The 113,215-nt window shown below is 66.9% G+C and carries 109 protein-coding genes, 1 tRNA gene, 1 other RNA gene and 3 pseudogenes (1 of these 114 only partly in view); 56 read left to right on the forward strand and 58 right to left on the reverse strand.

Going from position 1 to position 113,215, the window contains the following annotated elements; all coding sequences use genetic code 11:
- Positions 1–123 precede the first annotated feature (123 nt).
- Positions 124–1,296 carry an acyl-CoA dehydrogenase family protein gene (locus tag G6N28_RS02945; RefSeq protein WP_163896966.1) on the forward strand — a complete coding sequence of 391 codons (1,173 nt, stop codon included), beginning with the start codon at positions 124–126 and terminating at the stop codon, positions 1,294–1,296.
- Positions 1,293–2,114, forward strand: coding sequence for a mycofactocin-coupled SDR family oxidoreductase (locus G6N28_RS02950; RefSeq protein ID WP_163896967.1), 822 nt, complete (start codon positions 1,293–1,295; stop codon positions 2,112–2,114). The genes G6N28_RS02945 and G6N28_RS02950 overlap by 4 nt, the downstream gene beginning before the upstream one ends.
- A 95-nt stretch (positions 2,115–2,209) precedes the next feature.
- Here G6N28_RS02950 and G6N28_RS02955 read toward each other — a convergent pair whose 3' ends face one another.
- Both G6N28_RS02955 and purU read right to left on the reverse strand, forming a co-directional pair.
- Positions 2,210–2,662, reverse strand: a complete 453-nt coding sequence (locus G6N28_RS02955) for a MaoC family dehydratase (RefSeq protein WP_128109216.1) — start codon at positions 2,660–2,662, stop codon at positions 2,210–2,212.
- Positions 2,663–2,681: 19 nt separating this feature from the next.
- Positions 2,682–3,242 (reverse strand): annotated as a pseudogene (gene purU, locus G6N28_RS02960) (formyltetrahydrofolate deformylase); the annotation flags it as partial.
- A gap of 215 nt (positions 3,243–3,457) precedes the next feature.
- Between purU and G6N28_RS02965 the strand changes: the two are divergent.
- Positions 3,458–4,678 (forward strand): IS110 family RNA-guided transposase, encoded by a 1,221-nt coding sequence (locus tag G6N28_RS02965; RefSeq protein WP_179962008.1) that lies wholly within the window; start codon positions 3,458–3,460, stop codon positions 4,676–4,678.
- Between the two features lie 14 nt (positions 4,679–4,692).
- On the opposite strand, the pseudogene G6N28_RS02970 reads toward G6N28_RS02965, so the two are convergent.
- A pseudogene (locus G6N28_RS02970) lies at positions 4,693–5,034 on the reverse strand (ACT domain-containing protein); the annotation flags it as partial.
- 648 nt (positions 5,035–5,682) lie between these two features.
- Between G6N28_RS02970 and G6N28_RS02975 the strand changes: the two are divergent.
- From G6N28_RS02975 to G6N28_RS02985, 3 genes are read left to right on the forward strand one after another with little or no spacing between them, the layout of a single operon-like run.
- Positions 5,683–6,432, forward strand: a complete 750-nt coding sequence (locus tag G6N28_RS02975; RefSeq protein ID WP_163896969.1) for a hypothetical protein — start codon at positions 5,683–5,685, stop codon at positions 6,430–6,432.
- The gene (locus tag G6N28_RS02980) at positions 6,429–8,555 is read left to right on the forward strand and encodes an Rv1355c family protein (RefSeq protein WP_163896970.1); all 2,127 of its coding nucleotides are present in this window, start codon (positions 6,429–6,431) and stop codon (positions 8,553–8,555) included. The genes G6N28_RS02975 and G6N28_RS02980 overlap by 4 nt, the downstream gene beginning before the upstream one ends.
- A 47-nt stretch (positions 8,556–8,602) precedes the next feature.
- Positions 8,603–10,402 carry a putative bifunctional diguanylate cyclase/phosphodiesterase gene (locus tag G6N28_RS02985; protein ID WP_276001911.1) on the forward strand — a complete coding sequence of 600 codons (1,800 nt, stop codon included), beginning with the start codon at positions 8,603–8,605 and terminating at the stop codon, positions 10,400–10,402.
- Here G6N28_RS02985 and G6N28_RS02990 read toward each other — a convergent pair.
- Complete coding sequence (locus G6N28_RS02990) at positions 10,349–11,269, reverse strand: FAD-dependent oxidoreductase (protein WP_163896972.1); 921 nt, start codon at positions 11,267–11,269, stop codon at positions 10,349–10,351. The two genes, G6N28_RS02985 and G6N28_RS02990, sit on opposite strands and share 54 nt — an antisense overlap.
- 520 nt (positions 11,270–11,789) lie before the next feature.
- Here G6N28_RS02990 and G6N28_RS02995 point away from each other — a divergent pair.
- Positions 11,790–12,458, forward strand: a complete 669-nt coding sequence (locus tag G6N28_RS02995; protein ID WP_163896973.1) for a TetR family transcriptional regulator — start codon at positions 11,790–11,792, stop codon at positions 12,456–12,458.
- Between the two features lie 64 nt (positions 12,459–12,522).
- Entirely contained in the window at positions 12,523–13,179 is a 657-nt protein-coding gene (locus G6N28_RS03000) for a ScbR family autoregulator-binding transcription factor (protein ID WP_163896974.1), read from the forward strand.
- Here the strand turns inward: G6N28_RS03000 and G6N28_RS03005 are convergent.
- Positions 13,176–13,538, reverse strand: a complete 363-nt coding sequence (locus tag G6N28_RS03005; RefSeq protein WP_179962009.1) for a PAS domain-containing protein — start codon at positions 13,536–13,538, stop codon at positions 13,176–13,178. The genes G6N28_RS03000 and G6N28_RS03005 overlap by 4 nt on opposite strands.
- A gap of 162 nt (positions 13,539–13,700) precedes the next feature.
- On the opposite strand from G6N28_RS03005, the gene G6N28_RS03010 reads away from it, so the two are divergent.
- Entirely contained in the window at positions 13,701–14,939 is a 1,239-nt protein-coding gene (locus tag G6N28_RS03010; RefSeq protein WP_163896976.1) for an acyl-CoA dehydrogenase family protein, read from the forward strand.
- Positions 14,940–14,962: 23 nt separating this feature from the next.
- Entirely contained in the window at positions 14,963–16,087 is a 1,125-nt protein-coding gene (locus tag G6N28_RS03015) for an acyl-CoA dehydrogenase family protein (RefSeq protein WP_163896977.1), read from the forward strand.
- 125 nt (positions 16,088–16,212) lie between these two features.
- On the opposite strand, the gene G6N28_RS03020 is transcribed toward G6N28_RS03015, so the two are convergent.
- The 3 genes from G6N28_RS03020 to G6N28_RS03030 are packed head-to-tail and all read right to left on the reverse strand — an operon-like array spanning position 16,213 to position 18,982.
- Complete coding sequence (locus G6N28_RS03020; protein ID WP_163896978.1) at positions 16,213–16,839, reverse strand: TetR/AcrR family transcriptional regulator; 627 nt, start codon at positions 16,837–16,839, stop codon at positions 16,213–16,215.
- Between the two features lie 19 nt (positions 16,840–16,858).
- Positions 16,859–17,941: an NAD(P)H-dependent amine dehydrogenase family protein gene (locus G6N28_RS03025; RefSeq protein ID WP_163896979.1), complete on the reverse strand. Its 1,083-nt coding sequence runs from the start codon at positions 17,939–17,941 to the stop codon at positions 16,859–16,861.
- 15 nt (positions 17,942–17,956) lie between these two features.
- Complete coding sequence (locus G6N28_RS03030) at positions 17,957–18,982, reverse strand: aromatic ring-hydroxylating dioxygenase subunit alpha (RefSeq protein WP_163896980.1); 1,026 nt, start codon at positions 18,980–18,982, stop codon at positions 17,957–17,959.
- A 106-nt stretch (positions 18,983–19,088) separates the two neighbouring features.
- On the opposite strand from G6N28_RS03030, the gene G6N28_RS03035 reads away from it, so the two are divergent.
- Positions 19,089–20,009 carry an NAD(P)H-dependent flavin oxidoreductase gene (locus tag G6N28_RS03035; RefSeq protein ID WP_163896981.1) on the forward strand — a complete coding sequence of 307 codons (921 nt, stop codon included), beginning with the start codon at positions 19,089–19,091 and terminating at the stop codon, positions 20,007–20,009.
- Positions 20,010–20,041: 32 nt separating this feature from the next.
- Here G6N28_RS03035 and G6N28_RS03040 read toward each other — a convergent pair whose 3' ends face one another.
- Positions 20,042–21,430: a hypothetical protein gene (locus tag G6N28_RS03040; RefSeq protein WP_163896982.1), complete on the reverse strand. Its 1,389-nt coding sequence runs from the start codon at positions 21,428–21,430 to the stop codon at positions 20,042–20,044.
- Positions 21,431–21,814: 384 nt separating this feature from the next.
- Between G6N28_RS03040 and G6N28_RS03045 the strand changes: the two genes are divergently transcribed.
- Positions 21,815–23,032, forward strand: a complete 1,218-nt coding sequence (locus tag G6N28_RS03045) for an NAD(P)/FAD-dependent oxidoreductase (RefSeq protein ID WP_163896983.1) — start codon at positions 21,815–21,817, stop codon at positions 23,030–23,032.
- On the opposite strand, the gene G6N28_RS03050 is transcribed toward G6N28_RS03045, so the two are convergent.
- Positions 23,029–23,298 (reverse strand): YdeI/OmpD-associated family protein, encoded by a 270-nt coding sequence (locus tag G6N28_RS03050; RefSeq protein WP_163896984.1) that lies wholly within the window; start codon positions 23,296–23,298, stop codon positions 23,029–23,031. The two genes, G6N28_RS03045 and G6N28_RS03050, sit on opposite strands and share 4 nt — an antisense overlap.
- 67 nt (positions 23,299–23,365) lie before the next feature.
- On the opposite strand from G6N28_RS03050, the gene rnhA reads away from it, so the two are divergent.
- Both rnhA and G6N28_RS03060 read left to right on the forward strand, forming a co-directional pair.
- Positions 23,366–23,854, forward strand: a complete 489-nt coding sequence (gene rnhA, locus G6N28_RS03055) for a ribonuclease HI (RefSeq protein WP_163896985.1) — start codon at positions 23,366–23,368, stop codon at positions 23,852–23,854.
- A 21-nt stretch (positions 23,855–23,875) separates the two neighbouring features.
- Positions 23,876–24,859 (forward strand): glycoside hydrolase family 6 protein, encoded by a 984-nt coding sequence (locus G6N28_RS03060; protein ID WP_163905772.1) that lies wholly within the window; start codon positions 23,876–23,878, stop codon positions 24,857–24,859.
- Positions 24,860–24,899: 40 nt separating this feature from the next.
- On the opposite strand, the gene G6N28_RS03065 is transcribed toward G6N28_RS03060, so the two are convergent.
- Positions 24,900–27,077 carry an acyltransferase family protein gene (locus tag G6N28_RS03065; protein WP_163896986.1) on the reverse strand — a complete coding sequence of 726 codons (2,178 nt, stop codon included), beginning with the start codon at positions 27,075–27,077 and terminating at the stop codon, positions 24,900–24,902.
- 833 nt (positions 27,078–27,910) lie between these two features.
- Here G6N28_RS03065 and G6N28_RS03070 point away from each other — a divergent pair.
- Positions 27,911–29,407 (forward strand): HNH endonuclease signature motif containing protein, encoded by a 1,497-nt coding sequence (locus G6N28_RS03070; RefSeq protein ID WP_163896987.1) that lies wholly within the window; start codon positions 27,911–27,913, stop codon positions 29,405–29,407.
- 122 nt (positions 29,408–29,529) lie between these two features.
- On the opposite strand, the gene G6N28_RS03075 is transcribed toward G6N28_RS03070, so the two are convergent.
- From G6N28_RS03075 to pgm, 3 genes are all read right to left on the reverse strand, one after another.
- Positions 29,530–29,602 (reverse strand) — tRNA-Ala (locus tag G6N28_RS03075).
- Positions 29,603–29,656: 54 nt separating this feature from the next.
- Positions 29,657–30,910 carry an MFS transporter gene (locus tag G6N28_RS03080; RefSeq protein WP_163896988.1) on the reverse strand — a complete coding sequence of 418 codons (1,254 nt, stop codon included), beginning with the start codon at positions 30,908–30,910 and terminating at the stop codon, positions 29,657–29,659.
- 10 nt (positions 30,911–30,920) lie between these two features.
- A complete protein-coding gene (pgm, locus tag G6N28_RS03085) occupies positions 30,921–32,555 on the reverse strand; it encodes a phosphoglucomutase (alpha-D-glucose-1,6-bisphosphate-dependent) (protein ID WP_163896989.1) in 1,635 nt (544 codons plus the stop codon).
- Between the two features lie 60 nt (positions 32,556–32,615).
- On the opposite strand from pgm, the gene crcB (G6N28_RS03090) reads away from it, so the two are divergent.
- From crcB (G6N28_RS03090) to mbtN, 6 genes are read left to right on the forward strand one after another with little or no spacing between them, the layout of a single operon-like run.
- Complete coding sequence (gene crcB, locus G6N28_RS03090; RefSeq protein WP_163896990.1) at positions 32,616–33,014, forward strand: fluoride efflux transporter CrcB; 399 nt, start codon at positions 32,616–32,618, stop codon at positions 33,012–33,014.
- Positions 33,011–33,379 (forward strand): fluoride efflux transporter CrcB, encoded by a 369-nt coding sequence (gene crcB / locus G6N28_RS03095; RefSeq protein WP_163896991.1) that lies wholly within the window; start codon positions 33,011–33,013, stop codon positions 33,377–33,379. The genes crcB (G6N28_RS03090) and crcB (G6N28_RS03095) overlap by 4 nt, the downstream gene beginning before the upstream one ends.
- Positions 33,376–34,437 carry a putative PII-like signaling protein gene (locus tag G6N28_RS03100; RefSeq protein ID WP_179962160.1) on the forward strand — a complete coding sequence of 354 codons (1,062 nt, stop codon included), beginning with the start codon at positions 33,376–33,378 and terminating at the stop codon, positions 34,435–34,437. The genes crcB (G6N28_RS03095) and G6N28_RS03100 overlap by 4 nt, the downstream gene beginning before the upstream one ends.
- Before the next feature lie 53 nt (positions 34,438–34,490).
- On the forward strand, positions 34,491–34,760 hold the full coding sequence (locus G6N28_RS03105; RefSeq protein WP_163896992.1) for a mycobactin biosynthesis acyl carrier protein MbtL: 270 nt from the start codon (positions 34,491–34,493) through the stop codon (positions 34,758–34,760).
- Positions 34,757–36,337 carry a long-chain-fatty acid--ACP ligase MbtM gene (mbtM, locus tag G6N28_RS03110; protein ID WP_163896993.1) on the forward strand — a complete coding sequence of 527 codons (1,581 nt, stop codon included), beginning with the start codon at positions 34,757–34,759 and terminating at the stop codon, positions 36,335–36,337. Before G6N28_RS03105 ends, mbtM begins: the two co-directional genes overlap by 4 nt.
- Entirely contained in the window at positions 36,334–37,497 is a 1,164-nt protein-coding gene (mbtN, locus tag G6N28_RS03115; protein ID WP_163896994.1) for a mycobactin biosynthesis acyl-ACP dehydrogenase MbtN, read from the forward strand. The genes mbtM and mbtN overlap by 4 nt, the downstream gene beginning before the upstream one ends.
- On the opposite strand, the gene G6N28_RS03120 is transcribed toward mbtN, so the two are convergent.
- Complete coding sequence (locus G6N28_RS03120; protein ID WP_163896995.1) at positions 37,494–38,123, reverse strand: GNAT family N-acetyltransferase; 630 nt, start codon at positions 38,121–38,123, stop codon at positions 37,494–37,496. The two genes, mbtN and G6N28_RS03120, sit on opposite strands and share 4 nt — an antisense overlap.
- 40 nt (positions 38,124–38,163) lie before the next feature.
- Positions 38,164–38,541 (reverse strand): DUF488 domain-containing protein, encoded by a 378-nt coding sequence (locus tag G6N28_RS03125; protein ID WP_163896996.1) that lies wholly within the window; start codon positions 38,539–38,541, stop codon positions 38,164–38,166.
- Between the two features lie 18 nt (positions 38,542–38,559).
- On the opposite strand from G6N28_RS03125, the gene G6N28_RS03130 reads away from it, so the two are divergent.
- The gene (locus tag G6N28_RS03130; RefSeq protein ID WP_163896997.1) at positions 38,560–38,766 is read left to right on the forward strand and encodes a hypothetical protein; all 207 of its coding nucleotides are present in this window, start codon (positions 38,560–38,562) and stop codon (positions 38,764–38,766) included.
- On the opposite strand, the gene G6N28_RS03135 is transcribed toward G6N28_RS03130, so the two are convergent.
- Both G6N28_RS03135 and G6N28_RS03140 read right to left on the reverse strand, forming a co-directional pair.
- Positions 38,756–39,307 carry a TetR family transcriptional regulator gene (locus G6N28_RS03135; RefSeq protein WP_163896998.1) on the reverse strand — a complete coding sequence of 184 codons (552 nt, stop codon included), beginning with the start codon at positions 39,305–39,307 and terminating at the stop codon, positions 38,756–38,758. The two genes, G6N28_RS03130 and G6N28_RS03135, sit on opposite strands and share 11 nt — an antisense overlap.
- On the reverse strand, positions 39,291–39,737 hold the full coding sequence (locus G6N28_RS03140) for an SRPBCC family protein (RefSeq protein WP_163896999.1): 447 nt from the start codon (positions 39,735–39,737) through the stop codon (positions 39,291–39,293). Before G6N28_RS03140 ends, G6N28_RS03135 begins: the two co-directional genes overlap by 17 nt.
- Positions 39,738–39,880: 143 nt before the next feature.
- Between G6N28_RS03140 and G6N28_RS03145 the strand changes: the two genes are divergently transcribed.
- From G6N28_RS03145 to G6N28_RS03155, 3 genes are read left to right on the forward strand one after another with little or no spacing between them, the layout of a single operon-like run.
- Positions 39,881–42,094 carry a DUF1214 domain-containing protein gene (locus G6N28_RS03145; protein ID WP_220097457.1) on the forward strand — a complete coding sequence of 738 codons (2,214 nt, stop codon included), beginning with the start codon at positions 39,881–39,883 and terminating at the stop codon, positions 42,092–42,094.
- Between the two features lie 45 nt (positions 42,095–42,139).
- Positions 42,140–42,850 carry a TVP38/TMEM64 family protein gene (locus G6N28_RS03150; RefSeq protein WP_163897001.1) on the forward strand — a complete coding sequence of 237 codons (711 nt, stop codon included), beginning with the start codon at positions 42,140–42,142 and terminating at the stop codon, positions 42,848–42,850.
- Between the two features lie 46 nt (positions 42,851–42,896).
- A complete protein-coding gene (locus tag G6N28_RS03155) occupies positions 42,897–43,835 on the forward strand; it encodes a R2-like ligand-binding oxidase (protein WP_163897002.1) in 939 nt (312 codons plus the stop codon).
- On the opposite strand, the gene G6N28_RS03160 is transcribed toward G6N28_RS03155, so the two are convergent.
- From G6N28_RS03160 to G6N28_RS03175, 4 genes are read right to left on the reverse strand one after another with little or no spacing between them, the layout of a single operon-like run.
- Positions 43,832–44,443 (reverse strand): carboxymuconolactone decarboxylase family protein, encoded by a 612-nt coding sequence (locus tag G6N28_RS03160; RefSeq protein WP_235674446.1) that lies wholly within the window; start codon positions 44,441–44,443, stop codon positions 43,832–43,834. The two genes, G6N28_RS03155 and G6N28_RS03160, sit on opposite strands and share 4 nt — an antisense overlap.
- On the reverse strand, positions 44,440–45,270 hold the full coding sequence (locus tag G6N28_RS03165) for a TauD/TfdA dioxygenase family protein (RefSeq protein ID WP_163897003.1): 831 nt from the start codon (positions 45,268–45,270) through the stop codon (positions 44,440–44,442). Before G6N28_RS03165 ends, G6N28_RS03160 begins: the two co-directional genes overlap by 4 nt.
- 5 nt (positions 45,271–45,275) lie before the next feature.
- A complete protein-coding gene (locus G6N28_RS03170; RefSeq protein WP_163897004.1) occupies positions 45,276–45,599 on the reverse strand; it encodes a hypothetical protein in 324 nt (107 codons plus the stop codon).
- The gene (locus tag G6N28_RS03175; protein WP_163897005.1) at positions 45,596–46,882 is read right to left on the reverse strand and encodes an aromatic ring-hydroxylating oxygenase subunit alpha; all 1,287 of its coding nucleotides are present in this window, start codon (positions 46,880–46,882) and stop codon (positions 45,596–45,598) included. The genes G6N28_RS03170 and G6N28_RS03175 overlap by 4 nt, the downstream gene beginning before the upstream one ends.
- Positions 46,883–47,229: 347 nt before the next feature.
- Here G6N28_RS03175 and G6N28_RS03180 point away from each other — a divergent pair, with 347 nt between their 5' ends.
- The 3 genes from G6N28_RS03180 (at position 47,230) to ctaD (ending at position 51,061) form a co-directional block, all read left to right on the forward strand.
- The gene (locus G6N28_RS03180; RefSeq protein WP_163897006.1) at positions 47,230–48,147 is read left to right on the forward strand and encodes a LysR family transcriptional regulator; all 918 of its coding nucleotides are present in this window, start codon (positions 47,230–47,232) and stop codon (positions 48,145–48,147) included.
- Between the two features lie 51 nt (positions 48,148–48,198).
- Positions 48,199–49,206 carry an NAD-dependent epimerase/dehydratase family protein gene (locus tag G6N28_RS03185; protein WP_163897007.1) on the forward strand — a complete coding sequence of 336 codons (1,008 nt, stop codon included), beginning with the start codon at positions 48,199–48,201 and terminating at the stop codon, positions 49,204–49,206.
- A 103-nt stretch (positions 49,207–49,309) separates the two neighbouring features.
- A complete protein-coding gene (ctaD, locus tag G6N28_RS03190) occupies positions 49,310–51,061 on the forward strand; it encodes an aa3-type cytochrome oxidase subunit I (protein WP_163897008.1) in 1,752 nt (583 codons plus the stop codon).
- Positions 51,062–51,070: 9 nt separating this feature from the next.
- Here ctaD and G6N28_RS03195 read toward each other — a convergent pair whose 3' ends face one another.
- The 4 genes from G6N28_RS03195 to G6N28_RS03210 form a co-directional block, all read right to left on the reverse strand.
- A complete protein-coding gene (locus G6N28_RS03195) occupies positions 51,071–51,541 on the reverse strand; it encodes a GreA/GreB family elongation factor (protein WP_163897009.1) in 471 nt (156 codons plus the stop codon).
- Between the two features lie 117 nt (positions 51,542–51,658).
- Positions 51,659–52,924, reverse strand: coding sequence for an NAD(P)/FAD-dependent oxidoreductase (locus G6N28_RS03200; protein ID WP_163905778.1), 1,266 nt, complete (start codon positions 52,922–52,924; stop codon positions 51,659–51,661).
- 163 nt (positions 52,925–53,087) lie between these two features.
- Complete coding sequence (locus tag G6N28_RS03205; RefSeq protein ID WP_163897010.1) at positions 53,088–54,662, reverse strand: PucR family transcriptional regulator; 1,575 nt, start codon at positions 54,660–54,662, stop codon at positions 53,088–53,090.
- 23 nt (positions 54,663–54,685) lie between these two features.
- On the reverse strand, positions 54,686–55,387 hold the full coding sequence (locus G6N28_RS03210; protein ID WP_163897011.1) for a helix-turn-helix transcriptional regulator: 702 nt from the start codon (positions 55,385–55,387) through the stop codon (positions 54,686–54,688).
- Positions 55,388–55,478: 91 nt separating this feature from the next.
- On the opposite strand from G6N28_RS03210, the gene G6N28_RS03215 reads away from it, so the two are divergent.
- Complete coding sequence (locus G6N28_RS03215; protein WP_163897012.1) at positions 55,479–55,931, forward strand: hypothetical protein; 453 nt, start codon at positions 55,479–55,481, stop codon at positions 55,929–55,931.
- Positions 55,932–55,936: 5 nt separating this feature from the next.
- On the opposite strand, the gene G6N28_RS03220 is transcribed toward G6N28_RS03215, so the two are convergent.
- Positions 55,937–57,697 carry an N-acyl-D-amino-acid deacylase family protein gene (locus G6N28_RS03220; protein ID WP_163897013.1) on the reverse strand — a complete coding sequence of 587 codons (1,761 nt, stop codon included), beginning with the start codon at positions 57,695–57,697 and terminating at the stop codon, positions 55,937–55,939.
- Positions 57,698–57,776: 79 nt separating this feature from the next.
- Here G6N28_RS03220 and G6N28_RS03225 point away from each other — a divergent pair, with 79 nt between their 5' ends.
- The 3 genes from G6N28_RS03225 to G6N28_RS03235 all read left to right on the forward strand — a co-directional run bounded on the left by G6N28_RS03225 (position 57,777) and on the right by G6N28_RS03235 (position 60,588).
- Complete coding sequence (locus tag G6N28_RS03225; protein ID WP_163897014.1) at positions 57,777–59,129, forward strand: aromatic ring-hydroxylating oxygenase subunit alpha; 1,353 nt, start codon at positions 57,777–57,779, stop codon at positions 59,127–59,129.
- A gap of 65 nt (positions 59,130–59,194) precedes the next feature.
- Positions 59,195–59,788, forward strand: coding sequence for a TetR/AcrR family transcriptional regulator (locus G6N28_RS03230; RefSeq protein ID WP_268950236.1), 594 nt, complete (start codon positions 59,195–59,197; stop codon positions 59,786–59,788).
- 2 nt (positions 59,789–59,790) lie between these two features.
- Complete coding sequence (locus G6N28_RS03235) at positions 59,791–60,588, forward strand: SDR family NAD(P)-dependent oxidoreductase (protein WP_163897015.1); 798 nt, start codon at positions 59,791–59,793, stop codon at positions 60,586–60,588.
- On the opposite strand, the gene G6N28_RS03240 is transcribed toward G6N28_RS03235, so the two are convergent.
- Positions 60,585–61,040 carry a Zn-ribbon domain-containing OB-fold protein gene (locus G6N28_RS03240; RefSeq protein WP_163897016.1) on the reverse strand — a complete coding sequence of 152 codons (456 nt, stop codon included), beginning with the start codon at positions 61,038–61,040 and terminating at the stop codon, positions 60,585–60,587. The two genes, G6N28_RS03235 and G6N28_RS03240, sit on opposite strands and share 4 nt — an antisense overlap.
- Positions 61,041–61,106: 66 nt before the next feature.
- On the opposite strand from G6N28_RS03240, the gene G6N28_RS03245 reads away from it, so the two are divergent.
- Positions 61,107–62,300 (forward strand): thiolase family protein, encoded by a 1,194-nt coding sequence (locus tag G6N28_RS03245; protein WP_163897017.1) that lies wholly within the window; start codon positions 61,107–61,109, stop codon positions 62,298–62,300.
- A 14-nt stretch (positions 62,301–62,314) separates the two neighbouring features.
- On the opposite strand, the gene G6N28_RS03250 is transcribed toward G6N28_RS03245, so the two are convergent.
- The 4 genes and pseudogenes from G6N28_RS03250 to G6N28_RS03265 all read right to left on the reverse strand — a co-directional run bounded on the left by G6N28_RS03250 (position 62,315) and on the right by G6N28_RS03265 (position 65,509).
- Complete coding sequence (locus G6N28_RS03250; protein ID WP_163897018.1) at positions 62,315–62,746, reverse strand: VOC family protein; 432 nt, start codon at positions 62,744–62,746, stop codon at positions 62,315–62,317.
- Positions 62,747–62,815: 69 nt separating this feature from the next.
- Positions 62,816–63,988: a metallophosphoesterase gene (locus G6N28_RS03255; protein WP_163897019.1), complete on the reverse strand. Its 1,173-nt coding sequence runs from the start codon at positions 63,986–63,988 to the stop codon at positions 62,816–62,818.
- Positions 63,989–64,870, reverse strand: a complete 882-nt coding sequence (locus G6N28_RS03260; protein WP_163897020.1) for an SDR family oxidoreductase — start codon at positions 64,868–64,870, stop codon at positions 63,989–63,991.
- Positions 64,871–65,153: 283 nt separating this feature from the next.
- A pseudogene (locus G6N28_RS03265) lies at positions 65,154–65,509 on the reverse strand (MerR family transcriptional regulator).
- Between the two features lie 193 nt (positions 65,510–65,702).
- On the opposite strand from G6N28_RS03265, the gene G6N28_RS03270 reads away from it, so the two are divergent.
- On the forward strand, positions 65,703–66,368 hold the full coding sequence (locus G6N28_RS03270; protein ID WP_276001425.1) for a PAS and ANTAR domain-containing protein: 666 nt from the start codon (positions 65,703–65,705) through the stop codon (positions 66,366–66,368).
- Between the two features lie 55 nt (positions 66,369–66,423).
- On the opposite strand, the gene G6N28_RS03275 is transcribed toward G6N28_RS03270, so the two are convergent.
- Positions 66,424–67,122, reverse strand: a complete 699-nt coding sequence (locus G6N28_RS03275; RefSeq protein ID WP_163897022.1) for an Ntn hydrolase family protein — start codon at positions 67,120–67,122, stop codon at positions 66,424–66,426.
- A gap of 43 nt (positions 67,123–67,165) precedes the next feature.
- On the opposite strand from G6N28_RS03275, the gene G6N28_RS03280 reads away from it, so the two are divergent.
- Entirely contained in the window at positions 67,166–67,780 is a 615-nt protein-coding gene (locus G6N28_RS03280; protein WP_235674449.1) for a hypothetical protein, read from the forward strand.
- Here G6N28_RS03280 and G6N28_RS03285 read toward each other — a convergent pair.
- Positions 67,689–69,176: a serine hydrolase domain-containing protein gene (locus G6N28_RS03285; RefSeq protein WP_163897023.1), complete on the reverse strand. Its 1,488-nt coding sequence runs from the start codon at positions 69,174–69,176 to the stop codon at positions 67,689–67,691. The genes G6N28_RS03280 and G6N28_RS03285 overlap by 92 nt on opposite strands.
- Before the next feature lie 121 nt (positions 69,177–69,297).
- Here G6N28_RS03285 and G6N28_RS03290 point away from each other — a divergent pair, with 121 nt between their 5' ends.
- Positions 69,298–70,041 carry a DUF1906 domain-containing protein gene (locus G6N28_RS03290; RefSeq protein WP_163905782.1) on the forward strand — a complete coding sequence of 248 codons (744 nt, stop codon included), beginning with the start codon at positions 69,298–69,300 and terminating at the stop codon, positions 70,039–70,041.
- A gap of 16 nt (positions 70,042–70,057) precedes the next feature.
- Here the strand turns inward: G6N28_RS03290 and G6N28_RS03295 are convergent, their stop codons facing one another.
- Complete coding sequence (locus G6N28_RS03295) at positions 70,058–71,266, reverse strand: thiolase family protein (RefSeq protein WP_163897024.1); 1,209 nt, start codon at positions 71,264–71,266, stop codon at positions 70,058–70,060.
- A gap of 26 nt (positions 71,267–71,292) precedes the next feature.
- A complete protein-coding gene (locus G6N28_RS03300; protein ID WP_163897025.1) occupies positions 71,293–71,691 on the reverse strand; it encodes a Zn-ribbon domain-containing OB-fold protein in 399 nt (132 codons plus the stop codon).
- Positions 71,692–71,788: 97 nt separating this feature from the next.
- Here G6N28_RS03300 and G6N28_RS03305 point away from each other — a divergent pair, with 97 nt between their 5' ends.
- Complete coding sequence (locus tag G6N28_RS03305) at positions 71,789–72,232, forward strand: hypothetical protein (protein ID WP_179962011.1); 444 nt, start codon at positions 71,789–71,791, stop codon at positions 72,230–72,232.
- On the opposite strand, the gene G6N28_RS03310 is transcribed toward G6N28_RS03305, so the two are convergent.
- The 10 genes from G6N28_RS03310 to G6N28_RS03355 are packed head-to-tail and all read right to left on the reverse strand — an operon-like array spanning position 72,158 to position 81,632.
- Positions 72,158–72,931, reverse strand: a complete 774-nt coding sequence (locus tag G6N28_RS03310) for a hypothetical protein (protein WP_163897026.1) — start codon at positions 72,929–72,931, stop codon at positions 72,158–72,160. The two genes, G6N28_RS03305 and G6N28_RS03310, sit on opposite strands and share 75 nt — an antisense overlap.
- Positions 72,932–72,941: 10 nt before the next feature.
- The gene (locus tag G6N28_RS03315) at positions 72,942–73,652 is read right to left on the reverse strand and encodes a hypothetical protein (RefSeq protein ID WP_163897027.1); all 711 of its coding nucleotides are present in this window, start codon (positions 73,650–73,652) and stop codon (positions 72,942–72,944) included.
- 35 nt (positions 73,653–73,687) lie between these two features.
- Positions 73,688–74,653: an MlaD family protein gene (locus G6N28_RS03320; RefSeq protein WP_163897028.1), complete on the reverse strand. Its 966-nt coding sequence runs from the start codon at positions 74,651–74,653 to the stop codon at positions 73,688–73,690.
- Positions 74,650–75,696 (reverse strand): MlaD family protein, encoded by a 1,047-nt coding sequence (locus G6N28_RS03325; protein WP_163897029.1) that lies wholly within the window; start codon positions 75,694–75,696, stop codon positions 74,650–74,652. The genes G6N28_RS03320 and G6N28_RS03325 overlap by 4 nt, the downstream gene beginning before the upstream one ends.
- Entirely contained in the window at positions 75,693–76,850 is a 1,158-nt protein-coding gene (locus G6N28_RS03330) for an MlaD family protein (protein WP_163897030.1), read from the reverse strand. The genes G6N28_RS03325 and G6N28_RS03330 overlap by 4 nt, the downstream gene beginning before the upstream one ends.
- A gap of 1 nt (position 76,851) precedes the next feature.
- A complete protein-coding gene (locus tag G6N28_RS03335) occupies positions 76,852–77,892 on the reverse strand; it encodes an MlaD family protein (RefSeq protein WP_163897031.1) in 1,041 nt (346 codons plus the stop codon).
- Positions 77,892–78,902: an MlaD family protein gene (locus G6N28_RS03340; RefSeq protein ID WP_163897032.1), complete on the reverse strand. Its 1,011-nt coding sequence runs from the start codon at positions 78,900–78,902 to the stop codon at positions 77,892–77,894. Before G6N28_RS03340 ends, G6N28_RS03335 begins: the two co-directional genes overlap by 1 nt.
- Entirely contained in the window at positions 78,899–79,900 is a 1,002-nt protein-coding gene (locus G6N28_RS03345; protein WP_235674450.1) for an MlaD family protein, read from the reverse strand. Before G6N28_RS03345 ends, G6N28_RS03340 begins: the two co-directional genes overlap by 4 nt.
- A 50-nt stretch (positions 79,901–79,950) precedes the next feature.
- A complete protein-coding gene (locus tag G6N28_RS03350) occupies positions 79,951–80,820 on the reverse strand; it encodes an MlaE family ABC transporter permease (RefSeq protein ID WP_163897034.1) in 870 nt (289 codons plus the stop codon).
- Positions 80,820–81,632: an MlaE family ABC transporter permease gene (locus G6N28_RS03355; protein ID WP_276001424.1), complete on the reverse strand. Its 813-nt coding sequence runs from the start codon at positions 81,630–81,632 to the stop codon at positions 80,820–80,822. The genes G6N28_RS03350 and G6N28_RS03355 overlap by 1 nt, the downstream gene beginning before the upstream one ends.
- A gap of 692 nt (positions 81,633–82,324) precedes the next feature.
- On the opposite strand from G6N28_RS03355, the gene G6N28_RS03360 reads away from it, so the two are divergent.
- From G6N28_RS03360 to G6N28_RS03375, 4 genes are read left to right on the forward strand one after another with little or no spacing between them, the layout of a single operon-like run.
- On the forward strand, positions 82,325–83,392 hold the full coding sequence (locus G6N28_RS03360) for a fibronectin type III domain-containing protein (protein ID WP_163897035.1): 1,068 nt from the start codon (positions 82,325–82,327) through the stop codon (positions 83,390–83,392).
- A gap of 10 nt (positions 83,393–83,402) precedes the next feature.
- Positions 83,403–86,039 carry a TlpA family protein disulfide reductase gene (locus G6N28_RS03365; RefSeq protein WP_163897036.1) on the forward strand — a complete coding sequence of 879 codons (2,637 nt, stop codon included), beginning with the start codon at positions 83,403–83,405 and terminating at the stop codon, positions 86,037–86,039.
- A 3-nt stretch (positions 86,040–86,042) separates the two neighbouring features.
- Positions 86,043–86,465, forward strand: coding sequence for a signal peptidase II (locus G6N28_RS03370; RefSeq protein WP_163897037.1), 423 nt, complete (start codon positions 86,043–86,045; stop codon positions 86,463–86,465).
- Positions 86,449–87,228, forward strand: a complete 780-nt coding sequence (locus G6N28_RS03375; protein WP_163897038.1) for a prolipoprotein diacylglyceryl transferase — start codon at positions 86,449–86,451, stop codon at positions 87,226–87,228. Before G6N28_RS03370 ends, G6N28_RS03375 begins: the two co-directional genes overlap by 17 nt.
- Before the next feature lie 156 nt (positions 87,229–87,384).
- Here G6N28_RS03375 and G6N28_RS03380 read toward each other — a convergent pair whose 3' ends face one another.
- Positions 87,385–88,869: an HNH endonuclease signature motif containing protein gene (locus G6N28_RS03380; RefSeq protein ID WP_163897039.1), complete on the reverse strand. Its 1,485-nt coding sequence runs from the start codon at positions 88,867–88,869 to the stop codon at positions 87,385–87,387.
- A gap of 160 nt (positions 88,870–89,029) precedes the next feature.
- Here G6N28_RS03380 and G6N28_RS03385 point away from each other — a divergent pair, with 160 nt between their 5' ends.
- The 4 genes from G6N28_RS03385 to G6N28_RS03400 are packed head-to-tail and all read left to right on the forward strand — an operon-like array spanning position 89,030 to position 91,176.
- The gene (locus G6N28_RS03385; RefSeq protein ID WP_163897040.1) at positions 89,030–89,638 is read left to right on the forward strand and encodes a TetR/AcrR family transcriptional regulator; all 609 of its coding nucleotides are present in this window, start codon (positions 89,030–89,032) and stop codon (positions 89,636–89,638) included.
- A 20-nt stretch (positions 89,639–89,658) separates the two neighbouring features.
- Positions 89,659–90,456: a hypothetical protein gene (locus tag G6N28_RS03390; RefSeq protein WP_163905786.1), complete on the forward strand. Its 798-nt coding sequence runs from the start codon at positions 89,659–89,661 to the stop codon at positions 90,454–90,456.
- 13 nt (positions 90,457–90,469) lie between these two features.
- On the forward strand, positions 90,470–90,706 hold the full coding sequence (locus G6N28_RS03395; protein ID WP_163897041.1) for a hypothetical protein: 237 nt from the start codon (positions 90,470–90,472) through the stop codon (positions 90,704–90,706).
- 2 nt (positions 90,707–90,708) lie between these two features.
- A complete protein-coding gene (locus G6N28_RS03400) occupies positions 90,709–91,176 on the forward strand; it encodes a hypothetical protein (protein ID WP_235674451.1) in 468 nt (155 codons plus the stop codon).
- Positions 91,177–91,385: 209 nt separating this feature from the next.
- On the opposite strand, the gene ssrA is transcribed toward G6N28_RS03400, so the two are convergent.
- From ssrA to prfB, 9 genes are all read right to left on the reverse strand, one after another.
- Positions 91,386–91,753: a transfer-messenger RNA gene (ssrA, locus tag G6N28_RS03405) on the reverse strand.
- A 114-nt stretch (positions 91,754–91,867) separates the two neighbouring features.
- Positions 91,868–94,633 carry a CocE/NonD family hydrolase gene (locus G6N28_RS03410; protein WP_163897043.1) on the reverse strand — a complete coding sequence of 922 codons (2,766 nt, stop codon included), beginning with the start codon at positions 94,631–94,633 and terminating at the stop codon, positions 91,868–91,870.
- Between the two features lie 254 nt (positions 94,634–94,887).
- The gene (locus tag G6N28_RS03415) at positions 94,888–95,730 is read right to left on the reverse strand and encodes a maleylpyruvate isomerase family mycothiol-dependent enzyme (protein WP_163897044.1); all 843 of its coding nucleotides are present in this window, start codon (positions 95,728–95,730) and stop codon (positions 94,888–94,890) included.
- A 103-nt stretch (positions 95,731–95,833) separates the two neighbouring features.
- The gene (gene smpB, locus G6N28_RS03420; RefSeq protein WP_163897045.1) at positions 95,834–96,340 is read right to left on the reverse strand and encodes an SsrA-binding protein SmpB; all 507 of its coding nucleotides are present in this window, start codon (positions 96,338–96,340) and stop codon (positions 95,834–95,836) included.
- 1 nt (position 96,341) lies between these two features.
- A complete protein-coding gene (gene ftsX / locus G6N28_RS03425; protein WP_163897046.1) occupies positions 96,342–97,238 on the reverse strand; it encodes a permease-like cell division protein FtsX in 897 nt (298 codons plus the stop codon).
- Complete coding sequence (gene ftsE, locus G6N28_RS03430; RefSeq protein ID WP_163897047.1) at positions 97,238–97,927, reverse strand: cell division ATP-binding protein FtsE; 690 nt, start codon at positions 97,925–97,927, stop codon at positions 97,238–97,240. The genes ftsX and ftsE overlap by 1 nt, the downstream gene beginning before the upstream one ends.
- 20 nt (positions 97,928–97,947) lie before the next feature.
- Entirely contained in the window at positions 97,948–98,436 is a 489-nt protein-coding gene (locus tag G6N28_RS03435; RefSeq protein WP_163896464.1) for an Rv3103c family proline-rich protein, read from the reverse strand.
- Positions 98,429–99,379: a mechanosensitive ion channel family protein gene (locus tag G6N28_RS03440; RefSeq protein ID WP_163897048.1), complete on the reverse strand. Its 951-nt coding sequence runs from the start codon at positions 99,377–99,379 to the stop codon at positions 98,429–98,431. The genes G6N28_RS03435 and G6N28_RS03440 overlap by 8 nt, the downstream gene beginning before the upstream one ends.
- A complete protein-coding gene (gene prfB, locus G6N28_RS03445) occupies positions 99,369–100,475 on the reverse strand; it encodes a peptide chain release factor 2 (protein WP_163897049.1) in 1,107 nt (368 codons plus the stop codon). The genes G6N28_RS03440 and prfB overlap by 11 nt, the downstream gene beginning before the upstream one ends.
- 151 nt (positions 100,476–100,626) lie before the next feature.
- Here prfB and G6N28_RS03450 point away from each other — a divergent pair, with 151 nt between their 5' ends.
- Positions 100,627–102,003, forward strand: coding sequence for an FAD-dependent oxidoreductase (locus tag G6N28_RS03450; RefSeq protein ID WP_163897050.1), 1,377 nt, complete (start codon positions 100,627–100,629; stop codon positions 102,001–102,003).
- Positions 102,004–102,016: 13 nt separating this feature from the next.
- Here the strand turns inward: G6N28_RS03450 and G6N28_RS03455 are convergent, their stop codons facing one another.
- Positions 102,017–102,376 (reverse strand): hypothetical protein, encoded by a 360-nt coding sequence (locus G6N28_RS03455; RefSeq protein ID WP_163897051.1) that lies wholly within the window; start codon positions 102,374–102,376, stop codon positions 102,017–102,019.
- Positions 102,377–102,399: 23 nt separating this feature from the next.
- Between G6N28_RS03455 and hisN the strand changes: the two genes are divergently transcribed.
- From hisN to G6N28_RS03470, 3 genes are all read left to right on the forward strand, one after another.
- Positions 102,400–103,194: a histidinol-phosphatase gene (gene hisN, locus G6N28_RS03460; protein WP_163897052.1), complete on the forward strand. Its 795-nt coding sequence runs from the start codon at positions 102,400–102,402 to the stop codon at positions 103,192–103,194.
- Between the two features lie 134 nt (positions 103,195–103,328).
- Complete coding sequence (locus G6N28_RS03465) at positions 103,329–104,732, forward strand: acyl-CoA dehydrogenase family protein (RefSeq protein ID WP_163897053.1); 1,404 nt, start codon at positions 103,329–103,331, stop codon at positions 104,730–104,732.
- A gap of 30 nt (positions 104,733–104,762) precedes the next feature.
- Positions 104,763–105,977 carry an acyl-CoA dehydrogenase family protein gene (locus G6N28_RS03470; RefSeq protein WP_163897054.1) on the forward strand — a complete coding sequence of 405 codons (1,215 nt, stop codon included), beginning with the start codon at positions 104,763–104,765 and terminating at the stop codon, positions 105,975–105,977.
- Between the two features lie 181 nt (positions 105,978–106,158).
- Here G6N28_RS03470 and G6N28_RS03475 read toward each other — a convergent pair whose 3' ends face one another.
- Positions 106,159–107,136: an esterase family protein gene (locus G6N28_RS03475; protein WP_163897055.1), complete on the reverse strand. Its 978-nt coding sequence runs from the start codon at positions 107,134–107,136 to the stop codon at positions 106,159–106,161.
- A gap of 306 nt (positions 107,137–107,442) precedes the next feature.
- On the opposite strand from G6N28_RS03475, the gene G6N28_RS03480 reads away from it, so the two are divergent.
- The gene (locus G6N28_RS03480; RefSeq protein WP_163897056.1) at positions 107,443–108,000 is read left to right on the forward strand and encodes a TetR/AcrR family transcriptional regulator; all 558 of its coding nucleotides are present in this window, start codon (positions 107,443–107,445) and stop codon (positions 107,998–108,000) included.
- 46 nt (positions 108,001–108,046) lie between these two features.
- Complete coding sequence (locus tag G6N28_RS03485; RefSeq protein WP_163897057.1) at positions 108,047–109,210, forward strand: acyl-CoA dehydrogenase family protein; 1,164 nt, start codon at positions 108,047–108,049, stop codon at positions 109,208–109,210.
- Positions 109,211–109,221: 11 nt separating this feature from the next.
- Complete coding sequence (locus G6N28_RS03490) at positions 109,222–109,611, forward strand: nitroreductase/quinone reductase family protein (protein ID WP_163897058.1); 390 nt, start codon at positions 109,222–109,224, stop codon at positions 109,609–109,611.
- Between the two features lie 75 nt (positions 109,612–109,686).
- Positions 109,687–110,823, forward strand: a complete 1,137-nt coding sequence (locus tag G6N28_RS03495; protein ID WP_163897059.1) for a homogentisate 1,2-dioxygenase — start codon at positions 109,687–109,689, stop codon at positions 110,821–110,823.
- Complete coding sequence (locus tag G6N28_RS03500) at positions 110,820–112,013, forward strand: alpha/beta hydrolase family protein (RefSeq protein ID WP_163897060.1); 1,194 nt, start codon at positions 110,820–110,822, stop codon at positions 112,011–112,013. Before G6N28_RS03495 ends, G6N28_RS03500 begins: the two co-directional genes overlap by 4 nt.
- Positions 112,010–113,215 carry a CaiB/BaiF CoA transferase family protein gene (locus G6N28_RS03505; protein WP_163897061.1) on the forward strand — a complete coding sequence of 402 codons (1,206 nt, stop codon included), beginning with the start codon at positions 112,010–112,012 and terminating at the stop codon, positions 113,213–113,215. Before G6N28_RS03500 ends, G6N28_RS03505 begins: the two co-directional genes overlap by 4 nt.
- Positions 113,212–113,215, forward strand: partial view of a hydroxymethylglutaryl-CoA lyase gene (locus G6N28_RS03510; protein ID WP_163897062.1) — the 5' portion only. 902 nt of this gene lie beyond the right edge of the window; only the first 4 of its 906 coding nucleotides appear in the window; it begins with the start codon at positions 113,212–113,214; its stop codon lies beyond the right edge, outside the window. Before G6N28_RS03505 ends, G6N28_RS03510 begins: the two co-directional genes overlap by 4 nt.

Consider the following 113,215-nt stretch of genomic DNA (forward strand, 5'->3'; position numbering starts at 1 on the left):
CCCGCAGTTCGGGGTCCTCGCCCCGGCGCGCTTGCTCACCAGCCCCGGCGAGCAGGCGCGAAGTCGGCGGCGCAGCGTGCGGGTGCGCGTCCGCTCGCGCCGAAGAAGAAGGGAGCACTCCCGATGACCGCATCCGACGTCAGCGACGGCGACTTCCGCGAGATCCTGACGCAGACGCGTCATTTCGTCCGTACCGCGGTGGTGCCGCGCGAACAGGAGATCCTGCGCGACGACCGGGTGCCCGACGACCTGCGCGAGCAGGCCAAGAAGATGGGCCTGTTCGGCTACGCCATCCCCCAGGAGTGGGGCGGGCTCGGGCTCAACCTCGCCCAGGACGTCGAGTTGGCGATGGAGTTGGGCTACACGTCGCTGGCGTTGCGGTCGATGTTCGGCACCAACAACGGCATCGCCGGGCAGGTCCTCGTCGGGTTCGGCACCGACGAGCAGAAAGCCCGCTGGCTGGAACCGATCGCCTCGGGCGATGTCGTCGCGTCGTTCGCGCTCACCGAGCCGGGCGCGGGCTCGAATCCGTCGGGGCTGCGCACGAAAGCCGTTGCCGACGGCGATGATTGGGTCATCAGCGGCCAGAAGCGGTTCATCACCAACGCGCCGACGGCGAACCTGTTCGTGGTGTTCGCCCGCACCCGTCCCGCCGACGACGCCGGGCCCGGCATCGCGGTCTTCTTGGTTCCCGCCGACACGCAAGGCGTTCAGGTCGGCGCGAAGGACGCCAAGATGGGCCAGGAAGGTGCGTGGACGGCCGACGTCAGCTTCGACGACGTGCGGGTTTCCGCCGAGGCGCTGGTCGGTGGCAGCGAGGACATCGGCTACCGGGCAGCGATGATCTCGCTGGCGCGCGGGCGGGTGCACATCGCCGCGCTCGCCGTCGGCACCGCGCAGCGCGCCCTCGACGAATCGGTGGCCTACGCCGCCACCGCGACGCAGGGCGGCACGCCGATCGGCAACTTCCAACTGGTCCAGGCGATGCTCGCCGACCAGCAGACCGGGGTGCTGGCCGGACGCGCGCTGGTCCGCGATGCGGCGCGCAAGTGGGTCGACGACGAAGATCGCCGCGTCGCCCCGTCGGCGGCGAAGCTGTTCTGCACCGAGATGGCAGGCAAGGTCGCCGATCTCGCGGTGCAGATCCACGGCGGCAGCGGCTACATGCGCGAGGTCGCCGTCGAGCGGATCTACCGTGATGTCAGGCTGTTGCGGTTGTACGAGGGCACCAGCGAAATCCAGCGCCTGATCATCGGGTCGAACCTGGTCAAAACGGCACAGAAGGAGCGCGCATGAGCGGACGGCTCACCGGCAGGGTGGCATTCATCACCGGAGCGGCACGCGGTCAAGGCCGGGCGCACGCCGTCCGGATGGCCCGCGAGGGTGCGGACATCATCGCGGTCGACATCGCCGGAAAGCTGCCCAGTTGCGTGCCCTACGATCACGCCACTCCCGAGGACCTCGCCGAGACCACCCGCCTCGTCGAGGCGACGGGCCGGCGGATCCTCGCCTCCGAGGTCGACATTCGCGACGCCGACGGCCTGAACCGGGCTGTCGACGACGGCGTCGCCGCCTTCGGTCGGCTCGACATCATCGTCGCGAACGCCGGAATCTCCCCGCCGCAGGTGTGGAACGAGATCACCGTCGAAGACTTTCGAGATGTGATGGACGTCAACGTCACCGGCACCTTCAACACCGTGATGGCGGGCGCGCAGAAGATCATCGACGGGGGGCGCGGCGGCTCCATCATCCTGATCAGCTCGGCCGCGGGAATCAAGCTGCAGCCGTTCATGGTTCACTACACGGCCAGCAAGCACGCGCTGACCGGGATGGCTCGTGCGTTCGCGGCCGAACTCGGCAAGCACGCGATCCGCGTCAACAGCGTGCACCCCGGCCCGGTCAACACCGCGATGGGTTCCGGCGACATGGTCACCGCACTCGCCAGGGCGATGGAGACCAACCCGTCGCTGCAGAACATGATGACGCCGTTTCTGCCGACGTGGATTCTCGAGCCCGAGGATGTTGCCGACGTGGTCTGCTGGCTGGCCACCGACGAGTCGAAACACATCACCGCGGCGGCCATCCCCGTCGACCAGGGGTCGACCCAGTACTGAACCGAGCAGACGCGAAACCCCCCATTTCACGGTGAAAATGGGGGGTTTCGCGTCTGCTCAGCCGATGCGTCGGCCCAGCTGGCACAAGAAGGGCGTCAGCGGATGTAGCGCACGATCGACTCCGCCACCGCGGCCGGCTTCTCCGAGCCCTCGATCTCGACCGTCGTGGTCATGGTCGATTGAACGGCGCCGTCGAGCTGATCCACTTTCGACAGCTCCGCGCGGGCGCGCACCTTGGCGCCGACCTTGACCGGGGTGATGAAGCGAACCTTGTTGTAGCCGTAGTTGATCGCCATCGTGATGTTGCCGACGGTGTAGAGCTCGTGCATGAACCGCGGCAGCAGCGACAGCGTCAGCAACCCGTGCGCGATGGTGCCACCGAACGGGCCGTCTGCCGCGCGCTTCGGGTCGACGTGGATCCACTGGTGGTCGTCGGTGGCGTCGGCGAACAGATTGACCCGCTCCTGGGTGATTTCGAGCCACTCCGTGGGACCCAGTTGGCTGCCTTCGGCCGCGACGAGTTCATCGAGGTCCTTGAACGTTCTCACTGTCTCTCCTTCGTCCCCACTAGAAGACCACGGTCTGGTTGCCGTATCTGATGATGCGGTCCTCACAGTGCCACAGCACCGCGCGAGACAATACAAGGCGTTCCACATCGGCCCCGAGACGCTGCAGATCCGCCACGTCGTGGCGGTGGTCCACACGCACCACGTCCTGCTCGATGATCGGGCCTTCGTCGAGATCGTCGGTGACGTAGTGTGCGGTCGCGCCGACCAGTTTGACCCCGCGCTCCTTGGCGCGCCGATACGGCGCGGCGCCGATGAACGCCGGCAGAAACGAGTGGTGGATGTTGATCAGCGGACAGCCGACCTCGTCGATGAACCGCGGCGTGAGGATCTGCATGTAGCGGGCGAGCACGACCAGGTCGACGTTGCCCTTCAACAGCTCGAGTTGGCGCTGCTCGGCCTGTTCGCGAATGTCCCTTGTCGCGGGCACGTGCAGAAACGGCACCGAGAACGGCCGGACCTGGTCGGCGAGGTCGGGATGGTTCGAGATCACCATGGCGACCGCCATGTCGAGCTCACCTCGGCGGTTGCGCCAGAGCAGATCGAGCAGACAGTGGTCCTTACCTTTCTTGGAGGGTGTTCGGGGCCGCTGGCCTTAGTTAGGCTTCGATTCACCCAGGGACAGCGGGTATGGCTTTCATTTGTCAGCCCTTGATGGCCGAGGAGGATTGGCCGCCCGCTGTCCCGCGACGACTCGACCGCTAATTGAGAGATGCGATTCGATCGCTGTGTAAGGACACGACGGCGTGGTCGTCTGCCGGGCTGGTGGAAATGGTGATGAGCACGGAGGCGGTAGTGACACAAGCTGTTTGGGCGGGTATCGATGCTGGGAAATCGGACCACTTCTGCGTGGTCATCGATGCTGAGGGAAAGCGACTGCTGTCGCAGCGGGTAGCCAACGACGAAGCGACTCTGTTGAAGTTGATCAGCACTGTCGCAACCATGGCTGACGGCGGTGAGGTCACCTGGGCCATCGATCTCAACGCTGGCGGTGCGGCCCTGCTGATCACGCTGCTGATCGCCGCTGACCAGCGGCTGCTCTACATCCCCGGCCGCACCGTGCACCACGCCTCGGGCAGCTACCGCGGGGAGGGTAAGACCGACGCCAAAGATGCCGCCGTCATTGCCGATCAGGCCCGGATGCGCCGCGATCTGCAACCACTGCGCCCCGGAGATGACATCGCAGTGGAGCTGCGCATTCTCACCAGCCGGCGCACCGATCTGGTGGCTGATCGCACCCGCACGATCAACCGACTGCGTGCCCAGCTGCTCGAATACTTCCCAGCCCTGGAACGCGCGTTCGACTACAGCACCAGCAAGGCCGCGTTGCTGCTGCTCACCGGCTATCAAACTCCCGATGGGCTGCGACGAGCCGGTGCTGCTCGACTGGCAGCCTGGTTGGGTAAACGCAAGGCCCGCAACGCCGACGCCGTCGCGGCCAAAGCCCTGCAGGCCGCTCACGCTCAACACACCGTCATACCCGGACAACAACTCGCTGCGGCCATGGTTGCCCGCTTGGCCAAGGAGGTGATGGCCCTCGACACCGAAATCGGCGACACCGATGCGATGATCGAGGAGCGATTTCGCCGCCACCGCCACGCCGAAATCATCGTGAGCATGTCGGGCTTCGGCGTCACGCTCGGCGCCGAATTCCTCGCTGCCACCGGCGGAGACATGAGTGCCTTCGACTCCGTTGACCGCCTCGCCGGCGTCGCCGGCCTGGCTCCGGTACCGCGTGACTCCGGCCGCATCAGCGGCAACCTTCAACGACCCCGCCGCTACAACCGGCGCCTGCTGCGCGCCTGCTACCTGTCGGCGCTGTCCAGCATTCGATCCGACCCCGTCTCGCGCACGTATTACAACCGCAAACGCGCCGAAGGCAAACGCCACAGCCAAGCCGTCCTGGCCCTGGCACGTCGGCGTCTCAATGTTCTGTGGGCAATGCTGCGCGACCACACGACCTATCAACCCACCACGCCTACTGCCGCAGCGGCTTGACAACCTCATTGAGAATCCTCCTTGGACGCCATGATCGCCACCCGTTTGGGTTTCGCCGCCTCCGTGAGGCGAAAGTCCATGTTGAACCGGGACGCAACCTGCGCCGCGAACGCGCGCTCTAATTCATCCCGGACAGCCGTCAGGCCGGGCAGATGGAAGATCGTGCGTTGCATGAACGTGCCACCGGACTGCTGGGTCGCATGCTGATCGAGCGAGACGATGTTGGCGCCGGCGTCGGCCAGAAACGCGCTCACGGCCGCCACCAGCCCGGGCCTGTCCGCGCAGCGCAGCAACAGCCTGCCGACGTCCTTGACCGGCAGGGCGCCACGATCGGCATCCGGATACTTCTGCACCACCAGTCCTAGCGTGGCACCCGCCTGCGGCACGCGCACAAAAGTCAGGAACAACAGCGGCGACGCTCGCAATTTCGTCAGTCACGATTTTCAATTGCGGCAGCGGAAAACGGGTCGCGATCGCCGTGCAATTCCGCTCCCCGAGCCGTCCCTTTTGGTTCTTTCGGTCCCGCCGCCATTGTCCGCCGCCGACAGCCGCCGCGTGATCTTGCGGAATCGAACCAGTGCGGCAGCGGCCGGGAAAGCGCGCCGCGCGGGGTGTCCGACGGGCCCTGTCCAGCAAGAAATCCTGGGTTTCACCCGCGCGCGGGCACCGCACAACCCGCAGAATTGCCTCGCTGTTCACGTGTAGAGCAAAATTCAGCCACTCGAGACTCAGAAGCCGTGGACTTTCGGCAGCGAGTTCGCCACGGCCGCACATTCGAGTTGTGAGCTGGCAAAACAATGGCTATAAAGATAGCCATAAAGCACTGGCCCAGCGCCGTGTCGACGAAGCTACTCCTGGGTATTCATCCGACACGGGAAAAGATTTCGTGGCTAGCTGGTTTTCGAGCGACCCTCAGCGAGATACTCGACATTGCATGCGCACAAAACTATCCGAGTAATCGCCGGCGACCACTGGGGTCGTTGGCTACTAACGAATGGACGACCATGACGATTCTGCCCGTCGACACCGCCGGTCCCTTTGTCACCAGCCTGCAGGCCAGCCCCAGTTGCTGGGATCCTCAGACCGAGTGCACGGTCGTGTTCGCCGATCCGAAAGTCGAGCGCGACCTGTGGCAACAGTTCGTTCGCGGGGCCTATCAGAGCTATAGCAGCCGCGGGGTCGAAAAGGCTTTGGACATGGACGCCCTTCCCTCCGGCCGCGACACGGTCCTGTTCGCAGCATGTGTGAACGACGCCGGCCGGGTGGTCGGCGGCCTGCGCGCCAAGGGGCCCTACCGGTCGGCCGAGGAGTGCCATGCGCTGCAGGAGTGGAGCGGCCAGCCCGGATATGCCGCAGTACGCAAGATGGTCGCCGATCGCCTACCGTTCGGTGTCGTCGAGATGAAGACCGCGTGGGTGACGGACGACCCCGACCGCAGCCGGGAATTGACCAGCGCCATTTCGCGCACCCCGCTGCATGCGATGAACCTGCTGGATATCCAGTTCATCGTGGCGACGGCGGCCTCCTATGTGCTCAAGCGCTGGCTGTCCTCCGGTGGCCAGTTGGCGGCCAAGATCCCCGCGACGCCCTACCCCGATCACCGCTATCAGACCCGGCTCGCATGGTGGGACCGCAGGACCTTTGCTAACTACGCTGACCCGCAGCAACTTTCGCTGTTCTTGGCCGAACAGCAGCAGATGACGCCATGGCTACATACGGCAGAGAGCCCGGTGGTCGCCGGAATGGCGCAATGACATCAGGCACCAATGGTGCAGAGCAGTGCAGCGCAATAGTCCTCAATACTGACGATCCGCTCCTCCAGGAGTTGCGGGCCGACCCACGCGTCGAGTTCATCGACAGGGCGGGCGCGCAGCGCAAGTCCCTCGAGGAGCTACGGCCGTCAGTCGGCGCTGACGTGACCGGCGAGCCGATCCGATGGGCCTACTATCCGTGGCGGGCGACGGTGGTCAGCGTGTTGGGCCCGCGCGGCTTCAGGCGGTTGCGGTTGGACCGAAACCGTAACCTGGTCACCTCCGCGGAACTCGACCGGCTCAGCCGGCTGCGTATCGGGGTTGTCGGCCTCAGCGTGGGACATGCGATCGCCTACACACTTGCGGCGCAAGGCTTCTGCGGTCAGCTGCGGCTCGCCGACTTTGACCGACTCGAGCTGTCCAACCTGAACCGCGTGCCCGCCACCGTGTTCGACCTCGGATTGAACAAGGCGGTGGTGTGCGCGAGAAGGATCGCCGAACTCGACCCCTATATCCGGTTGGTGGTGCAAACCAGCGGTGTCACAGAGGATTCCATCGACGAGTTCATGGACGACGTCGACATCGTCCTCGAGGAGTGTGACTCGCTGGACGCGAAACTGCTTGTCCGCGAGGCTGCGCGGGCCCGACGGCTGCCGGTGTTGATGGCCACCTCTGACCGCTGCCTGCTCGACGTCGAGCGGTTCGACCTCGAGCCCACCCGGCCGACGCTGCACGGGCTGATCGGTGAACTTCGCGCCACCGAGCTCAAGGATCTGGACGCGCGTGAGAAGGTGCCCCATTCACTGCGGTTGGTCGACGCGACCCAGGTCTCCGCGCGCATGGCGGCATCGCTGATCGAAGTGGGCAAGACGCTGTCGACATGGCCGCAGATCGCCTCGGAGGTGGCACTCAACACGGGCGCGGTCGCCGAGGCGGTCCGTCGGATAGGGCTAGGTGAACCGCTTGCGTCGGGCCGGGTGCGCATCGACGTCGCCGCGGCGCTCGACCGCATCGAAGAACCCGTCGTGGCATCGACCGAGGCATACCACGACGACGGCGCAGAACCGCCCGCCACGGCGGACGACCCGGTCGAGGCCGTGATGCTCGCGGCCAACCGCGCACCGTCGGGCGGAAACGCGCAGCCGTGGCGCATCTGGGCACGGGGCGATTCGGTGCGTATCGCCCTGGTTCCGGAGCAGGCGACGACGATGGATGTCGGGTGCCGGGCAAGCGCCGTCGCGGTGGGGGCCGCCGCCTTCAACGCACGCGTCGCCGCGGCCGCCCACGGCATGGTCGCCGACGTCACGCTCGAACCCGGCGGGGAATCCTCGCCCCTGATCGCCACGGTGAACCTCGCCCCCGGGGACGACCCGGGGCTGGCCGCCCTCTACGAGGCGATGCTGCGCCGAGAGACCAACCGCCACCAGGCCCAACGCTCCCCCATCGCCCCCGACATCCTCGAGCGCCTGGGCGCGGCCGCGGACCGCGAGGGCGCCCGGCTGGCCGTGCTCAGCGCGACCGAGCAGGTGGAGGCCGCCGCACGAATACTCGCCGCCGCCGACCGCATCCGGTACCTGACGCCCCGGCTGCACGCCGAGATGATCGCCGAGCTGCGCTGGCCCGGTGATCCGTCGCCCGAGACGGGTATCGACATCCGCAGCCTCGAGTTGCCGCACGCCGACCTGGTCATGCTCGATATTCTGCGGCGCCCGGAAGTGATGGCCCACCTGGCGGCATGGGACGGCGGTGCCGCGCTCGGCGACGAGACCTACGACCGGGTCGTCGGGTCCGGCGCGATCGGGGTGGTCTGCATGCAGGGTCGGCGACTGATCGATTTTGCGCGCGCGGGATCGGCCGTCGAATCGGTGTGGGTGAGCGCCCAACAACAAGGGCTCGGCGTCCAACCGGTTTCACCGGCGTTTCTCTACGCCGTTGACGCCGCGGACCTGCGGGGTCTGTCACCTGCGTATAAAGAGGAGCTTGCCGAGCTGCAATACAATTTCCGTAAGCTCGCCGGCACCGAGCCCACGGAGTCGCAGGCGTTGATACTCCGGTTCGCTCATGCGCCGCGGCCGTCGGTGCGAAGCCGTCGCCGTATGGTGTTCGGTTCCGTTACGGAGGATTAGTGCCCAAAAGCCTGGAAGTTCTCGTCACATCGGTCGCGACCGAATTGATGGGGGTCAACGCGGCCAGCGAGGTGGAGGTCAGTCGCCGCGTACTGGCCGACCTGGTGGAGTACTTCGGGGTCGACGTCAGCTTTCTGCGGCGCAACGACCATCAGATCCGGGCTTCGGTGTTGGTCGCCGAGTGGCCGGTGCGGCCCGGAATTCCCGACCCGGACCCCTTGGCGGTGGTGCATTTCGAGGATGCCGACCCGGTGTTCGCGCTCGCGGAGCACCAGAAGGAACCGATCGTTTTCCGCCCCGAACCCGCCACCGACGAGTATCAGCACACGATCGAGCAGGGCAGGCATGTGCCGGCCACCTCGATGGCATGCGTGCCGCTGCTCTCCGGCGACGTCACCTCCGGGGTGCTCGGTTTCGTCAAGTTCGGCGACCGCGACTGGACGCTGGCGGAGCTCAACGCGCTCAAGGCGATCGCGTCACTGTTCGCGCAGGTACAGGCCCGTATCGACGCTGAGGACCAACTGCGCTACCTGGCCGAGCACGACGACTTGACCGGGCTGTTCAACCGCCGTGCGCTGTTGACGCATCTGGACATGCGGCTGCAGGAGGGGCAGCCCGGGCCGGTCGCGGTGTTGTTCTTCGACCTGGACCGGCTGAAGGCGATCAACGACTATCTCGGCCATACCGCGGGTGACTGGTTCATCCGGACCTTGGCGGAGCGGCTCAAGGAATGCGCCGACGGTCGGAACTTGATCGCGCGCCTCGGCGGTGACGAATTCGTCGTGGTGCCGGCCAAACCGATGGAGGCAACCGCTGCGGAGGCGTTGGCCCATGAGCTGAAACTCGCTCTGCACGAACGCGTGGCGGTCGACGGCGAGATGCTCACCCGCACGGTGAGTATCGGCGTGGCGGCGGGCGTCCCGGGCCGCGATACCACTTCGGACCTGCTCGGGCGCGCCGACCAGGCGGTGCTCAACGCCAAGAACGCGGGCGGCAATCAGGTGGCGGTGTTCTCCGAGGAGATGTCGATGGACAGCGAGTTCCGTAACGACATCGAGCTACACCTGCAAAGCCAGATCGAAGGCGGCGCACTGGTCTTGCATTACCTGCCCGAGGTGGACATGCGCAGCGGAGAGATCCTCGCCGCCGAGGCGTTGGTCCGCTGGCAGCACCCGACCCGTGGCTTGCTCGCACCCGATTCGTTCATCGGCGTCGCCGAATCGATCAACCTCGCGGGCGAGCTCGGGCGATGGGTGATGCACGCCGCCTGCGCCGAGTTCGCGCGCTGGCGCGCCCGCGGCGTGGCAGATGACGCGCTGCTGCGGATCAACGTGTCACCGGTGCAGTTGGTCACCGACGGGTTCGCCGAATCGGTCGCCGACATCCTCGACGAGTTCGACCTCGACGGCTCATCTGTATGCCTGGAGATCACCGAAAGCGTTGTGGTGCAAGACATCGAAACCACCCGTATCACGCTGGCCGCGCTCAAGGACGTCGGGGTCAAACTCGCCATCGACGACTTCGGAACCGGCTACAGCGTGCTGTCGCACCTCAAATCCCTGCCCGTGGACACGCTCAAGATCGACAGAAGCTTCGTCCGTGACCTGGGCGTGGACCGGGGCGACCTCGCGATCGTGCGCGCCATCATCGCGCTCGCCGAGGCGTTCGGTCTGGAACTGGTCGCCGAGGGAGTCGAGACCGACGCAGCGGCGACGACGCTGCTGCGGCACGGATGTCACCGTGCCCAGGGCTTCTTGCTGTCTCGCCCGCTGCCGGGCCAGCAGATGGCGTCGTTACTGGCCAAAGGGCGAATGCCCGTGCAGTTTTCCGCAACGCCACTGGGGTGAGCGGTCATGCGTGGCGTGCATGCTGTGGTGCAGGAGGTGGTTAGCCGCCCGGCAGGTAGGTGGGACCGGCTGGCTAACGGGCTCAGAGGTCAGCAACTCGACGCGGCCGAATCGGCTGGCATGCTTGCTGACCAGGCACACGCGCAGTGCGGTCTCGCCGACCGGTAACGGGCCCGCCTCCACCGAACCGAGGTGGGCAGCACCTGCGGCGACCGTGACCCCGTGCCGGGCACGGACCGCCAGCTGGCCCGTCGGCGTCGTGAACACCGCACCCACGACGGCGCCTTCCTCGAACACGATGCGGTGCAGATTGCTCTCCGCATGCACCGTGATGCCCCTGTCGCGCGCTTGCGCCTGCAGCCAGTCGTGCACCGACGCGCCGACGTTGCCCGGACTGGGTGTCATCGATCCGATCTCCGCCACGGCGATCATGTCACCGTCACTGGCCTGCACGGTGCTCGAATGCCAATCCGACACCCGGGAGTGCAGATAGCCGTACGGCGACGCCAGGCACCGCGCGGCCCAGTCTCCGAGCCGGGCGCCGACGAACGGTGCGACGGTGCGCCCGGACAGTGTCGATCGGGGCTCGGACACGACCCGGACCGGCAGGTCCTGGTTGCGCGCAGAGCGGGGCAGTGGCCCGAGGTCGGACGACACCGCGGCGAGGTAGTCGTTCGTCTCGACGTCGGAGACGCCGACATCCAGCCAGGAAGATATCCGCTGGACAGCAGAACCCGTTGCAGGGTCGCCTGCCCCGGAGCCGGCGACAAAGACGTCACCGCCTACGTCGGCCACCGCGACCGCGCTGGCCAGCCCCGCGGTTCCGGAGCCGGTGCACACCAGGTCAACTTCTACATCCCATTTCACCGTTAACTACCTCAGTATTGCTCTAGAGGCTGGCGTTGACCTCGACACCAGCAACGGCCGTAGCCGATGGGCGAACAAAACAGATGCCAATTGCGGGACACGACTATCCCCCACGGCCACCGAACGAAATGGAAAAGATTTGCCAGCGTAGTCGACGGCAACAGACGACGAATTCCACCCTGATTTGCTCGGCGGGAACTGAAACGGCCGTGGCGACCGCAATCCGGCCCCGCCGCGGACTGCACGCCAATGTGCAGGTCGGCACGGACCGCAAGTCATCACAGGCAGTACTTTACATACCTTTCGGCTGTTACGGGGGGATGAACATGACTTAGAGTCTTTAGCAACGTGCGCCCTAAATTTGGGTTCGGGCAGCTCGTCGTGGAGGGAGTTTCGCAGTGTCGTCCTACGCAGCAGATTCATCCGCATGCCCCCTGTCACTCCCAACTCGCGAATGAAAGAATTGTCCGGTTGAGTAATTTACGGCAAAGATTATTAATCGGCGGACGGCGCTACCCACGTGACTGAACAGGTCGATCGACGCTCGGACGGCACCCGGCTACAGATCGTGCGCGCGGCGGCCAGGCTCTTCGCCGAGCGGCCCTACAGCAGGGTCAGTCTCGACGACATCCTCGCCGACGCGTCGGTGACCAAAGGCGCGATGTACTTCCATTTCCGCTCCAAACACGCCTTGGCCACGGCGATCGTCGAGCAACGATCCACCGAGGCCAAGTCGGCGGTCGGCGAGGTGTTGGCGCGACGACTCTCGGGCCTGGAGACCCTCATCGACATCTGCTTCCTGGTGGCCACTGACGACATCGGTGACGAGTTGACTCGAGCCGGATTCAACCTGCTCGAATCCGTCGGCCGAACCGACGGTCTACAGACCCATGTGCTCAACGATTGGGTCGACGCGTTCGCACAAACCATCAAGAAGGCCGTCGGCGAGGGCGATGTCCGCAAGGACGTCGATGCGAACGGAGTCGCGCGGCTGTTGGTGTCGATGTACCTGGGCCTGCGACAGACCAGCGACCTGGCCGAGCCCGAACGTTTCCTGCGTGACCTCGAGGCAGCATGGTCCCTCATGGTTCCGGGCTTCGTCACCGATGACCGCAAGGCCTACGTTGTCGAATTCATCAAGAGACGCACCGGGATCGCGATCAGGAAGGCGAGACCCCTTCCGCGGTAATCTATGATCTGCGCCAGGCCAACGCCATCCGGCGGCCGACGGACACCCGGAGGTACCCCGAACCATGGTGCGCCAAGCCCGGTCTGAAGCCACACGGCGGCGGATCATTACCTCGGCGGTACACCTGTTCAACGAGATCGGTTATGACGCCACCGGATTGGGCGACATCATCGAACACGCCGAGATGACCAAGGGTGCGCTGTACTACCACTTCGATTCCAAGCAGTCCCTGGCCAACGCGATCATCGAAGAGGGCAACGCCAACCTGCTTCACGCCTTCAACAGCATCAGCGAATCGTCAGCACCGGCGCTGGAACGCATCATTCACGGTGTGTTCGTCGCCGTTGATCTGCTCAGCACCGACAGGGTGGCGCGCAGCGGACTTCATCTGCTACAGGCCCTTGGCGAGTCCAACAGCGTCGCGGCCCAGCACTACGGCGCCTGGATCCACAACATGACATTGGGTCTTCGGGAAGCGATCGAGGAGGGCGACCTCCGGCCGGATCTGGACACCCGAGCACTCGGCGAGACGTTGGTCGGCGCGGTGCTGGGCATCGAGGTGCTCTCGAGCGCAATGTCTTCGGGAGCCGATGTGTCAGACCGCCTGACCCGGATGTGGGAACTACTGTTGCCCGTCATCGTCACCGACGAATCGCTTCCATATTTCCGCGCGTTCCTGGCCAGGCAGTCAATGCGCCATTCGGGCCAGGACAGCGGTTAGAGTTCCTCGTCCCACAGCCGTTCGGTGAGGTCCTGGAACGTCGCCAGGGCCACCGGGTCGTCGCCCCGCAACAGCGCCGACTTGCTCATCCGCGCCCGCACGATCGAATGGTCCTGATGGGTCAGTTCGACGACGAGGTTGGCGTGAGCCCGCACCAGCGACACCGCCGACTCGTCGGTCGGCATGGTGTGGAAGACGTCGCGAAACTTCAACTCCATGACCGCCTCGGGGGTATGCCCGAGCATCTCGCCGAACGCGGCGTTGGCGAACAGGATGTCGCCGTCCTCGGCGATGGCCAGCACCGGCACCGGAAGCCGCTCGAGCACCACGAGTGCGGGCAGCTCCCTCAACACAGCCATGGGTGATTGTCCGTCCTGACCGGACCGGCGCCTTTCCATGATCTCGATTATTACGGTTGGCACGGATAGCGTCATCCATGATCTGCGGAACCGACCCACCCGCGCCGCACATAACTAACTAGGTTTACCCTCTGAGTGCGCTCTGCAGACAGGGGATCGACGATGGACCTCACGTGGTCGGATGCCGATATCGCCTTTCGCGATGAGGTGCGGGCATTTCTGGAAGACAAGCTGACGCCGGAGTTACGCCGTGCAGGCCGGTTGATGACCAGCGTCTATGCCGATCACGACGCGAGCATGGAGTGGCAGCGGATCCTGCACGAGCGGGGCTGGGCCGCGCCGGCGTGGCCGGTCGCCTACGGGGGCTGCGACTGGAGCCTCACCCAGCACTACATCTTCAGCCGGGAATCCACTCTGGCCGGTGCGCCGTCGCTCTCGCCGATGGGCATCCGGATGGTGGCCCACGCGTTGATCGCGTTCGGCACCGACGAGCAGAAGGAGTACTTTCTGCCCAGGATCCTGACCGGCGAGGTGTTCTTCTGTCAGGGCTACTCCGAACCCGAGGCGGGCTCGGATCTGGCGGCGCTGTCGATGGCGGCTGTCGTCGACGAATCGGCCGGAGAGCTCGTCTGCACGGGTAGCAAGATCTGGACCACCCATGCGCGGGAAGCGAACTGGATGTTCGCGTTGGTACGCACGTCGAAGACCCAGAAGAAGCAACAAGGCATCACGTTCGTGCTCATCGACATGACCTCGCCGGGCATCCAGATCCGCCCGCTGGTGATGACCTCCGGTGAAGAGGTGCAGAACCAGGTCTTCTTCGACGAGGTGCGGGTGCCGCTGACGAACGTGATCGGCAAGATCGACGACGGCTGGACGGTCGCCAAGTACCTGCTCGAGTTTGAACGCGGTGGCGGCGCCTCCTCCCCCGCCCTACAGGTGATGGCCGACGAGATCGCCGCCGTCGCCGCGGAGCAACCGGCACCAGGCGGCGGCAGGCTGATCGACGATCCCGCGTTCGCCTGCAAGCTCGCCGATGCGCGGATCCGTACCGAAGTGCTGGAGATCCTCGAATATCGGGTGCTGGCGACCGTGGCGGAGGGGAAAAACCCCGGCACGGCATCGTCGATGCTCAAAGTGCTTGCCACCGAACTGAGCCAGACCATCACCGAACTCGCGGTGGAGGCGGCCGGCCCCCGCGGCCGGGTGTACCAACCCCACGGCACCTGTCCGGGTGGGCCGGTGTCGGAGTTCGAGCCGCCCCCGGATGGCTATCTCAGCGGTAAACCATGGCAAGCCGTCGCGCCGCTGCGCTATTTCAACGATCGGGCCGGCTCAATCTATGCCGGCAGCAACGAGATTCAGCGCAACATTCTGGCCAAGGCGGCCCTCGGACTTTAGTGAAGGGCCAGAAAGGGCTTGGAATGGACTTCAACCTGAGCAAGGAACAGGAACTGCTGCGCGACGGCCTGGCCAAGTTTCTCTCGACGCGGTACGACCTCGAGACGAGCCGAAGCGCGGCCAAGACGGGAGCCGGTTGGCAGCCCGAGATCTGGGCGGGGTTCGCCGACGAGCTGGGCATCCTGGGTGCCGCGTTGCCCGAGGAGGCCGGCGGCAGCGGCGGCGGACCGGTCGAGATGATGGTCATCGCCGAGGCGTTGGGGCAGGCGCTGGTCGTGGAGCCGTACGTCGACACCGTCGTGGTGGCCGGGGGGCTGTTGCGTCGCGCGGGTGGGCCGCTGGCGACCTCCCTGCTCGAACGCATCGTCGCGGGCACCGCGGTCGTGGCGCTGGCAGCGACCGAAGCCGCCTCCGGCGACAACTGGATGGACGCGGAAACGGTCGCCGAACGCGACGGCGACGACTGGTTGGTGCGTGGCGAGAAGATCGTCGCCGCCAGTGCGCCGTTGGCGTCACACCTTCTGATCACTGCGCGCACTGACAACGGAATCTCGCTGTTCGTCGCCGATCTCGCGGATGCCGCAACGGGCCTACGGGCCCATCACTATCGCACCGTCGACGATCGCCGCGCGTCCGATCTGGTCTTCGACGGTCTGCGGTTGCCGGAGACGGCGCTTCTCGGGGAGGAAGGCGCAGCAGGACCGTCGTTGGAGCAGGCCCGCGACGAAGGTGCGGCCGCGGTGTGCGCGGAAGCGGTGGGGTGTATGCGAAAGGTGTTGGCCGACACCGTCGAATACGCCAAGCAACGTCAGCAGTTCGGGCAGCCGATCGGCAGCTTTCAGGTGCTGCAGCATCGCATGGTCGACATGTACATGGAGCTCGAGCAGTCGGTGTCCGCCGCCTATCTGGCGATTCTCAACCTCGAAGCCGAGCCCGCTGTGCGGGCGCGTGCGGTGTCGGCGGCCAAGGCCACGATCGGCAGGGCCGCGCGGTTCATCGGTCAGCAGGCGGTGCAGTTGCACGGCGGGATGGGCATGACCGAGGAGCTCGCGATCGGGCACTACTTCAAACGGCTGACCGCGCTGCAGTACGAGTTCGGCTCGACCGATCACCATGTGAGCCGCTACGCCGCCCTCACACGCAGCTGACTTTTTCGCCCAAAGGGACAAACGGGCGGGAAAGTCCCAGGTGCGACGCGCCAAAACGTCGATCTCGGCACTCAGGGTCGGGGCACTGCCACCTGGGGGCGAGGCGCCGGCACCAGGCGGCGCCGCTAGGCGCGCAACTGCTGATCGATGTAGGCGGTGACGACATCGGTCAGGGCCCGCAGTTCGCGCCCGACGTCGATCGGCTCCGACACCGTCATCCTCGCCACCATCGCACCCATCAGCGTGGTCCAGATCAGGTTGCCCACGGCGTCGGCGTGGGCGGGGTCCAGGCCCTCGGCGACATACCGCCCCAGCCGGGTCAGCGTGGAGAACAGCTCGGCGAGGTGACGTTGCTGCGCGTCGGTGCGTCCGGTCCGGGTTGCGATCAGAATCTCAAGGGCGGCAACCGATGTCGGGCTCAAGAAGGCGTCCGCCACCGCGTTGATCACCAGCGCGGTGCGCTGGCGTCCGACGTCGGCACCGAGCCGAGGTTGCAGCTCGCCGAGGCAGGCCTGCAGCTGCGCGAAGCCCTCGTCGACAACGGCCATCAGCAAGTTCTCGCGGTCGCCGAAGTGGTACTGCACGACACCCCACGTCACGCCCGCGCGCTCGGTGATGTGCTTGGCGCTCGCCGCGCCGAACCCCTCCTCGAGCACGCACCGGACGGTCTCCTCGATGACCATCGCGCGGGTGCGGTCCGCGCGTTCCTGCTTGCCGTTCGCGGGACGGCGCGGGGCGACGTTGCGGGTCATGGCCGAGCCTGGCCCACGGCTACTTCTTGAACCGCCCGGCGAAACCGCGCAGCGGCACGTCGGAGCTGGTGAGAATTCCCGGCGGCGCGTCGACGACCGATCCGATCGCGTGCAGGGCAGGCATTCCGGTCACCGTCATCCCGATCGACGCGAAGGACTCCGGATCCGAAAGGTCCACACCGGGTTTCGGGAAGATCATGTGCTTGTTGTAGATACACGGATCACCTTTGATGTGGGTGATGTAGCACCCTTGGATGTCCCAGTGCGGGTCGGTGTGCGGGGTCATCTGCCACTCCAGGTGAGTCTCGACCCGCGGCACCCCGTCCACCATGCCCTGGTACTTGATGTAGCTGCCGCCCAGCGAGGCCTTCGGCAGCTGATACCAACCAAGGTCGACATCCTTTGTGCAGGCGCCTAATTCGTAGCTGAACGTCACCTCGTCGAGTTCGAGGTCGAAGCAGTCGGCCATCATCAGCACGCTGTCGGCGAAGACGCGGGTGTACTTCTCGAGCATGCCCGGAATCTCCGGATCGTCGACCGGCCTGCCGTAGCCGACCTCGACCCAGGTGTCCTTGGAGTGGTGGCAGGACACGTCGACGGATTCGATCGTCGTGACGTTCTCGATCTCGGCCACGTCGGCCGAGCACACCACGCCCAGAATCTGGTTCAAACCGGGGTTCATTCCGGTGCCGTAGAACGTCGAGCCGCCCTTCTCACACGCCGCTCGCAGCAACTGCGACACCGGCTTACCCGACGGGTGCGGGTGGTTGATGTCGCGGTGCCAGCCGGTGATCCAGTCGGCGGTGGTGACGATGTTGATGCCGGCCTCCAACACCTTGATGTAGAGGTCCTCGTCGGGAAACACGCCGTGAAAGGTCAACACGTCGGGCGTGGCCGCGATGATCTCCTCGACCGTGCCGGTGGCCGGCACCCCGATCGGATCGATGCCGACGATCTCGCCTGCGTCGCGGCCGATCTTTTCGGCTGTGTAGCAATGTAATCCGACGAGCTCCAGATCGGGGTGCTGCCCGATCCGTTTGATCATCTCGGTGCCGAGGTTGCCGGTGGCCACCTGGAAGACGCGAATGGGGCGTGCGCTCATGCGGGACAGCCTTTCTCAGAGTGACGTGGATCGAAGCTCGGCAGCCGAGCCGCCGAGCCCATCGGGATAGAACTGGGTGGCCCACTTGCGAATCGCGGTGAACCCCTCGTACTCGGAACCGGCCAGGGCGGGCGGATCGGAATACCGCTGGTGTGACCAGATGTGAATGTCCTGGGTGAACTGCCGGATGACTTCCTCACCGAACTGCCGGGCCTTGGCCGCCGCGCGCTCCGGGTCTTTGACGGCGTTCTTCGGGCGGCCGATGTAGACCATGAAACGCACATCGGAGGTGCGCTCGTCGACCGGGGTGACCGCCGAGATGGTCCGGTTGTCCACCATGCCCCAACTCTTGGTGACCGCGATGCCCAGCCCGCCGTTGATCGCCTCGACCCCGCTCTTGACGTCGTCGATCGACTGGTTCTCGTCGCCGTCGAACGTGATGGTGAAGTCGACGAACGACACCGGCTGGTCGAAATCGTGGCGGGTGAAAACCGGCACGATCGGCGTCTTGTGCACGTACTTGAAATGCGCGAAGTCGACACCGTTTTCCAGGACGTACTGCGGATGCAGTTCCAGCGCTTCCCGGAACAGCCTCATCTGAGGGTAGTAATCCTCGGCACTGCTGCCGTCGGCGAAGCCGGCGAAGACGTCGGGCGCGTCAAAGTACGGTGCGCGGCCTTCGATGTCGTGCCAGATGTAGATCGACTCGTTGCGTTCGACGACGGGGTAGGTGCGGATGCGCCTGCCCCGGTTGGGCCGGCTTTCGTACGGGATGCAGACGTTGCGCCCCTCGGTGTTCCACTGCCAACCGTGAAACGGGCACTGGATGACGTCGCCCTCCACATGCCCCCCGTAGCCTAGGTGGGCGCCCAGGTGCTCGCAGTAGGCGTCCATCACCACGGCTTCACCGGAAGAGGTGCGCCAGCCGATCATCTCGCGGTCGAAGTACTTCATCCGCCGGACCTCGCCCGGCTGGATCTCGGCCGACCAGGCGACCTGAAACCAGCCGGTCGGTTTCATCGACAACGGCGGCTTGGCCATCAGCGTCCTCTCGTTAACACGGCCGGACGGCAAAATGATAGAGCAGTCAATGTTAAAAACGCCAGTGATTGGCCGACACATTTTCCCGGCCGGACACAATGATCTCGTGGCCAACCGCATCCAGACCCTGCTCGGGGTCGACTATCCCGTCGTTCAGGCGCCGATGACCTACATCGCCCGCGCCGAACTTGCCGCCGCCGTCTCCGACGCCGGCGGGCTCGGCATGATCGAAACACTCACCCCCGAGGGTCGCGCAGACCTGGTGCGCGTGCGTGACCTCACCGACAAACCGGTCGCGGCGAACCTGATGATCCAAGGCTGGAAAACCGATCCGGCCATCGTCGACACGCTGGCCGCGGCCGGAGTGCGGCACGTCTTCACCTCCGCGGGTGATCCGGGTTTGTTCACCGCGCGGCTGCACGACGCCGGTATGACGGTCGTGCACGTGGTGGGGTCGCTGAAAGGTGCGCTGAAGGCCGTCGACGCCGGCGTGGACGCATTGGTGGTCGAGGGTGTGGAGGGCGGCGGGTTCAAGTCGATGCTGGGCGCGTCGACGGTGGTGCTGCTGCCGCTGATCGCCGACCATGTCGAGTTGCCGATCATCGCGGCGGGCGGCATGTGTGACGCCCGGTCCGCCGCGGCCGCTTTGGTATTGGGCGCCGAGGGGGTTCAGATGGGCACGCGAATGCTGGCCAGCGTCGAGTCGCGGGTGCACACCAACTTCAAGAACGCGATCGTCGAGGCCAACGACTCGGGCACCGTGCTTCTCGCCGTTCCGGGAAATCCGACGATGCGGGTCCTTCGCACGGGTTTGGCCGCGCGGGTGTCCACCGGCGCTCCCGATGCCGAACTCCTCGGCAAGGTCACACAGCTTTACTTCGACGGCGACATGGAAGCCAGCGTCGCCAACACCGGGCAGGTGTCGTCGCGCATAGGCGAACTTCTCCCGGTTTCCGAGATCGTGCAGCGGACATGGAAGGAGATCGAAACCGCCTTGGCTGCGGCACGATCCCGGACGGGCATGTGACGGCGCCGACAGGCACCCACGCGTCCGAACGGCTAGGCGACTTCCTCCAGTATGCGCACGACACCCGCCGACTGGGGGCAGACCGCGCGCTTGGTCCGCGGACCCCGGGCACGCTGGCGCAATGTGATGAACGAGCCCGAGCGGACCACACCCACCGGCCCTGAACCGGCGAAGCGTGCGATGCCGCTTGCCCGCATCACGAACGCCGCCTTGGCCTGGCGGTAACCCAACCGGATGCCCGCGGCGACGATGATCAACAGACCGGCGACACCCGGCAGCGCCAACGCGGCCAGCGCCGTCAACGACGCGGGCACCAGGACCGCGCTGACAACGTGATCCAGGAACGACTTCGCATCAGACGACGTGACCGTCTCGGGCGCCGCCGGCACCGTCCCGGCGACCGAGAGCGGCATGTTCAACCCGCTGCTGACGGCGGTGCCAAGCGCGGCACGCGGGGTCATGGTGCCGAACAGCGGCGCATCGGCGGGCGCCGAGTAGGGCAACAAAGACGCCTGCGGGCCGAACAACGGGCTCTCGGGGGCGGGCACCGGGGTCGGACGCTCAGACGTGATGGGTCCGGCGAACACAGGTAGCTCGACCGGCGGCACGGTGACCATCAAGGCGTACAGGTTCCGAGGCACGTACACGATCGGGACGATGGCGTCAGCGACGGTGGTCAGCATGTACTGCACCGACGTGATGACGTCTCTTATCGGGGTCTTCGAAGTCGGCAGCGCCGCCAGAGTGTGGGGCACGGTGCCCATCACCTGCACCACTGTGGTGAACGCATTGGTGATCGGCTCGATCGCCTTGAAGAATTGTTCCGAGCGGTAGGTCGAGTACGTGTACGGCCCGCCCTGCGGAGGCGTGACGTCTGTGAGGAACCCGTCCAGACCGGAGCGCCAACCGGGCTTCGGCGTCGCAGATGTCGGCGTGGCCGCTTCGGGCGACGCGGACGCCGGTGTCGTCGAGGCGGCCGCTGTCGTGGTGGTCTCGGGGGTGGTGACATTCAAATCGGCCGCCGGCAGGGGCGTCACCTCCGACACCTCCGAAGCCCCCGGGGCCTCGGAGGTCGTCTCGGTCTCGTCCACGTCCGAGGCGACGGCGACGGCATCGTCCTCGCCACCCTCAGCGAGGTCGGTCAGCGAAGAGTCAAGCCCGTCTACGTCTTCGGACGTGTCGATGGCGGCCGCGTCGTCCTCAGCGATCGGCGCGCTGCCCACCTTGACCACGCCTGTGGTGATGGCCGTGGTGACCTTCGACGCGACGCCGAAACCGGCGGTCAGCTTGTTCGGCGACTGCTGACCGTCGTTGGTGCCCGTGGTGCCCTGGCTCGGCGTGGATGAACCGCCTGTCTCGGAGTCCGCCACGGCGACCGCGCCGGCACTCCCGATGAACAGGCCAACGACGAGCGTGCACACGCCCGCTGAGATGCGCAAAACTGACGTAGGGATGATCGCCTCCGTCCAGCAAGCCCCGCCCGAGAATAGTCGGGGGCCATTGTCGCACAATGTGGCGGCCAACTGCACCAATCCGCTGCGAATTCAGCGCCACGCGGTGGTCACCGACCAGCCCCTACCGGTTGCTGATCGATTTCGCAATTTGGCTACTACACCGCACTTTCTCCAGATCACCGTTTGCCGGAATGTCGTGGCAATCTGGCGCTCCTTTGCCCGTTTCCACAACGAACTGGCGAACGAAAAGGCGGTGTCCGGCGTTGCCGACGCCCCGGGTGTGCTGTTGTCGACCGACGCAATCGTCAACGCCTACTTGTTTGCGGGTCGGCCCAGAGTGACGATGTGGTTGTGCCGCGCACGCAACGGGTCGTCGTTCTGGGAGCCGGGTTCGCCGGCCTGTGGGCGGCCTTGGGAGCCGCGCGGCGGCTCGATGAACTCGAGGTGCCCCAGGGTGCCGTCGACGTCACCGTCATCAGCGCCCAACCGTTCCACGACATCCGGGTACGCAACTATGAAGCCGATCTGAGCCCCTGCCGGCTCCCGCTGCAGAAGCTGCTCGAACCCGCCGGCGTCGGCCACATCACGGCGAAGGTGACCGGAATCGACGCGTCGGCTGCGACGGTGCGCCTCGCAGACGGGACGACGCTTGATTACGACCGGCTCGTGGTCGCGCTGGGCAGTGCGGTGGCCAAACCGGACCTGCCGGGCCTGGCCCAATGCGGCTACGACGTCGACACCTACGACGGCGCGACGAAACTTCACACCCACATCCGGGACCTGGCCCGGCGCGGTCCTGATCCGGCAGCGGCGACGGCGGTGGTCGTCGGTGCCGGCCTCACCGGCATCGAGGTCGCCAGCGAGTTGCCGTCGATGCTGTCCGAGGCGTTCGGTCCGGACGTCACACCGCGGGTCATCGTCGTCGACCGCAACCCCCATGTCGGCTCGGACATGGGCGAATCGGCTCGTCCGGTCATCGAGGATGCCTTGGCGCGCAACAACATCGAGACCGTCACCGGCGTCGGCGTCAGCGCCGTCGACAGGCACGGTGTGACGCTGTCGACGGGCGAAGTCGTGCCGGCGGGCACCGTGGTGTGGTGCGCCGGGATGCGCGCGAGCCCGCTGGCCGCACAACTCGGAGTGCCCTGCGACAGGTTGGGCCGGGTACCTGTTGACGACTATCTCCGCGTCGAGGGCGTCGCGGGGGTGTTCGCCGCCGGTGACGTGGCGGCGGCCCGGATGGACGACGAACACCTGTCGGTGATGTCGTGTCAGCACGGCCGTCCGATGGGCCGCTACGCGGGTTACAACGTGATCGGCGACCTGCTGGGCGCTCCCCTCCTGCCGCTGCGAATCCCTTGGTACGTCACGGTTCTCGACCTCGGCCCCGCCGGGGCGGTCTATACCGAGGGCTGGGACCGCCGAGTGGTCAGCACCGGCGCGGACGCCAAGGCGACCAAGATGACGATCAATCGCCGGCGCATCTATCCCCCGCTCACCGGAGATCGTGTGGCCCTGCTTGCGGCGGCGGCCGCGCAGCTGCAGTCCGCGCCCGCATACGGGCACTAGGGCTTGCCGTTGCGCTCCCGGTGTTTACAACCCGGCCAGCAGCACGGCCGACGCATGCCCTCTTCCAGTTCCTCCTGAGTGCGGCGGATGCGCCGCTCGCGAGTGGCCGCTTGTTTGGCGTCTTCGACCCAGCAGATGAACTCGTTGCGCGCCAGCGGCGTGATGTCCTGCCACGCGGCGAGCGCCGTGTCGTTGGCGACCAACGCCGCCCGCAGATCCGCGGGCAACTTGTGGACCACCCCGCCGGGTACTCGCTGACTTCCCACGCCGGCCACGATAATCCAGCCGTGTGTCGCGGACCCGATTGCTCAGCGGGGTGCCTATTCTCGGCGCATGGTCGAGCCCATTGAGGACCTGGTGGTGATCCACACCGACGGCGGCTGCCGGCCGAACCCGGGGCCCGGGGGCTGGGGGGCGGTGCTGCGACACCGCCAGCACGTCCGCGAGATGTACGGCGGTGAATCCGGGCAGACCAGCAACAACCGCATGGAGCTGCTGGCGCCGATCATGGCGTTGGAGGCACTCACCAGACCGGTGATGGTGCATCTTCACACCGACAGCACCTATGTCCGAAACGGGATCACGAAGTGGGTGCTCGGCTGGCAGCGCAACGGCTGGATGACGGCGGCCAAGCAGCCGGTGAAGAACGTCGACCTCTGGCAGCGGCTGCAAGCGGCGTGCGCGCGCCACCAAGTCGAATGGTTCTGGGTCAAGGGGCACGCGGGGATCGCCGACAACGAGTTGGCCGACGCGCTGGCGACCCGCGGGTTGCAGGAAGCGCTAGCGCTGCGGCAGCCGACGATTGGCGCTTTGTCGCGCTGAGGCTCTATTTTCTTCCGGGTGATGTGCTTCGCTCGCTGGACCGTTCCTTTCCTCACTGTCGCCGCGGTCGCCGGCATGGGTGTGCTCGCGAATCCGGTGCCGACCGATCCCACCCCGCAGGTGCGCCTGGCCGCCGAGGGGAATCCGTTGGCCGGCATGCCGTTCTATGTCAACCCGCGGTCGAAGGCCCGGGTCGCCGCCGACGGCGTCGATCCGCCCAGCCCCGAGCTGAACGCCATCGCCGACACACCGACCGCGTATTGGATGGATCACCTGTCCACTCCCGCGGTGGATGCGAAGTACATCGCCGACGCGCAAGCGGCGGGCACCATGCCGGTCCTGGCGCTGTACGGAATCCCCAACCGCGACTGCGGCAGCTTCGCCGCCGGCGGGTTCGGGTCCGCCGGCGCGTATCGGGGCTGGATCGACGGCGTCGCGGCAGCCATCGGGTCGGGTCCGGCCGCGGTCATCCTCGAACCCGATGCGCTCGCCATGGCCGACTGTCTGTCGCCGGACCAGCGCCAGGAACGTTTCGAGCTGATCCGCTACGCGGTCGACACGCTGACCCGCAACCCGGGCACCGCCGTGTACGTCGACGCCGGGCATCCGCGCTGGGTGGGCGTGGAGGACATGGCCGGCCGGCTCAACGAGGCAGGGGTGGCCAAGGCGCGCGGCTTCAGCCTCAACACCGCAAACTTCTTCACCACCGAGGAGTCGATCGGCTACGGCGATGCGATCTCGGGGCTCACCAACGGCGCCCACTACGTCATCGACACGTCGCGCAACGGCGCAGGCCCGACCGACGAGGAGTTGTACTGGTGCAATCCAAAGGGCCGGGCGCTCGGGGTGCGGCCGACGACGCAGACCGCGAGCCCGAATGTCGACGCCTACCTATGGGTCAAGCGTCCCGGTGAATCCGACGGGGCGTGCAGGAGCGGCAACCCGCCCGCGGGTCGATTCGTGAACGATTACGCGATCGAGCTCGCCCGCAACGCGGGCTGGTAGGACCGTTTCAGCGCGGCTGAACTGAGGCGATAGGCCGCGTCTAGTTTTGCGCGAGCGCACGGGCGACGAGCTGACCGATGACGGGCGCCAGCGCTCGAGAATGTTGCGGAGTGAGATGCCCTTGGTCGACATAGACCAGGGTGTTACCGACGATCACAGGGCAGTGATGGTCGGTGCAGAACAGGTCGGTGAGATCGACGTAATGTCCGCCGCCGAGTTCGGTGGCGGCTGCTTCGGCAGCGACACCGGGCTCGTTCACCGCGGACGACCGCGACGGCGCGCAGGCCGTCGCGTCGTCGAGATGGTCAGACAGGCAGATCGGGACATGCGTGCGCGGGTCGGGGATTGGCCCGAGCACCAACACCTGCGCACCGGTGCTGCGCAGTTGTGCCACCACCCGAGTCAGCGCATCAAGCCACGCCGGATCGTATGGAGTCACACCGGTGGTCGCGTCGTATCCCCGCGACATACTCAGCACGATCAACCGCGGGCGCTCGGTGCGCAACTTGTCGAAGATCTGACTGCGCCACTGCTCGCAGTTGGTGTCTTCACGACGCAGGTATGGGTTGGTGATGCGGACATGCATCAACGGACAAAGCGACCTGGTCAGAGTCTGCAGCCGCCAATGCTGCTCAACGGCGATCTGCTCGAACGCAGGATTCCACATCGCGGCGAACGAGTCGCCGACCAGGGCCACCGTCATGGTCGACGTCGGATCACCCGTCACACATTCCGGCTGGCCGGTCTCGAAGGGCGCAAGCAGGCAACCGTCGAGTCGCATGGCCTGACGTTCGGCCGTGGTCTCGGCGAGCGCGGGCTGCAAGTTGGAGGGAACGGCCTCGAGGTGCGCCGAGGCCGCAACCGCGTCGTTCACTAGGGAGAAGGCTTGCCGCACCGCGTTGTCGTGGGCATCGGCGCTCTCGCCGACGGGAACGGGTGCGAGGGTGAACGCCAACGGCTGGGCCGGCGAACCACGTCCAACCGGCGTGGGCATGCCAACCAGCAGTGCTGCGCCCACACAGCCCGCAACCGCGGTGACGCCTGCACCCAGACCGAGACTGCGCCAAGCGGATTCGCGGATTTTCGGCGAAAACCGCAACGGGTTCTCGACAAAACGGAAGGTCGCCACCGCTAATCCCGCAGAGAACACAGCGGCGACCAGCCTGGCGGCCAGGCCCAAGTCGTGACCAACTATCACGGGCACGAGGACCAGCACGGGCCAGTGCCACAGGTACCACGAGTAGGAAATGCGCCCGACGGCACGCAGTGGCCTTGTTCCCAGAAGGCGCCCGCAGCCGGCAGTCGGTGCGGCGCAGCCGGCGCCGATGACGAAAACGGCCCCCATCGTGGGCAAGATTGCGGCAGTTCCCGGATAGGGCGTCGATTGGCTCAAGAGCGCACAGGCCAGCACGATCATGCCGAGACCGGTTGAGCCGGTAACCGCGGCGGCCAGGGAAGGAAGCCGCCCCCATTGTCCGGCGGTCAGTGCCACCAGCCCGCCGAGCGCCAGCTGCCAGGCACGCGTTGGCAGCGCGAAGAAGGCTGCAGGCGGCATCAAATGGGTCACCACCATTGACAACGCGAACGACGCGACCGCGACGAGGGAAAGCGCCAGCACGTACGGGCGGCGACTCGAGGCGGCCTCGTTTCTGTTTCGCCGACGGACGCGCCGGATCACCCATACGGTGCAAAGAATCAACGGCGCCCAAACGAAGTAGAACTGCTCCTCAACACCCAGCGACCAATAGTGCAAGAACGGCGACTGCGACTGCTCAGCACCGAAGTAGTCGACCCCCTGCAGCAAGAACGTGTAATTGCTGACGTACAGCGCGCTGGCGATGCCGTCGATGACCACCTCGCGGGCCCGAAGCGGTGGAAGCAGAGCAACCGAAGCGATCATTATGACGGCACCCACCAAGGTCGCCGCCGGCAACAACCGGCGCGCCCGGGCGGCGTAGAAATTTCGCAACCGCACGGTTCCGGTGGCGTCCGCTTCGCGCCAAAGCAATCTCGTGATCAAAAACCCCGAGATGACAAAGAAGACGTCGACGCCGACGTACCCACCCCTCAGCCCGGGCACCGCTGCATGGAACAGGACTACCGCCAGAACAGCGACGGCACGCAAACCCTCAATATCGGGCCGGAAGCCGGCCCGACCGTCGGCACGGTCTTGCCGATTTCGCCTTGTCTCGGTGCTGTTTAATTGGTGCAAGATCATCTACTCAGTGGCGGGAGCCAATTCATTCGGCGAGCGCTTGAAACCACGAGGTGCCAGCACGAAACCACAGGTCGCGAAGACCACCCAAGTGTGCCCGTTGGTCAGAGTCATGCCGCCAGCCTTTCGAAAATTCCCGGCCAATGACTCGCCTGTTTCACGTTGATATCGACCAATTGCTCTTGCAACGATGTAGCGATTTCTCGCACACCGACCGAATGGTGAGCAAAATCAGTAAAAACAGTTTTGAATTTGTTTTCTGCCGATAGTATTAGCACCAAATTTCCTGAAAAGTCCGGCGTCAGATTGCGGCTCGTGCCTCTCGAATATCACCTGGTCCGCGGTATTCCGCCCGGTTGAAACCGTGGAGAACATCCAGCGAGCTCTTTAGGTTCTGACCTCGTCGAACGACGGACGGTGCGGGCCCGAGGGCACGTATCGTGGTGATGAAATGCGGTCGGCCCAAAGGCCGTTGCGTGCTCGCCGAGGCCGATGGTTTCGTTTCGGTCGGTTGTTGGCTCGCCATGCCATCCCTATTGGTCGAAGCGGCTACGCGCGGCCGAATAGTAGCAGCTTCCCACTAAACTCGGTCGAGCTTTCGTGACTTACTGATTAGTTCGTTCGCAGGCTAAAGGAAGTGTGCGAATAACGCACGTTCGGGCTGCCGGTTTCCGGTGTGTTGATGCGGAACCCAGGGCGCTTGACTTCGCGTACTAAACACAGGCAGCGCGCCAGGCGCGAAGACTTCTCGCCCGCGGATGCTTCTTGGTGCCCCGTGTTGGCGCCTCGTGTTGGCGCCCGTGCGTGAAGAGCCGGGCCGGTTTGTCGGTGTTCGAATGTATGTTCGAGGTATGTCGGGGAGCGGGTTGCAGGCGGCGATTGCCGAGCTGCGTGGCGCCTATGAACAGGTGGCCGCCTGCGATCTGGAGTTGTTGACCCGCCCGGATCTGCTGGCCGCTCTCGATGAGATCGAGACGTTGTCGTGTCAGCTGCCCACGATGAGCCAGCGGTTGTTGGCGCGTCTGCAGACCGAGACCACGCCGGGCGAGATGGGCGCGTGCTCGTGGAAAGAAGTGCTGCGGGTGCGCTACCGGATCTCCACCAGCGAGGCCAACCGGCGGTTGGCCCAAGCCGAACTGTTGGCGCCGCGCCAGGCGGTGACCGGCCCGGCGCTGGCGCCGGTGTTGCCCGCCACCGCCGCCGCGCAAGCCCACGGGTTGATCAACGCCGAACACCTCGAGGTCATCCGTAAATCGATGGCCAAGCTACCGGGCTGGGTGGATGCGATTACCCGTGATCAGTTCGAGGTCGACCTGGTGCGCACCGCGGTCAACGTCGGACCCAAAGAACTCACCGACACCGCGGAGCTGAGGCTGTTTCTGCTGGATCAAGACGGCCCCGAGCCCACCGACGTCGAGCGGGCCCGCAAACGCGGGGTTAAGAAGTCTCCACAAGGCCCTGACGGGATGGTGCAACTGCGCGCGATGCTCACGCCGGAGGCATGGGCGGTGTGGGAGGCGATCTTCGCCAAATACGCCGCACCGGGCATGTGCAACCCCGACGATCCCCAACCCTGCACCTCAGGCACACCCACCCAAGCCCAGATCGACAACGACCACCGCAGCCTGGCCCAACGCCAACACGACGCGCTGATCGCCGTCGGACGCATCGCGTTGATGAGCGGTGAACTCGGCCAACTCAACGGGCTACCGGTCTCGGTCATCATCCGCACCACCCTGCAGGACTTAGAGTCTCGCGCCGGGATCGGCACCACCGGCGGCGGCACCGTCATGCCGATCACCGACGTGATCCGCCTGGCCGGCCACGCCAACCACTACCTGGCCGTGTTCGACAACGCCACCGGATCCGCGCTGGATTTGTTCCGCGCCAGACGCACCGCCTCACCCGCACAGCGGATCATGCTGATCGCCCGCGACGGCGGCTGCACCAAACCCGGCTGCACCGTCGGCGCCTACGGCTGCCAAGCACACCACGTGCACGCCGACTGGGCAGCCGGCGGCAACACCAACGTCGACGAACTCGGACTGGCCTGCGGACCCCACAACCGCAGCGTCAACGACGACGGCGGCTGGAGCACCCGCATGAACACCCACGGCGAAGTCGAATGGCTCCCACCACCAAACCTCGACACCGGTCAAGCCCGCATCAACTACTACCACCGCCCCGAACGCCTGCTACGACCCGACAACCGACCCGACGACCAACCGGCCGGCGGCGACCAGGTCGCCGGAGACGAACCGCGCGCCGCGACATCAACCGACCCAGCCGACGAACCCGGCGGGCCCGCACCCCCAGGAGACCAAGCGGCCTAACCGCCCACGCCAAACACCGCAGCGCCCCGGATAACCCGACGGCGCCGGCATCAACACGCCCGCACCGATGACGCCAAGAAACGACGAAGCCCGGCCAACCGACGGCCGGGCTTTCGAACGAGTGGAGCTAAGGGGACTCGAACCCCTGACCCCCACACTGCCAGTGTGGTGCGCTACCAGCTGCGCCATAGCCCCGTGACGTGCCCATCGAAGTTACACCACTGCCAGGTTACCGTTCAAAATGGCCGGTCACGGCAGCTCCCCGGCGGCTTCGGGTCCCAGCGGACGCGCCGGTGTGTGTTCCGCCGAGGGCAGCCGGGTTTCGGGTGCGGACAGCCACCCGATCGCCGCGGCCACCAGGATCGCCCCGCTGATCACGAACGACCACTGAAACGACAGGTGCTGCGCGATCAGGCCCACCAGCAGCGAACCCACGATCGAACCGAGGTCGGCCATCATCTGAAACGCCGCCAGCGCGGTGCCGCCGCGCGCCTTGTTGCCGATCACGTCGGCCACGGCGGCCTGCTGCGGCGAGGTGAACATCCCGGTCGCCGCACCGGCCAGGAGCGCCGTGATCAGAAACACCGTCAAGTCGTCGCTGAAGCCGACCGCGATCGTCGCCGCCCCCGCCGCCGTCAGCCCGATGATGAGCAGGATCCGACGCCCGACGCGGTCCGACAGATGCCCGCTGGGGATGACGGCGAGCACGTTGCCGATCGCGAACGTCGCCAGCGCCAGCCCCGCCGTGCCGACGCCGCGGTCGAGCACCTCGACGACGAATAGCGGCACCAGCGCGATGCGCAGCCCGAACGCCGACCATCCGGTGGCGAAGTTCGACAGCAACGCGGCGCGGTATGCCCCGTTGTGGAACGCCTGGCCGAACGTCACCTTGATCTGGGTGTCCGCCTCGGGCGCGGCCAGCGACGAGTGTCGCAGGCTGATGAACACCACCGCCGCCGCGATCGTCAGCGCCGCGCCGTAGATCAGGAACGGGGCGGACAACCCGAACCCGGCGGTCAGGCTGCCCAGCACGGGACCACCCACCGAGCCGACCAGAAACGCCGAGGAGAACATGCCGGCCACCCGTCCGCGGGCGTCGGGTGGGCTCATCCGGATCATCAGCCCCAGCGCGGAGATGAAGAACATCGTCGAGCCGATCCCGCCGAGCGAGCGGAACAACAGCAGCTGCCAGTACGTCTGGGCGAAAGCGCATGCCCCGGTCGACGTCGCCACGATCAGCAACCCGCTGACATAGACCCGGCGCTCCCCCAGTCTCTGCACCAGCTGACCTGCCGCAGGAGCGAAGCACAGCCGCATCACCGCGAAGGCCGTGATGACGAACGTCGCCGCGCCGATGCCGACGCCGAAATGGCGGGCGTATTCGGGCAGCACCGGCGACACCACCCCGTAGCCCACCGCGATGACGGCGTTCGAGGCGATCAGCACCCAGACTTCGCCGGGCAGCCGCTCCTTGGTGCGCGTGCCCGGCGCAGAAAAGCTCACGCCGACGACTTTATTTGACGACCTTATTGACCACGTCCTTGGCGGCCTCCTGCACTTCTGCCAGGTGCTCGGGCCCGCGGAACGATTCGGCGTAGATCTTGTAGACGTCCTCGGTGCCCGACGGGCGCGCGGCGAACCAGGCGTTCTCGGTGGTCACCTTCAGACCGCCCAACGGCGCGCCGTTGCCGGGCGCCGCGGTCAGCTTCGCGGTGATCGGTTCACCGGCCAGTTCGGTCGCCGTCACCTGCTCAGGCGACAGCTTCGCCAGCCGTGCCTTCTGTTCACGATCCGCGGGCGCCTCGACGCGGGCATACGTTGGCGCACCGTATTTTTCGGCGAGCGCGGTGTAGCGCTGTGACGGCGTCGACCCGGTGACCGCGAGGATCTCAGAGGCCAGCAGCGCCAGGATGATGCCGTCCTTGTCGGTGGTCCACACCGTTCCGTCGCGCCGCAGGAACGATGCGCCAGCGCTCTCCTCACCGCCGAAACCGATTGTGCCGTTGAGTAGTCCGTCGACGAACCACTTGAACCCGACCGGCACCTCGACCAGTTTGCGCCCCAGCGCGGCGACCACCCGGTCGATGATCGACGAGCTGACCGCGGTCTTGCCCACCGCGGTCGCGGTGGGCCAGTCGGTCCGGTGCGTGTAGAGGTAGTCGATCGCCACCGCGAGGTAATGGTTCGGGTTGAGCAGGCCCGCGTCGGGCGTGACGATGCCGTGCCGGTCGGCGTCGGGGTCGTTGCCGGTCGCGATCTGATACACGTCGCGATTGGCCACCAGCGGCGCCATCGCGTTGGGTGAGCTGCAGTCCATCCGGATCTTGCCGTCGGTGTCCAGCGTCATGAACGCCCAAGTCGGATCCACGTACGGATGCACCACCGTGAGGTCGAGCTTGTGCCGCTCGGCGATCGCGCCCCAGTAATCGACGCTGGCCCCGCCGAGCGGGTCGGCACCGATGCGGATTCCCTCCGCGCTGATCGCGTGCAGGTCGACGACGCTGCTCAGGTCCTCGACGTAGGCGTTGAGGTAGTCGTGACGCTTGACCCGGCTCATCGCCTGGGCCAGCGGGATCCCGCGCACCTCCTTGAGCCCACCCGCCAGCAACTCGTTGGCGCGTTTGGCGATCGCCCCGGTGGCGTCGGTGTCGGCGGGCCCGCCGTTGGGTGGGTTGTACTTGAAGCCGCCGTCGCGCGGCGGATTGTGTGACGGGGTGACGACGATGCCGTCGGCCAGGCCGTCGGTGCGGCCGCGGTTGTAGGTCAGGATCGCGTGGCTGACCGCGGGCGTCGGGGTGTAGCGGTCGGCCGAGTCGATCATCGTCACGACGTCGTTGGCGACCAGCACCTCCAGCGCCGACTCCCACGCCGGTTCGGAGAGCGCATGGGTGTCACGGCCGATGAACAGCGGACCGGTCGTGCCCTGCGCGGTGCGGTATTCGACGATGGCCTGCGTGGTGGCCAGGATGTGCGCTTCGTTGAACGACGCATCCAGGCTCGACCCTCGGTGCCCCGACGTGCCGAACACCACCTGTTGGTCGGGATCGGCCGGATCGGGCTCGGTCGTGTAGTAGGCGGTGACCACCGCGGCGACGTCGATGAGGTCCTCGGGCTGCGCCGGCTGACCGGCACGTGGATTGGCGGCCATGAACTCGATTGTGCTCGACACCGACACGGGACGCTCGGCGGTACCGCCATACTCTGCGATGTGTTCGGTTACGACGTCCGCGAACTCGTCGCGGTGTTCGCGGGCGGAGCGCTGGGCACCGTCGCTCGCGCAGCGCTCGAGACACTTGCCGCGCCGGATCCGGGACGCTGGCCGTGGCCGACGTTCGTGGCCAACATCGTCGGCGCATTTCTGTTGGGCTACTTCACCACTCGACTTCTCGAACGGCTACCGGTCTCCAGCTACCGCCGCCCGCTGCTGGGCACCGGCCTGTGCGGTGGCCTGACCACGTTCTCCACCATGCAGGTCGAGACCCTCAAGATGCTCGAGCACCGTCACTACGCGCTGGCCGCCGGCTACCTCGCCGCCAGCATCGCGGTGGGGTTGCTCGCCCTTTACATCGCCACCGCCCTGGTGCGCCACGTGCGGGTGCGCGGATGACGACGGCGGCGGTGTGGGCCGCCGTGCCCCTGATCGGCGGTCTCGGGGCGGTGCTGCGTTTCGTTGTCGACCGCACGGTGTCGATGCGGATCGGCAGGGCCTTTCCCTACGGCACGCTGGTGGTCAACATCAGCGGTGCGCTGCTGCTCGGCTTGCTGGCCGGCCTGGCGCTCAGCCCTTACTGGGCGCTGCTGGCAGGTACCGCCTTCGTCGGCTCGTATACGACGTTTTCCACGTGGATGCTGGAGACGCACCGGCTCGGCGAAGAACGCCAGTTCTGGCCCGCGGTGGCCAACATCGGCGTCAGCCTGGTGCTGGGACTCGCCGCGGCGGGGTGTGGTCTGTGGCTGGGAATGCGCCTGTGACCGACGACATGGTCAAGCTCACCTGTTACTTCGGTGAACGTCACCGGGCGGGAAACCGGTTCTTGGCCGAGGCGCTCCCCGAGCTCTACGCCGACGCCGCCGTCGCGGTCAGCGTCGTGCTACGCGGTATCGCCAGCTTCGGTCCGCGCCACCAGCTGCGCACCGACCGTTCCCTGTCCCTCTCCGAGGATCCGCCCATCGTGGTCATCGCGGTCGACACCGCGCAGAAGATGGCGGACCTCGCACGGCAGGCGGTGGCGATGACGGCGAACGGCCTGGTCACCCTCGAGCGCGTCCGTCCCGCCCACCGGTTCGATGCGACGACGGCTGCGACCGTGACGCTGACCGTGTACGTCGGCCGCTACGACAGGGCGGCGCGACAACCGGCTCACCGCGCCGCCTGCGACATCCTCCATCGCCATGGATTTGCCAGCGCCACAGCGTTTCTCGGCGTCGACGGCACCCGGCGGGGACGACGTCAGCAAGCCCGGTTCTTCGGTCGCAACCGACACGTTCCGGTGATGATCACCGCTACCGGTGATGCCTCGCAGGTCGATGACGCGATGTCGGCGTTGCGCACGGCGCTCGATGACCCATTGATGACGGTGGAACGGGCGCAGCTGTGCAAACGCGACGGCAGGCTACTGGATCGCCCGACAGCGCTGCCGTCCACCGATGACCGCGGACTGCCGCTGTGGCAGAAGCTGACCATCCGCACGTCGGAGGCCACGCTGTACGACGGAGCGCCAATCCACCGCGCACTCGTGCGCCGCCTGCACGAGTCGGCCGCGGTGAGCGGCGCCACCGCGCTGCGCGGTATCTGGGGTTTCCACGGCGACCACAAACCGCACGGCGACAGGCTGATTCAGCTTGTCCGTCGGGTCCCGGTGAGCACCGTGATCGTCGACACGCCCGAGCGGATCGCCGCCTGCTTCGACGTCGTCGACGAGGTGACCGCCGCACAGGGCCTGGTCACCAGCGAATTGGTGCCCGCCATGGTGTCCATCGAGGACAACGAGCGGCGCGGGGGGACGCGGCTGGCCCGTCACGGCCCCTAACCCTCGGAGGTAAGCCTAGCCTAACCTACTTTCAAGGTGTACCGTCGCTCGCCGTGAAGCCCTCTACTCGAGAAGCCGTAAGCGCCGCACTGACCGAGATCCTGCGTGACGACATGAACGTCGACATCAGCAGGGTCACCCGCGAGTCCCGCCTGATCGACGACGTCGGCCTCGACTCGGTCGCATTCGCCGTCGGAATGGTGGCGATCGAAGACCGCCTCGGCGTGGCGCTTGAAGAGGAAGACCTGCTCAGCTGCGACACCGTCGGTGATCTCGAAGCGGCGATCCTCGCGAAGGTACCTGCTGCGCAGTCGAATTCGTGACTGCGCTAGCCGCAGCACTGTCGGCGGCCATGACGGGCACCTCGAGCGGCCTCTCGGTACTGGACACCGACAGCGGTGACTGGGCCCGCCATCCCTGGCCGGAGGTGCACGCGCGCGCCGAGAACGTCGCCGAGCGCATCTCCGACGACCACGCCGCGGTGGTCGGCCTCGTCGGTGATCCGACGGTGGAGTTCATCGCGGCGATCCCGGGGGTCTTCCTTGCGGGTGCGGCCGTGTCGGTCCTGCCGGGGCCGATCCAACGTGCCGATCCCGACCAGTGGGCGTTGACCACCCTGGACCGGTTTCGGACCATCGGCGTCACCACCGTGTTCAGTCACGGTGCCGAGCTGGCGTTGTTGCGCAGGCACGCCGACGCGACGGTCGTGCACGATCTCGGGGAGGTCGCCCATCCCCGTCGCTCGACCACCTATCACGGACCCGACCGCGCCGACGTCGCGATCCTGCAGGGCACCGCCGGATCGACGGGAACGCCTCGCACAGCACAGATTTCGCCTGCGGCGTCGCTGGCCAACCTGCGTGGCCTCGTCGACAGGGTCGATGTCGACAACGGCTCTCGGCTCCACAGCTGGCTACCGATCTACCACGACATGGGCCTCACCTTCGTCCTGGTCGCCATGTTGGGGCGTTCCGGCCTGTGGCAAGCGCCGACCAAGGCCTTCGCCGGTTCGCCGTTCAGTTGGCTCAAGTGGCTCACCGACAGCCAGGCCGATGTCACGGCGGCGCCGAATATGGCATACAACCTGATCGGCAGGTATGCGGGCAGCCTGTCCGGCTTCGACCTCAGCAACCTCCGTTTCACCCTCAACGGCGGTGAACCCGTCGACTGCGAGGGCTACCAACGCTTCGCCACCGAGATGGCGCGCTTCGGCTTCGACCCGGCCTCCCTCGCACCCTCGTACGGTCTGGCCGAATCAACTTGTGCGGTAACCATTCCCGAACCACTCACCGGTCTCCGGGTCGACGAGGTGACCATCACGGGCGGCGCTGGTGCGTCCACTCGCCGCTACGCGGTGCTTGGCCATCCCATCGCCGGCATGGAAGTCCGCTGCAACACCGACCACCCGCATGTCACCGACGTCACCGGGCGTGCGGTCGGCGAGGTCGAGGTGCGCGGTAGCTCGCTCATGACGGGCTATGCCGGCCACGCTGCGCTGGCTCCGCAGGAATGGTTGCCCACCGGAGATCTCGGCTACTTCACCGACGACGGCCTGGTGGTCTGCGGCCGCGCCAAAGAGCTCATCACGGTGGCGGGCCGCAACCTCTTCCCCACCGAGATCGAGCGCATCGCAGGTCAGATCGACGGTGTCCGCGACGGCTGCGTCGTGGCCATCGGCACGGGTGAGGCTTCGGCGCGGCCGGGCCTGGTCATCGCCGCGGAGTTCAAAGGCGACGACGAACCGGCCGCGCGTAGCGCCGTGGTGGCGCGTGTCGCGGCACAGTGCGGCGTGGTGCCCACGGATGTGGTGTTGCTGAAACCCGGTGCACTGCCCCGCACCTCGTCAGGCAAGTTGCGCCGTTTGGAAGTCAAACGAACATTGGAAGGAGCCACCCGATGACCACAACCGCGGACGCGCCTGCGACGCAAGATTACTCCGAGCTGCTCGAGCGGGTGTTCGACGATCGGGTCGTCGCCTGGACCGCCGAGGCCGAGGCCACCGAGCGCTTTCCCCGCAAGATCATCGAATACCTCGGCGAGTCAGGCGTATTCGCACACAAATGGGCCAACGGTCCACAGCCCGACGTCGCCAAGATCATCGCGCTGGCGCAGGCGCTGGGCCGGCTGGGCTCGGCCGGCATCGCCGTCGGTGTCAGCCTGCACGACTCCGCGATCGCGATCCTGCGCCGCTTCGGCAAGTCGGACTACCTGCGCGACATCGCCGAGCGGGCCATCCGCGGCGAAGCGGTGCTGTGCATCGGTGCCTCCGAGCAGTCGGGCGGCTCGGACCTGCAGATTGTCGGGACCGAAGCGCGTTCGGTGCGCGACGGTTTCGCGGTGAAGGGCATCAAGAAGTTCGTCTCGCTGTCGCCGATCGCGGACCATGTGATGGTGGTTGCGCGCAGCGTCGACCACGACCCGACCAGCAGGCACGGCAACGTCATCGTCATCGCCGTGCCGCTCGCGCAGTGCGAAGTGCAGACGTCCTACCGCAAGGTCGGTGCCGGGCCGCTGGACACCGCGGCCGTGCACATCGACACCTGGGTGCCCGCCGATGCGCTGGTCGCTCGCGCAGGCACCGGGCTGGCGGCCATCTCGTGGGGGTTGGCGCACGAGCGTCTGTCCATCGCCGGACAGGTGTCGTCATCGTGTCAGCGGGTGCTGGGAATCACCTTGGCGCGCATGATGAATCGGCGGCAGTTCGGACACACCCTCTATGAGCATCAAGCGCTGCGCATGCGGATGGCCGATCTGCAGGCGCGGGTGGACATGCTGCGTTACGCCCTCGACGGGATCGCAGCCACCGGAAAGCTTGACCTGCGCGCAGCGGCCGCCATCAAGGTCAACGCCGCGCGCCTCGGTGAGGAGGTGCTGTCGGAGTGCATGCACATCTTCGGCGGCTCGGGCTATCTCGTCGATGAGACACCGCTCGGAAAGTGGTGGCGCGACATGAAACTGGCGCGCGTCGGTGGCGGCACCGACGAGGTGTTGTGGGAGTTGGTTGCCGCCGCGATGAAGCCCGACCACGACGGCTACGCCGAGTTCGGCCAGCTGCCCTAGAACCGCTGGCCGGCAGCCGGATCGCGCGACAACGCATAAAGGGCCATGCGGCGGTTGGGCATATCGTGCTCACCGAGGAACTCGCATCCGGCGTACTCGCACAGGCGTCGCGCACCGGTGTTTCGGTGGTCCGGATCGAACATGATGCGCCGGCACTGGGGTTCGATCGCGAAGATGCTGGCGACGATGCGCGGCAGCACGATCGGCGCGATCCCCCGGTTGACGAACCGCAGGTCGGCGATGGCGGCGTGCAGACCGATGTCGTGCGGATCGGCGGCGTACCGGGTGGCGATGGAATCCTTTGCCGCCCTGTAGAGCTCGATGTAGCCGAACGGCTTACCGCGGAAGTAGCCGAGCAACGGACGTGAGTATTCACCGTTCAATTGCGCGGTCAAGTAGCGATGCCAGCGCACGGGCGGCCAGTCGTATTCCCATGCCTCGATCAGATGCGGGCGGTTCATCCACTCCGAGATCATCTCCGCATCGGTGTCGGGATCGACGAGCCGGGCGGCGTAGGGCTCCGCCACGACCGGAACAGGCGGCGCCGCCACCACGCGCACCTCATCCTGGACATCCTTCAACTCGCGCGGCAGAAGGGGGCTCGGCACCTCTTTCATGTCGGTCATCGAACCGCCACCCTACCGCAACAAGTAAGGCTAGGTTTACCTACGTCTGTCGCCCTTTTCGGGACAGCAGCTGACATAGCACCGCCGCCTGGCTGATCTCCAGATCCCGGGACGCGGTCACCAGCACGACTGCTCCCTTGCCCGTCAGCGCGCGCAGCTCGGCCAACGCCTCAGCACCGTCGCCGGATTCGAGCTCCTTCGCGTAGCGGGCGGCGAACTCGTCGAAGCGTTCGCTCTTATGCGAGTACCAGCGTCGCAACTCCGTGGACGGAGCCACCGCCGGTAACCATCGGCCGACCCTCGGGTCGTCCTTGCGCATGCCGCGCGGCCACAGCCGGTCGACGAGCACCCGCTCACCCTCGTCGGGCGCGGGCTCGTCATAGACCCGTGCGAGCGCGACGTTCGGACGACCACCCATGCGTGGGATGGTAGGACGATGGACATCGATCGGGTCGCAGAACTTCAGCGCTGGGAAGATTCGGGCGCGGTGTGGGAGGTGGTGTCGAGGCGCGGCGGGGCGGTCACCGTCGCGTTGATGCGCTGCGACGGTGGCGAGGAGGCCGACCGGTTCACGTCCGACGATCCGCGCCTGCTGGATTTCCTCGGCAATCGCCGCAGCAGCGAGGACAGCATCACGCAGTAGTCGACCGCAGCCGAACCAAGTCGGCGAATGCGTTCGCGGCAGCATCGACACCATCGACGTCATCGGTGGCCACCAGGTCCAGCAGCAGCCCTCGGGCGACGGCCAGCCCGAGGCGCGTCAGCGCGGGATCGAATGCCGTCCCGCTACGCGCAGCGCTGGTCAGCCAGGCATCGACGGCATCGGGCAGCATCCTGGCGAACGGCTGCTCACCCTGCACGCCGCGGGCATAACACTCGAAGAAGAGCCGCTCGAAGGGACGCAGTTCCGGTCTGCGCAGGCTCGTCCACATCGCGATGATCGCTTGATCCGGCTCCGCCGGTAGCTCGCTCAGCAGCGTCATCTGTCGCCGTTCGACCTCCTCGACGACCGTCAGCAGCAGTTCGTCGCGAGATCCGAAGTGATGCAGCAGCATACGGTGACTCGTGCCGATGGCAGCGGCGACCTCCCGCAACGAACGATCGCCGATGCCCGCCCGCGCAAAATCCGCCACCAGCGCGTCGATGAGCTCCTGGCGACGCTCGAGGTCAGGAGACCGGGCCATCGAGGCGGTAGAACTGCTCGCTGCGGGCCTTCAACCCAGCGGCCTCCAAGTCCAAGTAGCGCTTGGTCATCCGGTGCATGAGCACGCCGACCGCGACACCGACGGGACCGCGTTGATCGATCCGCTGCCGCACCTGGGTGCGGCCGTCGGGCAGGGGGACGACGTCGTGGCGCGCCACGGTCAGCCCTCCCGGCGACCGCTGCTCCCAGCTCCACCCGCTGCCGGGACGTACCTCGGTCACCACCCAAACCAGCTTGGGCATGCGGGGTTGCTTGATCTCGAACCGCCCGCCAACCGCCAGCTCCGCGTCGTCCAGGGCGACGAGCCGGGTGACGGAGGCGGTCCACTCCGGCCAGCGTGCGACGTCGCTGTACACCTCCCAGACCACATGGGCCGGCGCATCGATCTCGATCGCGCAATCCGTAATCATGTACCAAACGGTACATTAATAGCCCGAGCGGCGGAAGCCCCTGCAGCAAACGGAACCGTCGAAAGTGCATGCGGAAGCCGAAGGACGCCCATACGGTCAGACCATGGCTGCCTCGTTCGAGGATTGACGGAAAGGGGCCCGCGTTGACGACGACCGCGAACACCCATGGACGTTTCATCGGCAGAGTCGGTGGATTGGCCGTCGCGCTGGGAATCGGCGTCGCCATCGCCAACAGCCCCGGCCTCGCCCTCGCCGAAGAGGGCGCATCCGCTGGCTCCGACACCGCCAGCGCGTCGGTGTCGGAGTCGACGGCCGGGTCCGACGCGACTCCGTCCGACGATGACAGCGGCGCCGGCGATGACACCGATGCCGCCGGCGATGCCACCCAAGACGACGACGAGCCTGGCGACGACGGCGAAGATCTCGTCGAGGACGACGAGACCCCAGCGACATCGCCATCGGACGAGCCGCCGGTCGTCGACTCCGACGACGATGTCGAGGACGCGGACGACGCCGACAAGATTCTGGATCCCGACAACGACCGCGAGACCGACGATCAAGTCGACCTCGACCGCCCGATGGCGACATCGCCCGTCGTGAACGTCTTTTCGCGCGCCGCCGAGCCAACCGAGGACCAACAGCCGTCGGCGACGACGGTGGCCAGCGCCGTCGTCGAACCGGATCGCGAGCCGACAGCCACCGTCGCGGCCGTGATCACCGACGCATCCGAACCGACCGCCGTCAGTGAAACCGTCGCCACGAGCGTGGCCGCAGTGCTCTCTTCAGTCCTGTCCGCGTTGGGTTTTGACGCGCAGGCCGCCGGAGGTGCGACGGCGCCGCAGCCGCCGGGCGCGCTGTGGGCGATGCTGGCATGGGCGCGACGAGAGATCGGCGTCACGAGCGCCCCGTCCACCAACCCCGCGGCCCAAACCGTGACGTCGTCGCAGCCCGTCCTGAACAGCACCGTCAGCCCGCTGGGCACCCCGCAGCAGTTGGCGGCCGAACGAATTGCCGCACAAACCGCGCGCTCGCTGCCCGTGGCGATCATGAAAGGCTTTTTGCGGCTCGGCTTTTGGATGGCTGCGCGAAATCAATACCCTGGCGGCCTGGACCAGGGCAGCCTCGCCGCGCTGAACCGTGCCGTCGACGAATACGCCATGGCCGCGGCGTTCCAGCAGCAACTGCTCAACCCGTTGACCCCGACGGTGGTCACCCAGGTCGCCCCGCCCCACATCTGGTACGGGCAAAGCGTGGCCGGGTCGCGCATTCTCTACGACAACCCCGACACGATCTACCGGTTCATGCCGGTCAGCGCATCGTCGCAGTACGTGATCACCGGCCGCTTCCACGATCTCTCCGCGGACGGGATGCCGGCCGACGTCACGTTCAGCGTGCTGGAAGGCCTGGCGGGCACCACGTCGACGATCATGACCATCGACGATCTCGAGATCAACGACGACGGCACGTTCGTCATCACGGCGAGCACCGAGCCGGCCAACGGGCGCAAGAACCATCTGCAGCTCACGCCGGGTTCCACGCTCATCGCGGCGCGAGACACCCTGGGCGACTGGAACGAAGAGACGCCGATGAGCCTGTCGATCGAGCGTGTTGCCGGCCCGCGCAACAGCTTGTTCGCCCAGATCGGCGGCTTCGTCTTCCTCGGCCAGCAGGTCAGCACCAACCCCTTCTTGACGTCTTTGGTGTCGTTGATCCCGCCGTTGCCCTACATGCCGCCGATACTGCGCGGGGTGTTCACCGCGGCGATCCTCATCGTTCGCGGCGTCAACGAGCAGGCCAAGTACATGGCGCTGGCGAGCACCGACCCGCAGACCGGGCAGCCCCGCGAGGCCAACGTGCTGGCCCAGCCGTCCAGCAACGCCGAGTTTCTCGCCAACCAGTTGCAGAGCACGGGCCACTACCAACTCGCCGACGACGAAGTGCTGGTGCTCACCATCGACCCCGGCACCGCCAATTACTTCATCGTCCCGACGTACAACATCTGGACCATCACCGACGACTACTGGAGTCAACAAACCAGCCTGAACAACGAGCAGGCCATCGCCAACGCGGACGGGACGTACACGTTCGTCATCTCCCCGACCGATCCCGGTGCGGCGAACTGGGTTTCGACGGGGGGCCTGAACCAGGGCGCGATCTCGATCCGGTTCCAGGATCTCGGCCCCGATCCCGGCAACGAGAATCCCCCGCGCATCGTCGACCAGCAGGTCATGACGCACGAGGAGCTGCGGATCTTCCTGCCGCCGGAGGACTTCATCACCGAAGCCGAGCGCGCCGAGCAACTCGCAACGCGCAAGGCCGGCTACGACCGCCGCTGGGCGCCCTACCCGCAGCCCTGACCGCGGCGACGGCCGCTCGCAGGGTGCGGAACAATCGCATCCGACATGACCGACATCGACTACCCGGCGCCCCCGTCCCGGCGCAGTCACGCACTGCGCCTGGCCGCGGTCGTTGCGTTCCTCTTGGGGCTGTTCTATCTGGTCGCGGTCGCCCGAGTCATCGACGTCGAGGCGGTGCGCGACGCGGTCGCCGCCACCGGCCCCGCCGCTCCCGTGGCGTATGTGGTGGTTTCCGCGGTGCTCGGTGCGCTGTTCGTGCCCGGGCCGATCCTCGCCGCCGGCAGCGGGTTGCTGTTCGGGCCGGTGCTCGGGGTGTTCGTGACGCTCGGGGCGACGGTCGGGACGGCGACCATCGCCAGCCTGATCGGACGCCGGGCCGGCAGGGACAGCGCCCGGGCCCTGCTCGGCCCCCCGCGGGCCGACACCCTGGATCGCCTGATCGAACGCGGCGGGCTCTGGGCGGTCGTCGGCCAACGGTTCATCCCCGGCGTCTCCGATGCGTTGGCGTCCTACGCATTCGGCGCGTTCGGAGTTCCGTTGTGGCAGATGGCCGTCGGCGCGTTCATCGGGTCGGCGCCCCGGGCCTTCGTCTACACCGCGCTCGGGGCCTCGCTCTCGGACCTCTCGTCGCCACTGGTGTACGCGGCCGTCGCGGTCTGGTGCGTCACCGCCATCGTCGGCGCCTTCGCCACCCACCGGGGCTATCGGACCTGGCGTGCGCGCAACGCCGGCCCGGCGGATGGAACCGCCGCTTGATTGTGAGCTGACTCACATTAGGATGGGCCGCGGGAGGTCAACGCCCATGACACGAAAGTTCTCACACTCACTCACCGCAGGCGGGCTCAACTGGGACAGCCTGCCTCTGAAACTGTTCGCGGGAGGCAACGCCAAGTTCTGGGATCCCGCCGATATCGACTTCTCGCGCGATCGCGAGGATTGGGAAGCGCTGTCGGAGCTGGAACGAGACTGGGCCACCCGGCTGTGCGCCCAGTTCATCGCCGGTGAGGAAGCGGTCACCCAGGATATCCAGCCGTTCATGGCGGCCATGCGGGCCGAAGGCCGACTCGGTGACGAGATGTACCTGACGCAGTTCGCGTTCGAAGAGGCCAAACACACGCAGGTGTTCCGGTTGTGGCTGGACGCCGTCGGGATGACCGGCGACCTCCAGCACTATCTCGATGACCTTCCGTCGTACCGCAAGATGTTCTACGAGGAGCTCCCGGAGTCGTTGGACGCCCTGGCCACCGATCCCTCGCCGGCGGCCCAGGTGCGGGCTTCGGCGACCTACAACCACGTCATCGAGGGCATGATGGCGTTGACGGGATATTATGCGTGGCATCGGATTTGCGTGGACCGCGGCATCCTGCCCGGCATGCAGGAGCTGGTACGGCGCATCGGCGACGACGAACGCCGCCACATGGCCTGGGGAACGTTCACCTGTCGGCGCCACGTCGCTGCCGACGAGGCCAACTGGTCGGTGTTCGAGACGCGGATGAACGAACTGATTCCGTTGGCGCTCAGCAACACCGAAGACGCGTTCGCCCTCTACGACGAGATCCCCTTCGGCCTGACGATGGACGAGTTCCAGACCTACGCCGCCGACAAGGGCATGCGCCGGCTCGGAACGATCGGCAGTGCACGCGGACGGCCGCTGGCTGAGATCGACGTCGACTACTCACCGGTTCAGCTGGAAGACGCGTTCGCAGAAGAAGATCGGGCGTCGTTGGCGTCGTCGGTCTAGGGCAGTTCGGGGCTACCCGGCGGCGGCGCGAGCCGCCAGGTGTCACATGCCGTCGCCAACATCGCGTATGTGCCGACGACGAAGATGAGCTCCATCGCCTGATGGGTGCCGAGCTCGTCGACCAGGCGCTGCCACGTCGACGCGTCGGCGCGTCCGTCGGCGAGCATCTTGTCGGTCGCCTCGAGCACCAGCCGGTCCACGCCGTCGAACTCGTCGTTACCGCGGGCCACGCGGGCGATGTCGGTCTCCGGTAGACCACCTGCGGTGGCGACCCGGTAGTGCTCGCCCCAGAAGAAAGCGGACCGCCGAACATGCGCCAGCCTGAGCACGGCAAGTTCGCGCAGGCGCAGCGGAAGCTCGCCCTGCTGCAACAGAAAGGCGTTGTAGCTCAAGAACACCCGTGCCATTTTGGGGTGGCGGACCAGCACCCCGATGATGTCGAAGTTCAGCGGGTCCCTCGGGTGCCCCGAACCCGCCCGCGGCACCTGGTCGCCGGGTATGCCCATCAGCGCGCCGAGCGCCTCGTACTCGTCGTCACCCCACTCGTCGGCCGTCAGCGGTGTCAGCAGGGGCCGGTCGGTGTCGTCCGTCCCGTTGCGACGCGTCAAAGCAGGGGCTCCTCACCGGCCAGGATGGTGCGATGCATCAACCGCCCACTGTCCTCGGCGTACGGCAGCGCCCGGTGCATGGTGCCGGTGTTGTCCCAGACGAGCAGATCACCAAGTTGCCAGCGGTGGCGGTAGACATACTTCGGCTGGGTCGCCCAATCACGAAGGCGGGCAAGCAGTGCGCGGCTCTCCTCGATCGACATGCCCACCACGTAGTCGGCTGTCGCGCCGAGCAGCAGCGATTTGCGGCCGGAACGGTGCGTCCACACCAACGGGCACACCTTCGTCGGCGACTTCTGCCAGAAGGCGACCTCCTCATAGCTCATTTCCGGCGTCACGTAATACTGCGAACGCTCCGCGCTGTGCACCACCCGGACATCGGCGATGGCGTCCTTCTCGGACTGCGGCAGATCGTCGTATGCCGCATAGGTGTTGCAGAATTCGGTGTCGCCGCCGGTTTCCGAAAGCTTCACCGCCCGAAGCAGCGTCGCCAGATTGGGATAGGGCTGCAACGAACCGTCGAAGTGCCAGAACATCGAGCCCTTCAGATACTGGGCGCGTTGGTTGACGTTCTTGTCCAGCGAGATCTTGTAGATGCCGTCCTCCCCCTCGTTGGCGACGATGTCGCCGAGAGTCTTGGCGATGTCCACCTGCTGCTGGTCGGTGATGTCGAGGCCGCGGAAGAACACCACACCCCGCTGCTCGAGGATCGCTCGGATATTGGCGGCTTCGCGGCCGCTGAGCAAGGTGTCGAGATCGGTCCTGATCGCGCTGCCGATCTTCGGGGTGAGGTCGACGACGTCGAGTTGGGTAGAGGTCACTCCCATGCTGATCAGCTCACCCTCGTGAGAATCGTGTCGGCCGAATGTTTCACACGTGGCTGCTTCCACAGTTCCACCGCCAAGGACACCGTGATCAGCGAGTAGAGCAGGTTGCGCAGGTTGGCGACATCCTCGGGCAGCGGTTCGGCGTAGTCGAATTTGTCGACGTAGGCCACGGCTTCCTCGGCGCAGGGGAACACCTGGTCATAGAAGGCCTGGATCTCCTCCATGGAACTGTTCACGCGCTTCACGTAGCGTTCGTGCCCGTCCTCGATCGCCCAGTCGGGCACCAGGTGCTCCAGATGCGAAAACTCAGGTGGCAGAGACGTGTTCATCGGCTACCTGCCTTCTGCTCTTCGCCCGTCTTCACGTAATCCGCGACCACTTTGTGAAAGTGCCGCAGCAGGATCTCTTCGTCGTTCATCGTGAAGTGCGTCAGCACACCGCTGTTCAGCATCGCCTGCAGCCCCTCCGACGGGCTGGCGTCTTCCAGGATGATGTCGTTGAGGAACGTCACGGTCAGCTCCTGGCCGAGCCGCTCCTTGTGTGTCTTCGGTGGTTGGTAATACATCTCGGTTTCGAAGATGTGCGAGTGCGGGCCGGTCGGCCAGTGGGTGTGCACCGTGAAACCGGACGCACCGAAGATCAGCACGAAGTTGGGGAAGAACTGAAACGAGTCGAAGCCGTACTTCTCCGACCGGGTGGGGTTCAGCCCCGGCGGCATCGGACCACGGTCGGTGCGCTTGTTCCACGGTCCGGCCGCGCTGGCTTCGAAGACGCATTCAATGGGCTTGGAATACGGCGTTTTTTGGGAGGGCTCCCCGGAGAACGAGAACATGCGGTGCGGGCCCTTGAGCTGATAGGCCAACGCGTCGGTGAACGGGTTCGGCTTGTCCAGTGCCTCCTTGGCCTCGGCGGTCAAGGTGCCGAACGAGGACGCGTGCAGATACGGCCCGTGATAACTCTCCGCAAACCCGTCGAGGAAGATCTTCCAGTTGCACTGCAGCTCGGCCGTGAACTTGTAGACCTGATGCGGGCCGTCGAACGGATAGCCCTCGATGCCGTGCGCCAACTCGCCGAGGAAGTCGCGCAGCGGCTCGGTGTTGTGCGGATTGAGGTTGATGAAGATGAAGCCTTCCCACACTTCGCACTGCACCGCGGGGACCCGGCAGCTGTCCGCGTCGAAGTCCAGGAGCAGGTCTTTGCGCGTCGTCGAGTGCAGTGACCCGTCGAGGTTGTAACGCCAGCCGTGAAATCGGCAGTACAGCAACGGCGCTCGGCCTTCAACCTCCTGAAACGGGTCGTCCTCCCAGAGCATCTTGTTGCCCCGGTGCGGGCAGATGTTGTGGAAAGCGCGGATCACCCCGTCCTTGCCCCGCACCACGATGATCGAGGTGTTGAGGAATCTCAGTTCGCGGGTGAAGTAGCTGCCCGGCTTCGGCACTCGTTCGACCCGTCCGACGTAGAGCCAGGTCTTCCGGAAGATGTGCTCGCGTTCCTTGTCATAGAACTCCTCGGAGACACAGTCCTCGAGCGACACCGGTCCCCGGCCGAGTTCGGGATACGCGTCCGTCCAATGTCCAGTGGCGGGCTTGGTCACCAGGCTGTCGTGACTCATGCCGGCGACGCTAACAGTCCGCGGTCCACCGAAATAGGTATAGAAACGCAACACCCTGTTGCATTTTTGGAACACGCGGCACTGCATGGCTCGTGAAACACGTTGCCTCTGAGCATCGTTCGAGGCGTTGGTGGGCCCGGCGGCTCTGCGCCGGCCAATTGGTCGACCAACGTGATGGCCCCCGGTCGGCGCAGAGAAGGGAGCGACGCCGCACGCGGTCTCGGCGATTCCGAAACGCGCTTGTACTCAGCTAAACGAATCACTTGTGAATGCGGTTGGCCTTCGCCGCAGAAGAACGCCGTAAAACGGCCCACAGACGCAACACTTCGTTGCATATTTGGAACGCCATGGAACACAACCCGCCGTTCGAGCTCGACGCCCTTCTGGTGTTCGGCAAGGTGGTCGAGCACCGCAGCCTCTCGAAGGCGGCCGCGCTGCTGGGCATGCCAAAGTCCACGGTCAGCCGCAAGCTCAGCAAGCTCGAGTCCGATCTCGGCGTCAAGCTGCTGCGCAAGAACACCCACCAACTCACCGTCACCGATCTCGGGGAACAGGTCTACGCGCACGCGGTGAACATCCTCGGCGAGGCCAACGACGTGCGCGCCCTGGTGGAGGGCAGCAAGCTCGAGCCGCAGGGCGAGCTGAAGGTCGCGATACCCATCTTCGTCGGCGTCGACTACGCCTCGCGGGTTGGCGCCACGTTCCTGCGGCGCCATCCCCACTCACGGCTGGACATCCGGCTGGTCGACGACATGGTCGATCCGGTGAGCGACGGCTTCGACGTGGTGTTCGGCACTGCGCCACTACAGGATTCGACGCTGATCGCGCGAAAGGTGTTCAGCCTCAAGCTGTTTCTCTGTGCCTCACCGGAGTTCCTAGGCCAACTCGCCGACCCGATCAGCCAGCCGACCCAGCTCAACGACCTGCCGTTCATCGACTTCAGCTTCGGCGCCCAGCGCAAGCTGACCGTGGCCAAAGGCAAGCGCCGACATGAGCTCACACCGCCGGTGCGGGCGCGCGCCAACAACTTTCAGGTGTGCAAGCAGTACATTCTCGAAGGGCTGGGCATCGGCGCCATGCCGACACAGATCATCTGTACCGCCGAACTGCGCAACGGCACCATGGTGCCCGTCCTGCCGCAGTGGACACCGCAACCGCTGGACGTGCACATGATCTACCCGTTCGAACTTTCCTTCTCCACGTTGATCAGCGCGTTCTATGACGCGGCCTGCGAGATCATCGTCGAGAACACCGCGCGCGCATAAGCGCGAACAGCCCGCGGAGTTCCGCTACCGACAGCACCGTAATATTGCACGGTGCTTATCGGCGTCACCGGCGGAACCGGATATGTGGGCGCGCACTGTGTGCGCAGGCTGCTCTCCGAAGGCCATCGGATCCGCCTGCTGGTCGCCCCCAGCGACGAAGCCGCGCCGGTGTTGCGGCGCTTCGCCGAGATCGGCGACATCGAAATGCTGACCGGCGACGTCCGGGACCCGCGCACGATCGACGCCCTGCTGCACGGCTGCGATGCGGTGCTGCATGGGGCCGGCGTGGTCGGCACCGACAGCCGGCGCAGTGCCTTGATGTGGGAGGTCAACGCCTACGCCACCGAAGCGGTGCTGACCCGCGCGGTCGACGCCGGCCTGGACCCGGTGGTGTCGATCAGCAGCTACAGCGCGCTGTTTCCTCCGCCCGACGGCGTCATCGGGCCGGATACCCCGACGGCAACGGGACGTAGCGACTACGCGCGGACCAAGGGCTACGCCGACCGCGTCGCGCGGCGGCTCCAGGACCAGGGCGCTCCGGTCGTGGTCACCTATCCCTCGAGCGTGGTCGGCCCGGCGTTTCACACCGCACCCGGGGTCACCGAACGTGGTTGGGCACCGATCACGCGGTTCGGTGTCGCGCCCCGGTTGCGCGGCGGCATGCAGATGATCGACGTCCGCGACGTTGCCGACGTGCACGCAGCGATCATGGCGCCCGGTCGCGGCCCTCACCGCTATGTCTGCGGCGGGGTCCTCGTGCCGTTCAACGACATGATCTCCGCGCTCGAGCGGGGCTCCGGCAAGCGGTTCACCAGGATTCCGGTGAGCCCCGCGATGTTCCGGGCGGGAAGCAGGTTCGCCGAGGCGCTGTCGACAATGGTGCCGATGGGTGACGGGCTGAGCTACGAGGCCGCCCTTCTCCTCACCGCGGCGACGCCGACAGACGACTCGGCCACCATCCGTGACTTCGGGCTGACGTGGCGGTCGCCCGTCGAGGCCATCGTCGCGTCGTTTCCTCGACACCGGGTCGGCGAGGATGCCGGAAACACGGTGGCCTGACTCGCGACGCATGCGGCCCGACATTCGCTAATAAGCTTCTGGTGGCGTCGCGGACTCTCTAGCATGACAGGAACGGCTCCTGCAATCTGTCAAGGAGGTCCTGTTGACCGCCGAAGCGCCCGCAGTAGGGGAACTCGAAGTCCGCCGCCCGTTCCCGCCACGGACAGGGCCCAGGGGCAACCTCATCTACAAGCTGGTCACCACCACCGATCACAAGCTGATCGGCATCATGTACTGCGTCACCTGCTTCGTCTTCTTCTTCATCGGCGGGCTGATGGCGTTGCTGATGCGGGCCGAGCTGACGGCCACCGGGCTGCAGTTCCTGTCCAACGAGCAGTACAACCAGCTGTTCACCATGCACGGCACGGTGATGCTGCTGTTCTACGCCACACCGATCGTGTTCGGGTTCGCCAACCTGGTGCTGCCCCTGCAGATCGGCGCGCCCGACGTGGCGTTCCCGCGGCTCAACGCGTTCTCCTACTGGCTGTTCCTGTTCGGCGCCCTCGTCACCCTCGGCGGATTCATCACCCCCGGCGGGGCGGCGGACTTCGGCTGGACCGGTTACACCCCGTTGAGCACCGCCATCCACTCGCCCGGCGCCGGCGGTGACTTGTGGATCTTCGGTCTGGGTGTGGCCGGCCTTGGCACCATCCTGGGCGCCGTCAACATGATCACCACCGTGGTGTGCATGCGCGCGCCCGGCATGACGATGTTCCGGATGCCGATTTTCACCTGGAACATCATGGTGACGTCGATCCTGGTGCTGATGGTGTTCCCGGTCCTGACCGCCGCGTTGTTCGCCCTGGCCTACGACCGGATCCTCGGCGCCCACGTCTACGACCCGGCCAACGGCGGTGTGCTGCTCTGGCAGCATTTGTTCTGGTTCTTCGGGCACCCCGAGGTGTACATCATCGCGTTGCCGTTCTTCGGCATCATCACCGAGATCATGCCGGTGTTCAGCCGCAAACCGGTCTTCGCGTACACCACCTTCGTCTACGCGACGCTCGGTATCGCCGCGCTGTCCATGGTGGTGTGGGCGCACCACATGTTCGCCACCGGTGCCGTACTCCTACCATTTTTCGCGTTCACCACGTATCTCATCGCGGTGCCGACCGGCATCAAGTTCGTCAACTGGATCGGCACGATGTGGCGGGGCCAGCTGACCTTCGAGACGCCGATGCTGTTCGCGGTCGGCTTCATGTTGACCTTCGTCCTCGGCGGTGTCACGGGCGTGATCCTGGCCAGCCCGCCGATGGACTTCCACGTCCACGACAGCTACTTCGTCGTGGCACACTTCCACTACGTGCTGTTCGGCACGATCGTGTTCGCCACCTACGCCGGGATCTACTTCTGGTTCCCGAAGATGACCGGGCGTCTGCTCGACGAGCGGTTGGGCAAGCTGCACTTCTGGCTGACGTTCATCGGCTTCCACACCACGTTCCTGGTGCAGCACTGGCTCGGTGACGAGGGCATGCCGAGGCGCTACGCCGACTACCTGCCCAGCGACGGGTTCACCGAACTGAACGTGGTCTCGTCGATCGGCGCGTTCATCCTGGGTGTGTCGGTGCTGCCGTTCGCCTGGAACGTGTTCAAGAGCTGGCGTTACGGCGAACCGGTCACCGTGGACGATCCGTGGGGTTACGGCAACTCGCTGGAGTGGGCGACGTCATGCCCGCCGCCACGGCACAACTTCACCGAGCTGCCCCGGATCCGTTCGGAGCGCCCGGCCTTCGAGCTGCACTACCCGCACATGATCGCCCGGATGCGCGCCGAATCCCACGTCGGTAGGCATAAGAACGACGAGGATTCAGCGGTCGGCTCCAGCGCGAGGGCTGAAGCCGACCGCAGCAGCTGACGGCCTCGGCTACTTCGCGTCCGCGGCTGCGTGCATCCCGTACGGGACCGCGTTGAGCAGCGTGACGGTCGCGGTGGCCCCGCTGGGCAGGGTGTAGGTGCGCTTCTCGCCGGTACGCGCGCCGAGGATGGCCGAACCCAACGGCGATTGCACTGAGTAAACCTCGATGTCGCCGTGCTCGGCGCCGCGCACACCAAGCAGGAAGGTCTCGGTGTCATCGTCGTCGTCGAAACGCACCGTCACGACCATCCCGGGTTCGGCGATCCCGTCGTTGGGCGGGTCCTCCCCGACGACGGCGTTGACCAGCAGGTCGTGGATCTGCTGGATCCTGGCGCGGCGGGCGCGCTGGATCGCCGCGGTGTTCTCGTCGGTGCCCTCCTCGTCGGCGACTTCATCGGTCAGTTGCTGCAGGGTGGCCAGCTCCTCCTGGAGCCGCTCGTGGGCCTCCGGGGTGAGCCAAACAGTTTGGGAAGATGTCATTTTCGTCCTTTCAACGGTGGTGAGAAGCGATAGGTGGTCGTCAAGTCGGTGGGGTAGAAGCGCCGCCGTGACGACATGACCGCCCGTGGTGGGCGAAGGCCGCCGGATTGCGCCAGGCTACCTACCGGTTCGGCGCAACGGGTTGAATTCGCGTAAGGCCTCGGGTTGCTTGCCGGTGGTGATGTGTTCGGCGAGCAATCGGCCGGTTACCGGGCCGTGCGCCAATCCCCACATTCCGTGGCCGCCCGCGACATATACGCCCCGCGTCACTTCACCGATCAGCGGTCTGCCGTCAGGGCTGACGGGACGCGGTCCCACCCAGACGTCGCGGCGCTCGGTCCATCGCACGCCCTCCAGCAAGGGACTCGCCGAGGCGATGATCGCGGCGACGCGTTCGGTGTCCACGCCGTCTTCGGGGTCGCGGAACTCCATGGTGCCAGAGACGCGCAGCGCGCCCTGGTAGGGCGTACATGCCACCCGCGCATCCGGCAGGTAGATCGGCCCGACCACTGGCCGGTCGACAGGCACGGTGAACGAGTAGCCGCGGCCAGCCTGCACCGGAACCCGCAGCCGACCACGCAGGAGCCGCGAGAGCCAGGCGCCGGCCGCGACCACCACAGCATCCGCGGTCATCGTCTCGCCGGCGGCGGTGGACACCTTGACCTGGCCGGCCGAATCGTCAAGGTCCAGGACGTCATCCGTGACTATGGTGGCGCCCCGCTCCACGACCGCGCGGCCGAGAGCGTGCACGAACCGGCCGGGATCCACGAAGCGCTGATTGTTGATGCTCAGCCCCGCGGTGACCGCCGGGGATATCAGCGGCACCTGTTCGCGCAGCGCCTCTCCCGACAACCCGGTCACGTGGAGTTCTTGTCCGGCCTTTTCCAGCTCGCGCATTTCGGCCAGCATGCGTTCAGCGGCATCGGTGCTGCGGAAGACCGCGGTGATCGGCGCGTCGGTCACCGGGGCGTCGACGCCGTTGGCCACCAGCACATCGAACGCCTCGATGGCTTCCTCGTTGAGCGGAACGTTCGCCCGCACCGCGCGCCGCCAGGTCGATCGTCGACAACTCGCGGCGAACTGCATCAGAAATGTCGCAAGGCCGCGGTCGGCCGTCATCGGAATGTGCAGTGGGGCGCCCTTGTCCAGCAGCGACCGTAATCCGTAGCGCAGCACTGCGGGCGAGTTCAGCGGCAACGTCAACGCGGGAGCGACCCAGCCGGCGTTACCCCACGAGGCGCCCGATGCGACCCCGCTGCGGTCCACGACGGTGACCCCGACCCCGCGCTCCTGGAGGAACCATGCGGTCGACAGCCCGACGATGCCCGCACCGACGACAATCGCCGATCGGGGTCCACCGTCGAACCGGTCGACGCCGCCCATCGTCACCTCCACAGTTGAGAATCTGGCTCGCACTTTCCATGGTGCCGTCGACCAGCGCCAGGCCATTGCCCGGAACGAACAACACTTCGAGACCAGGTTGTGGCGATCCGACAACGACACAGCGGAGTTTGCCCAGTGGCCGAAAAGGCCTACTGCACGCTCTTTAGCCGTTGCTGAGTGGACCGGTCCCGCCGCCGGGTCGGGTGTCCGGCCCGTGGGCGTTGATGGCGGCGAGTTCGATCATCATCGCCAGCCGTTTGTCGGCGTCGTCGAGTGGCAGGTCGGTGATCTCGGCCATCTTGCGCAGCCGGTATCGCACGGTGTTCTCGTGCACCCCCAGCCGACGACCGGCCTCGGCCGGATCGCCGAGGGCCTCCAGCCAGGCACGCAACGTGGCCACGTAGCCGGTGGCATGCGCCTCGTCGTGCCTGCGCAGTTCGGCCACCGGGCCACGATCGGGTGATCGTCCGGCGCGGGCCGCGGTGCGCAGCCGCTGCAGCAGGATCTGATCCCACGATTCGTCGTAGGCAGGGGGCACCGAGTCGGCCGAACAGCTCTGGTGCAACGCGAGGCACTCGTCGGCCTCTTGGCGTGCCGCTGGCAACTCCGCCAGTTGCGCAGGCTTGCTGATCCCTGCCGAGAGCGTGAATCGTTCGGGCAGTGCCGCGCGCAGACCCGCGATCCAGCGCCGGGCGGCGTCGAGGTCCTCGCCGGGAAGGATCGTGTAGACGGTGTTGCCTGCCAGAGCGCTGCGGCCCGGGCGCGACCAGCCGAACCCCGCGGTGGCGCGGTCGAACGCCAGCAGCAGCGCCGCGTCGCGTTCCGCACCGATGGCTGCCTGGATCGCGATCACGCGCAGTGGGCCGGGTGCGAGCCCGAGCCGGCTGACCGACGACGTGGTGTCGGCGCCGCCCTCGAGCAGTCGAATGACCAGTTCAGACTCCACCTGGCGTTCGAGATCCGCGCTGGCTCTTGACCGCAACAGGTGCACGGCCACCGTGCGGGCGCCGTCGACCAACGCCGCCCGCGCCTGACCTTCGAGCGGCGCGGGACAGGCCACCCAGACCGAACCGAGAAGTTCGCGTCCCGAGCGCACCGCCACCACCATGCGGCCGGTCAGCCCGTGCGCTGGATGCTCGCCGATGTAGAGCGGTTCGTCGGATGCCGCCAGATGGGTGTAAACCCCCTGGGCCCTGAAGAATTCACTGAGCGACTCGGGTGCCTGCCGGTCCATGATCGTCGCTACCCGCGCGGGATCGGCGTTCTGCTGCTTCCTGGAGTACGCCAACACCCGAGACAGTTGGTCCTCGATGGTCACCGCGCCCCCGGTGGCCTCTGCGAGGCTGTCAGCGAGTGCGAACAAATCGGTTGGGCCGCGCCCCGATTCGGTTTCGCGCCCCTCCAGCACCAGGCCGTAGACCACGGCTGCCAGCTCGCTCCAGGACACCGCGGGGTCCACCGCCATGACCGCGACGCCTTCCGCCATCCCGGAGAACGTGGCGTCGTCGTCTCCACTGCGCAGCAACACCACGATCGCCCTTGCCGAAACGGCCCACCGCACAGCTTCTTTCACTGAACGGGCGCCCACGGCCATCAGCACGTCACCCACGACGGTGCGGCCGCCGACGGTCTCATGCAGGACCACGCTGCTCAGTTCCGTGGAGCGCGGCACCGGACAGAAGCGCAACCGAACGCCGTAGCTGCCCAGCACATTCACCAGTCGGTCTAACGTGACCACACGTTCTCCTCAGACCGGGCCGGTCATCGTGTACCCGCCGTCAGAACCACGCAGCACCGCCCGGGAGCCGGTTCGAGGGCCGCGCTGGGGCAGTGCGGCGCGAACTCGGCCGTCAGCCCCGAGATGAGCGCGTGGTTCATCCCGCAGACCAGCCGCGGCTGGGCCTGCGCGAGGCGGTGAAACGGACAGTTGACGAGCAGTACGCGAGCGTCGTCCGCGCGCGGCTCATATCCATGCTGTGCCAGCGTTTCGACGGCGAGACGCAGCGCTGTCTGCGGGCTCTCCGGCGGCCCGTCGGCGTCGGCGGCCTGGCATCCGATCGTGCTGCCGGCGCGCGCCGCGAGCCGATACAGCGTGTCGACGACGGGCTGGCCCGTCTCGGCTGCTTCGGCGATGGCGTCGGCCATCAACTGCCCGGCCAACTCGTAGTCGCGGTCCGGCAGGGACACGCTGACCTCGCGGGCAGCGCGCCGGTACAGCTTCGACGGCCGGCCGGCGCCCGGCCCGCGACGCCCACTCACCCGCGCGTAGTCCGTTTCCAGCAGCCCCTCGGTTTCCAGCTTGTCGAGGTGGAATTTGGCCTGATGCACCGGCACCGCCACCGCGTCGGCGGCCTGCTCGCGGGTCACCGCCTCCGGCTGCGCGCACACGAACAGATACAGCCGCCGGCGCAGCGGGTCGGCCAGCGCGGCGATCACCGAAGTGTCGCGCTCGGCGAGAGGCAATTCAATCCCCTTCTAAAAGAGAAAACTGTTGACGATAGAAGCTCGAACGTTCTAACGTAGAGACTACTATCCGTTAGACAGGAGTCCCATCATGAGCGCTAGCATTTCTGATCCGAACAGCCGCATCAAAGACCCTGTTTACCAGGCCTTCATGCTGCTGCGAACGGTTTTCACCGTCGCCCCGATCCTGTTCGGCCTGGATAAGTTCACCAACGTGATGGTCGACTGGACCGCCTACCTCGCACCGTGGATCGACGGCATCGTGCCCGGGGACGCGGCGACGGCGATGCGTCTCGTCGGTGTCATCGAGATCGCAGCAGGCATCCTGGTCGCGGTCGCGCCGCGCATCGGCGCCTACGTGGTCGCGCTGTGGCTCGCCGGAATCATCGTCAACCTGTTGACGCTGTCCGGCTTCTACGACGTCGCGCTGCGTGACTTCGGCCTGCTGGTCGGCGCGTTGGCGCTGAGCCGCCTGGCACAGGCCGAGCACGGGCCGGGGGCGGGCCGGTCACGGGTGACGGCGTCGCGGTCCACGCATTCCTGATCGGCTCAGCGCGCCCCGCGCACCAACCTGCCGGGGCGCGCACCCGTGTCGGCGCCGTCGCGGCGGGTCACCACGCCGTTGACGATCGTGGCGCGGTAACCGGATGCACCCTGCACCAGACGGTTGCCCCCGGCGGGCAGGTCGTAGGCCATCCGCGGCGCGTGCAGCGTCAACGCGTTCATGTCGATGACGTTGATGTCGGCCTTCTTGCCGACGGCGATCGTGCCCCGATCGGTCAGCCCGAACAGCGCCGCGGTGTCATGGGCTTGCTTGCGGACGACGTATTCCAACGGCAGTTGCTTGCCGCGGTGCCGGTCCCGCGCCCAGTGCGTCAGCAGGAAGGTGGGATAGGAGGCGTCACAGATCATGCTGCAGTGCGCTCCCCCGTCGGACAGTCCCAGAACGCCTGCGGGATGGGTCATCATCTCGCGTATCGCGTCATGGTTGCCGTCGGCGTAGTTGTACAGCGGCAGCAACAGCATTGCGCCCGCGTCGGATTCGAGCATCAAGTCATACATGGTGGTCAGCGGGTCCTCACCACGTTCGCGCGCGATCGCCGCGACCGTGCGATCGGGCGTTGGCTCGTAGTCGGGCGGCTCCCCGAGCGCGTAGAGCCGGTCCACCGAATGCTGGGCGAAGGCGAACATCCCGTCGAAAAGCACGTTCGGGTCGATCGGCAGGTCTTCCTCGGCGAGGATCGCCGCCTTGACGGCGGGGTCGGCCAGCCGGGCGGCAAGGTCGTCGCGACTGCATTCGGCCTTCAGGCGCCGATAGGTCGGCCGGTGGGTGAACGCATGGTGGCCGGGGAAGCCCAGCAGCATCCCGAACGGGCGCGCCGCGATCTGCGGGTGCAGCCGGCTGCCCGCCTCGTGGGCGGCCGCACTGATCTCGAGCTGTTCGCGCCACAGGTTGGGATCGGCGTCGACCTGGATCAGCGCAAAGCTGATGGCGCAATCGATTTCGGCGCCCAGCCGACGCATCCACTCCAGCTCCTTCTTGGGTGCGACAATGTCCTCCCCCGCCGCGCCCTGCGGGGCGAGTTCGAACACCGCCGCGCCGCCCGCGGCCATCGCCCGCCCGAGCGCGAACAGTTCGTCTTCGGCGGCGAACGTGCCCGGAACGGGTTCGCCGTCCATGGCCCGGTGCGCCAGCGTGCGTGACGAGGAGAAGCCCAGCGCGCCGGCCTCGGCCGCCTCCCGCACCAGCCGGCTCATCACCGCGATGTCGTCGGGCGTCGCGGGCTCGTTGCGGGCGCCGCGCTCCCCCATCGCATACGCGCGGACCGTTCCGTGCGCGATCTGGCTGCCGACATCCACCGCCAGTTCCCGTTTGCCGATCACGTCCAGGTAGTCGGCGTAGCTCTCCCAACCCCACGTGATGCCTTCGGACAGCGCGGAACCCGGAATGTCCTCGACGCCCTCCATCAACTCGATGAGCCACTCTTCGCGGCCGGGCCGCACCGGCGCGAACCCGACGCCGCAGTTGCCCATGACGATTGTCGTCACGCCGTGGCTGCTGGAGGGCTCGAGCAGGTTGTCCCAGCTGACCTGACCGTCGTAATGGGTGTGGATGTCGACGAACCCGGGCGCGACGATGTCTCCGGTCGCGTCGAGCGTTTCCCTCGCCTCACCCTCCAGCGGCGGATCGTGCGGGCCACGGCGACGAACTTCGACGATCTTGCCGTCCTGAACGGCGACGTCGGCCTGGAAGCGGTCGGCGCCCGTTCCGTCTACGACCGTTCCGCCGGTGATTTTGAGATCGAACACGATTCACTCCTCCGCTACAGTGGCAATGTAACACCGTTACAGGCCGATGTCGTCGAGTTCAGACAGGCAGGATGCGTCGATGACGACCCAGACCACGCGCACAGCAGAGAACGCCGGCCGGCCCCGTAGCCCGGGCGATGACGCGATCGGCCCGCCGCCGCGGCGCCCCACCCTGGTTCCGGCCGAGCGGTACTACTCGGCGACCTTCGCCGCCCTCGAGGTCGAGCGGATGTGGCCGAGGGTGTGGCAACTGGCCTGCTCCGTCGATCACGTGGCCGAACCCGGCGACTACTTCGAGTACCGGTGCGGGCCCTACTCCGTGCTGGTCGTCCGTGGAGACGACGGCGTTCTTCGCGCGTTTCAGAATGTGTGCCGCCATCGCGGCAACACCCTTTGCGCGGGAACGGGATCCGGTTTGAACGAGCTCAAGTGCGGCTACCACGGCTGGACATGGGATCTGTCCGGGGCACTCAAACGCGTCCCCAACCGCAAAGGCTTCGGCGCGCTGCGGATGTCGGAGCTGCCCTTGCACGCCGCACGCGTCGACACCTGGGAGCGGCTCGTCTTCGTCAACCTCGACCGTGACGCGATGCCCCTTGCCGACTACCTGGAGCAGGTACCCTCGGACGTCGCATGGAACAGGTTGGGCGAATTCCGTTGCTACGCAACGATGACGATTGAGGTGGAGGCGAACTGGAAGACCGTCGCCGACGGCTACAGCGAGACCTATCACATTCAGACGCTGCACCCGGAGCTCCGCCGGTGCATGGACGACGTGCATGCACCGCAGGTGATCTGGGGGCACACGGGCAAGTCCGAACAGCTCTATGGCGTGCAGAGCCCGCAGCTCAGAAAGACCCTCTCGAGCCGCGACGTGTGGGACGCCTATGTCTACACGCAGGGCGCGTTGATGGGTGTCGAGGAGGGCACCCCGCTGCCCGACGGCCGGCCCTCGCCCGGGGAGTCGGTGGCAGAGGTGATCGCCGAGCGCACCCGGGCGTTCGCGGCGCAGCGTGGCGTCGAGTTGAGCTGGGCCAGCACCGATCAGCTGATGCGGCTGCACCAGTACAACGTCTTTCCGAACATGACGCTGCTGACCAACGCCGACCACTTGACGACCATGCACTCGCTGCCGGGACCCGATCCCGATCGCGGCGACCTGGTGATGATGTTGTGGACCCGGATGCCTCCCGGTGCGCCGAGGATGACGCCCGTCGACGTCCGGATGACCGCAGGCGAGGCAGAACCCGGCGCGGTGCTGACCCAGGACATCACGGTGCTGCCGGGCGTTCAGCGCGGGCTGCACCAGCCGGGTTTCACCCACCTGACCCTGTCCAACGAGGAACGGCGCGTGATCAACATGCACCTCAACCTCGAACGCTATCTGGACCTTCCCGATGGGCAACGGATCACCGGCGGTGAGACACCCTGACCGGCGCACAACGCAAGCACACCAACAAGACCCGGGGCCAGGACAATGTCGGCGCCGAGGCCATCCTGGCGACCGCAGCTCGTCTGATCGAGCTGGACGGCGTGGACGCCCTGACGATGCGCCGGCTTGCCGAAGAACTCGGCGTGGCGGTCACCTCGATCTATTGGCATGTCGGCGGGCGAGACAAGCTGCTGGACAGGCTGGTTGACCGACTGCTCGGCCAGATGGCCCAGCTGCCCGCCGAAGGCGCCACCCCCGTCGAGCGGATCGCGTCGTTGGCGCGGGCCCAGCGTCGCGCGCTGATCGAGCGCCAGCATCTGCTTGCCGTCGCGCACGAACGCGACCGCACCCCGCTGCTGTTCCTGCCCATCCAGCAGACCCTCGCGGGCCAGCTCGCCGAGCTGGGCGTGACAGGCGCTGACGCCGCGCTGTTCCTTCGGGCGGTGCAGGTGCACGTCATCTCCTCGGCGGTCATGCAGTTCACCGCGGTGCGAGGAGCCAAGCACGAGGAAGAGGATCCGACGCTGTGGGGCGACGATTGGCCCGACCAGGAACTGGTGGCGGCGCTTCGGTCACCCACCGACTATGACGCGGTGTTCGAGTACGGGCTCGACGCGCTGCTGGCGCCCTTGCGAAAAAGCACTGCGGAAAAGGGGTGAGAATGAACAGGTTTGAGGGCAAGGGTGTCCTTGTCACCGGCGCGGCGTCGGGCATCGGCAAGGCAACCGTCGAGCGGCTGCTCGCCGAGCAGGCGCTCGTGGTGGGCCTCGACTCGGCGCCCGACGCCGCGGATACGGGCGCTGCGGGGTTCACCTACCGGCGCGCCGGCGTGCTCGACGCCGACGCGGTCGCCGCGGCGGTGGACGCCGTCGTGGCAGCGGCCGGCCGTCTCGACGGGCTGGTGCACTGCGCAGGCGTCGCCGGTGGCGGTCCGGTTCACCTGCTGCCCGACGAGGAGTGGGATCGGGTGGTGAACGTCAACCTCAAGGGCACCTTCGTCGTCATGCGGGCTGCCCTGGGCCGGATGATCCAGCAGAGCCGGGTCGGTGGTGAGCGGGGTGCCATCGTCAACCTGGCGAGTATCGAAGGCCTAGAGGGCACGGCAGGTGGCAGTGCGTACAACGCCTCGAAGGGCGGCGTGAACCTGCTCACCAAGAACGCCGCGATCGATTACGGCCCCAGCGGAATTCGGGTCAATGCGATCTGTCCCGGCTTCATCGAGACGCCGATGTTCGACTCGGTCGTCGGGATGCCCGGGATGGAGACGCCACGCGAGGCGCTGCGCCACGAGCACAAACTGCGCCGGTTCGGCCGCGCCGAGGAGGTCGCCGCCGTCGCGGCGTTCCTGCTGTCCCCGGACGCCAGTTTCGTCAGCGGGCAGACGATCGCCGTGGACGGTGGCTACACGGCCGGACGCGACCACCATGTCACCGAGCTGATGGGGCTGGCCGGAGACTAGCGCGGGGTGAACACCGGAACGAAAACGGCGTCGTCGCCGACGTCGTGGCGCTCGAAGCCCACCTCGACCGGAAGGCCGACGTGCACCGAATCCGGGTCGCAGCCCACGATGTTGGTGGCGATGCGCAGATCGGGCTGTTCGTCGAGTTCGACGATCGCGACCACGTACGGTACCGGAACCGCGGGGTTGAACGGTTGATGGTTGACCGTGTAGCTGAACACCGTCGCGTGCCCCGACACCGGTCGCGCGGCGAGCGCGCCGTTGCATTCGGGGCAGTCCGGCGCCGGAGGATGCACCCACCGCGCACATGCGGCGCACCATGCGATCAACAGTTGCCCGTGGGCGCCGCCGGTCCAGAACGCCCGATTGTGTTCGGTCAGGGCGGGCAGGATGCGTGGCGGAACATCGGGTGGGGCATGCGATGGGGCATGGGATGGGGCATGGTCGGGCATGGCAAGCAAAGTACATTCCGCACAGTTGCCGTCACAAAGGCAGCCGGATGAAACGGATGGTCACCGATGAGCCACTTCGAAAAGGACGCGATCATCAGCGGTCTGGGTATCTCCCGGGTGGGGCGGCGCACCGGGATCCCCGGGCCCGAGCTGACGCTGGATGCCGCGCGCGCCGCGATCGACGATGCCGGCCTCACCGTGCGCGACATCGACGGCATCGCCTCGCTGGGCGATGTCCCGCTGGCCGAGAGCACCGCCGCGCTCGGCATCGACGTGCCCGACCACACCTCCGGGTTCGACACGGGAGGGCTGCTCACCCCGGTGATGTCGGCGTGCCGCGCGGTCGCGGAGAAGCGCGCCAGGCATGTGCTGGTGTATCGCACGGTGATGATGCTCGGCGGCACGATGACCGAATCACCGTCGTCGGCGGCGCCCAATCCGCTGGCCAACCCGCCGAGCGAGCCATCCACGCCCGGAACGCGTAGGAGGCTCAAGCCGTTCGAGGACATCGACGAGCTGCTGGCCGCGCATGCCTACTCGGCTGCCAACTGGCTGGCGATGCACTGCCAGCGGCACATGGAGCTGTACGGAACCACCAAGGAACAGCTGGGCTGGTTGGCGATCAACAGTAGGCGCAACGCGGCGCTCAATCCGCGCGCGGCCTACCGCGAGCCGATGACGATGGACGACTATCTGGCCGCGCGTCCGGTGTCGACACCGTTCGGACTGTACGACTGCGACGTCCCGGTCGACGGGTCGATCGCCGTGGTGGTTTCCCACGCTGACTACACCGCCGACTGTCCGAATCCCGCTGTGGCGGTGGAGGCCATCGGTGGCTCATACGGTTCGGGTGGCTGGTTTCATCGCGACGACTTCCCGAAGATGGCCTCGGTCGACGCGGCGGCCCAGATGTGGTCGCGCACCGACCTGGCGGCGTCGGATGTCGACATCGCCGAACTGTACGACGGATTCACGTATCTCACGATCGCCTGGCTCGAGGCGCTGGGATTCTGCGCCGACGGCGAAGGCGGCGCGTTCGTGGAGGGGGCGACCCGCATCGCACTCGACGGCGCGCTGCCGCTGAACACGTACGGCGGACAGCTGTCCGCGGGACGGATGCACGGGTACTGGCTGCTGCACGAGGCGTGCCTGCAGTTGCGGGGTCAGGCCGGTGAACGTCAACTGCCGAGACGGCCGGAGGTGGCGGTCGCCGCCGCCGGCGGCGGGCCGATCGCGGGCTGCATGCTGTTGACCTGCTGACGCCGGCGACCGACTCAGCCCATCGTGAAGAGTTCGAGCTGGATGTTGTCCGGGTCGCGAAACACCACCGTCGAGAACGGGAACGGCGTGTCTTCGGTTCTGATGCCGGAGTGCTCGATGCCGAGTTCGTCCAGCCACGCCGTCCACGCCTGCAGGTCTTCGCGGCTGGCCACGTTCAGCCCGACATGGTCCAGGCCGGTGCGGGCCTCGTCGAACCGCTCTCCGGTGTTGCCGGTGTTGGTGTGCAGTCCGATCACCAGACCGGACCGCTGGTCGACGAGCAGCTCGGCGTAGCCGGTGTCCTCCCGACCGTAATGGGGGAACTTCACCGGTAGCCGGTCGGCGCCGAGCAGCCGCTGATACCAGGCCAGGCTGGCCTCCAGATCGGTGACGGTGATCGAGATGTGGTGTATGCCGGTGATGGCGGGTGCGGCGCTTTCGGTCATGCTCGGCTCCTTTGATCTGTCAGACGGATCCTCTCACCACCGCCGCCACAAAGGACATCCGGTGCGTGCTCACGTCGCGCCCGCCTCCAGCGTCAGCACGCTGATATCCGGAGGTGCCCCGACCCGCACCGGCGGGCCCCAGAACCCGGCTCCCCTGGTCACGTACAGCTGGGTGCCGGCCACCGTCGACAGCGCGGCCAGAGACGGTTGCGCGGCACGGACGACATGGTGGAACGGCCACATCTGGCCGCCGTGGGTGTGCCCGGACAGCTGAAGATCCACTCCGCAGGCGGCCGCCTCGGCCACCAGAACCGGTTGGTGGGCAAGCAGAACCGTCGGACCGGTCCCGTCGAGCCCGGCCAAGGCTCGGTCCAGGTCCGGCGGATCGGAACGCTGATCCCCCGCGACGTCGTTGATGCCGGCCAGGTCGAACGCCGCACCGGCCCGTCGGATCACGGTGTTCTCGTTGCGCAGCACCTGCACGTCCAGCCGCTCGAGTTCGCGAAGCCACGCGTCGGGATCGGCGACGTAGTACTCGTGGTTGCCTGCCACGAAGAACGCGCCTTCGCGGGAGGTCAAGTCGCGCAAGGGTTCTGCAGCCGGGCCCAGCTCCTCGACCGTGCCGTCCACCAGGTCGCCGACGATCGCCACCAGGTCGGGCTCGGCCTCGTTGATCATCTGGACGATCCGCTCGGTGTGTGGGCGTCCCGCCAGCGGGCCGAGGTGGATGTCGGAGACGACGGCGATCCGGAATCCGTTGAAGGCCGGATCCAGGCGGCGCAGCCGCACCGGCAGCCGCAACAGATCCGGCGGTCCGAGCGCGTTGAGCGCACCGACCCCGACCAGGCTGACCGACGCCGCCCCGGCGGCGGCCGCACCGGCCCTGGCCAAGAACATCCGACGGTTGAGCGCCGACGTTGCCTGCGGCACCCCGTCGTCCTGCCGGTCGCGTTTGACCCAGCCGCGCAGCAGCAGCCGCACGGGTTCGGTCACCAGCAGGGTCAGGAACAGGTACGTCGCCAGCCCGAACCATAGGTACCCGGGCCATGCGATCCAGCCGGAGTCGGCGACGCCGATGACGCGCGGCAGCACCAGGGCCGCCAGCAACATGCCGGCCAGTGCGACGAGGGCCGCCGTGAGCATCCACCTGGTGCGCCCTGGGCCGGTCGTGTCCTTGACCAGGCGCTTCCACAGGTAGAGGTGCATCAAGCCGAGGATCGTGGCGAGGACGACGATGAACATTCACGTTCCCGTCAGTGGCCCGACGGCCGATTGTCGTCGGCTTCCGCGCCAGAACTTCAGGCCGTACCGCGCCAACCGGCGCGTCGGCACCCGGGTCGGCCAGTCGTCGGAGCGGAAGTAGGCGTCGGAGCCGCCGTCCACGAAAACAATGCTGCCACAGAGGAAGTCCGCGGCGTCCGACAGCATGAACACCATCCACTTCGCGAGCTGATCGGGGCTGCCGAAGCCGCCGACCGGAACCGGAAACGCCCGAACCGTCTTGGCTTCTCGAGGGGTTGCGAGCTGCTTCTCGAGCAAGGGCGTCAAGATCGCGCCGGGAGCAAGCGCGTTCAATCGGATACCCGCGCCGGCCCACTCGGGCCGGACGGCCTGGCGGCGCACCCAGCGCGCCACCGCGATCTTCGAAGCTCCGTACGCCAATGACGGTGCGGCGGAACGAAACATCCGCAGTGCGCGAGCAGCACGGTCGATGTCTGCGCGCAGCAACGCACGAACGGCACGGTTCGGGACCAAAGGCATGGTGGTGGTCGAATTGCTTGCCACCACGACGACTTTCGCTTGACCGGCCGATGCGAGTGCCGGCCGCCAGGCGTCGAGCAGTTCGGTCACGCCGAGGTAGTTGACCGACAGGATCAGCGCAACATTCTGCGCTCCCGGCAGCGGGCCGACGCCGGCGGCGAGCACGGCACCGTCGAGTCGGCCGTCGACCCGGTCGAGCACGGCGGCCGCGGCGGCCGAACGACCCTGCGGCGTGGACAGGTCGGCCACCACGTCAGCGTCTCGTTGGTCGACACCGACGACGGTGTGGCCGTCGGCCCGCAGCTGTTCGGCGGCCGCGCGCCCCATCCCTGAGGCCGATCCCGTCACGGCATAGACGCCCATTGACCACTCCTGGAGGTTCGGTTCGCGTGGCGCAGCGCAGCGCCGGCCATCGCTACAACATAGTGAAGACCCAGCGGGCGGCCTGCCGGACAGTGCCGCGGCGCAGAGGTTGCGCGTTTGGTTGGTTGCACAGAGGGCACAAGACCCCTATGAGCCCGCAATCCTCCGCTCGGCCGGACCGGGTGAGCTCTGCGATCTGGGTGGGCATCGTCGTGGGCTTATTCGCCCTGCTGCTGGTCTACGCGATTTTCGCCGCGTTCTGACTCCTGACCGGTGCGCCGGCTTACTCGTCCGTCTTCTCGTTGCGCAACGCCTCGATGTCGCCTTCCAACGTGACGTTGCGATCGTCCAGGGCGGCGTTGCGGTCCTCGAGCGAGAGGATGCGCGCGATGCCGCGAGATTGACGCCCGCCTCGACCAGCTCGCTGACGCGTTGCAGTCGAACGAGGTCGTCGGCGCTGTAGCGGCGGGTGCCGCCGGGACTGCGGGCGGGCTTCAGAACACCGTGGCGCTCATACAGCCGCAACGACTGTTCGCTGATGCCGGACAACTCGGCCGCCACCGAGATTCCGTACACCCCGAGATCAGACGGGGGCGGGCCGGACTTGCGGGTCCCGTCCTTGGCGTCATCGTCGGTCATCTCGTGCGAAAAGTCCTAGTGCGCTCGATCGAAAACATGTGCCGCCTCAAGGCGAACATATGCCCGTGGTATCGCACAAGCCCATCGCAACGTGTGCCTGGAGGTCAATCGACGCAGGAAGGACGTCATGCTGTTACATTCTCGGGACGACATCCAATACCACGGCGGCGTGAGACGGCGGGTCGAGACCGCCCTGTCCCGGGGGTCCACAAGCGTGACGAATCCGGATTCTGATATCGACATCGACCACGAAGCAGTGGAGCTCGCGGTGGGCGCCGGCGAACCGCAACGGGTGGGCCGGTTCCGCTTCTTCATCGCCGATCAGCGCTGGGAGTGGTCGGAGACCATCGAGCGGATGCATGGCTACGAGCCGGGCTCGGTGAAGCCGACCACGGAATTGATCCTCAACCACAAGCACCCGGACGACCGCCAGCAGGTGGCTGCTGTTCTGGAACGGGTGATGAGCGGGGAGCCGTTCAGTAGCCGGCACCGCATCATCGACACCGCCGGGCGCACACACTGGGTCATCGTCATCGGTGACCGCATGATCGACGAACGGGGCGACGTGCTCGGCACATCCGGCTTCTACGTCGACTACACCGAGACCATGCAGTCCGATATCTCCGCCGAGGTGTCCAAGGTGGCGGAAGGCCGCGCCCAGATCGAGCAGGCCAAAGGCGTGCTCATGGCCGCCTACGGCATCAGCGCGGACCGGGCCTTCGACATCTTGGTCTGGCGCTCACAGGAGACCAACATCAAGGTCCGAGAACTGGCCCGCCGGTTTGTCGCGGAGATGACCGGCGGTCTGCCCGTCGACACCCGCGCCAAGGTGGACCATATCCTGCTGACCATTTCCTAGCTTTGGAATGCCAAGCAACACAAGGCGTTACAGAACATCAGCGCCTCAAGGTGGCTTAGTCGAACAGCTCGTCGAGCACGCGTTGCTCGAGTTTCAACCACCGGGCGACCTGCGCCCGAACCCCGTCGATCTCATCGGGGTCGAGGTGATGCGCCCCGTCCGCGGTGATCCGGCACAGATCCATCGGTCCGCCCACGCTGGGCGAGGACACAGCCAGCGCGTCGAGCACCCGCAGGGCGGCCACCAACCCGTGATCGACGCTGCGTTCGGTCATCCGGAAGTTCGCGAGCAAGGCATAGGCCTGCTGCGCCATCGGCGCACCGCTGCCCACCGCCTGAAAGCCGGTCTCCTCGTAGTGTCCGATCAGCCCGTGGGGGTCGATGTCGACGATGAACGGCCGGTCCCCCGCGTATCCGGCGGCCAGGACGTAGGTGGCGGGTGTCGCGCCGCTCGTCTTTGCGGCGGGCACATCCTCGATGAAGTTGTCGTAGTGATGTTTGAGCACGGGCACCGTGCGCTGCTGAAGGGCGCGGCCGATGTCGTCGGCCTCCAAGATCGCATCGGGTTCGGCGTGGAAGATCTGTTCGAGGTCGAACAGCACCGCCCGCGATCCGCTGCCGCCCCACGCCGCGTGCTCGCCCATCCTGTGCAGTTTCTGCGCCGGGTAGCTCAAGCCGCGACCCGGATCGGTGATCTGCGAGTCCGAGGCCATCACCAACCCATCGGCGCAGCGCAGCGCGATAACCACGGTCACCATGCGATGGTCTCACGGCCAGGGCGGGTTACGGTGGCCGCCGATGCACCTTTTCATCGTCCCGACGGGCCTCGGGCATACGGATTGCGAGCGCGTTGCAGACGCGGCGTTGGCGCAGCCCGTCCTCGCGGTCACCAGCCTGGCTTTCGTCGTCGTGGGGGCGATGGTGCTGTGGTCGTCGATCCGAGGCCGGGGCGTGCTCGCGGTGCTTGCCGGGCTGGCGGCCGTCGCCGTCGGGCTCGGCAGCTTCGCCTACCACGGACCCCAGCCGTCATGGGCGCAGGCCGCTCACGACTGGCCGATCGTCGTGCTGGGAGCTGTGTGCGTCACCGGCTTGGCACGCAGCAGGCTCGTTGAGCGGCGGTCGGTCTGGGCGGCGGCCATCGGGGTCTTCGCGTTGGGACTAATCGCTTACCCCGCAGGACGTTCGGCCTCTCCGCTGTGTCGGCCCGACAGCCTCTGGCAGTACCACGGCGCCTGGCACGTCCTGGCCGGGGCGGCAGCCGGTCTGGCTGCCTGGGCGATGATCACCCGCCGCCCGGTCGGGGCTGCCGCAAGCCCCTTACCTAGAGCCCAAGCGCCCGGGCCGCCGTCGTCGCCACCGCGGCCTGCAGATCCGACACAGGCCGGCTGCCGCGAAGATGAATCGCGTTGGTGAGCAGCACGATATAGGTGTCTGAACCAGGGTCGATCCAGAGCGACGTTCCCGTGAAGCCGGTGTGGCCGAAGCTGCCGACCGGGAAGATGCTGCCCCTGGGCCGGGAGTGGCCGGTGTCGATGTCCCAGCCGAAGCCGCGCAGGTTCTGTCCCCTGACCGCCGGATACCGCGGACCGACCGTTCGGACGATGTTGTTGGCCGCGCGAAGCTGTTCGGCCGAGTGGCCAGGCTGCTCAGGCGTCGTCATCATCTGTAAGGTCGCTTGCTGCAACGGAAACCGGCTCTCCCGGCCCGCCAGCCGATCGAGCAGAGCCTGTGCGTAGCGGCCGACGTCGTGCACGGTCGAGAACACCCCGGCGGAGCCGGCCACTCCTCCCATCCGACGCGCCGCGGGGTCGTGCACGGTCGCCCGGAGCAGGTGCCCGAAGTTGGGATTTTGGCGGGGGTCCTCGCGGTGTTCCTCGTCGAGGGCGGTCGGCGCGGTGCGTGGCACTATCTCCGTGCTCCAGGTGTCTTCCGGGCACGCCTCGGGGTGTTCTCCCGGCGTCAATTCCAGCGCGACCCCCCGAATCTTGTGCGGTCCACACGCTTTCGCCGGCGGCAGATAGCCGGTGTCGTGCATGCCCAGCGGCGCGAAGATGTTTCGCTGGACGTAGACGTCTTCTGGCTCGCCCGTGAGCCTCTCGATCAGCGCGCCGAGCAGGATGAAACCGACATCGGAGTAGCGGAACACCTCGCCGGGTTCGGACTGCAGCGGTGCACTCAGTGCGCGCCCGATGCCTTCTGCTTTGTCGGCGTGGTCGAATCCCCAGGTGCCGCGCAGGTCGAGGACGTCCGGCAAGCCTGAGGTGTGCGTGAGCAGCATCCGCACCGTCACCCGTGCGCGCTGCGGGTCGTTCGTCGGGTTGAACTCCGGCAGGTGGTCCTGGATCGGATCGTCGACGCCGACCTTCCCCTGTTCGTGCAGCTGCATGACGGCGGTGGCGGTGGCGAGTGGTTTCGTCAACGACGCGAGGTCGAAGATCGTGTCCGCGGTCATCGGCTCGGCCGGTGCGGGTAGGCCGTCGAGCCCTTGCTCACCGGCGAGCCTGCGCACACCGTAGGCCCGCTGGAAGACGAGCTTGCCGCCGTGTCCGATCGTGACCACAGCACCTGGCAACCGGTGCGCTGCGAGCGCATCGTTGATCACCTTCGACACTTCGGGAATGTCGGGGGTCGGCGGGGCTGGGGGTGGCGGCGCGAGCCTGGTCGTCGCAGCTGGGGCACGGGTGGTCAGGGGGGCGTCATTGGCAGCAGGCGGTGATGTATCGGCACACGACGTGACGCCGGTGAGGGCGACCAACGCGGTGCCGAGGGCAACGACGGCCCGCGCGGGTCGTGCTGCGAACCTGACCATTGCCGCCTCGTCGGGGTGAGGGTGCGCGCTTCGCCCCTCAGGATAGGGCGGCGGTTGTTAGCATCGCGCCGTGTCCGACGGGGTCGATGGTGACGGACCACGGGCTTGGCGGCGGCGTGAGATGCTCAGGTATGCCGCCGCCGCGCCGGTCCTGTTCGTGGCCGCGGCCACCCGGACCGGGCCGAGGGCGGCGGCGCAGTCGCTGCGGCTGGTCGACTTCACGCACCGCCAGGTGCCCGCGGACCAGATCAAGGCGGCCGGCTATGCCGGCGCGCTGGTCTACGTGTCCGAATTACGACCGGGCGCGGACTTCGACTTCAAGCCGGTCACCCGCGAATACGCGGATTCACTGCGGTCAGCCGGCCTGCACGTCGCGAGCTGCTATCAGTACGGCAAGCCGGGCTGGCCGACGCCGTCGGACTACACCCGCGGATACGACGGCGGCGTGGCGGACGCTCGAACGGCGCTGCGGCTCCACGCCGCCGCAGGCGGGCCGGCATCGGCGCCGATCTTCTTCAGCATCGACGAGGACATCGATCGTGATACCTGGAAAGCCGTTGCCGCAGACTGGCTTCGAGGGATCAACTCGGTTCTCGGAGTGAACCGCACCGGTGTCTACGGGCACTCACGGGTGTGTGCGTGGGCGATCGACGACGGTGTGATCGGGCCATCCACCTCGCCGGGGCACTGGTGGGCATGGCAGACGAGAGCGTGGTCCGGCGGCAAGCGCGAACCGCGAGCGGTGCTGTACCAGGCCGTGGTGGTCACCGGACCGGACACCGGCATCCCCATGGGAGGGACCCAGGTCGACGAGAACGAGGTGCTGGCCGCCGATTTCGGCCAGTGGGACCTGGATCGGACGTGAGCGTCAGGCGGCCGGCCTAGGCGGCCGATCGTTCGAGCACGTGAACGCCGCAGGCCGAGCCCAGTCCGATCACGTGGGCCAAACCGACCTTGGCGTCCTCGATCTGGCGGTCCCCCGCCTCGCCGCGCAGGTGATGGCAGATCTCCCAGATGTTGGCGATGCCGGTCGCGGCGATCGGATGCCCCTTGGATTGCAACCCGCCGGACACGTTCACCGGCGTTGACCCGTCGCGCCAGGTCGCGCCCGAATTGAAGAAGTCGGGCGCTGCCCCTTCGTCGCACAGCATCAGGTTGTCGTAGTGCACCAGCTCGGCGGTGGCAAAGCAGTCGTGCAGTTCGACGAGGTCGAGGTCGCCGGGCCCGATACCGGCCTGCTCGTAGGCGGTCGCCGCGGCCCGCCGGGTCAGGGTGTTGACGTTCGGCAACACCTGGCAGCCCTCTTCGTACGGATCGGTGGTCAACACCGACGCGGACACCTTCACGGCCCGGCGGCGTTGCTCGAGCGACAGCGACTTCAACGTCTCGCCGTTGCACACGATCGCGGCCGCCGCACCGTCGCAGTTGGCCGAGCACATCGGCCGGGTGTTCGGGTAGGCGATCATCACGTCGTTCATGATCTGCTCGAGCGTGAACCGCTTCTGATATGCCGCAAGCGGATTGAGCGTCGAATGCGCGTGGTTCTTCTCGCTGATCCTGGCGAACAGTTCGAAGCTCGTGCCGCCGTACTTGTGGCCGTACTCGGTGCCGATCTGTGCGAAGACGCCGGGCATCGTCTCGGTGCCGATGCGCCCGTCGATCGGAGCCACGGCGCCGTAGCGGCCCTTCGGCTGCCACACGTCGGAGTCGTCGGCCTTGCTCCCACCGGCCAGCAGGCCGGCGCCGGACAGCTTCTCGACACCGACGGCCATGCCGTAGTCGACCTCGCCGGCCTTGACCGCCATGATCGCGGTTCGCAGCGCGGTAGCGCCGGTCGCGCATGCGTTCGCGACGTTGTACACCGGGATGCCGGTCTGGCCGATCTGCTTTTGCAGCTGCTGACCGATTCCTGCGCTCGCGTTCATCAGGTTTCCGGCCGCCAGCACGCCGACGTCGGCCATGGTGATCCCGGCGTCGGCGAGCGCGCCGAGTGCCGCCTCGGCCGCCAGGTCCACGGTGTCCAGGTCGGCGTGCTTGCCGAACTTGGTCATCCGGATCCCCAGAATCCATACGTCGTCGCTGGCGCTCATCGTCGCTCCCTCGCTTGCATTCGTGGTCAGTTGGCGGGTTCGAAGGCGAAGTTGATCGCCTCGGTGCCTTCGGAATCGGTGCCGACCGGATAGGTGGTGAGGCGCACCTTCATCCCGTCGCGGATGTGGTCGGGATCGGGCTCGACGTTGACGAGGTTCGCCCGGACCTGCGTGCCGTCGCAGTCGACCACGGAGGCCACAAACGGCGTGGGTATTCCCGGGGCGGCGAAGGTGACGATGGTGAACGCGCGCACCGTGCCCTCGGTCGCGACCGGCACCGTGGTGAACTCGGTTGCGAAGCAGCCGGCGCAGGCGTTTCGCCGGTCAAAGAACCGGGCGCCGCAGTTCGCACACTCCTGCGCCACCAGGTGCGGCTCGCCGTCGTCGAGGACCAGATAGTCGACAAAGGGGATCTTTCCGGCCATGAAACCTCCGTGGTGTGGTGACCCGACGGTAGCGAACGCCGTCGGCGTTTGTGCATCCGCCCAGCGATCTGCGCCGGGCAATGCGAAGCTGTAGCCGATGCAACACCGAACGCGCAGCCTGGTTCTCACGCTCGCCGCCGCGAGCGTGTGCCTGACGGCGACGCCGGCCGCGGCAACCGCTGCCGAATGCAGCGCGATCCTGCCCGTCGCCGACCGGCTGGAGACGCAGCTTGACCAGGTCTCCCCCTCCGGAACCGCGCCTTATCTGGCCGGCCGGATCCGAAGCGCGCTGTCGCCGCTGTACGGCCTGACGAGCGCGGCGGCCGTCGACCTCCGGATCCGCTCGGACATGCTGGCGGCCCAGATCGACAACAGCGACCCGTACCGCCCGGCGCGACCAGACCTCCTTTCCGGCGATCTCGCCAAGGCCAGACAGTTGGTGGCCGCGGCGCGCCACTACTGCGGTTCAACGAGTCCCCGGGAGCCAGCGCCGAACCGATATGCGCTCGGCGTCGGGCCAGATGGCGTTCGCGGCCGGTGACGCGCAGAAGGCCTCCTCGGCCTGGCGGATGGTCATGGCGACCGCGTGCAGGCCGTCTTCCTGGTGGGCGCGGCAGCTGACGGTCAGGACCCGGCGGGTGTGCGGGTCGATTTCCTGGGCTTCGATGGTCAACACCACGACCAGCGTGTACCCCGCACCGGTCGGCAGATAAAAGGTGAGATCTCGACTGACCAACCCGCCGCCGTTGGTGACGAGGTATCCGTCGCCGCTGGGATAGACCGCCTGCCCGACCATCTGGGTGCGTTCGTAGTGGAGCCGGTCACCCGGTGCGCGCCACACCGAGAACCGGGTGTTCGCGGTGCCGTTGAACAGGTTTCGGGCGATCGGGATGATCAGCTCCTCGCGGCCGTCGGCGTCGACGTCCTGGAGCGCGACGCCGCCGGGGCTCGACGGTTCGAGTAGCTCGTCGATCGTCTGCACCACCTCGCCCGACGCGTCGGTCACCGTGACTTTCACCGCGCCCGGCCGCGGCAGGTCGGGCACCCGCCAGTAGGTGACGGCGAACTCGAGCACACCCGAGAGAAGCGAACAGTCCACCTGTTCGGAGGTGGCTTGCGGCGAGATGACGGCCGCCGTCGGCGGGCAAGGCGGCAGCGTGGGGTCGGCGGTCGCGACCGGGAACACGATTCCCGCGCTCGCCGCCGCCATCGCGGCGATCAGCAGTGCCAATCGTTTCACCGGCCGCCCCTTACCGCGGCGGCGCCGGTTCGGCCGGCGCGGGAGCAGGTGGCGGTTCAGCCGCTGCCGGTGCCTGTAGCGCCGGGATCTGCTGTGCGACAGGCGGTTTGCTGCCGGTCTCCGGGCCGATGTCGGCTACCTGCCAGGCGTCACCCACCTTGTGCACGGTGACCCTCAGCAGAATTATCGACACCTTGGGCGTCGGGTTCTGCAGGTTACGGGTGGTCTGGTGGGCCGACACCACCACCCGGTAGGAACCGTCGGGCTGAGCGACGGGGTCGACGGCCAACACTTCGCCGGCGGAGCTGACCTGCGCCTGCAGCATGACGGCCTCGAGCAGGTCTGCGGCGTTGGTGTACTTGTCCTGAAGAGACTGCGACACACCGTCTTTGACCGCGTTGAAGAAGGCATCGGGGTCTTCGAAGGTGTAGTTCAGCGACCGCAGCGCATAGTCCTCGGCCAACTGTGCCACCGCGTCGCGATCGGCTTGGTTCTGGCGCAGCTGCGCAAGCTCGTCGGACACCTGCCGATACTTGACGAACCCGACGGCAGCCGCGACGAGCACGGCCACCACCAGGGCGGCGGCCGCCCACCGCCCGGCTCGTTTCGACCAGCGTCGTGCCTTCGGTGACTCGGTGGGCGCTGCGCCAGCATCGTCGGACTGGACCTCGGCGGCCTCGGCAGCCTCGTCAGCGTCCTGGGGTTCGGCCGCGTCGGTCATGTCTCTACCTTCTCTGCCATCGCTCGGTTCGGGTTTCACTGATGCCACTCCGGCACGTTGAGCTGAATCCGCACGCTGCCGGTGTCGGTGAACGTCGATTCCCAGAAGTCCAGCCAGTGCCCGGCGTCGATCCGGATGTCGTGCAGTGGCGCCAGCGCGGGCTGCAGGACGCCGGCGAAGGTGCCCAGCGGTCCGGACAGCATGTCGAGGTATTCGCCGATCTTGGCCACCAAAATCCCGACCGGATCGGTGGGGCCCACCACGCCCAGGCCGGTGTGCGAAAGGGTCTCGATCTCCTTGATCAACCCCAGGAAGGCCGGCACCGAACGCGGCAGGAGTCTGCCTGTCTCGCTGATCTTTTCGCCGGCGTCGAGTTCATCCATGTTGGTGGTGAACGTCGAGACATTGCGTAGCAGGGTGGCCAGCGCCGCCTTGTCGTCCTGTATCACCTTGGCGGTCAACGCGGCGGTGGTGGCCAGCGAGTCGAGGGTGGCGTCGTTGTCGGCCAACGCTGCGGACATGTTGTCGATGACGGCGTGTATCTGGTCGAGGTCCAGCGCCGTGAACAAGGTGTTGACCCTGGTGAGCACGTCGCTGGTGGTGACCATCGGCGCGACCCGGTCCGCGGGAATCACCTCCCCGTCACCGAGATACGGCGGGGCGATCAGTTCCGGGTCGAAGTCGATGTATTGTTCGCCGACGGCGGAGAGGTTTTGCACGCTGATCGTGCTGTCGGCAGGGACCGGGTGTGCGCGGTCGATGTCCATCGAGACCGCCAGCCCCGTTGGTGTGGTTCGGATATCGGTGACTCGGCCGATCTTGATGCCGCGCATGGTCACATCCGACGTGGGCATCAGGCCACCGGACGTGTCGAGCAGCAGGGTGAGTCGGGTGACGCCCTTGGTCGGGTTCATGTCCAGCACGCCGAACGCCATGTAGACCGCGCCGGCGAGCGTCATCACCGCCAGGATGGCCAGCGTGGTGCGGGCACCGAATTTCATGGCAGCAACCCCATCGCCTGCATCGCCGATACCGCCTGATCCGCCTTGTCCGCGGGGTCAACACCCTCGTTGCCGGTCGGTGGATGAAGTTCGTCGATGGTGTATTTCGGGCCGCCTCCGCGGAACCACCCGATGAGCTTGTAGCGCAGCAACGCGACGAACTTGTCGGCGATCACCGGGATGGTGGTGTCGGCGGTCGCCATCGTCCCGACCATCGGCGTGAGGTAGGACAGGATCTGCATCAAGTCGCCTGCGACCGGGTTGATGAGTTGTCCGCCGAGGTCGCCGACGTCGCGAGAGGCACCGACCACGTCGAGGATCGCCAGTGTGACCGCCGACAACCCTTCCAGTTTCGCCGGACCTTCGGTGACGAGGCGATTGAACACCGTGGTGTTCGCCGCGAGTGCGTTGCTGACGTTTTCCATGCCGGCGAGGATGCCCTCGATGGTGTCCTGATTGGCTGCCAGGTCGCCGAGCGCGTCGGACACGGTGTGTTGCATCCGGGTCAGCTCGACCGGGTCTTGCGGAAACGCCTTGTTGATGTTCACCACGGTGTTCTGAAGCGTGCCGATCGCGCCGCCGGCCACCAGGTTCGACATGGACCGCAGCAGGTTTTCGACGTTGTCGGCGGGGGCGGTGTCACGCAGCGGGATGGTGTCGCCGTCGCGCAGCATCCCCCCGGGCGGGCCTTGCGGTGCGAGCAGCGCAATGTAGATGTCGCCGAGCGGAGTGGCTTGGCGAAGCTCGGCGCGGGTCCCTTCGGGAAGCTCTGTGTCACCTGATACTTCGACGTAGGCGACCGCTGTGGTGCCGTAGAGCTGGACGCGGTCGAGCACGCCGACCTGAATCCCGCCGGAGTCCACCCTGGCGCGAGCGGGCAGGTTGAGCACGCTGGAGAACTCGATCTTGATCTGGTAAGCGTGCTGCGGCAGATACGCGCCGGGGACCGGCAGCCGCGTCGGATCCAGCGAGCAGGCCGCGGTCGCGCCAATCGCCACCGCGGCCACCAGCGCGCAGACGGCCTTGAGCGCGCCTCGGATCATGACAGCGCCCCTCCCAGAATGAGATTGGTCAGGCCGAGCGTGATCGGATCGGACTCCATGCCCGACGCGCACGCCGCGTCCGCCCCGGGGATGTTGCGCTGCCGCAACCCCTCACAGATGGCGCCCGCCTGTGACGGGGAGATCGATACCTGCGGTGGGATGTAGGTGACGTTGTGGGTGCCCCACGCCGGCTCGTAGATATCGGCCAACCAGTTGCTGAACTGCGGCCACGAGTTGATCATCGCCAGGATCGCGGGTGCGTGCCTGTTCAATGCGTCAGTCAGGCCACTGAACCGCGCATCGGTCTTGTCGTAGATCCGCGGCCCGAACCGGCTCACCGCGTCGACCAGGATCGGCAGCAGGTGCGAGATGTGGCTCATCGCCGCTCCGAAGTTGTCCGAAAGGCCCTCGATCAACTGGGTGGTGACCGGAAGCGTCCGGATGACCGAGGCGAAGCTGTCCCAGTTCGCGAGGAACTCCGAGGTGAGGATCTCGCTGTTCTCGAACAACTGTCGATAGTCGGCGTCGGCTTTGTATGGGTCGCCGAGCATGGTGGCCAGATTGCGCATCGCCCGGTTGATGTCGGGTCCGGTGCCCTCCAGCGACCGGTTGGCCGCGCTCAGGCTGTCGTTGATCGCTTGCACGCCGGGGGCATCCGAGGGGTCCTCCCCCGGCTGGGAACCCAGGATCACGTCGGTGAGTTCACCTATCGCTGAGAAGGTCTCGCTGATGCTGACCGGGGTCTTGGTGGAGTTCAGCTTGATACATCCCGGGCCGCTGAACTTCGGGCCGCCGGTGTACGGCTTGGTCAGTTCGATGTGGCGGTCGGTGACGATCGACTGTGAGTAGGTCACCGCACCGACGTCGGCAGGCAGGTCGAGGTCTGCGGGCACGGTGAAGTCGACCTGAACGTGGTCGGGCTTGTTGGTGATCGCGGTCGTGGAACCGATCTCGATCCCCAGCAGCGCCACCTTGTTGCCGGGATACAGCCCGACCGCGTCGGCGAATTCCGCGCACATCGACCGGGTCTTGCTGGTCGCAGGTGGCACGATCGTGACGCCCACGATCACGGCGGCGACGAGCACGACGGCCAGCACTGCCGCGATGCCCCGCGGCGAACGTAACCGCGTGCCGATCGCCGACATCGCCGCCATCTCAACAATGCCTCATGATGCTGGGCAGGCACAGGTCCTGCCCGGGGGCCATCCGGTTGCTCTCGTCGAACACGACCCCGTTGCCGCTGAGCATCGGCACGATGATGTTGAGGGTCTGCGCCAAACCGTCGAGAGCCATGCCCCAACGCTCGGGATGCGCCCGCAGCGTGTCCTCGATGTCCTCGATTCCCTCGGCGATGGGCGCGACCTCTCGGCCGTAGAACACGGTGATGCGATCGAGGATGCGGGCCAATTCCTTGATCAGGCTGAAGAACTCGACGATGTCGACTGCCTTGGTGGTGTACATCCTGCCGAGCAGGTCGAACTGTTCGAACAGCGTGACGAGCTGCGCGCGGGCGCCGACCGTGGCCCGCAGACCGTCATTGACGAAGTCCAGGCCGCGATGGAAGTCGCTGGTGGACTTGCTCATAGCTGTCGTCAGCGCGTCGGCCGACCGGATCAGGTCCCGCACCGCATCCGGATACGTGTTGGCTGCGTTGGCCACCTCGGCGAAGGTGTCATGGATGACTTGACCATCGACGTCCTTGACCACCGGGGTGGCGGCCTCGATGATGTCGTTGATCTCGAACGGCAACGTGACGCGGTCGGGTGGAATCGTGTTGCGGCCGAGCGGCACAGCTCCTTTCGGGTCGAGCGCCACATAGTGGCCGCCGAGAGGGGTCAGCAGCTTGACTTCGAGGGTGGATTCCGATCCGACCGAGACCGAGCGTTCGACGTCGAACCTCAACTCGACGAGGCCGCCGTCGAGGCGAACGCCGGTGACCTTGCCGACCGGGATGCCGGCGATCCGGACCTGGTCGCCGACCTGCACGCCCGCCGAGTTCGGCAGGTGCGCGGTGTATCCGGTCTGATCCGACGGGTTCAGGTAGGCCATCGCGGTGGCGGCCAGCGAGGCGACGATGACGATGGCGCCGATGATGCCGTTTCGGCGGTTGTAGGAAGCGGCGGCGCGTTCATCGAGCACAGCGCGCCGCCTGATCATCCGCTCACGCCAGGCGGTGAGTCGATCGCCGAAAGCCATCACCGACACACCACCAGGTTCTGTTGCCCGAACGACACCTGCCCGATCCCCGGTAGCGTGACTTCCCCGTCGGCGCAGGAAAACGTCGGCGTCGCGGGTTGTCCGTCGACCAGCCAGCTGCGCATTCCCTGGATCAAGGACGGGGCGAGCGAGAGCCCCGCGATGATCGTCGGGGTCTGCGGCCACATCCTGCTGACCAGGTCGTAGAGCGGAACCGTCGTCCCGTCGAAAGTGCGCTCGGCGTACTGCAGGACATGGGTGGTGTTCCGCAGGACAGGCAGCGTGCTGTCCAGCGTGGCACGGAACTCCTCGGCCTTGGAACCGAACTTGGTCAGGACTTCGTTGAGCTCGGCGATGAGCTGGAACAGCTGTTGTGACTTGCCGCCCAGATCCGTCGAGATCGCGCTGAGATTGCGGATCATCGCGGTGATGACCGCCTGGCGGTCCACCGCCAGCTTGGCGATGACGTCGAGGCGATGCAGGAACGGGCCGATGCCGGACTCGTCGCCCTGGATCAGCCGCAGCAGGTTCTCTCCCAGCAGGTTGAACTGAGCCGGATCGAGGGTTTGGAACATCGGCTCAAACCCGTTGAACAGCTTGGCCACATCGAACGACGGGATGGTCTGCCCGAGGGGGATGGTGCCGCCCGTCGGCAGCCGGCCTGCCGGCTCGGCGGGTTGCACGAGCTCCACGTAACGCTGGCCTATCAGGGTTTGGTACCGCACCGCGGCGACGGTGTTCGCGAACACCGGATGAGCCACTTGAGTGGTGAAGTCCACCTTCGCGATCCGGCCGTCGAGCCGGATGGTCTCCACCTTGCCGACCTGCACTCCCGAGATGCGCACGTCGTCGCCCACGTAGAGCCCTGACACATCGGAGAACTCGGCGGTGTAGCGGGAGGCGTCGCCGGTGACCGGGCTGCGCAGGGCGGTGAGCACGACGAGAACGCACACCACCGCAACCGCGGTGAAGATCGTCAGCCACATCACCGATCTGGCAACGCTTCTCATCGGCCACCGCCGTGTGGTGCGTCCGGCGGCGAGGGAGCGGGCAGCGCCGCCGCCAGCCCGGGCATGGTGTCGATGGTGAGATCGAGTCGCATGCGGGTCTTGCCGTCGATGATCGGGAACGCCGCGCTGGTACGGTCCAGCAGACCGGAGAGCCGGTCGTAGGCCGGTGACGTGCTCCCGATGGTGTAGGCGAGCGGCAACCACGCGCTCATCACCCCGCCGAAGAACGGAACCAGCCACGGCATGTTTCTGGCGAAGATGGCTTCGGAGTCGAAGAGGAGCTTGGCGGTCTGGTCCATGATCGTGTTCATGCGCTCGACGCCGTCCGGGTGCGCCAGAAACTCCATCCCGTTGAGCAGGTCGTACGCCAGCCTGATCAGCGGGACCGCGTCACTGACCCCGTTGATCACCGAAGCGAACACCGAAAGTGACTGCGAGAACGGCACTTTCTGGGAGTCGCTCAACATCTTGACCAGGTCGAAATACGACCGGGTGACCGGCTCGGTCAGATCGGCGTGCCTTCGCACCACCTCGATGATGTGGTCGACGTCGGGCGAGTCCATGATCCGGACGAACTTCTGGCCGTCACGCAGCAATCCGCTGATGGACGCCGACTCCACGCTGGTGTCCACCGCCAACGTCTGGTCTCGGCTCAACCGTGGGCCGGCCCCGCTGCTGACCAGCTCGACCGCCGCCAAACCAAACGTGTTGGATGACATGAACTTAGCCGTCGTGTCGGCGGCCAGAGCGGTCGCTTGACGGGGTTCGAGGGCCAGCGTGATCTTCTGCTTGTTGTATCCGACCGACTCCAGTGTCTTCACCGATCCGATCGTCAGGCCGCGGAACTTCACCTCCGCGCCCGGCGTCAGCCCCTCCCCGATCTCATCGGCCATCACCGTCAGCGTGAACGTATCGGTGTAGCCGCCGGTGCCCAGCTGGTAGAGCCCGGCACCCGCGATGCCCAGCATCACCGCGGCAACCAGACCACGGATCCGCAACGAGCGCGAGCTCGGGGCCCGTCCTTCTTGGTCTGGCAAAGTCGGCATGGCTACCCCGAGATCCGAATGCCGGCGCTGCCGCCCCAGAACAACAGCGTCAGCACCATGTCGGCGGCGACCACGGTGACGATGCTGGCGCGGATGGCTCGACCCGAAGCCCGTCCGACGCCCTCGGGGCCACCGCTGGCGTAGTACCCCTGGTAGCCGTGGATGGCGATGATCAGGGTCACGAAGATGAGCGCCTTGAGCACCGAGAACACCACGTCGGAAGGCTGGATGAACGAGTTGAAGTAGTGGTAGTAGGTGCCCGACGACTGCCCGTGCAGCACGTTGACGACCAGCGCGCAAGACAGGTAGCTCAGCACCAGCGTCACCACGTACAGCGGCACGATGGTCACCATCCCGGCGAGCACCCGGGTCGTGACCACGAACGGGATCGAGCGGATGCCAAGGGCTTCCAGCGCGTCGATCTCCTCGGAAATCCGCATGGCGCCGATCTCGGCGGTCATCCGGCATCCCGCCTGCGCCGCGAAACCGATTCCCGCGATCATCGGTGCCATCTCGCGGGTGTTCGCGTAGGCGGAGATGAACCCGGTCAGCGGGCCCATGCCGACCATGTCCAGAGCGTCGTAGCCCTCGATACCCACCGATGCGCCGACGGCCGCGCCCATCAGCACGAGCACGCCGATGGTGCCTCCGCCGACGATGACCGATCCGTTGCCCCACATCACGTCGACCAACAGCACGCCCGTTTGATGCCGGTAGTGCCTGAGCGTGTGGGGAATCGCCGCGATCACCTGAAGCAGAAACGAGGTCTGGTGCCCGAGGCGCTGGATCAGGGCGTCGCCGCGGTCGACGACCCACCAGGGGCCTCGCAGGACACGAGGCCGATGCTGTGAGGGCAGCGAAACCCGCGCCATCAGCCCATCCTCAGCGGCATGGACATCGACACTCCCTGCGTGATGATCAGGTTGAGAATGAACACCGCGACCACGCCGATGACGACGGACGCGTTGACGGCGTCGGCCACTCCCCGCGCGCCGCCTTTGGCCTCGAGACCGCGCTGGCAGGCGACGAGGACCACTACCACGCCGAAAAGCCAGGTCTTGAGCATGGCTACGACGACGTCGCTGACGCTGGCGAACGACGCGAACGACGCGATGTAGCTGCCCGGTGTGCCGCCCTGAAAGCCGACATTGATTGCGTAGCCGGCCGCGAGCCCCATGAAGATGATGAAGGAGCACAGCACCGGCGCCACGAACACGATCGCCGCCAGCCGCGGGGTGACCAATCGTCGTACCGGGTCGATGCCCATGACGCGCAGCGCGTCGACCTCTTCACGGATCGTGCGGGCGCCGAGATCGGTGGCCACCGCCGAACCGGCCGCGCCGCCCAGCAGCAGTGCGGCCACCATCGGGGCCCCCTGACGGATCACCGCGAGCCCTCCCGCTGCACCCGAGATCGACGAAGCGCCGACCTGTTGGATGAAACTGCCGACCTGGACCGCCACGATGACCCCGAACGGGATGGACACCAGCAACGCCGGTATCGCGGTGACGCTGATGATGAACCACGCTTGGTTGACGGTGTCGCGCCACGGGTGTCGCAGCCGGATCACATCCACGATCAGGTGCCGGAACGACTGGACAGCCAGGTCGAAGAAGCGGCCCAGAGTCTGCAGCGACGAATCGGCGCGATCGAGGACACGTCGGAGCCGAACATTTCGGATCAAGGCGTTCTGCCTTGGCGCATCGGCGATTACGCGAGCCGAGGCCTCGTCGTCGATGACGGTCGGGTTCGCATCGACACAGCGCAGCGGACCGACTGCGGTATCAGTCGCCGCGTCAACCGCTGTCGCGTCATGCGCCTTCACCGTCAAAACGCGATTTCCTCCCCCGATCGATGCAACGATTGCTGGCCCAGCAAAGACAAGCCGGTCCAGTCGTGCGCTTTACCGGCGGTGCTCGACCACGAGCGCTTGACCCGGTGCTAAACGTCCGTCTAGGGAAGCCATTGAATATGACGCACGCGACAATTTCAAGCAAATCCGTAAAGCATAATTTGCTAGCTCCGCCCGATGATTTGGTGACGAAACGGCTGCCAGCAGTGTTGGGCTCGGGGGCGCCCGCGACCCCGTGAAGGCAGATTTGCGAAGCTTACCGATCGACGTCAAAGTCCACGACGGATCTCGTCGTTATTCGAGTGTGGAGCCGCCCGCCAGCCGTGCCGAATGATGCGCCGACGTGAGCCCCTCGGTGCGCGGCCCGGGATCGTCACAGGCGACCCAAAACGATTTGCGGCCAACACTTTCCAGCCGAAAGCGCCAGCCATCTCCTCGACCCCGGGTCGCGCTGCGGAAAAGGCTCGACCATCTGGGTCAAAGGACCTCGGCACCGCAGACCTCGGCATATGCTCACACTTCTAATGACCGAGTGGCTGCTGCTCGTGCTACTTGTTCCGGCCATCGTCGTGCCGGTGGTGTTGCTGCTCGGCTTCGCCGGTTGTGATGAGGTCTTCGGGCTCGACCGTATCGAGGAACCAGAGCCCGCACCGGTGATCGAATCGGCGACCGGCAAGAGCCTGGGCGTCATAACGCTGACGTGGGTGATCGACCCGACCGCGACGGAAATCGAGTTCGAACGGACCAAGGTCAATCCGATGGGGCCCTCGGGCCCGCCGTATCGGTTCAGCGTGACCGCGTCTCTGGCCAGCCACGACGACGACGCCGCGCTTGAACCAGCCACCACCTACACCTACACGGCCAAGGCCAAATTCGCCGACGGCGACCTGTCCTTATCGTCCGCGCCGGTCACGGGTACCACGCTGCCGCCGCCGACCTTTGACGCCGCGGGCGCGGGGGGTTCGGGGTCCGGGACCAACACCGCCACGGCGACATGGCCCCATACCGCGACCGCCGATTCCACAGCGGTCGTCGTCGTGGGCATGCGGTGGGCGCATCGGGGTGGATTTCTGCCACCGAGTGGATCACCCACGCGCACGGCCACTTACGGCGGCAACCCCATGACCTCACTTGGCGTCGTGGGCCTCAACAACGCGGCCCTGACGGCGATCAACGGCACGTTCATCTACCACGAGTTCTTTGGGTTGCTCAATCCCCCGGCGGGCGAGCAACCGGTGGCGGTGACCGTCGAGCGCGCGGGTGCGGCGTCGATCACCGTCGAGGGGTGCTCGGTCTCCTACATCGCGGTGTCGGCGTTCGGCGCCGTCACCGCGAACGCCGGCACCGAAGCAGGCACGGCGCTGTCGCAGACGGTCATATCAGCCGTGAACGAGTTGGTCGTTCAGATGTTCACCACCGCATCGGCAGCGATCACCAACTACAACCAGACGTTGCGTTTCACCGGCATGGCCAACGGCGTCGGCATCGTCATCGGAGATGCGCCGGGAAGCGCGTCGGTCCCCATCACCGCACAGCGCGCCGACGGAGTGGACTACGCAGCGCTGGCTCTGCGACTCACGCCGATCCTTTAGCGAGGCAGCCATGGCCAATCCCTACACCGGCGACTACCCCGCGGTGGTGCAGATCGCCGTGCGACAGCTCAACGCCCTGTTGGGAACCCTTCACCAGAACGGTGATCAGGACACACCGCTGAAGCTGATGCACAGTGTGGCCACACGCATCGGAGATCCGCGCCGCAGACTCCCGGACGTCGGGGCGTTCGGGGATTGGTTGGTCGCCTATCAGCGTGCGCGGACCGGCCGTGGGCTCACCGATCTCCGCGACCAGCTGACCGCGACCGCGCCCCCCGGCGCGGTGCGGATGTTCACGGACGCCTTCGAGGGATTCGATCGCGATTGGGAGTTCGAGCTGCCTCCCGATGTGGTGCGTGGCAGAGCCAAACTGCAGGTCTCGTCCATCACGGTGACGGTGCCCGACGGCTCGTCGACCGAGGTCGTCATTCGGGCGGCGGTGCGGGCGCAGTATTACCCGGACCCGGGCACCACCGAGCTGCCACCGTCGGTGCACGGCGAGGTGCGTGCCACCTTCGACGTCAGACAGACACCGCACGGGACCGGACGTCGGCTGCTCATCCGGCCGTCGGCGCAGGACGCCAAGATTGACTTCACCGCGGCGCCCGGCAGCGGATTGTCGCCCTCAGCAGTGAGCCGGATCGCCGCCGAGGTTCGCAAGTTCATCCGCGAAGGCGTATCGCTGCTGCCCGTCGATCTGCCCCACGACTTCGCGTTCGCCGACTTCAAGGGCCTCGGGTCCGGGCCCAACCAAGTCGTCGCGCTGCCGTACCAACTGTCGGGGGGTCCGCCTGCACCGGCAGGTCTGCACAGCATCACGCAATCCTTCCTCGGCTCAAGCGGATTCGGGTTCGCGGTCAGCAAGGAACAGGTCAACACCCTGATCGACCTCGAGGCGATCCGTGAGGCGGTCAGAAACCGGCCCCCGCTGACCTTCACGATCAGCACCATCTTCGGTGGTTCCGTTTCGGTGAAGTACCGGTTGCGCTTCAGTTCCGGGCCCACTTTGACCTTCAAGGCCGGCGCGATCGAGATCGCGGGCCGGGTCGCGGCGGAAACCGATACGTCGTGGGCGCCCAACGGGTTCGTCAGCTTCAGACAACGTTTTGTACTGGTCCTGGATCCGGGAAGCCAGAGGATCAGCCTCGAACGCGCGGGCGAACCCGAGGTCGACGAGTCGTGGTTCATCCCGCACAGCAGGGCGACCAGCGTCGTACGGGCCGAACTCGACAACGCGTTGGCGCAGAACCGACCCGCGATCCGCAAGGTGTTCGACGATGCCAGAAGCGGGCTCACCCGCGGGCTGAGAACTTTCGACACCGCCGCGTCGGCGTCCTACACGGCTGTCGAGATCACGCCCGAGATCGTCTTGGTACGCGGTGAGATTCACGGGCAGGCGCGCCGCCCACCGGTCGTCAAGGTCGAACAGACCCACGGGGGCGCCGCGTTCACGGCGCTGAACAGCTGGATTCCCGCCGGCACCATCGGACGGTTCGTCTGGACATGGGTGGAGCATTCGCATCCCGCGAGCATTTGGTCAGGCGCTCAGAAAACCGTGGTCGACGAGCACCGCTTCATCCTTCCCAAGCCGGCCGGGCTCGCAAGCGTCAGCCAGATCTGTCTGCGGATCGAGGGCACGCAGATCACCCCGTCCGGGCAGCAGTCGAGCGTCGCGGCCGGCACGACGTGTCAGGTGCAGGAGCCGGAGTTCGGGATCGACATTCCGTCGTGGTGGCGGCCGGTCGCGATCCCGATCTGGCGGCCGGGTCTGGCCGACACGGTCCCGTTGAATCAGGCGATCGCAGGCCACACCAGCGTGGCAGCTTTCCCCGGGGACACCTCACCTCAGCGAAATGCGTTGGTGTACTTCGTGGATGATCAGCGGGATCGGCCGCTTGACCCGCTCGTCGACGCGTGGCGCCAGGCACGCAGCAGCCCTTCGCTGGTGGTGACCGTCGTGGTGCCGACCGGGACGTTCGACGCACCTCGCGGCGAGGTGGAACGCCGACTCGGGTTGCCTCACGACGGTCTTCCAGCGGTGCACATCACCCAGGACGACGACGGCGGCTGGACACAGACGTTCGGCGTCTCCCGGATGCCGTCGATGTTTCTGATCAACGCCAGGCACGAGTTCGTCTGGAAGCACGAAGGCGAACCCCGGCCCGGAGAACTCGCTGCCGTGCTGGACACGCTCGAAGGCCCGCCGACACCGTCGCACTTCCGCCCGCTACGACTGACCGTCGCGCCAGGTGAAGCGGCTCCGAACGCCAGGTTTCACGACGGCGAGCACCCGTATGCGCTGCACCGCTTTCGCGGCCGCGATGTGCTGCTCACCTTCTGGCAATCATGGTCCGCGCCGTGTCTTTCCGAGTTGCAACGGCTGCAGAAGATGCACCAGGAAGGCCGGGACGCGCCGTTCATCGTCGGCTTTCACGGCGGCGCCAAGAGCGAAGCGGTCGACGAGATCCGCAAGCGTCTGCGCCTGACGTTCCCGCTCGCGCAGGACCATCAGCAGCGCATCGCCCGCAGATACGGGGTGCGGTGCTGGCCGACCACCGTCAAGATCGACGCCGACGGGTGCGTCGAACACGTCCAATTCGGAACGGCGCACGATCACGACCGGCCGAAATCGGTCACGAGTGGTTGACTCATGCAGCTGGTCCTGACCGCAGGCCTCGTGCTGGCCGTCGATCAAGCGGTGAAGCTTGCGGTTCGCAGCAGCCGGTTCGCAAGCCTGCGGCTGGGGCCGTTCGGGTGCCTACGGGTGGTCGCGGGACGGTTGTGGTGGTCTCGGTCGGCCGCGCCTGCCTCGAAAGGTCTGTTGATGTGGGCGGTGTCGGCCGCGGCGCTGATGGCCGCCGCCGCGGCATTGCCGTCGTCGGCCGTGTTCGTCGGGCTGTTGCTCGGCGGCTCGCTCAGCAATGTGATCGAAAGCTCGCTGCGGGGTTCGGTCACGGACTTCGTGTGCCTGCGATTCTGGCCGGCGTTTAACGTTGCCGATGTCGCGCTCGCGGCCGGTGCCGTGGGCATCGGGTTCGAACTGGTGAGGGCAGTCGGTGCCGTCGCGGGCTGAACTCGCCGTTTCGGGGCTTCCGCGCTTCGTCACGATCGCGGGGTGGCGGGTCAACTCGTACAAAGTCTTTCTGGCGGTTGGCATCTGCGTCGGAACGCTGACGACGGCGGCGGTCGCGGACGCGGCGGGGCTGTCGCCGCTGCCCGTCGGGCTGGCGGCAATGGTGTGCGCGCTCGCGGGCTTGGTCGGCGCCCGGATATACCACTTGCTCGTGCAAGCGCCGCGCTACCTCGGCGGGGACTCGCCACGCGCGTTGTGGCATACCGCATCCGGGGGAATGGGCGTCTTCGGTGCGCTGCTCACGTTCATCCCCGCCTCGTTCGCCGCTGCCGCCGTCATCAGCGTCCCCGCCGCTGTCTTGTGGGATCAGATGGCCGTCGGCGTGCTCGCGGGGGGATTCTGGATCCGGCTGGGGTGCGTGCTGAACGGCTGCTGCGGCGGGCGCGAGACCGACGGACCGTTCGGGGTTTTCCTGCATGACACCGTTGGTGTGCGTAAGCGACGCGTTCCGGTGCAATTCCTCGAAATGGCCTGGTGGCTGCTCGGTCTGCTCGGCTTTCTCGCCCTGTGGCCCACGGGCTCCCCTGCGGGCAGTGGCGCACTGGCCGTTCTCGCCTGGTACGGCGCAGGCAGGTTTCTTCTCGAGCCGCTGCGGGAAAGGCCGGCGATCGTTTGGGGCCGGGTCCGGATCAATCAGCTGGTGGCCCTCGCGATCGCGGTCGGCGCGATCGGTTCGCTGATCCTGGTTTTCTGGCGTCCGTGAGGATCCAACGAAGTAGTGCCGCATCCCTACGGCCTCCTCTGGTGAACGCGTCCCGATGTCCAATCTGCGCGGGCTTCTCGGCGCCCTATATGTCCGGGCGTGTTGATGCCGGCGCCGTCGGGTTATCCGGGGCGCTGCGGTGTTTGGCGTGGGCGGTTAGGCCGCTTGGTCTCCTGGGGGTGCGGGCCCGCCGGGTTCGTCGGCTGGGTCGGTTGATGTCGCGGCGCGCGGTTCGTCTCCGGCGACCTGGTCGCCGCCGGCCGGTTGGTCGTCGGGTCGGAGCAGGCGTTCGGGGCGGTGGTAGTAGTTGCTGCGGGCTTGGCCGGTGTCGAGGTTTGGTGGTGGGAGCCATTCGACTTCGCCGTGGGTGTTCATGCGGGTGCTCCAGCCGCCGTCGTTGTTGACGCTGCGGTTGTGGGGTCCGCAGGCCAGTCCGAGTTCGTCGACGTTGGTGTTGCCGCCGGCTGCCCAGTCGGCGTGCACGTGGTGTGCTTGGCAGCCGTAGGCGCCGACGGTGCAGCCGGGTTTGGTGCAGCCGCCGTCGCGGGCGATCAGCATGATCCGCTGTGCGGGTGAGGCGGTGCGTCTGGCGCGGAACAAATCCAGCGCGGATCCGGTGGCGTTGTCGAACACGGCCAGGTAGTGGTTGGCGTGGCCGGCCAGGCGGATCACGTCGGTGATCGGCATGACGGTGCCGCCGCCGGTGGTGCCGATCCCGGCGCGAGACTCTAAGTCCTGCAGGGTGGTGCGGATGATGACCGAGACCGGTAGCCCGTTGAGTTGGCCGAGTTCACCGCTCATCAACGCGATGCGTCCGACGGCGATCAGCGCGTCGTGTTGGCGTTGGGCCAGGCTGCGGTGGTCGTTGTCGATCTGGGCTTGGGTGGGTGTGCCTGAGGTGCAGGGTTGGGGATCGTCGGGGTTGCACATGCCCGGTGCGGCGTATTTGGCGAAGATCGCCTCCCACACCGCCCATGCCTCCGGCGTGAGCATCGCGCGCAGTTGCACCATCCCGTCAGGGCCTTGTGGAGACTTCTTAACCCCGCGTTTGCGGGCCCGCTCGACGTCGGTGGGCTCGGGGCCGTCTTGATCCAGCAGAAACAGCCTCAGGTCCGCGGTGTCGGTGAGTTCTTTGGGTCCGACGTTGACCGCGGTGCGCACCAGGTCGACCTCGAACTGATCACGGGTAATCGCATCCACCCAGCCCGGTAGCTTGGCCATCGATTTACGGATGACCTCGAGGTGTTCGGCGTTGATCAACCCGTGGGCTTGCGCGGCGGCGGTGGCGGGCAACACCGGCGCCAGCGCCGGGCCGGTCACCGCCTGGCGCGGCGCCAACAGTTCGGCTTGGGCCAACCGCCGGTTGGCCTCGCTGGTGGAGATCCGGTAGCGCACCCGCAGCACTTCTTTCCACGAGTGCGCGCCCATCTCGCCCGGCGTGGTCTCGGTCTGCAGACGCGCCAACAACCGCTGGCTCATCGTGGGCAGCTGACACGACAACGTCTCGATCTCATCGAGAGCGGCCAGCAGATCCGGGCGGGTCAACAACTCCAGATCGCAGGCGGCCACCTGTTCATAGGCGCCACGCAGCTCGGCAATCGCCGCCTGCAACCCGCTCCCCGACATACCTCGAACATACATTCGAACACCGACAAACCACTGACTCGAACTTTCTGTCAGGGTCGCGCTGTCAGGGTCGCGTTATCCACAGCGCGGCCGGTCCGAGTTGTCCAACAACACCCTGCCACCCTCACTGACACTCGTCATTGACGACCGTCAGTGACGAGATTACCGTGGCGCCATGGCCCCCGTGGTGTCCACCGCAGCCAGCGCTCGTGAAGCGCAACGACTCGAGACGCGAGCGCGGTTGTTCGACGCCGCGGTCGCCGAGATCGGCCGGGTGGGCTTAGGTGGCGCCGACGTCAGCGCGATCGCGCGCGCGGTTGGCGTTGCTCGGGGGACGTTCTACTTCCACTTCCCGACGAAGGAGCACGTCCTCGCCGAACTGCAGCACGGCGAAGAAACCCGAATCGTTGCCAAACTCGAAAAGCGTTCGCCCCCACCTGATTTAGAATCAGCTCTTTCGGACGTCGTCACCGAAGTGCTGGTCGCTGAGCGGCGGCTCGGCGAAACCATCTTCCGCGAAATGCTGGGACTGGTGTTCTCCTCTGCACGACCAACGGAAGCGCAACTCGATGAGCATCCACTGGCCGAGTACGTACTGGGGGTAATGACTCGCGCGCAACACGAGGGCGTGCTGTCGGCGTCCGTGCAACCACACGAGCTGACCATCATCTTCCTCAACGGAATGTTTGCCCTGTTGACGACACTCGCGACAACCGCAGGCGCACGCAAGAGGCTGCTGGACCAATTCGTGAAGACGATGGTTACCGGAATGGAGGCGTTGTGAGTACTGGGATCGACGGCTATATGGAGTTTCTCGTCGAACGAGACGGCGAAGCAGACGCGCTCAACCGGCGCCTGTCCAACCGTGAGGAGTACTTTGCCGATATCGAAAGCAACCCGGTTCGATCGACCCGTCGAATCGACCAGGATGTGTTCAACGCCAACCTCAGACGGCGTCGGCCGGAACCGGGCCTGAGCCCCGAGATGCTCTTCCTGCTGGCCACCGCGAAGCTCAATCAGGCCGAACGTTTCGGGGTCAACCTCGGGGAGGCCTATGGAATCAACAGCGGGAAAGACCGGCCGCTCGAGCGGGTGTACATCGAACTCGAGGAGCACTACCACACCAAGCTGCTCGCCTATGTGCTCGACATCTTCGGATTGCAATTTCAGGTCTCGCCGCCTCCGTTTGTGATGCGACAGTTCGTCAAGCTCAGCGTGTTCACACCCGAACGCCTCGGCGTAGCGGCCGTCGGTGCCGGCGAGATGGCTGGATGCGTGATGTTCGATCAGTTGCGGCGGGTAGGAATCCAGCTGTTCGCCGACGAGCCCGCCGTGGCGGCCCGGATTGATTCTCTGTACCGGGAGATTCTGACCGACGAGATCGGGCATGTCGGCTACTGCGCAGCGACCTGCACGTCGGCCGAACGCGCAATAATGCGTCGGCTCTATCCCTATCTGGGGCGGCTTTTCGCCCGCCAGACCCCAGAGATCAGTCAGCTCGTCGATCGCGAACAACTACACGCGCTGCTGGACCGGCCGTTCGACGTCGAGGCGCTTTCGGCCGGCCTGCCGCACAGAACGTTCCTCGCCGCACACCCGTAGCGTCGCCCTCGATATGTCGCAACAGAAACAGGGCAGAGTGAAATATGCGGCGGCGATCATCCTGGCCGGAGTCGCCGCCGGTGAGGGCATCATCGCCTTCCCGGACAAACCCCGCGAGCTGTGGCGGACATATTCAGCGGCACCGGAGAGGGCAAAGGAATATCTGAAAGACCTTGCCGCACAACGACGCAAGGCCTTCGCCGCTGGCGATGTCGAAGCTGCGTTGCGTGCCACCGCTCCCCGGGAGTGAGGGTGGCGACGACCGCCGCGTATATCCGGACCCAGGCTGCGGTGGCCGGGCTGATCAATTTCGTGGTCAACCCGGCCATCGACTGGCTCTCGTTGCGACACAAGGGAGCTCAGCCGATATGGGGCGCCGACGGTCTGGTGGTCAACTTCGTCATCACCTCGCTGATCTTGTCGACGCTGGTGGGGATATTCGCCCAGTGGGGCGTACGGCGGGAGGAGAAGGCTGGTCGCGTGCACTCGCGGAACGCGTCGTCGTCGCGCTGGCTGCACCGGTTGCCCCGGCGCGGCTGGGTCGCCGGGCCGGTGCTCGGTGCCGCCGCCGCGGTGGTGGTGATCGCGCTGTTCTGGGCACTGCACGGGCTCGGGATGACGAAATGGTCACTGGCCGCTCTGATGGCGGTCAAGGCGGTGTACTGCGGGCTGCTCGGTTTCCTGGTCGCGCGCTGGGTGATATCGCGTCATCTGGCGTGACCTCGCTCACCCGCTGCTGGCCGGCAGCCATTGGCCGGGTGCCTACTACCTCACGGCTGCGCCGCAGTTGCCCACGTCTGGGAGGGACGGCATCACCGACGCCGGTGACGCGCGATCCGTACGGGCACCTGTTCCCGACGACCTGTGTCCAGAATGTGCCCAAACGAGAAGCAGGCCAGAGCGAAAATACACTCTGGCCTGCTTTTCCCCTGTGGAGCTGCCGGGAATCGAACCCGGGTCCTGCGGTGTTCCCTCAAGGCTTCTCCGTGCGCAGTCCGCTATGCCTCTGCTCGGATCTCCTGATCACGCGGACAAGTCAGGATGACGATCCCAGTCGCTGTTGGTGTCCCGATGAGCCCCGCGACCGAACTCACCGGTGGATCCCTCTAGCTGATGCCAGGCACCGGGTCGAGGGCGTTCCCGGGCTGACAGACTAGCCGTCGCTTAGGCAGCGAGGGCGTAGTCGCGCTGATGAGAATCGGCGCTTAATTGGTTGCAACGACGCTTACGGTGGTCTCTTGCCTGCACCGGCACGCTTCCCTTGATTCGACACTCGAAGTCGAAACCGTTCAGCCCCATGTCTAGTTGTCGAACAACACCCGCCGTCCTGGCAGGACAATCAATGGTACGTCAGCTTCAACAGTCGGCCCAGTCATTTATTCCCGCCCGCGGCCCGCAGCTCGCCGTGGGGTCAGGCGGGGATGAGCCCCTGGACGAGGTCCGGCAGCGTCGGATGACACCGCTCGGCCGAACATCCCGGTGCCGACGCGACGGCAGAGGCGAACTCGGGCGCGAGCACACCCGGGGCGACGGTCGGCAACGACAGCTGCACCTCGGACACGTTGACCGCCCCGAACGCCAGGAAGTTCTCGTAGGCGGTGGCCGAACTGGTCACCTGCAACGTCAGCGAGTCCCCCGGCTCCATGGTGTACACCACGCTTTCCATCGGGACGGTGACGGTGCGGGTGCGTCCGTCGAGGATCACGGGGATGGGTGAGACCAGATTGCCGACCACCAGGCCGGTCGCGTCGTCGACGAGCTGGGCGTAGACGAACCGGCCGGTGCCGAGCCCCTGATAGGTGAGGGTGAGCTCCGGCGCGCCCACGATCCGGGTGGTCTCGGTCGGCGACGGCGCAGGCACCGTGAGGCTCAGCGCGTTTCTGGCCGGGGCGGCCGACGGCAGCGCATACGGGAAGGGAATGAGAGTCTGCGGTCCCGAGCCGCCGATGACGGGGGCGATCGCCAGCAGTCCGCCGGCGCCCGAGGAGACAAGGGCGGTGCCGGCGAACCCCGGGTCGAACGGGAACAGATCCGACGAGTAGAAGTCCCCGTTCTGGTCGACGAACTGGAACCGCGGGATATCGTCGGCGGGCATCTCCGGGTCGCCCTTCACGTATTGGTCGAGCCAGGCGAGCGTGGCGGTCATGACCATCGCGTCCTGATAGTCGAGATCGACCGGATCCAGGCAGACACCGTGGCCGCCGCAGTACCAGATCATCTTCACCGGCACCCCATTGGCGGCCAGCATCTGCGCGTTGGTGACCGATTGCCGCAGCGTGAACAACACGTCGACGGTGCCCTGGACCAACAAGGTCGGCGCGGTGATGTTGTTGACCAACACCGTGGGCCCGCTGCTGGCCAGCAGGGCCTGGGCGCTGGGGGTGAGGAAGCCGAACAACGCGCCGCTGAGGATGCCGGCGTAGATCTGACCGTTGATGCGGGCGCCGGTGGTCACCAGGTCGAGCAGCAACAGCGACGCCATGCTGGTCTTGAACGCCTGGTTCGGGTAGAGGGCTTCGTTGAGCGAATTCCACGCGATGCCGGGCACGATCGCGTCGACGCGGTCGTCGATGCCGGCAGTGACCAGCTGGATGCCGCCACCGTACGAGCCCCCCACCATGCCGAGCAGCGGATCGCCCGCGACGACGGTGGTGGCGCCCTGGGCGATCGCCCAGTCGATGATGGCGGAGACGTCGCGACCCTCGAAGAACGGCGAGTCCAGCTGCAGGACGCCGCCCGAGGCGTGCTCCCCGCGCGGATCCCAGGTGATGACGTTGTAGCCGGCGTCGCGCAGCGGGACCAGACCGGGCACCAGGCCGGTGATGTCCCACTCCGAGTCCGGATCGATGTTTCCGGCCGAACCGAGGCCCGGGCCGTTGAGGACCGTCGGCGCGGTCTGACCGCCCTGCAGCCCGGAAGCCGGGAAGAAGTTGGTGCTGATGGGCGTGCCGTCAAACGACAGCACGTGGACGGTGAACGCCACCGGGGTGTCCCCCGGGGCGAGCGCGCCGACGTCGACGTTGACCGTCACCGTCGCCGAATGGCCGATCAGCGGGCTCAGCAGCACGTTGAGGATCGGCGCCTGATGCAGCGCGGTCACGATGCTCGGGACGAACGCGCCCACGATCGGCAGCCCCTGCAGGAACGCGGTGAACGGTGTGGTCTCGGCGATCAGCACGCCGAACTTTTCGGTCCCCCCGGAGCTGACGACGGTGCCGTACGGCAGGAAGCTGAACTCGCCGGTCTGCCGATCGAGCAGCACCTTGCCGCCCGCGCTGGGTGCACCGACGACGGTATAGGTCAGCGGTAGCCCACTGGCATCCACGGCGTCGACGTCGCCCCGGATGACGCCGTCCACCAGCTCCGGAACCACCGGCAACACACTGATCGGGTTGCCGCCGACGAACAGACTGGTGGTAGCCGGCGCCTGTGCCGGCGCGACGGTGAGAGCGGTTGGCTGCAGGGCGATTTCACGCCGGGTGAAGGCCAGCAACGCCCAGACCGCCGGCGAGTCGATGGGCGCGCCCGGGCCGGTGCCGAACAGCGTGCCGCCGGCCAGGTCGGCGACCAACCGGGGTAACGAGATCGGCGCGTCGACGGGTGCGTCGGCCTCGGGCTCGGGCTGCTCCGGCGCCGGCGGCGGCACCGGCACGGACACCTGCCGCGACAGCACGGGCGCCGCGACGTCGTCGGCCTCGCCGATCTCCGGATCGGGGGTTTCGTCGATCGCCGGGTCGGGGGTTTCGTCGGTCGCCGGGTCGGGGGCTTCGTCGATCGCCGGGGCGTCCGGCGCCTCGGTCTGCTCCGACGAGGCTGAATCGCTTTTCCCGCCGCGACGTACCGGGGCATTGTCGTCGGCGGGATCCACTTCGACGACGAGGGTTTCGTCGATCGCCGGGTCGTCCGGCGGCTCGAACCGCTCCGTCGCGGCCGAGCCCGTCTCCTCGTCGTCGGCCGGGTCGGTTTCGGTGACGGTGTCGCTGTCAGGCCGGCCGTCCTGTTCGGCCGCATCGTTCGTTTCGCCCGAACCGACCGAACGCTCCGGCCCCGAGTCCGAGGTCGACGATTCGTTGCCCGGCTCGGCCCACGCCACCCCCGTCCCGGTGACCACCGCCACGCCCAGGCCCAACGCGACCGCCAAGGCTCCCACACGTCCGACATGCCGAGAAGCGCTCACGCTTCCCCCCCTTTACCGGCACCGCCCACCAAACCGACAAGTGATCAATTTCTAGCCGACTCCGGTCGCCTCGCGGAAGATTTCGGCAGATTCCCGGTCACTACCGCCCCGCGATCGACCGCAGACTGCTTTTTCCGGTCGGCAGATCGCCGAAGATATCCCCGAGGATGATGCCGTAGCCGAGGGCGCGGTCCGATACCAACCGCCCTGGCGCGGTGTGTGTTTCGCCCGATCTATCCGTTCTCGGGTACCGGTCAGATCACGTAGTTGAGGTGCTCGACGATGCGCCGGCCGACGGCCTCGTCGCCGCTGTAGGTGATGGCGTCGTGATCCAGTGGGGTGCGGCCACCGGCCAGCCGGGTGAACAGCAGCCCGTCGAGCCGGATCGTGGACGTGGGCTGCTCGGCACCGAAGTCGTCGACCACCTGTGCCCTGCCCGCGACCGCGACGTTGATCGTGCGGGCAAGCGGTCCGGTCAGCTCGATCGACACCCGTGCCCCGTCGGGCGCCCCGCCCAGCTTGCCCACCACGAAACCCATGCTGGCCGCCACCTCGTCAAGCGCCAGCTCGGCCGCGGGCCGCACCAGTTCGGTCTCCGAAGCCGGTTGGCCGATCGCGTCGCGGATGTCGTGCTCGTGCATCCAGCAGTCGAACACCCGCACCCGCATGAACCGGCCGTAGCTGTCCGGGCCGGCCGGTGTCATGGTGACGGCGTTCCAGTCGTCGTCGGACAGCGCCGTCAGCGCCTCGCGGCGGTCGGCCGTGATCGAGCGGAACTGCTCGAGCAGCTCGGCGGGGCTGATCCGCCGCAGCTGGCGGACCCAGCGTTCGTTCATCGCGCCGATGTCGTTGCGCACGTGTTCGAGCGTGGACACGTCGACGTCGGCGTCGGGGGTGTCGCGCCCCTGCAGCATGGACTCCACCCCGATGAGGTGGGCGACGACGTCGCGCACGCTCCATCCGGGCAGCGCGGTCGGCGCCTGCCACTGCGCGTCGTCCAGGCCGGCCCCGAGCGCGGCGACGTCGTCCCAGACCCCGAACAGCCCGGTCAGCACGGCGGATTTGTCGAGGATGGTCGGTTGGCGCGAAGTACTCACGCCGCAGAACGTATCGCTGCCCACCGGCGAGCGTACGCAAAATCGCGTCGCAGACCGGCGTGTCGCCCTCTGACACGCCCGCTCGCGCAAAAAGGAGAGCCGGCTAGGGCATACCTTTGGCGCGGCGGCCCAGCTCGCGGGTGATCTCGCGCTGCGCGTCGCGGCGGGCCAGGTCTTGACGTTTGTCGCGGGCCTCCTTGCCGCGGGCCAACGCCAACTCGACCTTGACCTTGCCGTCGGAGAAGTACAGCGACAGCGGCACCAACGTGAGGTTGCCGTCGCGGATCCGGCCGATCAGCCGGTCAATCTCTCTGCGGTGCAACAACAGTTTGCGGTTTCGCCGCGGCGGGTGGTTGGTCCAGCTGCCGTGGTGATATTCAGGGATGTGCACGTTGCGCAGCCACACCTCGCCGTCGTCGATGGTGGCGAACGCGTCGGTCAGTGACGCATGACCCTCGCGCAGGCTTTTGACCTCGGTGCCGACCAGCTGGATCCCGGCCTCGAAGGTCTCCAGTATCGAATAGTTGTGCCGCGCTTTGCGGTTCGTCGCGATGACCTTGTTGTTGCCGGACCGCGACGGGTCGGCTTTCTTGGCGGCTTTCTTGGCCATGTCAGCGTCGAATATAGAGCCGCAGCGTGATGTAGGCCGTGATGCCCGACATCGCCAGCCCCAAGAACAACATGAACGGGGCGCTGAAGTACAGCACGTCGGCGTAGTCGACCTGCGCGATCAGGTTGGCTTGGTAGAACTGGTTGAGCGCGTTCTCCAGGAACAACGCGCGCACCAGTATCAGCCCGATGATCGCGATGATCACGCCGATGAACGCCGCGAGCATCGCCTCCACCAGGAACGGCAGCTGGGTGTACCAGCGGCTGGCGCCCACCAGCCGCATGATGCCGATCTCGGTGCGACGGGTGTACGCCGCGACCTGGACCATGTTGGCGATCAACAACACCGCACCGACGGCCTGCACCAACGCGATGGCGAACGCCGCGTTGGACAGCCCGTCCAGGACGGCGAACAGCCGGTCGATCAGGTCCTTCTGGTTGAGCACGTTGAGCACGCCGGGCTGGCCGACCATGGCCTCGTCGAACTCGCGGTGCTCCTCGGGGTTCTCCAGCTTGACGATGAACGACGCGGGAAACGCCTCGCGGCCGGCGACGTCCTTGTACTGCGGGAACTTCGCGATGGCGTCGTCGTACGCCTGGTCGCGGTTGAGAAAGCGCACGGACCGCACGTCGTCGCGGTTCTCGATCTGCTCACGCAGCGCCTGGCACGGGTCGGCGTCGCAGGTCGGGTCGTTGGCCGAGACGTCGTCGGTCAAGAAGACCTGGCTCTCCACCCGGTCGAGATAGATGGCGCGGGACTGGTCGGCCAGCCGCAGCACCAGCAGGCCGCCACCGAACAGGCCGATCGAGATCGCGGTGGTCAGGATCATCGCCACCGTCATGGTGACGTTGCGACGAAATCCGGTCAGGACTTCGTTGATCAGGAAGCCGAAGCGCACTAGCGGTCCATTCCGTAGACGCCGCGCTGCTCGTCGCGAATGAGCCTGCCCAGTTCGAGTTCGACGACGCGCTGACGCATCGAGTCGACGATGTGATGGTCGTGGGTGGCCATCAGCACCGTCGTGCCCGTGCGGTTGATGCGCTCAAGCAGATCCATGATGTCCTTACTGGTCTCTGGGTCGAGGTTGCCCGTGGGCTCGTCGGCCAGCAGCACCAGCGGCCGGTTGACGAACGCCCTGGCGATGGCCACGCGCTGCTGCTCACCACCGGACAGCTCGGCGGGCAGCCGGTTGGCCTTGCCGGACAGCCCGACCATCTCCAACACGTCGGGCACCACCCGGTTGATCACCTCGGCGCGCTTGCCGATCACCTCGAGCGCGAATGCGACGTTTTCGAACACCGTCTTCTGCTGCAGCAGCCGGAAATCCTGGAACACGCAGCCGATCACCTGGCGCAGGCCGGGGATGTGCCTGCCGGGCAGCTTGTTGACGTGGAACTTGGAGACGCGGATGTCACCGCTCGTCGGCGTCTCCTCGGCCAGCAACAACCGCATGAACGTCGACTTGCCCGAGCCCGACGGGCCGATCAAGAAGACGAACTCGCCCTTGTCGATCTTGACTGAAACGTTGTCGAGCGCGGGGCGCGCCGACGACTTGTACTGCTTGGAAACTCGATCGAGGGTGATCACGGGTGGCCAGTGTAGCGGTGCTAGCTGGGCGGAGCCGTCGTCGTCACCGGGGGCCAGCCGGGCGCGAACGGCGCCGGGTTCGGCGGGCCCGCCGGGGACGGTGGCACGGTCTGGGTCTGCGGTGGCAGCGGCCCGAAACCATCCGGATCCACCACCGTCGTCGGCGTGTTCTCGGCCGGCCCCTCAATCGGCGACGTCGGCGTCGACGGCGGCGTGGTGGTGGGTGTCGTGGTGGTCGGCGTCGTTGTCGTCGTGGTGGTGGTGGTCGTGGTCGTCGTCGGTGGGGTCGTCGGCTGGCGCACCCGGGTGCGCGGCACCCAGGTGTAGTTGGGGTCGGGGACGAAGCCCGGCGGCACGAACTGCGTCTCCGGTGGGGCCGGCTGCGGTTCGGGCTCATAGGTCTGCTGCAGCCACAACACGGCGGCGAACGCGGCGATCAGGGCCAGCGTCGACGTGCGGACCCGGCCGCCGAACAGATGGCTGGGAACGCGCGACTTGCGATCAGCCACCGGATCGCTCCGACGATCGAGCGGTGTGAGGCAGACCCTCCACCACCGGCGTCGATTCGGTGGGGGTGACCACGCCGGCCTTACCCAGTGCCCGCACCACCAGCACCCGCAGTCGCCGGCCGGCCTCGAACTGCTTGCCGGGCAGGGTGCGCGCGACCATGCGCAGGTTCACGTTGTCGAGCCCGATGCTCTCCACCCCCATCAGCGACGGTTGGTCGAGCAGCAGGTCTTTGAGCATGCGGTCCTCGGTGGCCGCGCCGCCGACCTCCTGGAGCACCTCGTTGACCCGGTTGAGGTCGGCGGTCACCGGAATCGGGATGTCGACCACCGCGCGCGCCCAATCCTTGGACATGTTCAACGAGCGCACGATGTTGCCGTTGGGGACGGTGAACACCTCGCCGTCGCTGGTGCGCAGCTTGGTCACCCGCAGCGTGACCTCTTCGACCGTGCCCTCCGCGGCGTCGGGGGCGCCCAGCATGTTCACCTGCACCAGATCGCCGAAGCCGTACTGCTTTTCGGTGATGATGAAGAACCCCGCCAGCAGGTCCTGCACCAGTTTCTGGGCGCCGAAGCCGAGCGCGGCACCCAGCACCGCCGCCGGGGCCACCAGCGAGCCGACCGGCACGTCGAGGATGTTGGTGATCTGCATGGCGACCACCACGAACAGCAGCACGATCGACACCCAGGAGATCACCGAGGCGACCGCCTGGCGGTGCTTGGAGGCCTCCGTCCGCACCAGGTTCTCGCCGGTCTGGAAGCCCTCCTCGAGCCGGCGGGTGACCCGCATCGCCGCCCAGTTGATGAAGCGGGCCGCCAGCACCGCGCTGATCAACAGCAGCGTGATCCGCAGCCCTTTGGTCAGGATCCATTCGCCGATGGGACCGTGCCAGAAGTCATGCCAGCCCTGGGGCGGCGAGAACGCGAGATAACCGCTACTCGTCATCACGTCGGTTGCGCCACCGGATTCCGGCTTCGAGGAATCCGTCGATGTCTCCGTCCAGGACGGCAGTGGGGTTGCCGACCTCGTGCTCGGTGCGCAGGTCCTTGACCATCTGGTAGGGGTGCAACACATAGGAGCGCATCTGGTTGCCCCACGAGCTGCCGCCGTCGCCCTTCAGCGCATCGAGCTCCGCACGCTCCTCTAACCGCTTGCGCTCCAACAACTTTGCCTGGAGCACCCGCATGGCCGACAGCTTGTTCTGCAGCTGCGACTTCTCGTTCTGGCAGGTCACCACGATCCCCGTCGGGATGTGGGTGAGGCGGACCGCGGAGTCGGTGGTGTTGACCGACTGGCCGCCGGGACCGCTGGAGCGGTACACGTCCACGCGCACATCGCTTTCCGGGATGTCGATGTGGTCGGTGGTGTCCACCACGGGCAGCACCTCGACGTCGGCGAACGACGTCTGACGGCGGCTCTGGTTGTCGAACGGGCTGATCCGCACCAACCGATGGGTGCCCTGCTCCACCGACAACGTGCCGTAGGCGAACGGCGCGTGCACCACGAACGTCGCGCTCTTGATGCCCGCTTCCTCGGCGTAGGAGGTGTCGAGCACCTCGACCGGGTAGCCGTGCTTCTCCGCCCAGCGGATGTACATCCGCATCAGCATCTCGGCCCAGTCCGCGGCGTCCACCCCGCCGGCACCCGAGCGGATCGTGACGACCGCCTCGCGCTCGTCGTACTCACCCGACAGCAGGGTGCGCACTTCCATCGCCTCGATGTCCGCGCGCAGGGACTTCAGCTCCTCGTCAGCCTCCGCCAGTTCCTCGGCGCCGCCCTCCTCGGTGGCCAGCTCGTAGAGCACCGGCAGGTCGTCGAGGCGGCGACGCAGCTCCTCGACCCGACGCAACTCCCCCTGGGCGTGCGACAGCTCGCTGGTGACCTGCTGTGCGCGGGCCTGGTCGTCCCACAGCTTGGGGTCGGAGGCCTCGTGTTCGAGCTTCTCGATGCGACCGCGCAGCCCTTCGACGTCGAGCACCCGCTCCACCGTGGTCAGGGTGGAGCTCAGCGCTGCGATATCAGCTTGACGGTCGGTATCCACGGGAAATCAGCCTACCGGCGTGTCGGTTCCGCCTCACTGGCGGCAACGAGCCTGCCCCGCGTTTAGCATCGGGGTGGTAACCAGCCCGGCGACGACGCGACAGCCCCTTGCGCGTCGCCAGGGCAGTGACACGGCCTACAGAAGGTTGAGTATGCGTCCATACCATGTGGCGATCGTCGGCTCGGGCCCCTCGGGTTACTTCGCCGCAGCTTCGCTGCTGAAGTTCGCCGATGCCGGAGACGATGCCGGCCCGGCACCAGACGTGCGCATCGACATGTACGAGATGCTGCCCACCCCCTGGGGGTTGGTGCGCTCCGGGGTGGCTCCCGACCATCCCAAGATCAAGTCGATCAGCGCCCAGTTCGAAAAGACCGCGTCGGACCCGCGGTTCCGCTTCTTCGGCAACGTCGCCGTCGGTGAGCACGTGCAGGCCGCCGAGCTGGCCGAACGCTATGACGCCGTCATCTACGCCGTCGGCGCCCAGTCCGACCGCCCGCTAGGCATCCCCGGCGAGGAGCTGCCCGGTAGCGTCGCCGCCGTCGACTTCGTCGGTTGGTACAACGCGCACCCGCACTTCGGCGAGATGGCGCCGAACCTGTCGACCGGGCGTGCGGTGGTCGTCGGCAACGGCAACGTCGCGCTCGATGTGGCCCGCATCCTGGTCACCGACCCCGCGACGCTGGCCAAGACCGACATCGCCGACCACGCGCTGGCGGCGCTGGCCGACCGCGGGGTCGAGGAGGTCCTCATCATCGGCAGGCGCGGGCCGCTGCAGGCCCCGTTCACCACGCTCGAGCTGCGCGAGCTCGGCGACCTGGAGGGCCTTGCCGACGTCGAGGTGATCCTGGATCCCGCCGACTTCGCCGACATCACCGACGAGGACCTCGAAGCCGCGGGCAAGACCGTGCGCAACAACATCAAGGTGCTGCGCGGGTACGCCGAGCGGCCACCCCGCGGCGCCAAACGGCGCATCGTGTTCCGGTTCCGCACCTCCCCGATCGAGATCAAGGGTGACGGCAAGGTCGAGGCCATCGTGCTGGGGCGCAACGAGCTGGTCACCGACAACGGCCGCGTCGTCGCCAAGGACACCGGCGAACGCGACGAGGTGCCGGCCCAGCTGGTGGTGCGCGCCGTCGGTTACCGCGGGGTGCCCACCCCCGGGCTGCCGTTCGACGACCGCACCTGCACGATTCCGCACACGAAAGGGCGCGTGGAGGGCAGCCGCAACGAGTACGTCGTCGGCTGGATCAAACGCGGGCCCACCGGCGTGATCGGCAGCAACAAGAGCGACTCACAGGAGACCGTCGACACGCTGATCGCCGATCTGCGCGCGGCCGAATTGGTCGAGCGCGATGCCGATCATGCCGAACAGCTGGCCCGGTGGGTGGTGGAGCGCCAGCCCAAGGTGGTCACCGGCGACCACTGGAAGCTGATCGACGAGCACGAGCGCTCAGCGGGCGAACCGCACGGCCGGCCGCGGGTGAAGCTCACCAGCGTCGCGGACCTGCTGCGCATCGGGCACCGGTGACGTCGACGCGCTCTCAGGCGTAGGGCGGCGGTTCGCCCTGGGCGGGCGGGGGCGCCTGCGGCGCGAACCGCCAGTTGTCGGGGTTCTTCGGCGAGTACACGACGGGAAAAAGCGCGCCCATGGTCGGCCAGTTGTCGACGTCGACCTCGAGGCGCTGATACACCGCGTGTTCGTTGACCGTGGGTCCGTTGATGACGCCGGTGATCGTCGCGTACTGCTGTCCGGAGACGTCGGTCGGTCGCGGGCTGACGCCGGTGACCAGCAGCGTGCCCGACGGCCAGTCGGCGCCGGCGCCGCGGCGACGCATGATCATCGGCCCGGCGATGACGACGATCGCGCCGATGATGAGCAGCATCGCCAGGAATTCCCACACACCGACATGGTAGGACCACAGGCATGTGTTCTGAGGCCGATGACCTGACGCTGGCGTTGGCGCTGGCCGACGAGGCCGACGCGTTGACGACGGCGCGCTTCGGTGCGGTGGACCTCGTCGTCGAGACCAAACCCGACCTCACCCCGGCCACCGACGCCGACCTCGACGTCGAGGCGCGAATCCGGCGCCGGCTGGAGGAGCACCGCCCCGACGACGCGGTGCTCGGGGAGGAGTTCGGCGGGACAACGGAGTTCAGCGGGCGCCAGTGGGTCGTCGACCCGATCGACGGCACCAAGAACTTCGTGCGCGGCGTGCCGGTGTGGGCGACGCTGCTCGCCCTGCTGCAGGACGGTGTGCCGGTGCTCGGCGTGGTGAGCGCGCCTGCGCTGCAACGGCGTTGGTGGGCGCAGGCCGGGCACGGCGCCCACGCCCGAGCGGGTGCCGAACCCGAGCGGCGACTGTCGGTGTCCAAGGTCGACGACCTGGAATCGGCGAGCCTGTCGTTCTCGAGCCTGTCGGGCTGGGCGGCGCTCGGGCTGCGTGAGCGCTTCATCGAGTTGACCGACGACGTGTGGCGGGTGCGTGGCTTCGGCGACTTCCTGTCGTACTGCCTGCTGGCCGAGGGGGCCGTCGACATCGCCACCGAACCCGAGGTGTCGCTGTGGGATCTGGCCGCGCTCGACATCCTGGTCCGCGAGGCCGGCGGAACGTTCACGAACCTGGCCGGACAGCCGGGCCCACACGGCGGCAGCGCGGTCGCCACCAACGCGCTGCTGCATGACGCGGTGTTGACCAGGCTTTCTCAGCCGTCCCGATAGCTCGCACGCCCGAAGCCGGCGCTGTGAGTTGCGCTACAAAGCGGGCGATGTTACTCAGGAGTCAGTTCGGATACCTTACTCTGGAGTCAGTTCGGCAAGCGCCGACGAGAATCCCCATAGCGAGGCAGTTGAAAATGACCAACACCCTGCCGTCGAAACACGGATCACGGCCCAAGCGCGCCGACAAGGAAAGCGCGGTGGGCCTGCAGAAACACAAGCGCACGGCGACCGATCTGGGGCTGGCTCTGGTGACGCCGCTGGTCGGTCAGGAGTTCCTCGACCGCTACAACCTGCGTGACCCGCTCAACCGCGGGCTGAAGTACGGCGTCAAACACGCGTTCTCGGCCGCGGGCGCGGCCACCCGGCAGTTCAAGCGGGTGACCGGCAGCGGCAACGCGCCGGCCCGGCTGAAGAAGAGCGGCTCGGACTACTTCGACCTCACGCCCGACGACGAGCAGAAGATGATCGTCGAGACCGTGAGCGAGTTCGCCGCCGAGGTGATGCGGCCGGCCGCCCGCGAGGCCGACGATGCCGCGTCGTATCCCGACGAACTCGTCAGCAAGGCCAACGAACTCGGGATCGCCGCGATCAACGTGCCCGAGAATTTCGAGGGCATCGCCGCACATCGGGCGGCGGTCACCAACGTGCTGGTCGCCGAGGCACTGTCCTACGGCGACATGGGGCTGGCGCTGCCGATCGTGGCCCCCGCCGGGGTCGCCTCGGCGCTGACCCATTGGGGCAGCGCCGATCAGCAGGCGACCTACCTCAGGGAGTTCGCCGGTGAGAACGTGCCCCAAGCCTGTGTGGCGATCGCCGAGCCTCACCCGCTTTTCGACCCGACGGCGCTGAAGACCACAGCCGTGCGCACGCCGAGCGGCTACCGCCTCGACGGTGTCAAGTCGCTGGTGCCCGCCGCCGCGAACGCCGAAATCTTCATCGTGGCAGCACAACTCAACGGCAAACCGGCGCTGTTCATCGTCGAGTCGTCGTCTCAGGGACTCAGTGTCACGGCCGATCCCAGCATGGGGATCCGTGCCGCGGCGCTCGGCCAGGTCACCCTCGACAAGGTCACCGTGCCGCTCTCCGCGCGGCTCGGCGAGGAGGATGCGCCACAGGCCGACATAGACCGCGATTACTCGGAGGCGATCGCGCTGTCGCGGCTTGGCTGGGCGGCGCTGGCCGTCGGTACCGCACATGCGGTACTCGACTACGTGGTGCCATATGTCAAGGAGCGCCACGCGTTCGGTGAGCCGATCGCCCACCGGCAGGCGGTGGCGTTCATGTGCGCCGACATGGCGATCGAGTTCGACGGGCTGCGGTTGATCACGTGGCGCGGAGCCTCACGCGCCGACCAGGGGCTGCCTTTCGCCCGGGAGGCCGCGCTGGCCAAGCGTCTCGGCACCGACAAGGGCATGCAGATCGGCCTCGACGGCGTGCAGCTTCTCGGCGGCCACGGTTACACCAAGGAACACCCCGTCGAACGCTGGTACCGCGACCTGCGCGCGATCGGCGTCGCCGAGGGCGTAGTAGTCATCTGAGCCGTCATTCCTCATAACGAAAGACCAATCATGGCAATCAATCTGGAACTGCCGAAGAAGCTCGAGGCGGTCATCGAGAAGGCGCATCAGGGCGCCGCCGAGATGCTGCGGCCGATCTCGCGCAAATGGGATCTTCGCGAACACGAATACCCCGTCGAACTCGACACCCTGGCCACCCTCTTCGAGGGCATCTCGGAGGCCAAGACCATCGCGTTCGCCGGCGCCGAGGCCTTCCGCGAGGGCGACGAGCCCAAGGACGCCAACCACAACGGCGCCAACATGTCCGCGGTGCTCAACGTGATGGAGATCAGTTGGGGCGACGTGGCTTTGATGCTGTCGGTGCCGCGCCAGGGTCTCGGCAACGCCGCGATCAACAGCGTGGCCACCCCCGAACAGCTCGAGCGGCTCGGCAAGGACGTCTGGGCGGCGATGGCCATCACCGAGCCGGGCTTCGGCTCCGACTCGGCGGCGGTGTCGACGACGGCGACGCTCGACGGTGACGAGTACGTGATCAACGGCGAGAAGATCTTCGTCACCGCCGGCTCCCGGGCCACGCACATCGTGGTGTGGGCGACGCTGGACAAGTCGAAGGGCCGCGCGGCGATCAAGTCGTTCATCGTGCCGCGCGCGCATCCCGGTGTCACCGTCGAGCGTCTCGAGGACAAGCTGGGCATCAAGGCCTCTGACACGGCGGTGATCCGGTTCGACAACGTCCGGATCCCGAAGGACAACCTGCTCGGTAGCCCGGAAATCAACGTGGACAAGGGTTTTGCCGGGGTGATGGAGACCTTCGACAACACCCGTCCCGTCGTCGCCGCGATGGCCGTCGGCATCGCCCGGGCGGCGTTGGAGGAAGTGCGCAAGATCCTCACCGAGGCGGGCATCGAGATCTCCTACGACAAGCCCTCGCACGCACAGAGCGCACCGGCCGCGGAGTTCCTGCGGATGGAATCCGACTGGGAGGCCGCCTATCTGTTGATGGTGCGCTCGGCGTGGCAGGCCGACAACGACATTCCCAACTCCAAGGAAGCGTCGATGGGCAAGGCCAAGGCCGGCCGCGTCGCCAGCGACATCACCCTCAAAGCCGTCGAATTGGCAGGCACCGTGGGCTATTCGGAGCAGACCCTGCTGGAGAAGTGGGCCCGCGACTCCAAGATTCTCGACATCTTCGAGGGCACACAGCAGATCCAGCTTCTGGTGGTGGCGCGCCGCCTACTGGGCCTGTCCTCCGCCGAACTGAAGTAACCCCTTCCGGCTTCCGGCTTCCGGCGAGCAGACGCGTACACCCCCAAAACAGGGCGTTTTAGGGGGTGTACGCGTCTGCTCGCGCCCGGATGGGTCCGGATGGGTAGGGACCGTCAGCGCAAAGGTCCCCGGGGCTCGGACGAACCGAGCGGGCCGGGGACCTTCGCGTCGTGTCGAACTGTCAGGCGGCGCCCAGGTGCGCCTGCAGGTCGGGCTTCATCTCCCGCAGCTGCTGGCCCCAGTACTCCCAGCTGTGGGTGCCGTACGGCGGGAAGTTGAAGACCCCGTTGTTGCCGCCCGCGGCGATGTAGTTGTCGCGGAACGTGAGGTTGGTGCGGATCGTCAGCCCTTCGAGGAACTCGGCGGGCAGGTTCGCACCGCCCAACTCGTTGGGCGTGCCGTTACCGCAGTACACCCAGAGCCGGGTGCCGTTGGCGACGATCTTGGGGATCTGCAACATCGGGTCGTTGCGCACCCACGCGCTGTTGGGGTCTTCGGTCGGGCCCCACATGTCGTTGGCCTCGAAGCCACCCGCGTCGCCCATGGCCATGTTGATCAGGAACGGCCAGCTGCCCTCCGACGGGTTCAGGAACGCCGACAGCGCCCCGGCATAGATGAACTGGTCGGGGTGGTAGACCGAGAGGATGATCGCCGAGTTGCCCGACATCGACAGGCCGACCGCAGCGTTGCCGGTGGTCGAGATGCCCTTGTTGGCGGACAGCCACTGCGGCAGCTCGCTGGTCAGGAACGTCTCCCACTTGTAGGTCTGGCAGCCGTTGTTGCCGCAGGCCGGCCGGTACCAGTCGCTGTAGAAGCTGGACTGTCCGCCGACCGGCATGACCACGGCGAGACCCGAGTCGTAGTACCACTCGAACGCCTGGGTCTCCATGTCCCAGCCGTTGTAGTCGTCGCGAGCCCGCAGACCGTCGAGCATGTACACCGCGTGCGGCCCGCCCGGCTGGAATTGGACCTTGATGTCGCGGCCCATCGATGGTGACGGCACCATCAGGTACTCGACCGGCAGGCCGGGCCGGGAGAACGCTCCGGCGGTGGCGGAGTTTCCGGTCAGACCCACCACGCCGGGGAGCACGGCCGCCGCGACCGCGGCCACCGCGAACCGACGGGCCCATGGGCCACGGATCTTGTCAAAGAAGCTCATACTGCAATTCCATCCATTTCCGGTTGTGCGTTTGCACGCCATTCCCCCGCGATCGAGCGATCGCCACCGACGGCGCAGCGATGTCTTCACTGCGTCGTCGAGCCCGTTCGACCACCCCAGGGCCGTCGAACGGACCGAGAAACTTCAGTTGTCGCGTGTGCAGTAAAACATGTGACCAGCATGTGATAAAGCCCGACCGGCCGCGACGCCCGTTTTCGTGCGCCGGACGACCCTCTCATCAGGGCGCGGGCAAAGCGGTGCTCGCGGCGTCGGCGGGGCCGGGTCGCGGACCGTAGGCTGCGATTCATGGCAAAGGAGCGCACCCCGCGGCTGTCGGTGGACAGCTGGCTGGAGGCCGGCTACGCGATCCTGGCCGAAGAGGGCATCAAGGCGCTCAAGCTCGACCGGTTGTGCGAGCGGGTCGGGGCCACCAAAGGGAGCTTCTACTGGCATTTCGCCGACATGGCGACCTATCGCTCCGCGCTCGTTGAGGCGTGGGGCGAGTTGCGTGACGAGGACCGCCGGTTCTTTGCCGAGGCAAACGCCATGCCGCCGCGCGAGCGGCTCTCGCAAATGATGACGGCACTGGTGACCGCCCGGCACTGGACGTTGGAACGGGCGATGCGGGAGTGGGCCCGTACCGACACCGCGGTTGCGGCCAGCGTGCGCGCCTCCGATCAGCGCGTGTTGGACGCGGTGCGCCGGGCGTTTCTGGACTACGGGTTCGACTTCGAGGAAGCCGACCTGCGAGCCAACGCGACCTTCGCCGCTGGTATCGGCTTCTTACACCTGTCGGGTCGCCGGCCCAGTCCCAGCGCCACTGACCAGCGGGAACGGTTCCTCGACATCATGCTGCACCGCTGACCCACCCGAATCTTCCATACAAAAAAGTATGGTAGTGTCCGGCGATATGCCCCCTGCTTCGGTGGCCGACGCCATCACCAGCGAGTTCGTCGCCAACCTCGCCGACCGGGCCGCCGAGGCCGAGTGCCTGCGCCGGCTGCCCGCCGAGACGGTCCGGGAGTTCATCGCGACCGGGTTCACCGAATTGCTCGTGCCCGCGCGCTACGGCGGCGAACAGGCCGCGTTTCCGTCGATCCTGGACCCGGTACGACGAATGGCGCACGGCTGCGCCTCGAGCGCGTGGACGATCGGCTTCTACGCTCTGCACAACTGGATGCTCGCGCTGTTCGACGCGCGCGCCCAGGAGGAGGCGTTCGCGACGCGGCCCTTCTTGGCGCCGGCTCCCCTGGCCCCGACCGGACGCGGCGTGCCCGCGCCGGGTGGGGTGCGGCTGAGCGGCCGGTGGTCGTGGGCGACGGGCGTGATGGACGGCAACTGGATCATCGTCGGCGCGCTGTGCGGCCCCGACGACTCCATCTATCCGGCGCTGGCGCTGCTGCCGATCGACGCGGTGACGATCGAGGACGTCTGGCACACCGACGGCATGCGCGCCACCGGTTCCAACGACGTGGTGATCGCCGACGCGTTCGTGCCCGAGCACCGCCTGGTGCGGGTGGCCGACATCTACACCGGCACCGCACCCGGGGCGGCCCTGCACGACGCGGGCACCTACCGGTGGCCGATGGTGCCCGCGCTGGCGCTGCTGGCGGCCATGCCCGCCCTGGGCAGCGCCGAGCGCGCCGCGGCGATCTACGCCGAGCGGCTGTCGGAGCGCGTGCTCGCCTACGAGGGCGTGATGCAGAAGGACAAACCGATCGCGCAGGCCCGTCTCGCCGAGGCCGAGGTGCGGTTGCGCGGGCTGCGGGCCCTGCTGGCCGACACCGTCGGCGAGATCGAAGCCGCCGTCGATGCGGGAGAACAGCTTCCGCGGCCGGGGCGCGCGGCGGCGCGGTTGGCGGCCGCGCACATCGTGCACGAATCGCGGGCGGTGATCGGCCTGCTCCTGGAGGCCTCGGGCGCCAGCGCCCACTTCGTCGACCACCCGCTGCAGCGCATTCGGCGCGACGTCGACGTGATCTCCGGGCACGTAGTGTTCGATTACGACACCAGCCGAGAACTGGCTGGCGCCCTCAGACTGGGAATGAAGATTCCCAGAACCGCGATGGTGTGAGGAGAACCCAGATGGCCGACGACGTGCGCGACCGCATCACCAAGCTGTTCCAGAAGAACGTCGCCAACCGGGTGACGCGGTTACTGCCGTTCCAGACCCTGCTGGAGACGACCGGCCGCAAGTCCGGCAAGCCGCGACGGACGCCGCTGGGCGGTAGCCGGGTGGGCGACCAGTTCTGGTTCGTCTCGGAGTTCGGCGAGAAGTCGCAGTACATCAAGAACATCAAGGCCAACCCCAACGTGCGGGTGCGGCTGAACGGGCGCTGGCACAACGGCGTTGCGCATCTGATGCCCGACGACGATCCGCACGAACGGCTCAAGTCGCTGCCGCAGTTCAACAGCATGGGCGTGCGCACGTTCGGCACCAGCCTGCTGACGGTACGGGTCGATTTCACCGACTGACGGCTGTTGACTCCGCGCCAGAAGTAAAACTAAAGTCAGTTTTAGTTTCTGGTCCCGCCGTCGATGGAGTTCACCGTGGAGTCGTTCGTTCACCTCCGAAAAGGCCGCACTCCCAAGCGGTTACACGCCGACCTCGACGGGCTCAAGGACGACGAGCTGGGTCGCGGTGGATTCGTCGGACGCACCGCGAACATCTACCGCCGCCACGACCCCACCGCCTACCGCGCCGTCGGCCCGCTGAAGCCGCTCGACGTCATGGCCTCGTCGCTCAAGCCCGGCGACGCCGGCGACGCCGCCGGAAGCCCGCTGCTGCTGTTCTTCAACCCCGACTGCCGGATCTCGCTGAGCCGGCGCGCCGAGCCGATGCCGTTCTTCGTCCGCCACGTCGACGGTGACCTGTTGTCGTTCGTGCACGAGGGCTCGGGTCTGCTGGAGACGGAGTTCGGCCCGCTGCGCTACCGCGTCGGCGACTGGGTCTACATCCCGAAGGCCACGACCTGGCGGCAGGTGCCCGACGAGGAGACCACGCTGCTGATGATCGAGGCCACCGACGAGTTCCGGGTGCCGCCGCCCGGTCCCCTGGGTAGGCACTTCCCGTTCGACCCGTCGCAGGTCACGATCCCGGAGCCGCAGGCCATCGACACCGGCGACGGCCCGCAGATCAACGGAGAATACGAGGTCCGGCTCGTGCACGAGGGCGGCCCGACATCGCTGTTCTACCAACACAATCCGCTCGACGTCGAGGGCTGGCGCGGCGACAACTTCCCGTTCACATTCAACATCGAGGACTACAACGTCGTCGCCAGCGAGAGCGTGCACCTGCCGCCGACCGTGCACCTGTTCATGCAGGCGACCGGTGTCGCGGTGATGAACTTCCTGCCCCGGCCCGCCGAAACCGTGCCCGGCACGGAGCGGCCCCCGTGGTACCACCGCAACGTCGACTACGACGAGATCGCGTTCTTCCACGGCGGCGACCTGTTCGGCATCCCCATGCCGCCCGGCCTGATCAGCCACGCCCCGCAGGGCGTGCACCACGGCGCCCCGGAGAAGGCCCGCGAGCGGGCGCGGCGCAAGTTCGACGAACAGGACCGCGTCGGCTGGAAGGTGATCGCGATCGACACGTCGCGGCGGCTCACCCCGTCGGCGGAGGTGCTGGCGCACGACCTCGGAGCGGCGGCGGCCGCGACATCGAACGGAAGCCAGCACTCGTGACGTCGACGACCGGGGCGCCGGTGCGCCATGAATACGACCGCATCCCGTATCTCGTTGCCTACCAGAACACTTCGGGCGTGCGCGACGTGTACGGCGGGGTGGCCGAACTGGTGGTGCTGGAAAGTCATCTGCTGCGGCCGAAGGACCGGCCGAGCGACACCGTGCTGGTGTTCATGCACCCGATCGGCGGGGGCGCCTACCTGCCGATGATGAACGGCCTGGCCCGCGCCGGCCATCACGTCGTCTACTGCAACAGCCGGTTCCGCGGCACCGACTCGGCGTTGTTGATGGAGAAGGTCGTCGAAGACCTCGGCGAGTGCATCAAGGACGCCAAGAACCGGTTGGGCTACTCCAAGGTGGTGCTGGCCGGCTGGAGCGGGGGCGGGTCGCTGTCGGTGTTCTACCAGCAGCAGGCCCAGCATCCCACGGTGACGGCGAGCCCGTCCGGCGACGGCCCGGACCTGACCAAGCTTGGGCTGATCCCCGCCGACGGGCTGATGCTGCTGGCCGCCCACATCAGCCGCCACGGCACGCTGACCGAGTGGCTCGACGCGTCGATCCTCGACGAGTCCGATCCGACGAAGCGCGACCCCGAGCTGGACCTCTACAACCCGGACAACCCCAACCAGCCGCCTTACACACCGGAGTTCCTCGAGCGGTATCGCCAGGCGCAGATCGACCGCAACCGCCGAATCACCAAGTGGGTCAAGGAAAAGCTGGCCGATCTCAAGGCGGCGGGGCGACCCGATGACGAGTTCGCGTTCGTCGTGCACGGCACGATGGCCGACCCGCGCTGGCTGGACCCCACCGTCGACCCCAACGAACGCACGCCGGGCAGCTGCTATCTGGGCGACCCGCAGGTGGTCAACAACTCCCCCGTCGGCCTGGCCCGGTTCTGCACGCTGCGCAGCTGGCTGTCGCAGTGGAGCTACGACGACGCCAACGGCGACGCGGTCAAGGCGGGCCCGGACATCGCGGTGCCGACGCTGGTGATCGGCAACCTCGCCGACGACGCGTGCACGCCGAGCCACACCCGCAGGCTGTTCGAGGCGATCGGGCATCATGACAAGGAGATGCACGAGATCCCAGGCGCCAACCACTACTACGCGGGCGCCGACCAGCGCGACAAGCTGCGCGAGGCGGTCGGCGTGGTCACCGACTGGCTGCACCGACACGGGTTCTCCCAATGAGGGTGTCGGGTCCGCTGGACGGCATCCGGGTCATCGAGGTCGGCACCTTGATCTCGGGCCCTTTCGCCGGCCGGCTGCTCGGGGACATGGGCGCCGAGGTGATCAAGATCGAACCGCCGGGGGCGCCGGACCCGTTGCGCACCTGGGGCCAGGCCGAGCTCGCCGGGCACCACTTCTTCTGGACGGTGCACGCCCGCAACAAGAAGGCGGTGACGCTGAACCTGCGGGTGCCGCGCGGCCGGGAGCTGTTCCTCGACCTCGTCGAGCGCTCCGACATCATCGTGGAGAACTTCCGGCCCGGGACGTTGGAGAAGTGGGACCTCGGCTACGACGTGCTGCGCGAACGCAACCGCGGCGTCATCCTGGTCCGCGTCTCCGGCTACGGGCAGACCGGACCCGAGGCGCACAAGGCCGGCTACGCCTCGGTCGCCGAGGCAGTCAGCGGGCTGCGGCACATGAACGGTTTTCCGGGCGGCCCGCCGCCGCGGCTGGCGCTCTCGCTCGGCGACAGCCTGGCGGGCATGTTCGCCGCGCAGGGCGCGCTGGCCGCGCTGTACCGGCGCACGGTCACCGGCGAGGGGCAGATCGTCGACGCCGCGCTGACCGAGGCGTGTCTGGCGGTGCAGGAATCCACCATCCCCGACTACGACGTCGGCCGCGTGGTGCGCGGCCCGTCGGGCACCCGGCTGGAGGGCATCGCGCCGTCGAACATCTACCGCAGCGCCGACGGCAGCTGGGTGGTGATCGCCGCCAACCAGGACACCGTCTTCCGCAGGTTGTGCGAGGCCATGGGCCGCCCCGAGCTCGCCACCGACGAGCGGTTCGTCGACCACGGGTCCCGTGGCCGCAACCAGGACGAGCTGGACAAGATCATCGGCGACTGGGCCGCCGACCGCCTGCCGCACGACATCATCGAAACCCTCAGCGCGGCAGGGGTGATCGCCGGCCCCATCAACACCGTCGCCGAAGTGGTCGAGGACCCGCAGCTGCGGGCGCGCGGAATGCTGGTCGAGCACTGGGACGAGCGAATCGAGCGGCCGGTGCTGGGGCCCGGCGTCGTCCCGGTGCTCTCGGACACCCCGGGCACCGTGCGCACCGCCGGTCCGGCCACCCCCGGTCAGCACAACGACGAGGTCTACCGCGGACTGCTGGGCAAGTCGGTCGACGAACTCGACACGCTGCGGGCGGAAGGAGTGCTGTGA

Origin of the sequence: Mycolicibacterium pulveris (assembly GCF_010725725.1) — a bacterium.
Lineage (GTDB): Bacteria > Actinomycetota > Actinomycetes > Mycobacteriales > Mycobacteriaceae > Mycobacterium > Mycobacterium pulveris.

Bases quoted from the DNA above. Each gene is read 5' to 3' on its own strand.
- G6N28_RS03175 (WP_163897005.1), bottom strand. From the start codon at position 46,882: ATGAGTCACGACAGCCTGGTGACCAAGCCCGCCACTGGACATTGGACG.
- G6N28_RS03135 (WP_163896998.1), bottom strand. From the start codon at position 39,307: ATGGCCCGGTCTCCTGACCTCGAGCGTCGCCAGGAGCTCATCGACGCG.
- G6N28_RS03340 (WP_163897032.1), bottom strand. From the start codon at position 78,902: ATGAGAAGCGTTGCCAGATCGGTGATGTGGCTGACGATCTTCACCGCG.
- G6N28_RS03285 (WP_163897023.1), bottom strand. From the start codon at position 69,176: ATGGTCAGGTTCGCAGCACGACCCGCGCGGGCCGTCGTTGCCCTCGGC.
- G6N28_RS03440 (WP_163897048.1), bottom strand. From the start codon at position 99,379: ATGACGAGTAGCGGTTATCTCGCGTTCTCGCCGCCCCAGGGCTGGCAT.
- G6N28_RS03070 (WP_163896987.1), top strand. From the start codon at position 27,911: ATGTATGTTCGAGGTATGTCGGGGAGCGGGTTGCAGGCGGCGATTGCC.
- hisN (WP_163897052.1), top strand. From the start codon at position 102,400: ATGTGTTCTGAGGCCGATGACCTGACGCTGGCGTTGGCGCTGGCCGAC.
- G6N28_RS03385 (WP_163897040.1), top strand. From the start codon at position 89,030: ATGGCCCCCGTGGTGTCCACCGCAGCCAGCGCTCGTGAAGCGCAACGA.
- G6N28_RS03000 (WP_163896974.1), top strand. From the start codon at position 12,523: ATGGTGCGCCAAGCCCGGTCTGAAGCCACACGGCGGCGGATCATTACC.
- G6N28_RS02985 (WP_276001911.1), top strand. From the start codon at position 8,603: ATGGGGGTCAACGCGGCCAGCGAGGTGGAGGTCAGTCGCCGCGTACTG.
- G6N28_RS03125 (WP_163896996.1), bottom strand. From the start codon at position 38,541: ATGGGTGGTCGTCCGAACGTCGCGCTCGCACGGGTCTATGACGAGCCC.
- G6N28_RS03065 (WP_163896986.1), bottom strand. From the start codon at position 27,077: ATGATCTTGCACCAATTAAACAGCACCGAGACAAGGCGAAATCGGCAA.
- G6N28_RS03025 (WP_163896979.1), bottom strand. From the start codon at position 17,941: ATGAGCGCACGCCCCATTCGCGTCTTCCAGGTGGCCACCGGCAACCTC.
- G6N28_RS03120 (WP_163896995.1), bottom strand. From the start codon at position 38,123: ATGACCGACATGAAAGAGGTGCCGAGCCCCCTTCTGCCGCGCGAGTTG.
- smpB (WP_163897045.1), bottom strand. From the start codon at position 96,340: ATGGCCAAGAAAGCCGCCAAGAAAGCCGACCCGTCGCGGTCCGGCAAC.
- G6N28_RS03475 (WP_163897055.1), bottom strand. From the start codon at position 107,136: ATGAGCTTCTTTGACAAGATCCGTGGCCCATGGGCCCGTCGGTTCGCG.
- G6N28_RS03480 (WP_163897056.1), top strand. From the start codon at position 107,443: ATGGCAAAGGAGCGCACCCCGCGGCTGTCGGTGGACAGCTGGCTGGAG.
- G6N28_RS03170 (WP_163897004.1), bottom strand. From the start codon at position 45,599: ATGAACACGTCTCTGCCACCTGAGTTTTCGCATCTGGAGCACCTGGTG.
- G6N28_RS03215 (WP_163897012.1), top strand. From the start codon at position 55,479: ATGAGCGCTAGCATTTCTGATCCGAACAGCCGCATCAAAGACCCTGTT.
- G6N28_RS03255 (WP_163897019.1), bottom strand. From the start codon at position 63,988: ATGTTCATCGTCGTCCTCGCCACGATCCTCGGCTTGATGCACCTCTAC.
- G6N28_RS03200 (WP_163905778.1), bottom strand. From the start codon at position 52,924: ATGGGCGGCGTCGACCGGTTCGACGGTGGACCCCGATCGGCGATTGTC.
- G6N28_RS03315 (WP_163897027.1), bottom strand. From the start codon at position 73,652: ATGACCGACGCGGCCGAACCCCAGGACGCTGACGAGGCTGCCGAGGCC.
- G6N28_RS03365 (WP_163897036.1), top strand. From the start codon at position 83,403: ATGGCCAATCCCTACACCGGCGACTACCCCGCGGTGGTGCAGATCGCC.
- G6N28_RS03245 (WP_163897017.1), top strand. From the start codon at position 61,107: ATGAGCCACTTCGAAAAGGACGCGATCATCAGCGGTCTGGGTATCTCC.
- G6N28_RS02945 (WP_163896966.1), top strand. From the start codon at position 124: ATGACCGCATCCGACGTCAGCGACGGCGACTTCCGCGAGATCCTGACG.
- G6N28_RS03485 (WP_163897057.1), top strand. From the start codon at position 108,047: ATGCCCCCTGCTTCGGTGGCCGACGCCATCACCAGCGAGTTCGTCGCC.
- rnhA (WP_163896985.1), top strand. From the start codon at position 23,366: ATGGTCGAGCCCATTGAGGACCTGGTGGTGATCCACACCGACGGCGGC.
- G6N28_RS03370 (WP_163897037.1), top strand. From the start codon at position 86,043: ATGCAGCTGGTCCTGACCGCAGGCCTCGTGCTGGCCGTCGATCAAGCG.
- G6N28_RS03350 (WP_163897034.1), bottom strand. From the start codon at position 80,820: ATGGCGCGGGTTTCGCTGCCCTCACAGCATCGGCCTCGTGTCCTGCGA.
- G6N28_RS03280 (WP_235674449.1), top strand. From the start codon at position 67,166: ATGCACCTTTTCATCGTCCCGACGGGCCTCGGGCATACGGATTGCGAG.
- G6N28_RS03060 (WP_163905772.1), top strand. From the start codon at position 23,876: ATGTGCTTCGCTCGCTGGACCGTTCCTTTCCTCACTGTCGCCGCGGTC.
- G6N28_RS03300 (WP_163897025.1), bottom strand. From the start codon at position 71,691: ATGGCCGGAAAGATCCCCTTTGTCGACTATCTGGTCCTCGACGACGGC.
- G6N28_RS03320 (WP_163897028.1), bottom strand. From the start codon at position 74,653: ATGAAATTCGGTGCCCGCACCACGCTGGCCATCCTGGCGGTGATGACG.
- G6N28_RS03330 (WP_163897030.1), bottom strand. From the start codon at position 76,850: ATGGCGGCGATGTCGGCGATCGGCACGCGGTTACGTTCGCCGCGGGGC.
- G6N28_RS03260 (WP_163897020.1), bottom strand. From the start codon at position 64,870: ATGGGCGTCTATGCCGTGACGGGATCGGCCTCAGGGATGGGGCGCGCG.
- G6N28_RS02965 (WP_179962008.1), top strand. From the start codon at position 3,458: ATGAGCACGGAGGCGGTAGTGACACAAGCTGTTTGGGCGGGTATCGAT.
- G6N28_RS03225 (WP_163897014.1), top strand. From the start codon at position 57,777: ATGACGACCCAGACCACGCGCACAGCAGAGAACGCCGGCCGGCCCCGT.
- G6N28_RS03295 (WP_163897024.1), bottom strand. From the start codon at position 71,266: ATGAGCGCCAGCGACGACGTATGGATTCTGGGGATCCGGATGACCAAG.
- G6N28_RS03505 (WP_163897061.1), top strand. From the start codon at position 112,010: ATGAGGGTGTCGGGTCCGCTGGACGGCATCCGGGTCATCGAGGTCGGC.
- G6N28_RS03140 (WP_163896999.1), bottom strand. From the start codon at position 39,737: ATGATTACGGATTGCGCGATCGAGATCGATGCGCCGGCCCATGTGGTC.
- G6N28_RS03305 (WP_179962011.1), top strand. From the start codon at position 71,789: ATGCAACACCGAACGCGCAGCCTGGTTCTCACGCTCGCCGCCGCGAGC.
- G6N28_RS03010 (WP_163896976.1), top strand. From the start codon at position 13,701: ATGGACCTCACGTGGTCGGATGCCGATATCGCCTTTCGCGATGAGGTG.
- G6N28_RS02975 (WP_163896969.1), top strand. From the start codon at position 5,683: ATGACGATTCTGCCCGTCGACACCGCCGGTCCCTTTGTCACCAGCCTG.
- G6N28_RS03465 (WP_163897053.1), top strand. From the start codon at position 103,329: ATGACCAACACCCTGCCGTCGAAACACGGATCACGGCCCAAGCGCGCC.
- G6N28_RS03130 (WP_163896997.1), top strand. From the start codon at position 38,560: ATGGACATCGATCGGGTCGCAGAACTTCAGCGCTGGGAAGATTCGGGC.
- G6N28_RS02950 (WP_163896967.1), top strand. From the start codon at position 1,293: ATGAGCGGACGGCTCACCGGCAGGGTGGCATTCATCACCGGAGCGGCA.
- G6N28_RS03195 (WP_163897009.1), bottom strand. From the start codon at position 51,541: ATGACATCTTCCCAAACTGTTTGGCTCACCCCGGAGGCCCACGAGCGG.
- G6N28_RS03290 (WP_163905782.1), top strand. From the start codon at position 69,298: ATGCTCAGGTATGCCGCCGCCGCGCCGGTCCTGTTCGTGGCCGCGGCC.
- G6N28_RS03490 (WP_163897058.1), top strand. From the start codon at position 109,222: ATGGCCGACGACGTGCGCGACCGCATCACCAAGCTGTTCCAGAAGAAC.
- G6N28_RS03150 (WP_163897001.1), top strand. From the start codon at position 42,140: ATGACCGACATCGACTACCCGGCGCCCCCGTCCCGGCGCAGTCACGCA.
- G6N28_RS03235 (WP_163897015.1), top strand. From the start codon at position 59,791: ATGAACAGGTTTGAGGGCAAGGGTGTCCTTGTCACCGGCGCGGCGTCG.
- crcB (WP_163896991.1), top strand. From the start codon at position 33,011: ATGACGACGGCGGCGGTGTGGGCCGCCGTGCCCCTGATCGGCGGTCTC.
- G6N28_RS03380 (WP_163897039.1), bottom strand. From the start codon at position 88,869: ATGTATGTTCGAGGTATGTCGGGGAGCGGGTTGCAGGCGGCGATTGCC.
- pgm (WP_163896989.1), bottom strand. From the start codon at position 32,555: ATGGCCGCCAATCCACGTGCCGGTCAGCCGGCGCAGCCCGAGGACCTC.
- G6N28_RS03240 (WP_163897016.1), bottom strand. From the start codon at position 61,040: ATGCCCGACCATGCCCCATCCCATGCCCCATCGCATGCCCCACCCGAT.
- G6N28_RS03030 (WP_163896980.1), bottom strand. From the start codon at position 18,982: ATGGCCAAGCCGCCGTTGTCGATGAAACCGACCGGCTGGTTTCAGGTC.
- G6N28_RS03470 (WP_163897054.1), top strand. From the start codon at position 104,763: ATGGCAATCAATCTGGAACTGCCGAAGAAGCTCGAGGCGGTCATCGAG.
- G6N28_RS03450 (WP_163897050.1), top strand. From the start codon at position 100,627: ATGCGTCCATACCATGTGGCGATCGTCGGCTCGGGCCCCTCGGGTTAC.
- G6N28_RS03015 (WP_163896977.1), top strand. From the start codon at position 14,963: ATGGACTTCAACCTGAGCAAGGAACAGGAACTGCTGCGCGACGGCCTG.
- G6N28_RS03325 (WP_163897029.1), bottom strand. From the start codon at position 75,696: ATGATCCGAGGCGCGCTCAAGGCCGTCTGCGCGCTGGTGGCCGCGGTG.
- G6N28_RS03155 (WP_163897002.1), top strand. From the start codon at position 42,897: ATGACACGAAAGTTCTCACACTCACTCACCGCAGGCGGGCTCAACTGG.
- mbtN (WP_163896994.1), top strand. From the start codon at position 36,334: ATGACCACAACCGCGGACGCGCCTGCGACGCAAGATTACTCCGAGCTG.
- G6N28_RS03335 (WP_163897031.1), bottom strand. From the start codon at position 77,892: ATGGCTTTCGGCGATCGACTCACCGCCTGGCGTGAGCGGATGATCAGG.
- G6N28_RS03180 (WP_163897006.1), top strand. From the start codon at position 47,230: ATGGAACACAACCCGCCGTTCGAGCTCGACGCCCTTCTGGTGTTCGGC.
- G6N28_RS02980 (WP_163896970.1), top strand. From the start codon at position 6,429: ATGACATCAGGCACCAATGGTGCAGAGCAGTGCAGCGCAATAGTCCTC.
- G6N28_RS03390 (WP_163905786.1), top strand. From the start codon at position 89,659: ATGGAGTTTCTCGTCGAACGAGACGGCGAAGCAGACGCGCTCAACCGG.
- G6N28_RS03395 (WP_163897041.1), top strand. From the start codon at position 90,470: ATGTCGCAACAGAAACAGGGCAGAGTGAAATATGCGGCGGCGATCATC.
- G6N28_RS03250 (WP_163897018.1), bottom strand. From the start codon at position 62,746: ATGACCGAAAGCGCCGCACCCGCCATCACCGGCATACACCACATCTCG.
- G6N28_RS03005 (WP_179962009.1), bottom strand. From the start codon at position 13,538: ATGGCTGTGTTGAGGGAGCTGCCCGCACTCGTGGTGCTCGAGCGGCTT.
- G6N28_RS03165 (WP_163897003.1), bottom strand. From the start codon at position 45,270: ATGGGAGTGACCTCTACCCAACTCGACGTCGTCGACCTCACCCCGAAG.
- G6N28_RS03360 (WP_163897035.1), top strand. From the start codon at position 82,325: ATGACCGAGTGGCTGCTGCTCGTGCTACTTGTTCCGGCCATCGTCGTG.
- G6N28_RS03020 (WP_163896978.1), bottom strand. From the start codon at position 16,839: ATGACCCGCAACGTCGCCCCGCGCCGTCCCGCGAACGGCAAGCAGGAA.